The organism is Pseudomonas sp. 210_17 TE3656 (assembly GCF_054821965.1).
The window spans coordinates 5,465,104-5,580,446 of record NZ_JBTRBC010000001.1; the positions used below are offsets into that span (position 1 = coordinate 5,465,104).

At 58.6% G+C, this 115,343-nt stretch carries 82 protein-coding genes and 2 pseudogenes (1 of these 84 running past the window's edge); 27 read left to right on the top strand and 57 right to left on the bottom strand.

Going from position 1 to position 115,343, the window contains the following annotated elements:
• On the bottom strand, positions 1-731 hold the 5' portion of the coding sequence (locus tag ACVI9W_RS25040) for a protein kinase domain-containing protein (RefSeq protein ID WP_461531647.1). It extends 889 nt beyond the left edge of the window; only the first 731 of its 1,620 coding nucleotides appear in the window; its start codon is at positions 729-731; the stop codon falls past the left edge of the window.
• Positions 732-1,013: 282 nt separating this feature from the next.
• Between ACVI9W_RS25040 and ACVI9W_RS25045 the strand changes: the two genes are divergently transcribed.
• Positions 1,014-1,460, top strand: a complete 447-nt coding sequence (locus tag ACVI9W_RS25045; RefSeq protein WP_461531648.1) for a hypothetical protein — start codon at positions 1,014-1,016, stop codon at positions 1,458-1,460.
• Between the two features lie 87 nt (positions 1,461-1,547).
• On the opposite strand, the gene ACVI9W_RS25050 is transcribed toward ACVI9W_RS25045, so the two are convergent.
• Both ACVI9W_RS25050 and ACVI9W_RS25055 read right to left on the bottom strand, forming a co-directional pair.
• The gene (locus tag ACVI9W_RS25050) at positions 1,548-2,783 is read right to left on the bottom strand and encodes a hypothetical protein (protein WP_461531649.1); all 1,236 of its coding nucleotides are present in this window, start codon (positions 2,781-2,783) and stop codon (positions 1,548-1,550) included.
• A gap of 24 nt (positions 2,784-2,807) precedes the next feature.
• Positions 2,808-4,067, bottom strand: coding sequence for a tyrosine-type recombinase/integrase (locus ACVI9W_RS25055; protein ID WP_461531650.1), 1,260 nt, complete (start codon positions 4,065-4,067; stop codon positions 2,808-2,810).
• 1,302 nt (positions 4,068-5,369) lie between these two features.
• Here ACVI9W_RS25055 and ACVI9W_RS25060 point away from each other — a divergent pair.
• On the top strand, positions 5,370-6,557 hold the full coding sequence (locus ACVI9W_RS25060; RefSeq protein WP_461531651.1) for a phospholipase D family protein: 1,188 nt from the start codon (positions 5,370-5,372) through the stop codon (positions 6,555-6,557).
• A gap of 179 nt (positions 6,558-6,736) precedes the next feature.
• Here ACVI9W_RS25060 and ACVI9W_RS25065 read toward each other — a convergent pair whose 3' ends face one another.
• Positions 6,737-7,729: a DNA-binding protein gene (locus ACVI9W_RS25065; protein ID WP_461531652.1), complete on the bottom strand. Its 993-nt coding sequence runs from the start codon at positions 7,727-7,729 to the stop codon at positions 6,737-6,739.
• Between the two features lie 178 nt (positions 7,730-7,907).
• On the opposite strand from ACVI9W_RS25065, the gene ACVI9W_RS25070 reads away from it, so the two are divergent.
• The gene (locus ACVI9W_RS25070) at positions 7,908-8,858 is read left to right on the top strand and encodes a site-specific integrase (RefSeq protein WP_461531653.1); all 951 of its coding nucleotides are present in this window, start codon (positions 7,908-7,910) and stop codon (positions 8,856-8,858) included.
• Here ACVI9W_RS25070 and ACVI9W_RS25075 read toward each other — a convergent pair.
• The 8 genes from ACVI9W_RS25075 to ACVI9W_RS25110 form a co-directional block, all read right to left on the bottom strand.
• Entirely contained in the window at positions 8,855-9,589 is a 735-nt protein-coding gene (locus ACVI9W_RS25075; RefSeq protein ID WP_461531654.1) for a murein L,D-transpeptidase catalytic domain family protein, read from the bottom strand. The two genes, ACVI9W_RS25070 and ACVI9W_RS25075, sit on opposite strands and share 4 nt — an antisense overlap.
• A 208-nt stretch (positions 9,590-9,797) precedes the next feature.
• Positions 9,798-10,832 carry a L,D-transpeptidase gene (locus ACVI9W_RS25080; protein WP_461531655.1) on the bottom strand — a complete coding sequence of 345 codons (1,035 nt, stop codon included), beginning with the start codon at positions 10,830-10,832 and terminating at the stop codon, positions 9,798-9,800.
• Positions 10,833-10,911: 79 nt separating this feature from the next.
• Complete coding sequence (locus tag ACVI9W_RS25085) at positions 10,912-11,847, bottom strand: hypothetical protein (RefSeq protein WP_461531656.1); 936 nt, start codon at positions 11,845-11,847, stop codon at positions 10,912-10,914.
• 50 nt (positions 11,848-11,897) lie between these two features.
• Positions 11,898-15,656, bottom strand: coding sequence for a YadA-like family protein (locus tag ACVI9W_RS25090; RefSeq protein WP_461531657.1), 3,759 nt, complete (start codon positions 15,654-15,656; stop codon positions 11,898-11,900).
• Between the two features lie 59 nt (positions 15,657-15,715).
• Entirely contained in the window at positions 15,716-16,564 is an 849-nt protein-coding gene (locus ACVI9W_RS25095) for a hypothetical protein (RefSeq protein WP_461531658.1), read from the bottom strand.
• A 107-nt stretch (positions 16,565-16,671) separates the two neighbouring features.
• Positions 16,672-18,276 carry a response regulator gene (locus ACVI9W_RS25100; RefSeq protein WP_461531659.1) on the bottom strand — a complete coding sequence of 535 codons (1,605 nt, stop codon included), beginning with the start codon at positions 18,274-18,276 and terminating at the stop codon, positions 16,672-16,674.
• Positions 18,277-18,435: 159 nt separating this feature from the next.
• Positions 18,436-18,876 (bottom strand): DoxX family protein, encoded by a 441-nt coding sequence (locus tag ACVI9W_RS25105; RefSeq protein WP_461531660.1) that lies wholly within the window; start codon positions 18,874-18,876, stop codon positions 18,436-18,438.
• 219 nt (positions 18,877-19,095) lie between these two features.
• On the bottom strand, positions 19,096-19,581 hold the full coding sequence (locus tag ACVI9W_RS25110) for an ester cyclase (RefSeq protein ID WP_461531661.1): 486 nt from the start codon (positions 19,579-19,581) through the stop codon (positions 19,096-19,098).
• Between the two features lie 112 nt (positions 19,582-19,693).
• On the opposite strand from ACVI9W_RS25110, the gene ACVI9W_RS25115 reads away from it, so the two are divergent.
• On the top strand, positions 19,694-20,653 hold the full coding sequence (locus tag ACVI9W_RS25115) for a LysR family transcriptional regulator (RefSeq protein WP_461531662.1): 960 nt from the start codon (positions 19,694-19,696) through the stop codon (positions 20,651-20,653).
• A gap of 198 nt (positions 20,654-20,851) precedes the next feature.
• Here the strand turns inward: ACVI9W_RS25115 and ACVI9W_RS25120 are convergent, their stop codons facing one another.
• The 5 genes from ACVI9W_RS25120 to ACVI9W_RS25140 all read right to left on the bottom strand — a co-directional run bounded on the left by ACVI9W_RS25120 (position 20,852) and on the right by ACVI9W_RS25140 (position 24,998).
• Positions 20,852-21,577, bottom strand: a complete 726-nt coding sequence (locus tag ACVI9W_RS25120) for a tellurite resistance TerB family protein (protein ID WP_461531663.1) — start codon at positions 21,575-21,577, stop codon at positions 20,852-20,854.
• A 176-nt stretch (positions 21,578-21,753) separates the two neighbouring features.
• Positions 21,754-22,371, bottom strand: a complete 618-nt coding sequence (locus ACVI9W_RS25125; protein ID WP_461531664.1) for a dTMP kinase — start codon at positions 22,369-22,371, stop codon at positions 21,754-21,756.
• A gap of 63 nt (positions 22,372-22,434) precedes the next feature.
• Positions 22,435-23,217 (bottom strand): AraC family transcriptional regulator, encoded by a 783-nt coding sequence (locus tag ACVI9W_RS25130; protein WP_461531665.1) that lies wholly within the window; start codon positions 23,215-23,217, stop codon positions 22,435-22,437.
• 54 nt (positions 23,218-23,271) lie between these two features.
• On the bottom strand, positions 23,272-24,117 hold the full coding sequence (locus ACVI9W_RS25135; protein WP_461531666.1) for a hypothetical protein: 846 nt from the start codon (positions 24,115-24,117) through the stop codon (positions 23,272-23,274).
• 38 nt (positions 24,118-24,155) lie between these two features.
• Positions 24,156-24,998 carry a hypothetical protein gene (locus ACVI9W_RS25140; RefSeq protein ID WP_461531667.1) on the bottom strand — a complete coding sequence of 281 codons (843 nt, stop codon included), beginning with the start codon at positions 24,996-24,998 and terminating at the stop codon, positions 24,156-24,158.
• Between the two features lie 395 nt (positions 24,999-25,393).
• Between ACVI9W_RS25140 and ACVI9W_RS25145 the strand changes: the two genes are divergently transcribed.
• The gene (locus tag ACVI9W_RS25145) at positions 25,394-25,828 is read left to right on the top strand and encodes a hypothetical protein (RefSeq protein WP_461531668.1); all 435 of its coding nucleotides are present in this window, start codon (positions 25,394-25,396) and stop codon (positions 25,826-25,828) included.
• A gap of 3 nt (positions 25,829-25,831) precedes the next feature.
• The gene (locus ACVI9W_RS25150) at positions 25,832-26,491 is read left to right on the top strand and encodes a DUF2278 family protein (RefSeq protein WP_461531669.1); all 660 of its coding nucleotides are present in this window, start codon (positions 25,832-25,834) and stop codon (positions 26,489-26,491) included.
• A 30-nt stretch (positions 26,492-26,521) separates the two neighbouring features.
• On the opposite strand, the gene ACVI9W_RS25155 is transcribed toward ACVI9W_RS25150, so the two are convergent.
• Complete coding sequence (locus ACVI9W_RS25155; protein WP_461531670.1) at positions 26,522-27,634, bottom strand: alpha/beta hydrolase family protein; 1,113 nt, start codon at positions 27,632-27,634, stop codon at positions 26,522-26,524.
• Positions 27,635-27,927: 293 nt separating this feature from the next.
• On the opposite strand from ACVI9W_RS25155, the gene ACVI9W_RS25160 reads away from it, so the two are divergent.
• Positions 27,928-29,442 carry a wax ester/triacylglycerol synthase family O-acyltransferase gene (locus tag ACVI9W_RS25160; RefSeq protein ID WP_461531671.1) on the top strand — a complete coding sequence of 505 codons (1,515 nt, stop codon included), beginning with the start codon at positions 27,928-27,930 and terminating at the stop codon, positions 29,440-29,442.
• A gap of 165 nt (positions 29,443-29,607) precedes the next feature.
• On the opposite strand, the gene ACVI9W_RS25165 is transcribed toward ACVI9W_RS25160, so the two are convergent.
• From ACVI9W_RS25165 to ACVI9W_RS25215, 11 genes and pseudogenes are all read right to left on the bottom strand, one after another.
• On the bottom strand, positions 29,608-30,087 hold the full coding sequence (locus ACVI9W_RS25165; protein ID WP_461531672.1) for a hypothetical protein: 480 nt from the start codon (positions 30,085-30,087) through the stop codon (positions 29,608-29,610).
• A 245-nt stretch (positions 30,088-30,332) separates the two neighbouring features.
• Entirely contained in the window at positions 30,333-30,686 is a 354-nt protein-coding gene (locus ACVI9W_RS25170) for a hypothetical protein (protein WP_461531673.1), read from the bottom strand.
• 718 nt (positions 30,687-31,404) lie between these two features.
• Positions 31,405-32,744: pseudogene (locus ACVI9W_RS25175) on the bottom strand (DUF637 domain-containing protein); the annotation flags it as partial.
• 703 nt (positions 32,745-33,447) lie between these two features.
• Positions 33,448-33,636, bottom strand: coding sequence for a hypothetical protein (locus ACVI9W_RS25180; protein WP_461531674.1), 189 nt, complete (start codon positions 33,634-33,636; stop codon positions 33,448-33,450).
• 1 nt (position 33,637) lies between these two features.
• Positions 33,638-33,952: a toxin C-terminal domain-containing protein gene (locus ACVI9W_RS25185; protein WP_461531675.1), complete on the bottom strand. Its 315-nt coding sequence runs from the start codon at positions 33,950-33,952 to the stop codon at positions 33,638-33,640.
• Positions 33,907-34,182: pseudogene (locus ACVI9W_RS25190) on the bottom strand (transposase); the annotation flags it as partial. The pseudogene ACVI9W_RS25190 and the gene ACVI9W_RS25185, both read right to left, overlap by 46 nt.
• A 132-nt stretch (positions 34,183-34,314) precedes the next feature.
• Positions 34,315-34,587, bottom strand: coding sequence for a colicin immunity domain-containing protein (locus tag ACVI9W_RS25195; RefSeq protein WP_461531676.1), 273 nt, complete (start codon positions 34,585-34,587; stop codon positions 34,315-34,317).
• Complete coding sequence (locus ACVI9W_RS25200; RefSeq protein ID WP_461531872.1) at positions 34,584-34,883, bottom strand: colicin D domain-containing protein; 300 nt, start codon at positions 34,881-34,883, stop codon at positions 34,584-34,586. The genes ACVI9W_RS25195 and ACVI9W_RS25200 overlap by 4 nt, the downstream gene beginning before the upstream one ends.
• A 33-nt stretch (positions 34,884-34,916) precedes the next feature.
• A complete protein-coding gene (locus ACVI9W_RS25205; protein WP_461531677.1) occupies positions 34,917-35,237 on the bottom strand; it encodes a colicin in 321 nt (106 codons plus the stop codon).
• A gap of 1 nt (position 35,238) precedes the next feature.
• Positions 35,239-44,895: a two-partner secretion domain-containing protein gene (locus ACVI9W_RS25210; RefSeq protein ID WP_461531678.1), complete on the bottom strand. Its 9,657-nt coding sequence runs from the start codon at positions 44,893-44,895 to the stop codon at positions 35,239-35,241.
• Between the two features lie 41 nt (positions 44,896-44,936).
• Positions 44,937-46,655 carry a ShlB/FhaC/HecB family hemolysin secretion/activation protein gene (locus tag ACVI9W_RS25215; protein WP_461531679.1) on the bottom strand — a complete coding sequence of 573 codons (1,719 nt, stop codon included), beginning with the start codon at positions 46,653-46,655 and terminating at the stop codon, positions 44,937-44,939.
• Positions 46,656-47,118: 463 nt separating this feature from the next.
• Here ACVI9W_RS25215 and acnB point away from each other — a divergent pair, with 463 nt between their 5' ends.
• The 8 genes from acnB (at position 47,119) to ACVI9W_RS25255 (ending at position 56,432) form a co-directional block, all read left to right on the top strand.
• Complete coding sequence (gene acnB, locus ACVI9W_RS25220; protein ID WP_461531680.1) at positions 47,119-49,719, top strand: bifunctional aconitate hydratase 2/2-methylisocitrate dehydratase; 2,601 nt, start codon at positions 47,119-47,121, stop codon at positions 49,717-49,719.
• A gap of 140 nt (positions 49,720-49,859) precedes the next feature.
• Positions 49,860-50,828, top strand: a complete 969-nt coding sequence (locus tag ACVI9W_RS25225; RefSeq protein ID WP_461531681.1) for an endonuclease — start codon at positions 49,860-49,862, stop codon at positions 50,826-50,828.
• A gap of 137 nt (positions 50,829-50,965) precedes the next feature.
• Entirely contained in the window at positions 50,966-51,388 is a 423-nt protein-coding gene (locus ACVI9W_RS25230) for a glycine zipper domain-containing protein (protein WP_038610976.1), read from the top strand.
• 122 nt (positions 51,389-51,510) lie between these two features.
• Positions 51,511-52,785, top strand: a complete 1,275-nt coding sequence (locus ACVI9W_RS25235; RefSeq protein ID WP_461531682.1) for a flavohemoglobin expression-modulating QEGLA motif protein — start codon at positions 51,511-51,513, stop codon at positions 52,783-52,785.
• 82 nt (positions 52,786-52,867) lie between these two features.
• Positions 52,868-53,899: a hypothetical protein gene (locus tag ACVI9W_RS25240; protein WP_461531683.1), complete on the top strand. Its 1,032-nt coding sequence runs from the start codon at positions 52,868-52,870 to the stop codon at positions 53,897-53,899.
• A 386-nt stretch (positions 53,900-54,285) separates the two neighbouring features.
• Positions 54,286-54,588 carry a DUF6124 family protein gene (locus ACVI9W_RS25245; RefSeq protein ID WP_461531684.1) on the top strand — a complete coding sequence of 101 codons (303 nt, stop codon included), beginning with the start codon at positions 54,286-54,288 and terminating at the stop codon, positions 54,586-54,588.
• A 71-nt stretch (positions 54,589-54,659) separates the two neighbouring features.
• Positions 54,660-55,520 (top strand): patatin-like phospholipase family protein, encoded by an 861-nt coding sequence (locus tag ACVI9W_RS25250; RefSeq protein WP_461531685.1) that lies wholly within the window; start codon positions 54,660-54,662, stop codon positions 55,518-55,520.
• A gap of 63 nt (positions 55,521-55,583) precedes the next feature.
• A complete protein-coding gene (locus ACVI9W_RS25255; protein WP_461531686.1) occupies positions 55,584-56,432 on the top strand; it encodes a mechanosensitive ion channel family protein in 849 nt (282 codons plus the stop codon).
• Between the two features lie 68 nt (positions 56,433-56,500).
• Here the strand turns inward: ACVI9W_RS25255 and ACVI9W_RS25260 are convergent, their stop codons facing one another.
• Positions 56,501-57,118: a TetR/AcrR family transcriptional regulator gene (locus tag ACVI9W_RS25260; protein ID WP_461531687.1), complete on the bottom strand. Its 618-nt coding sequence runs from the start codon at positions 57,116-57,118 to the stop codon at positions 56,501-56,503.
• 234 nt (positions 57,119-57,352) lie between these two features.
• Between ACVI9W_RS25260 and ACVI9W_RS25265 the strand changes: the two genes are divergently transcribed.
• The 6 genes from ACVI9W_RS25265 (at position 57,353) to ACVI9W_RS25290 (ending at position 63,910) form a co-directional block, all read left to right on the top strand.
• A complete protein-coding gene (locus tag ACVI9W_RS25265) occupies positions 57,353-58,219 on the top strand; it encodes a fumarylacetoacetate hydrolase family protein (RefSeq protein WP_461531688.1) in 867 nt (288 codons plus the stop codon).
• 172 nt (positions 58,220-58,391) lie between these two features.
• Complete coding sequence (locus ACVI9W_RS25270; RefSeq protein ID WP_461531689.1) at positions 58,392-59,390, top strand: 2,4,5-trihydroxytoluene oxygenase; 999 nt, start codon at positions 58,392-58,394, stop codon at positions 59,388-59,390.
• Positions 59,391-59,411: 21 nt separating this feature from the next.
• Positions 59,412-60,023 (top strand): malonic semialdehyde reductase, encoded by a 612-nt coding sequence (locus ACVI9W_RS25275; RefSeq protein ID WP_461531690.1) that lies wholly within the window; start codon positions 59,412-59,414, stop codon positions 60,021-60,023.
• A gap of 127 nt (positions 60,024-60,150) precedes the next feature.
• Positions 60,151-61,389 carry an MFS transporter gene (locus ACVI9W_RS25280; RefSeq protein WP_461531691.1) on the top strand — a complete coding sequence of 413 codons (1,239 nt, stop codon included), beginning with the start codon at positions 60,151-60,153 and terminating at the stop codon, positions 61,387-61,389.
• A 77-nt stretch (positions 61,390-61,466) separates the two neighbouring features.
• Complete coding sequence (locus ACVI9W_RS25285; RefSeq protein WP_461531692.1) at positions 61,467-62,969, top strand: CoA-acylating methylmalonate-semialdehyde dehydrogenase; 1,503 nt, start codon at positions 61,467-61,469, stop codon at positions 62,967-62,969.
• An 86-nt stretch (positions 62,970-63,055) separates the two neighbouring features.
• Entirely contained in the window at positions 63,056-63,910 is an 855-nt protein-coding gene (locus tag ACVI9W_RS25290; RefSeq protein ID WP_422415018.1) for a hypothetical protein, read from the top strand.
• A 1,003-nt stretch (positions 63,911-64,913) separates the two neighbouring features.
• On the opposite strand, the gene ACVI9W_RS25295 is transcribed toward ACVI9W_RS25290, so the two are convergent.
• From ACVI9W_RS25295 to ACVI9W_RS25305, 3 genes are all read right to left on the bottom strand, one after another.
• The gene (locus ACVI9W_RS25295; protein WP_461531693.1) at positions 64,914-66,680 is read right to left on the bottom strand and encodes an FAD-dependent monooxygenase; all 1,767 of its coding nucleotides are present in this window, start codon (positions 66,678-66,680) and stop codon (positions 64,914-64,916) included.
• A gap of 142 nt (positions 66,681-66,822) precedes the next feature.
• Complete coding sequence (locus tag ACVI9W_RS25300) at positions 66,823-67,728, bottom strand: VOC family protein (RefSeq protein WP_461531694.1); 906 nt, start codon at positions 67,726-67,728, stop codon at positions 66,823-66,825.
• Between the two features lie 70 nt (positions 67,729-67,798).
• Positions 67,799-68,632 carry a fumarylacetoacetate hydrolase family protein gene (locus ACVI9W_RS25305; protein WP_461531695.1) on the bottom strand — a complete coding sequence of 278 codons (834 nt, stop codon included), beginning with the start codon at positions 68,630-68,632 and terminating at the stop codon, positions 67,799-67,801.
• A gap of 171 nt (positions 68,633-68,803) precedes the next feature.
• Between ACVI9W_RS25305 and ACVI9W_RS25310 the strand changes: the two genes are divergently transcribed.
• Positions 68,804-69,508 carry an FCD domain-containing protein gene (locus ACVI9W_RS25310; protein ID WP_461531696.1) on the top strand — a complete coding sequence of 235 codons (705 nt, stop codon included), beginning with the start codon at positions 68,804-68,806 and terminating at the stop codon, positions 69,506-69,508.
• A 14-nt stretch (positions 69,509-69,522) separates the two neighbouring features.
• Here the strand turns inward: ACVI9W_RS25310 and ACVI9W_RS25315 are convergent, their stop codons facing one another.
• Both ACVI9W_RS25315 and ACVI9W_RS25320 read right to left on the bottom strand, forming a co-directional pair.
• Positions 69,523-69,945 carry a PA0061/PA0062 family lipoprotein gene (locus tag ACVI9W_RS25315; RefSeq protein ID WP_461531697.1) on the bottom strand — a complete coding sequence of 141 codons (423 nt, stop codon included), beginning with the start codon at positions 69,943-69,945 and terminating at the stop codon, positions 69,523-69,525.
• A 101-nt stretch (positions 69,946-70,046) separates the two neighbouring features.
• Positions 70,047-70,553: a DUF3015 domain-containing protein gene (locus ACVI9W_RS25320; protein ID WP_038610995.1), complete on the bottom strand. Its 507-nt coding sequence runs from the start codon at positions 70,551-70,553 to the stop codon at positions 70,047-70,049.
• A gap of 316 nt (positions 70,554-70,869) precedes the next feature.
• Here ACVI9W_RS25320 and ACVI9W_RS25325 point away from each other — a divergent pair, with 316 nt between their 5' ends.
• Together ACVI9W_RS25325 and ACVI9W_RS25330 are read left to right on the top strand one after the other, a co-directional pair.
• Positions 70,870-71,994: an HlyD family secretion protein gene (locus ACVI9W_RS25325; protein ID WP_461531698.1), complete on the top strand. Its 1,125-nt coding sequence runs from the start codon at positions 70,870-70,872 to the stop codon at positions 71,992-71,994.
• The gene (locus ACVI9W_RS25330) at positions 71,991-73,556 is read left to right on the top strand and encodes a DHA2 family efflux MFS transporter permease subunit (protein ID WP_461531699.1); all 1,566 of its coding nucleotides are present in this window, start codon (positions 71,991-71,993) and stop codon (positions 73,554-73,556) included. The genes ACVI9W_RS25325 and ACVI9W_RS25330 overlap by 4 nt, the downstream gene beginning before the upstream one ends.
• Before the next feature lie 918 nt (positions 73,557-74,474).
• On the opposite strand, the gene ACVI9W_RS25335 is transcribed toward ACVI9W_RS25330, so the two are convergent.
• The 3 genes from ACVI9W_RS25335 to ACVI9W_RS25345 form a co-directional block, all read right to left on the bottom strand.
• Entirely contained in the window at positions 74,475-75,212 is a 738-nt protein-coding gene (locus ACVI9W_RS25335; protein WP_461531700.1) for an HvfC family RiPP maturation protein, read from the bottom strand.
• Complete coding sequence (locus ACVI9W_RS25340) at positions 75,205-76,053, bottom strand: HvfB family MNIO-type RiPP peptide maturase (RefSeq protein WP_461531701.1); 849 nt, start codon at positions 76,051-76,053, stop codon at positions 75,205-75,207. The genes ACVI9W_RS25335 and ACVI9W_RS25340 overlap by 8 nt, the downstream gene beginning before the upstream one ends.
• A gap of 67 nt (positions 76,054-76,120) precedes the next feature.
• Positions 76,121-76,585: an HvfA family oxazolone/thioamide-modified RiPP metallophore gene (locus ACVI9W_RS25345; protein WP_461531702.1), complete on the bottom strand. Its 465-nt coding sequence runs from the start codon at positions 76,583-76,585 to the stop codon at positions 76,121-76,123.
• A 333-nt stretch (positions 76,586-76,918) separates the two neighbouring features.
• Here ACVI9W_RS25345 and ACVI9W_RS25350 point away from each other — a divergent pair, with 333 nt between their 5' ends.
• Positions 76,919-81,538 carry a SpvB/TcaC N-terminal domain-containing protein gene (locus tag ACVI9W_RS25350; RefSeq protein ID WP_461531703.1) on the top strand — a complete coding sequence of 1,540 codons (4,620 nt, stop codon included), beginning with the start codon at positions 76,919-76,921 and terminating at the stop codon, positions 81,536-81,538.
• An 802-nt stretch (positions 81,539-82,340) separates the two neighbouring features.
• Here ACVI9W_RS25350 and ACVI9W_RS25355 read toward each other — a convergent pair.
• From ACVI9W_RS25355 to ACVI9W_RS25410, 12 genes are all read right to left on the bottom strand, one after another.
• Positions 82,341-82,529, bottom strand: coding sequence for a hypothetical protein (locus ACVI9W_RS25355; protein ID WP_461531704.1), 189 nt, complete (start codon positions 82,527-82,529; stop codon positions 82,341-82,343).
• Entirely contained in the window at positions 82,526-84,256 is a 1,731-nt protein-coding gene (locus ACVI9W_RS25360; RefSeq protein WP_461531705.1) for a hypothetical protein, read from the bottom strand. Before ACVI9W_RS25360 ends, ACVI9W_RS25355 begins: the two co-directional genes overlap by 4 nt.
• A gap of 50 nt (positions 84,257-84,306) precedes the next feature.
• Positions 84,307-88,794 (bottom strand): Tc toxin subunit A-related protein, encoded by a 4,488-nt coding sequence (locus ACVI9W_RS25365; RefSeq protein WP_461531706.1) that lies wholly within the window; start codon positions 88,792-88,794, stop codon positions 84,307-84,309.
• Position 88,795: 1 nt separating this feature from the next.
• The gene (locus ACVI9W_RS25370; protein ID WP_461531707.1) at positions 88,796-93,646 is read right to left on the bottom strand and encodes a Tc toxin subunit A; all 4,851 of its coding nucleotides are present in this window, start codon (positions 93,644-93,646) and stop codon (positions 88,796-88,798) included.
• A 406-nt stretch (positions 93,647-94,052) separates the two neighbouring features.
• Positions 94,053-94,760, bottom strand: coding sequence for a zinc ribbon domain-containing protein (locus ACVI9W_RS25375; protein WP_461531708.1), 708 nt, complete (start codon positions 94,758-94,760; stop codon positions 94,053-94,055).
• A gap of 176 nt (positions 94,761-94,936) precedes the next feature.
• Complete coding sequence (locus tag ACVI9W_RS25380; protein WP_461531709.1) at positions 94,937-96,580, bottom strand: fatty acid--CoA ligase; 1,644 nt, start codon at positions 96,578-96,580, stop codon at positions 94,937-94,939.
• Between the two features lie 11 nt (positions 96,581-96,591).
• Complete coding sequence (locus tag ACVI9W_RS25385; RefSeq protein ID WP_461531710.1) at positions 96,592-98,370, bottom strand: acyl-CoA dehydrogenase C-terminal domain-containing protein; 1,779 nt, start codon at positions 98,368-98,370, stop codon at positions 96,592-96,594.
• The gene (locus ACVI9W_RS25390) at positions 98,363-100,837 is read right to left on the bottom strand and encodes an efflux RND transporter permease subunit (protein WP_461531711.1); all 2,475 of its coding nucleotides are present in this window, start codon (positions 100,835-100,837) and stop codon (positions 98,363-98,365) included. The genes ACVI9W_RS25385 and ACVI9W_RS25390 overlap by 8 nt, the downstream gene beginning before the upstream one ends.
• 30 nt (positions 100,838-100,867) lie before the next feature.
• Positions 100,868-101,935, bottom strand: coding sequence for a WD40/YVTN/BNR-like repeat-containing protein (locus ACVI9W_RS25395; RefSeq protein WP_461531712.1), 1,068 nt, complete (start codon positions 101,933-101,935; stop codon positions 100,868-100,870).
• A 99-nt stretch (positions 101,936-102,034) separates the two neighbouring features.
• Positions 102,035-103,393 carry a DUF1329 domain-containing protein gene (locus ACVI9W_RS25400; protein WP_461531713.1) on the bottom strand — a complete coding sequence of 453 codons (1,359 nt, stop codon included), beginning with the start codon at positions 103,391-103,393 and terminating at the stop codon, positions 102,035-102,037.
• Positions 103,394-103,434: 41 nt separating this feature from the next.
• Entirely contained in the window at positions 103,435-105,390 is a 1,956-nt protein-coding gene (locus ACVI9W_RS25405; RefSeq protein ID WP_461531714.1) for a DUF1302 domain-containing protein, read from the bottom strand.
• An 85-nt stretch (positions 105,391-105,475) separates the two neighbouring features.
• The gene (locus ACVI9W_RS25410; RefSeq protein ID WP_157192480.1) at positions 105,476-106,042 is read right to left on the bottom strand and encodes an RBBP9/YdeN family alpha/beta hydrolase; all 567 of its coding nucleotides are present in this window, start codon (positions 106,040-106,042) and stop codon (positions 105,476-105,478) included.
• A gap of 276 nt (positions 106,043-106,318) precedes the next feature.
• On the opposite strand from ACVI9W_RS25410, the gene ACVI9W_RS25415 reads away from it, so the two are divergent.
• Positions 106,319-107,329: an AraC family transcriptional regulator gene (locus tag ACVI9W_RS25415; protein WP_157192479.1), complete on the top strand. Its 1,011-nt coding sequence runs from the start codon at positions 106,319-106,321 to the stop codon at positions 107,327-107,329.
• Between the two features lie 1,106 nt (positions 107,330-108,435).
• The gene (locus tag ACVI9W_RS25420; RefSeq protein WP_461531715.1) at positions 108,436-108,738 is read left to right on the top strand and encodes a DUF6124 family protein; all 303 of its coding nucleotides are present in this window, start codon (positions 108,436-108,438) and stop codon (positions 108,736-108,738) included.
• 87 nt (positions 108,739-108,825) lie between these two features.
• Here ACVI9W_RS25420 and ACVI9W_RS25425 read toward each other — a convergent pair whose 3' ends face one another.
• The 7 genes from ACVI9W_RS25425 to ACVI9W_RS25455 all read right to left on the bottom strand — a co-directional run bounded on the left by ACVI9W_RS25425 (position 108,826) and on the right by ACVI9W_RS25455 (position 115,186).
• Entirely contained in the window at positions 108,826-109,836 is a 1,011-nt protein-coding gene (locus tag ACVI9W_RS25425; RefSeq protein ID WP_157192640.1) for a YeiH family protein, read from the bottom strand.
• Positions 109,833-110,159, bottom strand: a complete 327-nt coding sequence (locus tag ACVI9W_RS25430) for a Rieske (2Fe-2S) protein (RefSeq protein WP_461531716.1) — start codon at positions 110,157-110,159, stop codon at positions 109,833-109,835. Before ACVI9W_RS25430 ends, ACVI9W_RS25425 begins: the two co-directional genes overlap by 4 nt.
• Positions 110,156-110,809 carry a DsbA family oxidoreductase gene (locus ACVI9W_RS25435; RefSeq protein ID WP_461531717.1) on the bottom strand — a complete coding sequence of 218 codons (654 nt, stop codon included), beginning with the start codon at positions 110,807-110,809 and terminating at the stop codon, positions 110,156-110,158. The genes ACVI9W_RS25430 and ACVI9W_RS25435 overlap by 4 nt, the downstream gene beginning before the upstream one ends.
• A complete protein-coding gene (locus tag ACVI9W_RS25440; RefSeq protein WP_461531718.1) occupies positions 110,806-112,125 on the bottom strand; it encodes an MFS transporter in 1,320 nt (439 codons plus the stop codon). The genes ACVI9W_RS25435 and ACVI9W_RS25440 overlap by 4 nt, the downstream gene beginning before the upstream one ends.
• A 108-nt stretch (positions 112,126-112,233) precedes the next feature.
• Entirely contained in the window at positions 112,234-113,286 is a 1,053-nt protein-coding gene (locus ACVI9W_RS25445; protein ID WP_038611040.1) for a beta-keto acid cleavage family enzyme, read from the bottom strand.
• Positions 113,287-113,343: 57 nt separating this feature from the next.
• Positions 113,344-114,192 (bottom strand): TauD/TfdA dioxygenase family protein, encoded by an 849-nt coding sequence (locus tag ACVI9W_RS25450; protein ID WP_038611043.1) that lies wholly within the window; start codon positions 114,190-114,192, stop codon positions 113,344-113,346.
• Positions 114,193-114,205: 13 nt separating this feature from the next.
• Positions 114,206-115,186, bottom strand: a complete 981-nt coding sequence (locus ACVI9W_RS25455) for a quinone oxidoreductase family protein (RefSeq protein ID WP_191832537.1) — start codon at positions 115,184-115,186, stop codon at positions 114,206-114,208.
• Positions 115,187-115,343: the final 157 nt, after the last annotated feature.

The following is a 115,343-nucleotide window of genomic DNA, read 5'->3' on the forward strand; positions in this document are numbered from 1 at the left end:
AACGCGATGGTACCTACTGGGCAAGGGTAAGCTTCGATTTGGAAGCTGTCAGTGTCCACCATCCACAGCTTCGTGCTGTCTTTGGTGACCAGTAGATTGTTTGCGTTGATGTCACCTACCAAGATATTTAGACTGTGGAGGAAGCGAATCTGCTCCAAGAACGCCAGACACACGTTCACCAGGTCGATGCGCCCCCATGTAGGAAAGGTTTTCAGGAACGCTGGCTTGATGAATATTCCCGAGAACATCGTCTTGCCTTCCGCTCTGGGCATCACGTAGCCGACAAACTCCGAGTGCTGGTTGTACACCACCTCTGACGGCCAGCAGATGTCGGCACGACTGATCTTGCGGGTGACCATCAGCTCAATCTTCTGGCGTCTTAACGTAGTCAGCTCCTTGGCGTGATAGACCTTGCAGACCAAGGATGGCTCATTGGTCTCGTAGATGACGCCTTCACCTCCTTTACTGATCTCTCTCACCAATCGCAGGGGTTTTGCAGAGCCAGTGCTAACGACGTCACCTACGGCGGGAAGGACTCGGAACGGGAGTCGCTCGTTCGCTGCGCTGGTAGGCTTGCGGTGAAGGGCGAAAGGTGTGAGCTGTGTGGGCGCTAGTTTTGACGCACTCTGGCCAGGGATTTCAGCTTGAGCTTGAGGTGGCCACTTGTGACAGGCAACGCCATTGGCTTTTGCCTGGCTCAGTAACTGATCGTCGCTGGTAACGAGCGTCATGCGGTATTGGTTTGCGACCTCCAGGAGGCGTGTGTGGGCTGTCTGAGCCACAAACTGCATGCGTTTGAAGATGTACGCAGGAGCACCGTCGAAGGTGAATGAGGCGAGTAGATCACCTTGTAGAACCGCACTACCGTCAGGAAATGCTCTCTCCTCGACGTTCGTATGGTCGGTGATGTTCGCCAGGCTGTACTATCGACCAACCCGAGGGGGCAGAAGAACAAGCAGTACGGATACGCCGGCGCCTTGGAATGGTTCCAAGAGCGCGAGAAAGGAGGGCTGTTGAGCATCGACTACGCGACCGTCACTTACCGATGTCGAACAGAGATCGCAACGTTCTCTGACACCATTTTTGATGGGTCTTGGGGTTTTCCAGCTACCACCTCTGAAAACCACGATGTGTCTGATCATGATGGTGTGTTTCTGGTGCACTCGAAGCACGTTGACCAATACGTTCAGCAGTACCGGCCGCAATGCCTTCGTGCCATGGCAGCATCCGGCAAGGAATTCGCCCTCGACTATATGAACTTCAAGGTCTCCAAAGGCGCGACGTTCGAGCGTGTGCTAGTCGTACCTACAGGGCCAATCACGGCTTTCATTCAGAAGGAAACCTGCCTTGAAGCTACCTCTGCGGCCGCATTCTATGTAGCTGCAACACGCGCAAAGCAGAGCCTAGCGATCGTGATTGACAAACCGGGCAAGTCGAAGCTGCCGGTCTGGCAACCTTGATTGAGAGTAGTGGTATCTAGCTATAACCGGGCGCGGCTAGAGGTAACAGATTGACGTTGCAACCGTGCCCGTCAGTGTTTGATGTACCTACGAGCCTGACCACTTGTCTTGGTATCGGGGTTGCCAAGCATAAAATCGTGCAAATATGGTATCTACCGTCGTCCCGCGAATGGTCGGATAGAACTCATCGAATGGCATTGATTCTGCTAAACGCATCAATGAGGTTTCCCGCACCCACAGTAGAGTAGCCTTTCGAAACACCGAGTCATCCGGAACCATGACCCCACGAATTTCCAAATTCGCTCTAACCTGACAACAAACCGATTTGAAAATAAGATTAGCATGCCTACTGCTGATGCCTCCGCGCCCGCTTTGAGTAGAGATAATTGGCGTAGGATCTCGACAGAGAGGAATCAAGTGCGTCCCTAGATAAAAGCGGAACCGTGATACCCAACGTTCTACATATTCTGATGGGATGATGATCGGCTTCAATTCAGGATGGAGCGCTACATCTAAACCATACGTGCCGTCAGCTCGCTGAAAAAGAGACTTCATAAGTATTTGAGAGCCAAAACTATCAATCTCGCCTGGCTGCAAATGTAGGTAGTATACCGTCATCATCAGGAAAAGCTTTCGTTCGAACGCTGGGTCGCCATCAGCAAGCAACTCCGCCGTCGAAACAAAAATGTTCCATTCATGCCTCTCAAAAATTTTCATTTTTTCATTGGGAGTGTGCACGGAAGCATACTGCCTTGAGGAGTGTATTTGCGCTGCTGGATTTACGCTAATCACGTCTTCTGAGTACAGAAATAGATAGAACTGGTTGATCACCGCCATCACTGCCGCAAGCGACGGCGGTGTGGAGACCTTCATGTCGCCATATAATATTTCAGCTTTATTAGCGCTAGGCCTGAAGGGCCTCCACGACGGATTGATCGTAAGCGCTCTAGAGTTCCGCTTGGTGGACACCCGCATCAGGCGCTTTTCCGGCCGGGAGGCAACCCAGCTGTCTGGTGGAAATAAGCAAAAATCCATGAAGCAGCGAATATCGACTTCATCAAACTCAGCGACTGGCTTTTTTACTACTAAAAGACACCAAAGCAAAAGCCGCTCCACTGCTGAACGAAATACGCTATACCGAGTAGATACAGCATTGGCCTGCAGAAATTTTTTGGCTAATGCATAGCTGTCGAACGGGCGACTCTCTGGAGCGCACTCTTGAAGACGGATAAGAATATGGGCAGACTCAAGAGTCACGTCGTCAGCATTCAATTGTAGAATTTCTTCTATGCCGAAGAAGCATGGAAATGGAAGCTCGCTCATTGTTTCCTCCTTGGGGGGGTATGCTCAACCTCGATCTCTCATGGCTAGCTTTCTTATAGAGTACGCGCGCTGATCGTCCTGACTGCTGTAGTAGACATTCTGAGTGGTCGACAGACTGCTATGGCGGAGGTCAGCCTGCAAGTCTTTCGGATCACGAAAGGGCGCATCAAAAGTTGCTGCGGTGTGCCGCAGCCAATGAGTAGAAGCTACTCGCAGATTCTGGATCTCCCCCTCATGACGACCCTCTGTCAGCATGCAATCTATTGCACTATCAAAAACTGAACGCATAATGTTGCGAACCATCCGGGTTGATAGTCCCGCTTTACCATCGAGCGTGCTCAGTAGCGGAGTGGCTTCATTAGGCGAGGGTAGGGGACTCAGCCCCAGAACTCGACGGTACCTTTTAAGGTAGCAGTCAACGTAGTCAGTTCTAACGGCAATTTTGCCGACCTTGTTACCTTTACCTATGGCGTGGAACCACCAGTTTCCGTCGTGATCCAAGCGGAAATCTCCCATGGTCGGCTCCCAATTGTCTCTTCCACAGATATCGGACACCCGGAGGTACATCGAAAATAAGGTCGCCGCGATAAACAACGAACGCTCATGGCGAACAGGGTCGGAGTCAGCCATCGCCTCCGCAGCCTCGAGTACGTACTCCCATTGTAATGGAGAGAGTGCCCGAGTCGTCTTCACCTGAGCAGAGTACGTTTTGAATTTGGATTTCTGTTTGATTGCTCGGAACGGATTGACGACGGTACAGATCCCTTCATCGATCGCATACTCAAACAAACTGCTACACACCGAGAACACTTGAGCAATGCTGCCAGCCGTCATCTTGTAGTGGCCACCCTTGGTGGATGTGACGAAAGGACGCCACGCCGGGTTCGGCATCAAACAACAGCCATCAACCGAATGTCCGCTCAGGTAGCGGTTCCTTACGACTTGCCCTACCCAGGACTCAGGCGGACGCAAGCAGAACTCGAGAAACGCTTCTGCGTCCGAACGTCGTAGCTCCAGGAGCGAACAGTTACGAATCAGCAGCGACCAAAGCAACAACCTTTCGGCGTGCGTACGGTATGAGTTGAATGTTGCTTCATTGCTGGTGTATGACTGTAAGAATCCTCGTACTGTAGCGTAACCTGCAAGGGCACCAGCCTCAGAGGGGAACTGGACAAGATATTGTTTAACAGCAAGCGCGATCCTATCGTCAGTTTCATTGTAAGCGTCGACAAACCACCGATGAGTACTGAACAGCGGTAACAATGCAAATTGAGCTTTTTTCATATCAGTGACCATTTCCGGTTCTGACACTTATCGGAAATAGGGCAGCCCCTATCCCGAAGCGCAAGGCACACTCATAGATATATTTCATCATAATCGCCAAAATTAAAATGCGGAGATATGAAGCTTCGACGAAGCTTCACCCTGAGAGCACTGTTATGTCAAGCCTCTACATGGCTTTCTTGAACAGCCGTTTATTCCCAACACATGAAACAATCATTTTTAAAATAAAAGTGATCACCCCACTTTTTCGGTTAGCGTTGCTTCAGTCCTAAACACCTGCTGGCAACAGCATTTAAAAATGATCATCACAAGAGAGGGGGTCACACCACGTAATCGCCCATCTCGAAAGCCCCTACTTAACTCAACTAAATAACTATTTAGTCGAGTTAAGTGGAAATTTCTCTGACCTCCGCGCGCTGAGAGGCCGAAGCAGCACTCACGAGTAGCCAGACGCTAAACACCCCCTCAAACCAATAGGCAAGGGCAATTAAGCATAAAACGCATAGCCGCCGCATCACGTAAAACAAATGATCATTTTTGACTGACATGGCTAGGAACCATTTGAACTCTCATAAACTACCGATTCCGATAAAAGCAACACTCAAAGCTGGTTGCAGAGTGGTATGGCTGAGGCGGTGATCTCTTTTAAGATTTGATCTTTTTCCGGACACCGCATTTAGAAATGATCACTTCTTATGGTACTCGACCACACCCATTGAATTTTGATTTCAACCTGGAGTTCCATCCGATTTAGACCTTCTAGGTACTCCATGATCAAAATATCTCTCGCAATCCTGAGCAGCTTTTCTGCCCACACCAGAGCCTAACCAGCTGAATTCAAAGGAAAACCCACACGCAATCGGCATAGTCTGCCCATGGTCAAAATTAGCTGAGCGTCACAGCTGAGGTGCCAGCACGAGCTGCAGGAGAGTGATCGAGGCCTGGGCCTGGCTTCAAATCTGTTCACCCGGGGCCCTCAAGCCTCCATAGAATACTTCGCATAATGTATATTATGTTAAATCATGTATTTCGCTGCGTGCATCACACCAGTTATGAATGACCACATCAGTCACCGTATGAATGGCCGCCCTGGTTCGCCAGTCCAGCTGCCTGATATACAGGCACGCCCTCAAATCGGCTAACGGATTTCTACAAGACTCGCTTCCATGATTGGGCCGTCAGCTCCGCATCCTTTGCTCCCACTTCTGACATTGCTCAACGAACATGCCCGCGCTGAGCGACCAATCAACCTGGAAGTCCACCGGCGTTATGATGAGCGGTCTCCATTCGGAATCCCGCCCAGTGAAACTGATCTCTACCAACACAGCGCTCAAATCCAATCTGCTGAGGCTCATCAGCAGTTACGACCACATTAGTTTCGGTACCGCATGGGCATCTGCTGGAACGGATGTGTTCGCAGAGCTGGTGAAGGCAAAGTCCAAGATAGCTACCGGGGTGATTGGCACACACTTCTACCAGACTCACCCCGATGTCCTTGACGAATTTGTGGATTACGACCAAGTCAGGTTCATTCTTCAACCTCAGGGGGTTTTCCATCCCAAAGTGTTTGCTTTCTGGACGGAGACCAGTTGGGAGGTCTTGATTGGCAGTGCCAACCTCACGGCGGGGGCAATCAACAAGAACACGGAGTTGACCACCCTCCTCACTCATAAAGACGGTTCGTTTGAACTGCTGCAGGATGTTTTGGGCATCATTGAGAGCTACGGCGGCAGAAGCATTCTCCAGGAGGACGCAGATAGCTACCGCAGGATCTGGAAAATCAAGGCAAGGCTTAGGGAAAAACTTGAAGGTACCTATGGAGGGGTTCCTGCCTCCAAGCCCGAGGTGGAGTCACCAGTGATGACGATGGACTGGTCGACCTTCTACGCTGCGATCCAGAAAGACAAGATCCACGGTTTCGAAGATCGCCTGGCCATGCTGGATCAGGTCGCGAGTCACTTCGCTAATACGCAGCATTTCAATGACATCCCACTGCAGGCGCGTCTTGGAATTGCTGGCCTCAGGAGCACGGCCATTGACCACCCAGAGTGGTTTGGATCGATGGCTGGAGCGGGCAAGTTCTACAGCTTGATGAATGCCAGCGCCCCAGCCTTCTCCATAGCGCTGGACGCAATTCCTCTCAACGGGGCGGTGACCAAAGATCAGTACGACACCTTCATCAGGGAGTTCATCAAGGGGTTTCCAAACGGCAGGCATGGACTGGGTACGGCTACCCGCCTGCTTTCCATGAAGCGCCCCGATGTTTTCTTGTGTGTCGATGCACAGAACAGAGGTCAATTGGCGCGAGATGTAGGCATGGTACGAGCTGACAGGCTCGACTATGACCGCTACTGGCCAGAAGTCGTGGAACGTATACAGGAAGCACCTTGGTGGAAGTCACCCATGCCCAGCGGCGGTAACGAAGCTAAGGCTTGGCGTGCACGGGCAGCCATGCTGGATGCAGTCTTCTATCAAGAAAAGAAAAAATGAATGTGCCTTGCTGATCTGGACTTAGGCCCCATCCCCGTTGCGGAGAACCGGAACCCAGCCATTGTCGAGAGGTGGCGCCGACTCACAGCCGAATGCAGCACTGGCCTACCCCACCTCTGTCAGCCTGAGGTTGACCAGGGCTCCGCAGCGACGGCAGGCCCACACCGGCATTCCATCTCTCAATCATTCGCAGCAGCGTCCGGCCGCTGGCTACGACAATCTTCTAGCGCCTTGGTCGCTACAGCCAATTCCTCGCCAAGCGCGATGGCATGGGCTCGTAGCTCGCTGACTTCAGAGGCAAACGCTTCGTTGTCCTTCCTCGCCACTACCAACTGCTCCTGAAGCATTTCCTTAGCGCCTTCAGCTCTGGCAGCAGCCATGTTCGCCAGCCCCAGATCTCCTTCCAGTCGCGTCATCACATCCTGATTCTGGTGCGCGACCTTGTTCTGCTGGCGGGCTTCACTCAGCAGGCGCTCATTGTCACGGTTGAGGCGTGTCAACTCGTCCTGGCGAACCATCAAGGTCTGCTGGAGCTGTAGGAGCTCCTGCTGCAATTGCTGCAGCTGAGTGTCATGACGGCGCTGATCCTGTTCACGCTGCTCCTTGATGGCGGTGCGGTAGTGCTCCATCGCATCACGGGCATGCGCATGCTTCTCCTCAAGCGACCTTACTTGGTCATCTTTCTCCTGTACTCGCAGCGCCAAGTCTGCACAGTTTTGACTGACACGAGCGTTGCGGGTGATCTCTGCCTGGAGTGAGGACTGGCAAGTTCTCAGTTCTTCTGCCTGGGTTGCCAATACTGAATCACGGCTCGCGATGACCTGTTTGCTCTTTTTGAGCTCAGTTTCCAGCTCGCTAATGCGCTGATTCAGCGTTGCAACGTTCTGCTCGTGAGTCAGGCGCTCCTGCGCCAGGGCCACATTGCCCTCCTCCTGAAGGCGCTTCAAAAGCTGGCTGACCATCGAAGTTAGCTCATCACTAAGGCGATCCGGATCGGCCTGGGGACGCACATCTGCCGACTCCAGCTCCTGCATGTACCGCGAGATGGTGGTTTTGGATCCTGTGTTTCCGAGCTCAATTCGCACCGCATCGATGCTCGGATTGACGCCGCGGGCAAGCAGCGCAGTGCGCGCCTTCTGCACCAAAGCCTTGTTAATGCCGCCGCGAGCCATGACCTCTCCTACGATTTCGTAATGTGTTACATAACACGTTTATACATGACATCTTAGCTTATTTATTGATCAACATGAATCAGGAATACAAGAGTAAATAATGGAGAGTTATATGTTCTTATAGACCAAAATGCCTCAGAATCGTGTCCCGGTGGGGTACGAATGGCAGGTTTGGGAGATGGATAAGGCACAGCGGTATCTGCAGGCGGGTACGCGGGACAACACCCGCAAAAGCTACAGAGCAGCCGTGGAGCACTACGAATCGACGTGGGGCGGGTTCCTGCCGGCGACATCCGAAGGGATCGTTCGCTATCTGGCGGAGTATGCGCAGACACTTGCCCTCAGCACCCTGAGGCAACGGCTTGCAGCCCTGGCGCAGTGGCACATTAGCCAGGGCTTTCCTGATCCAACCAAGGCGCCTCAGGTTCGGCAGATACTGAAAGGCATTCGCGCCGTTCACCCTGCCCAGCAGAAGCAGGCTGCGCCTCTTCAATTGCGGCATCTGCAGAAGGCCGCGAGCTGGCTCGACAGCAAAGCCGGCGAGGCCATTGAAGCGGGTGATTATCAGAGTTTGATGCGGTACCGCCGCGATGCAGCACTGTTGCTAATCGGCTTTTGGCGCGGTTTTCGAAGCGATGAGCTGGCGCGACTGCGTGTGGAGACGACTCAGGCGCAAGCGGGCGTGGGTATCACATTCTATCTGCCCTACTCCAAAACCGACCGCGACTATCAAGGCAGTACATTCCACACGCCCGCCCTCAAGCAGTTGTGCCCTGTCGAGGCCTACATCAACTGGATCACCGTGGCAGGCATTGCAGATGGGCCGGTATTCCGCAAGCTCGATCGCTGGGGAAACCTTTCCGACAAAGGCTTCCGCGCCAGTAGCCTGATCCCTCTACTACGACGGATTCTGGAGGCTGCAGGCATCCCCGCCGCGGCCTACAGCAGTCACTCGATGCGCCGAGGCTTTGCGACGTGGGCAGCGGCGAACGGCTGGGATATAAAAGGCCTGATGAGCTATGTAGGGTGGCGGGATATGAAATCTGCGTTGAAGTATGTAGACGCCAGTAACTCCTTCGGCAGCCTGGCGGCTCAATCTCAAACCATCGACACCCTTGAAAAAACCTAGCCTGCTCCAGGCGTTAGCTTGCTAGCGAGCGTTTGATTAGCCAGCGGGCAGCTCTGGGCATTAAGGAAGCGCGACTTTTTCAGCCAGTCTTGCTGCGGGTAATAGGCAAACACATAGCTACCGCGTCGCAGCGTATCGATCAGCTTGCTGGCAATTGCCGGCCGGACGGCAGGACAACCCTGACTGCGACCCAGGCGACCGAGACCGGCAACGACCTTTGGATCGGCATACGCGGCGGCATGCATGACAATCGCCCGCGACATACTGTTGTCGTTGAACCCCGGCTCCAGCCCCTGCAGGCGCAGCGAGCGGCCATGCTTGCCGCTGTAGGTCTGACCGGTCTCATACAGGCCGATGGAGGATTGGTAGCTGTTCGGGGTGTTGGAGAACGTAGTCGGTACATCGGCGCCACTGTTCTTGCCATGGGCAACCCACTCCTCGAACAACAGCTTCCTGGAGCGCAAGTCGAACACCCACAGACGTTTGTCACGCGATGCCTTGGAGTAGTCGATCACTGTGAGCAATTTATCCGCGTCGCTGTGACTGGCACACGTGTAGGCGGTGAGTGCCAGGGCCAGGGTCGAAAGGCTGGCGCTCGGCGCCAATTGCTGCAGCTCGGCGGCGCTAGGCAGCGTTTGGGCATGGGCGGTGTGCCAGGCACTCAGGAAAAACAGGCCAACACTGGCCACTGAAAGCCGGATGGCTCCCCGCAATGGTTCGAACAGCGACATGGATTATCCTGTTAAAAACCTGTCTGCGATCGAAAGCTGGACGGCTTTATTTGCCTTGATATGGCGCTGTCTCGCGAAGTCGTCAACAGGTGTTAAGTCCTAATAGTCGGTTTTGCTTGGCGTTGTTATGGCTCGCTTTCCAAGCGAAAAAATCAGCTGGATTGAAGTCAAAGGCCCCTACTCTGCTTGATTTTTATAGGATTGCCGATCATTTCTTGACCAATGGTTTAAGTTCTTCACTGTCTTCAGTGGTGACTACTGTGAATTTTCCATTGCTGCGGGTATCCCGAGTTGACGCCCAGTCGGTGATCACCAGCGTCGTACCGATGTCCATCGCCGAGCGTAAATGACGACGGAATTCCGGATTCACGTTCAATTGGCCCAGTTGTTCATCAGGTGTATCCCCGTACTCCGGATTGCTGAGACCAACCACCGACCAGCGTAATGGCTGCGCGGCGTCGATTGCCAAAGCAGATGGCTTTTGCAACAGCGAATACACCGCCATTCCGCTGCGATGCCGGCTGCTTTCAAGCGACAGTGCTGGCGCCGAACCGATCAACTGGCCCCCACGAAACACGTAGGCACGCAGGTCGGCGCGACTGATCAGGATCGACAAAGGCCCCGCTGTCGGGTCTGGATCGTTCCAGAACTGTTGGTTGTTCAATACCAGCGGGCCTTGGGCTTTGCCCTCGTTGACTGTAGGCGCGAGCACACCGGGGTGGTAGACCTCTACCGGTGCACTATGGGTATCGGAAACTATCACGGTCGTCGAGCTGAAACCGGTCACTTCATACAGCTTCTTGGCGAATGCAAGCGGCAGGCGCACGCAACCGTGTGAGGCGGGGTAGCCCGGTAGATGGCCAGCGTGCAGGGCAATGCCGTCCCACGTCAGTCGCTCCATGTAGGGCATCGGCGCGCTGTTGTAGAGGCTGGATTTATGCTCGACCTTTTTCTGCAGAATGCTAAACACCCCGGTGGGGGTTTCCTTGCCTGCCTTGCCGCTGCTCACGGTGCTGACGCCGATGGCGATGCCATTTCGATAGACGTAGGCACGTTGCTCGGTGAGGCTGACCACCACGGTCACCGGTCCCACCGGCGAGACCTGCGGATACCAGAGAAACTGGCCAGGCTTGAGGCTGTCGAGCTGGGCCCTGAGTTCGGCCGGGGTGGGCACCTGCAGCGGGGCGGCTTCGACCACGGCAGCGGCAAGCAACAGACCCAGAGCGAGCGGTAGATGCATCATCGAATCGATCCTTGAGAGAGCCCTGTCGCCAGCTTAATCGGAACATTAGCCATCGAGCAAATACGTAGACCGTCACTGGCTACCTGACACGCCGGGTGACCTCCTCGGGGTAGTAAGCGATATTCAGCGCCCGCCGCTGGCCCATCAGCTGTCCTTCGCCGTACCAGGTGATGTTGTCCTGGCGTAGCACCATACCGTCGGTGCTGTACTCGTATTCGGCACCGTTCGCGGAACTGAACGCGAACCGTTGTTTATCCAGCTGTTTGAGCTTGAAATAGGTGCCCGGCAAAGGCATTTGCTGCTTCACGCGTTTCAGAAAGGCCGGAGCCAGTTCGGCGAACAAGGCGCGGGTGCGCGCATGGTATTGCGCGTCGGTCAGCCCCGGGGATTGCTGCAGCTTTTGCGCGATCAGGGTGAAGTATTCGGCGTCGGTACGGGCCAGGGCCAAACGTACTGCCATCACTTCGCTCAGGCGCGCCGGGTCAACCTGCAGCTTGCCGTCAGTACCTTTGTTCGCGCTGATAAACTCGCGGCCATCGACCTGCACCAGCGGTGCGGTCGCCAGGTACGCGGCGCAGGCGATTTCCCGGCCCTTCTGGTTGTCGTTGACCAGCAAGGCTGTAACGCCGCCTTTTTTTCTCAGATTTTCGATGGTTTCCCCGCTGCCGGTCACGAAGCGTTCAACCTCGGCACGATCCACCTCGCCCCGTGCCAGCCCGCAGATCTGCTGCATCACTGCGGGGTTGCGCTTGCCGTCCACCAGGGGCGTCATGCTGAACACCGCATTGCGAATGACCGGCAGTGCCGGGTAGTCGAGGTTGCCGAGGTTTTCCGCTTTCGACGTGGCGCCCGCTTGCGTGGGCGCGTGGTCGACGCCATTGCAACCGGCCAACAGGCAGAATGGCAGGAGCATGGTGGCCAGCCATTTACGCTGGGTAATCATGCTGCGTTGCTCTCTGTGACCGGATGTCGCCACCTGGGCGGGTTGGGTATTAACCTGGTTCAGCGTTCTCATTTTGAGCACCTCGCAACGGCCCGGCCGAAGCCGGGCACGGACAGGAACATTCACCACTGGTAACCGACGCCGACGGCCACGCCGGTATCACCTTGGCTGGTCGTACTGCCTTGCAGCTTGGTCACCCACTTGCCGTTGTCGGAAATTTTCGACACACCGATTGCCAGCGCGCTTTGCCCGCGATAGTTGCCAAGCCCTGCGGCAGCCATGCTGGCCCCTGCCGAGTAAGGCTGCGGCAGAGTGGCCATGGCCATGGCGCCGGCAATGCCCGAGCTGAGGATGTCGTCCTGTTTCTTCAGGTCGTGGCGCAACGCGTTGTAGCGGGCATCGGTGTAGTCATAGAACTGGTTGGAAATGTCGCCCATGCTCTGCTGCAGCTGCTTGACATTCACCGCATCGGTCGGCGCCGTGCCCGCAGCCACGTGGGTGATCTGCCGCTCGTTACCGGCGCTGCCGACGGAGACACTGTTGGCGCGCTCGGCCACCGAGTTGGCGCCCAGCGCGACCGAGTTGTCGGCCTGGGCCTGGGCATCGCTACCCACCGCCGTGGCGTTGCGGCCACTGGCCCGCGAACGGGTGCCGATTGCCGCGCTGTTGGCGCCAGACGCCTGCGCCCCTGCCCCGCCGGCAACCGCGTCGGCACCTGTAGGGCGCGGTTTGGGTTGCTTGCTGGTGTTGTTCACCTGGAACATGCCGTCGGTGCCATTCTGCACATTGCTCACGTCGCCCTCAACATGGCCCACCCGGTTATCCAGGTTGCTGACGTTGGTGGTGACGTTGGCGATTTCGCTGTTGACGTTGTGGATGGAGTTGTCGGTGTACTGCTTGGATTCCGTTACCGCGCCGTCGAGCTGACGCAGGTTGACGGCATCAGTGGCTTCCTTGCCATCGGCAACGTTGCTGAGGGTGCGTGTTTCACCGGTAGCGGCATTGCCCACCGAGACAGTCCCGACACTGGCGTTAGCGGCGTTGGAGTACTTGCCGGTGTAGTTTTGCGCACCCCGGCCGTTGTCGCTGGCACCCTGTCCAAGGGCCACGCTGCCATCAGCCGTGGCACTGGCGCCCTCGCCCATGGCCATCGAGCCGTTGCCGCTGGCCTGGGCGTTCGGACCGACTGCGACTGCGTCAACACCGCTGGCGATAGCGTCGGGCTTGGTCGAGTTGGCGTGGAAGTACTTGATCCCGCCTCCGTTGTTGATGGTGGTGATCGTGCCGTCGATTGCAGTAACGCGACCGTCGATATTGGTGACCCGGGTGTTGGTCTCGTTGAGCTGAGACAGGTTCACCGCATCGCTGTCGTCCTCGCCACGAGCGACGTTGGTGATTTTGCTGCCGCCGCTCTTGGTCACGCTGTTATAAGTCGTACCGCCCAGCGTGATCCTGTTGTGGCTGCTGTTGTCGTACATCACAGCATCCGCTACCGCCCCGCTGGTGATGGCTTTGAGCTGGGCGACGTTGACCCCGTCGGTGTCCTCCGAGCCAGCCGACAGCCCGGTGATGCGACGGCTGCCGATATTGACTTCACCCGTGGCCGTGCCGCCCACCAGGTAGGCTTGGTGACCGAGCGTGCTGCCGTCTGCAACGGCGCCGGCACCCAGGGCGATGCTGCCGTCATGGCTGGCGGTCGCGCCCGTGCCGATAGCGACCGCATCCGCGCCGGTGGCGGCTGAATCGGGGCCGGTGGAATTGGCGTGGAAGTACTTGGTGCCCTGGTTGTAGATGTTCTCGACATGATCGCCCAGATCGGTGACATCGCCCTGCAGCGTTGTGACGTTACCTTCTACATTGGTCACACGGCCGTCGAGGTTGGTGACGTTGGTAGCAGTGGCGTCCACTTGCAGGTTGGTTGCATTCAGCTGCGAGCCGTTGACCGCATCGGTGGAGTGCTCGTTCACCGCGCCGGCAGCAACGTTGGTCAGCACTTGCGCGGCGCCTGGTGCATAGGCATCGCCACCGGCGGCAATCAGTGACAGTTGATCGGTACCCGTACGCTGCACAGGGCCAAGCGAACCGTTGCTTATGTTGTTTATGTTGTTGGTGACGTTGCTGATGTCGGTGGTGTTCTGCTCCACCTGCTGGTTGGTGGCGTGCAGTTGCGATCCATTGATCGCGTCAGTGGAGATGTCGCTGACTTCACCAGCTGCAACGTTGCTGATCTTCTGCGCACTTCCCGTGCCGTGGCTGGCATCGTAAGCGCCCAGCATGCCGTTCCACTGCAGCGCGTCCTGCTGCAGGGCGAAGATGTTGCTGGTGTTCTCTATCACGCGGCCATCGAGGTTGGTGATGGCATCCCCGACATTGTTCACCGTCATGCCATCGAGGCTGTAGTTTGGCGCCGAGATCGAACCGTCGGGATTGACCGCTGAACCGCCGCCCAGTGCGTTGCTGGTGGCGTTGGCCAGGGTATACAACTGCGAACCGTTGATCGCATCGGTAGAGGTCAGGTAAACCCCACCGTTGGCCACGTTGTTGAGTGTCTGCGCAGCCCCCGGCGAATAGGCGTCGCCACCCGCCGCGATCAACGACAGCATATCCGTGCCGGTGCGCTGCACCGGACCGATGCTGCCGTTGTTGATGTTGTTGGTGAAGTTGCTGATCTGGGTGCTGTTCTGGTCCACCTGCTGATTGGTCGCAGCCAGTTGCGAACCGTTCACCGCGTCAAGGGAGCCGAAGTTGATATCGCCAGCGGCGACATTGATGACCCTCTGGCTACCCGCATCTATGCCGCTGGTGGTCACGCTCGGGCCGCCAGCGATGGTCAGGCCGTTGCTGCCAACCCAGGTATCGCCGGTGGTCACCGAGTCGAGCACGAGGTTGTCGGCCATCTGCACCTGCAGGCTGCCACCGGCGTCCACTTCGGTCTTCAAGTTGTTGCCCGAGTAGCTTCCCGCCGTGAGCGCAGCGCCTTGGATAACGAAGGTATCGCCCAGTTGCTTGTCCACCGAGCCGGAATTACCAACGAAGGTTATCGGCGTGTTGCCTACGCTGCTGAGCTGCGCCACGTTCACCGCGTCGCTGTCCTGGCTACCGGCAGCCAGGCCAGTGATCTGGCGGAACTGACCGCTGGCGGCATCGCCCACGGCGACGGCACCCAGGGTGCTCTGGGTGGCATTAATGGCATTGGCCTGCTGCGCAGTGGCGCCGCCAGGGATAAAGCCGGCAACGCCGGCGGCGGTAGCCGCCACCGAGCCGGCCCCCAAAGCCACACTGCCCTGAGTCACTGCCTGAGCCTGGGTGCCCAGAGCCAGGGCATTCTGTTCGCTGGCCAGCGCATCGTTGCCGATCGCTACCGAATCCTGGGCAAGGGCGCGGGTACCCAGTTGAGTACCTTGCGCATCAGTAGCGACATTGCCGATGGCCAGTGAGTTGCTGCCATCAATCCGGTTGTTCAGCCCGATACGGCCGCCATTGACGTACAGCTCGTTGCCCAGGGTCAGCGAATCGCTGCCCTGTGTGCCGTTACCGTAGAAGAGCACGCGCCCGGTCTGGCCCGCCTTGTCACTGGACTCGCAATTGCTGTTGTTGCCATCATACTTCCAGCCCATGTCGCCGCTGACATCAGTGTCGTGGACGAACACGCATGCCGAGTCACTGCTGTCGTTGACGTACAGGCCCGCGTTTCCTGAAACGGCGCGTTCGGTGTCGGAACCCGCTGCGGCCTCAACATCCATACCGTACAGCCCGCTCAAGGCACAGAGGCCGAGCACGGCCAGTGTGCGGCCACCCTTGCCGGCGCTGCGGGCGTATTCCGAGGCAACACACCAGCAGTGCTGGGTTCTGGACCATACAAGACGATAAATCCTGTTCATGAGGGGCTCCCGCCAGGGCTGAACCCTGGGCTGAGTAGTAAAAAATCAGGGGGAATGAATCAGCGCGAAGAAAGCTGCAGGGCGCGGCTGGTCTGGATCAGCAGGGGGCGTTCGATCGCGGTGGGGCGCGACTGCTGGAGGGCTCGCTGGTAGGTGCGCAACGCGCTGCTATGGTCCTGACGGACGTAGTCGAGGTAGCCACCGGCAAAGAGCCCTGCTTCGGTGCGCAGATCACGTTTCACAGCGTCAGGCGCCTGCAGTTCATCAATGTCGGCAAATACTGCGGAGATGTCGGACTTGCCTTGATACAGCGCAAGTAACGCGCGCTGTGGCGCGGTGGCCGGCTGGATGGCCCGGGCCTGCTTCTGCAACCGGGCGCGGATGACTTCGGGTTTCACCCCGGCGTCGCTGGCAGTACGTGCCGTCAGCCACAGGCTCCAGAGGCCTGCGTAGCCTTTCACCTGGGCGTTGGCAGCCTGCTGGCGCAACTGCTCGAAGGCTTTGCGCGACGCGTCGAAACGACCGAGTTCGGCCAGGTTCACCGCTGCCGGAACGGCGATTAACTGCACCTGATCACTACCCTTGAGGGCGTCATAGAATTGCCGCGCACGCATGTGGCGACCGCTGGCGTCTTCGATGAAGGCCTGCTCGGCCAGTGCGCGGTTACCGCCCTGCCCTTGAGCACCAGCTTGCTGAAGCAGCGCCTGAGCGGCAATGAGATCACCTGCCAGCAATCGCGCATGAGCCTGCAGCACCAGCGGCTGGGCCGCAACGCTGGGCGGTAACGAGGGTTGCACTGTACTGGCGGGACCGGCCATGACCACGCCAGCATCGAGAAGCAGGGCCAGGGCCAGCGCGCAAAGAACGCCAGGGCGGCAGCAGGTGGAGCGGTGCGAGCGGCGGATCATGGTGGCAACTCCTGAAAGGATTCGAGTTGCCTACATGCTATTGGCCCCCCTGCCAGAATGAACTCAGAGTCCTCCTGAAGCCGCTATCAGAGTTATTCCGCAATCGTTCATGGCGAACCGGCCTGGGGCAGGGTCAGTTCCAGCTCGATCGCCAGGCCTTGCTCATGGCGGCCGTGGACAAACTTCCCTTGCAGGTACTGCGCCACACGCTGGCAGTGGTTTAAGTCGATGATGCTCTGCGGCCCGGCATGCCCAGACAGCTCCAGCCTCGCCTGCACCTGCCCCTGCCCGCGCACGCACATATCCAGATGGATCCAGACCGGGTTGTCGGCGTCGCCCCGAAACAAGCCGATGGCTGTCGTCATCCAGTCGCTGAAAACCTCGGTATCCAGCCATACCCGCCGGGTATCGATGCGCTGAACGCCGAACAGCGACTGCGGGTGGCCGATGAGGCAGCGACCGATGAACGCAGGCAGGTCGCAGGCTTGAGCAAGCGGCGCGCGCGAACTTTCCTGAAATTGGTACAGACGCTCCAACCGCTTCAAGCGGCCGGTCAGGCTGGAGAGCCCTGGTGTGGCAGGATGCAACGCCAGGGCGTCGATGCACCCTGCCAACTCGCGCAATGACGCTTCGTAGAAATCCGCCTGCCGTCGTGCCTGAGCTTCGGCGACGAGCAATTGATCACGCAAGGTCACCAGTTGCCCTTCGCTGTCGGTGATATCCTGTAACCCGCCCAGTACACCACACGCACGCCCTTGGCTATCACGGTAGGGCACCATCCAGTAATGCATAACCCTTGCTTCGCCAAAAATTTCCACCCGTGTGGTGACCGCCAACGGCACGCCTTCAAGCGCAATGCGGGCAAAGCCTTCGGGGAGCGTTTTGCGCACGGCCTGGGAAAACCAGCGGGCCTCGGTAAAACCCGATCCCAGGGCTTCCTCGGCAGTGATGCGGTAGTAATCGAGGAATTTCTGATTGCAAAACAGCAGTTGCCCTTCTGTCGTTCGCACGAACATGGGGTTGGGCGCGGCATCCACCAGGTTGCGTAACAGGCCCAGCTCCGCCGGAATCGCATCGGCGGTCACCGCTCCCGCGGCAGGTTCCTGGCCCGCCACCAAGCCGTTGCGGCGAGCAATTTCGGCCAGCTCCACGTTCGAGCTAACATGGAGCTTTTCCAGCAGATGCGCCTTGTAGGTACTGACGGTTTTGAAACTGATGCGCAGCTCTTCGGCAATGCGCAGGTTTGAGCGCCCTTCGGCGATCAATTGCAGCACGGCCGACTCGCGTGGCGTCAGGTTATCCAGTTCACTGCCGCCACCCGGTTGCATGTGCTCGCGGGCGAAATGACCACGGCCCGCCAAGACATCACTTATCGCCTTGCGCAGGCTGGTCATGTCCTCGTGTTTGCCAACAAAACCACTGGCGCCGGCCTTGAAGCACAGCGGGGCAAAGTGCGCAGGGTTCTGGAAGCTATAGACCAGCACTTTCTGGTTGCCATCGCGGGCGCGCAGGCGGCGCAACAGATCCAGTCCACCCGGCCCGGGCAAGGCGATCTCCAGAATCACCAGTTGCGGATTGCACTGGCGTGTCAACGTCAGCGCTGTGGGTACGTCCGCCGCCTCATGGACATCCTCGTGTCCCAGGTCCGCCAACAGGTTACGCAGCGCGCTACGCACGATCGGCATAGCGTCGGCAATGAGCACTGTCGCCATCAGATTTATTCCTGGCTCGTCCATTAAGTGCTCAAAGCATAGGTGATAGCCCTGCTGCCCCCCGCCAGCGCACATGCATTAAAGAGGTAAGAGAACGCAAAAACCGGTGCAAGACCGGTTTTTGCGTCGCTACCCAGCGCCAGGCGCTGGGGCGGGGTATCAACGACGGCGGGCGTCGAGACTGAAGCGACCGGCACCGAAGGCCACGATGTGCAGCAGGCCACCGGCCATTGCGATGTTCTTGAAGAAGTGGATGAACTGGTTTTGATCACCCAGGGCGTTATGGAACGCCAGCGCGGTAAACACGCTGAACACCGCCAGCAGCGCAGCAACGGTGCGGGTGCGATAACCGGCGACCAGCGCCAGGCCGCCACCGATCTCAACAATGATCGCCAGCGCCAGCGCCAGTTGCGGAAGTGGCAGGCCCACAGAGCTGATGTAGCCGACCATCATCGCCGGAGCGGCAAGCTTCGAAAAGCCGGAGAGAATGAAGATGGCGCTGAGCAGTACACGGCCAACCAACGAAGCCGAGGCTTGAGTCAACTCGGAAGCGTTCTTTTCAGTAGTGCTGGAGTGAACGGTGTTTGCGGAAGCAGCCATAAGATAATTCCTTCAAAATGTGCGCGACTCACCATGAATCGCTGCAGTGAAGAAATCTTGCGCTGCGCCGCCTCATCTGAATAGCCGACTAATTTAGATCATTAGGTTCGAATAAGTTGGCAAGTAACCTTGCGTAAGTAGGATGTCGCAGTCGGCGATCCGACCGTCACTGACTGCGCTCTGCCCCTTTTCGGGCGCCTTGCTCACCCTGCCGGCGCTTCACTTTTTCAGCACACCAAGCTGATGCAATCCAGTCATCCAGTCTTCCATGTGCCAGGTACGGACGATTTTGCCGTTTTTGAATTCATGGATATCCGTGGCCATGATGTCGATGCGTTTACCGCTGGGCGCCACACCGACAAACACACCCGTCTGAATCCCGGAAATGCGCGAGCGCACGATGACTTTGTCGCCGTCCTGCAGCACCTCTTCAATCTTGATGCTGAAGTCCGAGAACGTGCTGTGCAGATGATGCAGCACCTCTTTGGCCCCCTCAGGGCCTGGAGCCTGGTCGGCGGCAGCGGGAATATCGATCCAGTCTTTGCTCACTATGCGCTCAAGCAGGCTGGGGTCGTTCTGGTCGAACGCGTTATACCAGAGCTCGACATCTCGTTTGTTCTGTTCGACCTGCCTGCCGCTGGCCAAAGCGCTGACGCACACCAGGGCGACGCAAAGCGCAGCCTTCCAGTTTTTTATTGCCTTCATTTCAGTCTCCCTGTGGATCTGGTTGAAACCGTGAGTCGAGCGGGCAATCTAGACTGATGAGACTTTTAGAAGTACCGGGATAATATTGACCATTACGTTCGAGGAAATAGGCATGATTTCTGATCCCGGAACACCCACGCTCGACCAACTGCGTGTGTTCCTCACCGTTGTCGAAGTCGGCAGTTTTGCCGCGGCTGCCAGAAAACTGCATCGGGCCACGTCGGTCATCAGCTATTCGATTGCCAACCTGGAAATGCAGCTCGGCGTCGCCCTGTTTGACCGCCAGACGACACGTAAACCCCAGCTCACCGACGCTGGCCGTACGGTGCTGGCCGAGGCCCGAACCATCGCCAACGGTGTGCTTGGATTGCGTGCCAAAGTGAAGGGGCTACTTCAAGGGCTCGAAGCCGAAGTTCACGTGGTGCTCGATGTGATGCTGCCCCCGGAACGTGTGGTCGATGCGCTGAAATCCTTTCGCGAAGAATTCCCGACGGTTGCCCTGCACTTGCATATGGAAGCCCTCGGCGCGGTCACCGAGTTGGTAATCAACCGTGGTGCAGTCGTCGGTGTCAGTGGCCCCATGAACGAAGGCATCGACGGCATCGAAAGGATTGCCGTCGGCAGCGTGGAGTTGATTCCGGTGGCGGCTGCGAATCATCCACTGGCATCAAGCGACGCGACGGTGCCGGGCACCGCTCGTGAGTTCACCCAGCTGGTGTTGTCCGATCGGTCAGTCCTGACCAAGGACAAGGATTTCGCCGTGCTCAGCAACCGCACCTGGCGCCTGGCGGACCTGGGCGCCAAGCATATGCTGCTGCGTGAAGGTATCGGTTGGGGAAACATGCCCGCGCCGATGGTCCAGGAAGACCTGGAGAGCGGCCGGCTCGTGCAGCTGAACATCCCGGAATACCAAAGTGGCAAATATGACTTCGACGTCATCTACCGCACGGATTTACCACCGGGGCCCGCTGGACGGTGGCTGATCGACCGCTTTGTACAACAAGACGCGATGCTCAATACCGCCACTTGTCGGACAACATTGTCTGGGAGCTCCCCTACACCCCGGGCCTAGGGCATTCAGCCCACTTAACGGGCCGAGATGAGGTGTTGGGTCACGTGGGCTGGTTTATCCGGGAATACTTCGATCCGATTCAAGCAGCTTATGCGCTCGACGAGACCATCACGCTGCCGACTGATTGACTCATGCAATCTCCCGGGCCTTGCCTGCGCTGGCTTCAGATTGATGAAGAGCGCAGGCATCTCAGCCCGGTCAGGCGGCTCCCTTGGCCTGCTGTTCCAGGTGCGCCTGCAATGCCGGATCGATTTGCAGTGCGCCGGCCAGTTCGTCAAGGTAGGCCCGCTCTGCGTCCTGCTGGTCATCCACCAGCATCACGCTGGCCAGGTACATTTCCGCGGCCATGGCCGGGTCCTGGGCCGACTGAGCCACCTCGGCAGCATCGAGTGGCTTGCTGACTTCCTCATCCAGCCATTGCTGCAGCTGCGGGTCGCTGGTTTGACGTTTGATTTCAGCGTAGATCAACTGTTCTTCTTGCTTGTCGATGCGACCGTCAGCCTTGGCTGCCGCAATCAGCGCGCGCAAGATGGCATGGCTGTGGTCCTCGGCCTCGGGGCCGGACAATTGATCGACAGTACGCACCGCCTGTTGCGGGGCTGTCGCCTGGCTGCGCTGCCAGCTTTGATAGGCCTGGAACGCCATCATGCCCAACGACGCCAGGGCCGCATAGTTGGTGCCACCCGCGGAGCGCCCCTGGGCAAGGCCGCCAGCGCTCCCGCCACCACCGCCACCCAGCAGGCCGCCAAGTAAACCACCAAGGCCAGCACCACCACCCGTCGCACTGCCGCCGCCAAGCAGACCGCCCAGCAAGCCGCCCAAACCGCCCAGGCCGTCTTGCGAAGACATGCCGCCGCTCCCTTGTTGCGCTTGCGAGCCCTGCCCGGCCCGAAGTAACTGTTCGAGTAAATCACTGGTGTTCATGGCTCCGCCCTCGGTCGGTAGTCGTTGCCCAGACAAGCAACGATAGCCCCCTCAAGGCGATCCGCCATGACCGTCTGGCCGACGGGAAACCCGGGGCTTACCGAGCAGACCGGTTCGCGGCCCTACCGCAGGCCTTGAGCAGCAGAGCCAGAACATTGGGGACCTGCCTCGTTGAATCATGCAGATCGAAGGACGCTATAGATCTCCGAAACCACCTGCATCGTTGCGTCCTCGATCGTTCCTTCATTACGGCATAAAACCCAGCCGTGATCTGCAACCGCTCGCTCGAACGCCTTGGTACAAGCGACATGTTCTTCCAGCCTGTGCATCACAGTACTGCTCAGCCCGCGCGTTCGTGCCGCTGCCCTCAGCCATGAAACTTCAGGGTCGGTAACAACCCCGACATGCAGGTCTGGCACTTGCACGTTGCGATCGATGTTCAGTTTTAGAATCTCTGCAAACGGGACCATCCGGCGAAACGCGGCATCAGACGGGTACCAGCGATCGATCAGGACGATGCTGTCTGGTGGCTGTTTAGCCAGCACGTGCCGGGAAATCCAGGTCCGGCTATCTGCAAAGCGCTCACAAATCCCCAACTCCAGATCCCGGGTGGGATTTCTGACGAATGTGTTCACCAGGGCCATCGTTTCACCCCTGTAGGGATCGCTTTTTTTCTCGCAAAGACGGATCACCTTTTTGTTGTCTGACCTCAGTACTTTCGTAACGGCCTCCAACAGTGTGGTTTTTCCGGTCCCCTTGGGCCCGTCTAGCGAAACAAACAGCGGACGATTCATTCTTCAAACAACGTATGGGCAGAGATTGGTGAGCACTCTACCCCAGTTTCTGGCTGACGGCTCTTAACGTGCCCCGACTACGCCAAGCATTGAGCTGTAGCTCGACGGCGAGACGCCCATCACTTTGCGGAACGCATTGCTCAGGTGGGCCTGGTCGAAGAAACCCAGGTCGACGGCGATGCGTGCTGGCGCGTCGCCAAGGCGTAGACGCCGGCGCGCTTCGATCAGGCGCAACTGCTTGAAATATTGCATCGGAGGAAGGTTTTTCAGGGTCTTGAAGCTTCGCACCAGATGAAACCTGGACAGATTGGCTTCAGCACACAGGTCTTCAAGCGCGATCGCTTCGTATAAGTTGGCCTTCATGAAACGGATCAACTGTGCCACCCGCAATGGCTCGTCGGCAGTGTCTGGCGTGGTGCGAAAACGCGCCAGCTCACTGAACAGCACCAGCAATGCCTCGTCACGGCCGCTGGCGTTCAGCTGCTCATGCAGGTCGAGGATAGCGCGGAACAGCGCCCTATCCTCGATCACGCCCTCCTGGAACGTGGGCAGGCCATTGACGCTCGCGGTCTGGTCGAGAATGCTGCGCACTTGCTGTCCGTCCAGATGCACGCTGATGAACTGTGCGCCCTCCCCGCAGAACTCCGACGCCTGCACGGTCATCGGGTTGTAAAGCGTCACCTCGCCCGCTGCCACCGCTTGCTGCCTGCCGTTGTACCAGATCCGCTCAACCCCGCTGAGGTTGGCACTAAGCACATACTCTTCATGGGTATGCTTGGGGTAGCGGACACCACTGGCATTGACCCTCGAACATTCAATACGCTCAAAACGAGTCAGATTTTCCATTACCAAGGTCATAGGCCTGCCTCCCTGCAGGAATTGCTCTATGGGGATTATGTATCACCATGGCCGAGCGCTTCCACATGAGTAACCCGGGCCATTTATGAAGCGTGCAGTCGCACGCGTATTGGCATCAGTCTGCGCCGCCAGCCTCACCGAAGCCGGCACCCACGACTTCGACTGATCGGCTACGTCGCAGAGATATTCCACTTGTACCTGGTTGGGTGAGTGGAAGCGTTTAGCCGTGCCGTCGTCCTCCCACATAGCGCCAAAAACGTACTCACTAATTCCATGAAAGTAGAAATAGTCGCACGCCTTGAATGTGCAAGAACCGACCGGCCCCGGACGGTGCCCTCCTTCACTGCCGTTGTCCCAATTACCCTTCTCTAGCCAGGCGTGCCAACCCTCATGTTGGAAATCACCACCCCGTGAGCCGGGATTGGCGTTCGCAGAGGCCGGATTGTACAGCGGGCAGTAAGTAGTCACAGTCCCGCCTGAATAACCGCCAAATTTGTCAGTGCCATCCGCAACCGTGTGGTGGATTGCGTTATGGTAATTACTGCTCTGAGCCTCCGCAGTTGCCCGGTAGTCGATGGTTCCGTGAAACGACTGATCGTTGTTGTCTAGCAGACCATAAGTAAGCAAGAACGCGCCATTCCAGTGCTTCGGAAATTCAAGCACGTTATTACAAGCGTCATCCCAGCCGCGGTTAGTAAAATCATTACCGTCAAGGCCATACGCCTGGTACTCCCAAAGGTAGAATTCTCGCCAGCATCCATGCGTGCTCCATAAGTCCCGGTCGGCTTGGCTCGCAGCGCTCTGATTACACACGGCACCAGCGTCTAGCGCAGCGCCGAGCATTGCGACCATCGTGGCGACTGTGATCAATCCTCTGAAGGTCTGCATGTCGAATCCTCTTTAGGAATCACACAGGATACTCGCGACTAGAATTCTGGAGGTTTTACGTCAAACGCCTTGCTGGTCGTCGCTGAATTCTGCTCGGCCTGGCTTTTTTCCGGGGACGGCGGAACCACATCAGGATGTCTAACCAGAAATTGTTCTAGCTTGCGATTGAACGACTCAGCCCTCTCCCCAGGGTTTCGCCGCACCCGGTCGAGGAAGATCGATTCATCGTTGCGCACATAATGCGAGAGCATCCTGCGCGCTGCGTCTGAATCGCCGTGATTCCATAGGTAAGCGTTGATCGCTTCTGCGCGCACAATTTTTGATGGATGATTTCTGACAATTTCCATCACCAGCGTGTTGGTACGTTCATTATTGAAATACGCGAGGCCATCAACGGCTTTCGCTTGCAGTTGAGCCGCACGCGTCTGCTCGATAATTTCGCCATCCACTACAGCGCCTTCGTTTGGAAGTGGGCGTATAGCGAACTCAGCAAAGAAACTTTCGGCCCCCGGACTGTGCGTTTCACCGAGAAGCGCAAGCGCCAGAAGCGCCCGCGTTTGGTCTGAAACCTGAACGCGTTCAATCTCGTCAATGAAGGCCTGAATAATTTCGTTGTTACTGGCCGCTGCGACGACCTTTGTGCGCGCATCCTCCTTCTCATCGACATGAGAAGCACCTGCCCAGTCCAAAAACTTGGGCACATCGGCGGCAGAAGCTAAAGGCGGCGGGGAATGGAGTTTATACTGGGCCAGGATCGTGCTCGGGCGCGGCCCGGCAGCAGTTGAGGAGCCTGGTGCATCTTGATCGCAGCCTGTAAGCAGAATCAGCGTTGCCGTGACCGAAAAAGCAATGGCTGATAACCGTATCCAATGAGTTTCCATGCGGGTCTCCTGTTCGCTTTAAGCTAAACGTTTGACACCGTTGCCCCGGTTTACAAAGGCAAGTCACGTTGACCCTGTTAACTTCACGTTCACTTCAACATCAAAATGCCTTTAGATTCGTAAAACTGCAGGCTCAAAATCTGCTCGGTGAATGGATCCAGTCAATAAGTCTAGTCGGGTACAAAATCAATTCAAGCTTGTAAACGGCGATAAGGCTTATGAAAAAGCTATATCAGCGTGTGGATGATCGGTGCCACTCGATCGTCTAACCTTTCAGCTCAAGCGAATTTCCTCAGCACCGACTAGAAGCATTAGCTCAGCCAACCATATGCTGGACTGAGAATTTGATTTTTGTGCCTATCTTGCATGCTTCACGCTTAAGTCAGGAGCACAACATGAGATTAATTGTTGAGGCAGTTTCAGCAGAAGACCAGAGCCAGTTCAAGAAGGACCTAAGATTATTGGTTTCGGTTTCGCGAGCGGATACAGGCGAGTCCGTTTCAGGGCTGGCAAAAGCCAATTTTAGATGTGCTAACGCATTTCCATTAGATATGGAAGTGCGCGAGGCATATGAGCTGCTTTGGGACCCCGTAGACAAGGAGCCATCCGGGGTATATTTTCTCTTGTTATCCCTTCGCAATAACGACGTGACTTTCACTTCAACAGATGATCAAGGGGTTACTTCACCTTACCATATAACGTTTCAGCCCAAAGACTGGAATACGAATTGGTGGTGGAACCTTGGTTTGCAGGTACGATTATTCGGTGTCGACGCAGACGGCCAGAAAATTCTAGGCCAGACAGTTATCCGCGTGTTAAAGAAGCCATGAATCATGGGGCTTAGCAATGGCTACGGACTTGTGATCGGTCAGAAGTCAAACTACTTCCGCGATCCACCAGACAACTATGGGCGTTATTACCACGGAAACGTCACTATACACACGCCGAATGGCGAATATCACTGCGCAATCGATGTAGATCCTAAATCCATGCCTGATGGGGTTCAATGGCGTGTCGTACAGATCCGCGCCATTGACTTTGCAAATATAAAGGCACTCTCCGATGGCTGGCACTCACTACCCTCCACCAATGGCTCAGGGGCGGTAGACTACATCAGATCGAAAATTCTACATCCTCCAATAATGTTCTGGAGTGTCCGCTATGACAGCTGCCTCGCCCGGTTTCTTGAGTTCTTGCGATGGAACCCGCCATGGAAGAGTGGCACCGGCTTACAAGCGTTGACCGATCTAGAGTCAGTTATTTCTCAAGGCATCAGATTTTATATCTTTGGCGAACCTTTTACTTCGGGACTCGGCGTCCACAACATCCACCAGAACCAGGGCGATCCAGTCGGCAGTGGGCACGAAACTGAGAATGCCATTTGGCAAGATGGCATAACAATTATCGAAACGAGCCAAGGAAACTTTATTGGGTTTCTAAACAAGTTCAAGACGCAGGCATTCCGTACAGATGACTTCGGTCACATGACCTGACGCCATAGCCCGGTACTGCCGCGCGACTGACTACAGCCCCGAATATCTATCCATCAAAGCGCCCATGCGTGCCAAATACTCACCACGCCCCAGATGCAGAATGTGATTGCCCGGAAACCAGTGCAACGCACTGCCTGGCCAGTGCTGGTGCAGCAGCCGCAGGTGGCGTGGCATGGTGACGCGGTCTCCGGCACCGCCGATGATCAGCATGCGCTCGCCATCCATGCACGGCGCGTAGGTCAGCGGGTTGTGCACGGCAAGCAATCCGCGCATTTCGGCCACGCCAATGCCCTGGTTACGCATCAGCCGCGAGAGCAAAACACCTGTGGGCTGCCACTCAAGGAACGCGTCTATCGGGCTGACCGCCGGGACGATCGGCACGCAATAGGCCAGGCGCTCGTCAACGGCTGCCAGCAGCGCTGCAGTGTAGCCGCCGAGGGAAATGCCGGTCACACCAATATGCTCGACACCGCGTTCCTGTAGATAGTTGATGAACACCCGCAGGTCATGGATCGCATGCAGCGGTGCTTCGTTAAAGGCCACCAGCCCACTGCCGAACAATCCCTGGCCGCTGAACCAGTCGCTGCGTTCTGCGCGACGGCCATGGTGCGGAAACGTGAACAGCAGGATGTCATAGCCCCGCCGATAAAAATCGGCCAACGACAGGGCGTGGGCATTGAGCCAGTGCGGGTCGGCTGCGAAGCCGTGGATGACGATCAGCGTCGGACGCGGCCGGTCGCCATGGCACCAGTGCTGGGCATGCGCGAAGGCATTGCGCTGCATGGCCTCGAACTGCGGGCGAGCGAACGGATTGAGCGGTTTGAACGGGCTGGCAAAGCGCAGCTGGAAACGACGGATGTCATTGCCGGGCAACGCGCGCTCTGAAATGGCGATGTCCTTCGGCGGTGGCAGGAATACCTGAGAGGCGTCTCCCGTGCGTGCTAGCGGTTCGTAGTAGCGCAGCGCTTCGAACTCGCGCTGCAGACGGCCAGGTCTGGATAGCGTAGTAAGCGCGGTCACCGCCACCGTAGCCGACAAGGAGGTGCGCATCACCCGCTCGATCGCGGCGCTGCCATGTATCTTCAGGCGGTGCCTGGCATCCAGTTCGGTACCATCGGCCTGCCGCCAGAAGTCTTCGGACAAACACTCCCACCAGGGCCTGCGTGAATCCCCTGCCCCATCCTCACTCGTGCTCTGTTCTTTACGCCACACGCAAAATTCCCTCAGGCGAGGGGCAGCATAGGTGCCCCGATAGCCTCCAGCTTAAAGACCGCGCCGACCGCGTACTCCCCCCCATTTGCAGGGGGACGGGGCAACGGTAGATCGATGAATCTGCCCGTCGTCGACCTTGGTCGTATTGATGAAACGCGAAGCGCCTGTATTTCAGCTCAATTGATTGCCCCCAACTGCGCCACAACCTTGCGAGAGCGTTAACGATGAGCAAACTCAGCGGGCAAGATGCCCTGTTCCTCAAAGTCGATCGTCCCCATGCCGCGTCGCACTGCACCATGATCTACATCTACGATCAGTCCACGGTAGAGGGGCAACGACTCGGCTTTCGGGAGATCGTCCACCATATCTCGGATCGTCTCGACGTCTCGCCCGTGTTCAAACGCAAGATCATCCAGGTGCCCTTTGGCCTCGGTTATCCCTACTGGGTAGAGGACGACCTGTTCGACATCGACTTCCACGTTCGCCATTTCGCCCTGCCCAAGCCAGGCGACTGGCGTCAGTTCTGCATCCTGGTGTCACGCATCCATGCCCGCTCGGTCGATCTTTCCCGGGCGCCCTGGGAGATGTACGTGATCGAGGGGCTCGACAACATCGAGGGCATCCCCAAGGGTAGCTTCGCCATCCTGACCAAATCGCACCATGCGGCGATGGACGGCGCCGCGGCCGCGGAGCTGACCTGGGCCTTGCACGATCTGGCCGGCGCGCAGGGTAAACCTGTCGCGGTGGTCGATAACCCGCCGGCGGCAACCAGCGTGTCGCCGCGATGGGGCATGCTGGACACGGTTAGTCGCATGTTCACTGACAACATCTCGGCCTCTGCCCGCATGGCACTGCCGCTGGCCCGCGTGTTGCCCAAGCTGGCCATTGCCAGTCTGCGGAAAGTGGCCAGTTCGGTACTGAGCGCTGAAGGCGGCGCACCGCGCACACGGTTCAACAGCAACGTAACGTCCAGTCGGGTCTGGGATTCGGTCACCCTTGATCTTGGCGTGGTGAAACAGATCAAAAGCCTGGTGCCCGGGGCGACAGTCAACGATGCGGTCCTGGCCATTGTCGGTGGAGCGATGCGTCGTTACCTGATGGCAAAAGATGAACTGCCGGAGAAGTCGCTGGTGACCCTGGCACCGGTCAACACCCGCCAGGGCAATGAATCCGTCGCCGCCGGCAACACTGTGTCGATGCTCACCTTCCCGCTGCGCACCGACATCGAGGATCCGCTTGAGCGGCTGCAAGCGCTGCAGGCCGCCACTTCGCAATCCAAAGCGATCCAGAATGCGGTCGGTGCCAACGACCTGACCAATCTGCAGAAATTCGCGCCCCCGGCCACGCTGGGTCTCGCCGGTCGCCTGGCGACGCTGATGGGCATGGGCGGCAAGGGCCCGGTGGTGCTGCACAATTGCATGGTGACCAACGTTCCGGGCCCCAATGTGCCGCTGTACATGCTCGGTGCAAAGCTCGTGTACTGGTGCGGTGTTGGTCCGCTGGTCGATGGCCTGTCGTTGATCTGGAACCCCACCAGCTACTGCGGAAAGATGTTCATCTCGTTGACCAGCTCACCGAACGTCGTCCCCGACCCGGACTTCCTCGCGCAGTGCCTGAAGGATTCCTACGAGGAATTGCAGGCCGTGGCGATTCAGGCAGCCAAGGCCGAGGCTCCCAAGCCAGTGAAAGCAAGGCGCGTTGCCCGAAAAGCGGCCGCGCTGAAGGTTGGTGACAAGTAGATGCTCTAGCCGGAGTGGCCATCAAGGGCGCGTGAAGGCGAAGCAGGCCACTCTGGCCTGCTTCGCCACACTGCCTCGGCAAGGACTAAGCTGGTGCGATGGATCTTCTACTCTCTAGGTGAAGGCCATGAGTGCCCTGTCGATAGCAGGTTGATCATTCCACGCCTAAGCCACAGGTTTCATCTGCGTGTAAACCCAAATTCCCATCGTCAGTAAAGCCACAACAACGATGATGCCTTCGCGCTTGAGCAGGTGCCAAGGCAGCCGCTCGGCCTGGCGCTTGATCACGTTCAATACCCGGGTCCATATTGGAACCCTGCCGCCCACCAGCGCTGCATTTGTGAAATACAACGTGCCAAAGAACACCACCACTGGGCTGGCCCAGCGCATCCAGGGCACATGGCTGGACGCCGAGAAAGCCAGGGCTGCTGGCACCACACTGGGGAGAACATGGCGCAGCACCAAGAGCCCGGCGCCTTGCCGGTACCATCTGCGCGGGAGCAACCTTTGGCTCAAGCGCACATCCAGTGACCGCACCGCCATCGCCAACATGGACCAGAACTGGTAGGCCTTGGTGCCAAACCAGAGCATGCCCACCATCAGCAGCGGCGCGACATTCGGGTTGAAGATGCCGTCCCTTTTCATGGTGCCGCCAAACAGGTAGGCAGCGAAACAAACCGCCAACGACAACCACAGAAAAACACTTACCCCTCGGTAGCTTTCCGGCGGCAGCCAGTCCCGCCAGTTGTCCAGTGGCTTCAGCCCAAGGCGCTCGGGGAGCTCGGGGTACTGGTACTCGATGGCTTGGGCGAGTTGTGTGAAACGTTGCCAGTCGCTCTCGGTAAAGTGGGGTCTTTTGGACCATCAGGTTACAAAAATATCAGTTAACTCTATTCACCATGCACACTATCTATGAAGCGTTGCAGCTCTATTGGATCTCGCTCAGCCACCCCTATATAGTGCTTATAATCATTAACCAATAATGGGTATCCCGCAATATAATTAATGCCAAAGGTGTCAAGCAAGAGCGCGTACTCTGTGCGTGTCTGCGTGATACAAAACTCCCAGCCCAACGGAATCCTTGCATCAATCAAGTCAAACAGACAGCCCGGAACCCAGAACGGTGGCTGACCAGGCGCCCTGACTAAAAAATCCACACGATCAAAAATAAACATCAGCCCATACACCAAATAACTTTCCCCAATCATCAAAGGAGAGTAATCGGTTTGATCCAGTTCACCCAAATACCGTTTCGATGGTGGGATAGCCTCACCGCGACTAGATTTGCAAATAGCTCGCATACTCTTACTCACTTAAGCTTGAAATCATCAATGGCTCCAGTCTTGGAGTTTCTGACGTAATGAATTTCGATGCCATTGATATTCTGGGCTGACTTTACCCAACCATCAGCTGCTGGCCATCGAGGATCAGTCATGGGTACGGGCAGTGGGCGACCAGCTGTAGGATTTGACATAGCTTGCTCCATAGCAAGCTTTTCATTCAAATTAGCAGGAGTAGATCTACCTGTCGAACCAAGGCCTAGTGGCTTGGTTCCTTTTGTATTGGCCCCAGCCTTTCCGAACAACCCTCCGCTCACAGCGCTAAGAATCAGACTATCACGGTCAGCCTTACTGACCGAAGCCCCGTTCTCAATATTAGCTAGCTTTGATTCCGTTGCAATCAGTTCGCTGATAGCAGAGGTGTTCTGCAGTTGGTATCGAGCCAAATCGACTTTCAACTCAAACGGAATGCTACTGTCGAGCTGAAGGTGAGCAATCCTTTCCTGCAGGCTTTTCTGATCATTTATTAGCTGACCAAAAAGCTGTATGCATGTTGAGGGTGCCTGTACACAAGAATCGAAAACCGCATCCTGATTTACGAGACTCAAGTCACGGTATTTTTGCTGAACTTTATCGCACGTGCCAAGCGCTTTACATTCCCGCGCCTCAGCTTCAAACCCATCCAGATCCTGATGCGCCAAGAAATTGTACTGCGTCGAATTTTTCGCCGCCCAAGCCGCCGTTTCGAGCTGGCTCGCACTGGCGTTGCTATCCTGTGCGACCGCAGCGATCAGCCCTACCAGTTGCGAACTCATGCTCAGCAGCGCTTCGCGGTTTTCCGGGGAATAGCCACTGACCAGTTGGTCCAGGTCAGCGACCACTGCCTCGTTAAGCCCCGCACCGGCTGCGCCAGCGGCGAAGCTGTCACCCCGTGCCTTGGCCGCCAGCCCCCCCCATCAGAGCGTGCAACACCACCATTTGCGCGTCGCCGGGCTTCAGGTCGTGGGACTGGCCAAAGTCACCGACCCAGTTGAAACCACCGGCGGCGAAGGTGTTGTAGACACTGTCCTTGAGGGCGTCCCCGAAACTGCCACCTTGCCCCAGGACCTTACTCAGGGCCGTACTGGTGATGTTCTGTGCAGCCTGGTTGGCGGCGAAACGACTGACGCCGCTGACGGTGCCCAAATCCACGGTCACCTTGCCAGTGACGGGGTTGGTCTTGGTTTGCAGGAGTTGGTCGAAGTAGCCGGCGGTCAGGCCGCCGACCACGGCGGCAATGGCCACCTGTTTGAGGTTGTCGCTGCTGAGGGTGTCACTCAGCGTCTGGCCAAGGTTGCCTTTGTTGTTGATCAGGTTGACGGCTGCAGTACTGGCGAGGCTGCCTGCTGCACCAACCCCTGCGCCGGTTACGACGGCTCCTGCGCCCGCACCGCTGAGCGCGCCCGCCGCCGCCATGCCGCCGATAGCGGCCGCGGCGATGGCCACGGCCAACTGGGTGGCCGGGCCCATGCCAGAGTGGCTGTATTTAAAGGAGTCGTGAACTTCCTGCACCTTGCGCCAATCCACATCCCCACGCGCTTCGGCATCCTTCAGCCACGCCAGGTTCGGATCGGCTTGCACCATCGCATCGATGGTCTGGCTGACGGACTTCTGATCGATATGCTTGAGATCGATCTTCAGCCCTTCCACGGCTTTGATCGTCAGGTTGCCCTGCGCGATCAGCTCGCTCTGGCGCAGCGTTTCATCGGTCTGGCCTTTGCCGGAGGCTGACTGCCAGGCCAGATCGCCCTTGCTCTTCTCGTGACTCTCCTGATGCAAGTCTTTGACCGCTTCAAAGGTGACGCTACCGCCACTGACGATCGCCAGGTCATTGCCACTTTCCATCTTGGCGCCCTGGTAGCGTTGATCACCACCGCTGACCAGCGTCAGGTCGCCACCGGTCTTGATTTCGCTACCAATGTTTTTCACATCGGTCACTTCATCACGCCGGGTTTCCTTGCGCCCCCAGTCACCTTTTTTCTTCAAGGGGATCGCCAGAGGCGAATTTCGTTGTCGAGGCGCGCAACGCCAGAAGGGACGTGGTCTGCAGGCCGGTAGCCCAGTTGATACGCGATCACGGCAAAAAAATACTCCGACACGGGTTTCAGCCCGTTACCGCCGTGTTGAATTGGTAAAACGGAAAAGCCCTGCATTTTTAAAGAACGGGCCGATGACGACTGCCGTCGGTTTAAAAAATAGACTGACTCGAAGCCAGAACCCGCCTACCCTTTGGGACCGCCAGGCTCTCATCCGCTGGCGAGGATTTAGCGCTCTTCATAGATATCGTGGACAACCGGATCAGTTCCAATAAAAAGCTCCTGGTCGTTCGGGGCAAAGCCATCGGAAGCCAAGGACCAACAAACGCAGAGCGTTCGGCTTCTGGACTCAAAGCGTCCCCTATATCATCGATTATTACTCCTTAAAAATTAACGCTTTTTCTCGCTCGAACACTTGCCATGCGACTAAATCGCCACCATGGTACTTATTCCAAAAATCTTCGACTTGCTATGCATCGGGATGCCAAACAGACGAATCCTTGTGAGTCCAAGTTAAATATCCAGCGCCGTGACAAGCACCCATCTACCACATCAAAGTCTGTCCCAGGGAAGTCGGGCCGGAGCAGGTGCCTCAGGAATTTTCACACACCTCTCACAAAGCCCGAGACAATTCCACACAACAAATAGCACTACCCACAATATATTAAAAGACAAGTAGCATCAGACTTTACAACCAGACTGATCGGTTTTTTTGTTACGCCGTCATCTGTTGATATTTCAACCAATAAATCCTGATCAGAAAATGATTGCAACTCAGCTATAAGCTGCTTAATAGTTTTTCCTCGATCAACCCAAAGAGTTTTGTTTTTTTCATTCATTTCAATCTCCAATACGATCAAAGTTCGCATCAAAGGTACCCAGCCTTGCATCTCTACTACTGAGATCCTTTACTGAGGCCTCCATTTTCCAAGCACCACCGTTGAGTCCATCAATATTTATTGCAATGTACCGATTATCTAGTTTAAACACCGCCTGGCCACCATGTACAGTTTTACTGATCTTTTTAAATTCTAGAGCCTCCGCCGCTTGCCTAGCTTCTTTAGTCGTCTTATATACAGCTCCGGAGCCAACTCCAGGTCGCATACCACCTAGGTTCTGTACGAAAAGAAATGTCGCAGATACCGCATGGCGCAAGCCAGCGAGACCATAGCGGCATAACTTTTCGCAAGCTTGTCGAAGCGAGTGACGATTCGACGGGTATCTTTGAGCCAGCCAAACATGCGCTCAATGATGTTGCGCTGTCGGTATTTTGGCCGATCGAACAGCCTGGGCAAACCGGGTTTGGGTCTGCGCTTCATCGAGCGCAGCGGGATGACCGGTTGTATCCGATACCGATCGCAGTATTGGCGTAGCGCATCGGCGTCTTAACCGACTCGCCTCAGTTGAGTTTCACAGGATTTCGTACAGAACCTAGTCTAGACCTGCTGGCGTTGTCCAAGTACGAGTAGCCTTGTCAAATGTTAGCTCTACCGCACCGCCTGTACCTTTTGCACCAACTAATCAGCGACTAATTTTTGCACCAGTGTCGCGACTTCAGATCTAAGCATTTCATCGTCAAACTCATACTTTTCCCTTGTTTCGCTTGGCTCGTACATGTCCGCAGCACAAAAAATGCTGGACAAACACTCGTTTAACAAAGGTTCATCGAGCTGCAGAATTTTCCTATCTCGCTCAATTTTCCGAAGCTCAATATACGCCTCAGAAAAAATTTCGGCTGTCAGCCTTCCTGCTACAAACGACCTTGCAAATTCCAAGATAGTAAGACTCATCGCAGCACTCCATTTTTAATAAAATTATCAAACAGCTGAGTTCCCGGCGATAGCTTAAACCCTGTCACAACATTCCCTGATGCATCGAGCACAACAGCGTTATTGGTGCTCGAATTAAAGAACACCTTAGAGTCCTTTACAAACCCATATGTACCTTGCTGAGTCGTAGTGGTGGATGCCATGTGGGCTTTAATTGCAGACTCATACTGAGCAATAGTCTCAGGATTTTTCTTAGTAGTCACTACCCCGAAATCAGAAGCATGTTTAAATTTCTTATCAAGCTGCCTCTGCGTAATGCCAGTTAAAGCCTCAGCTTCTTTGAAGCAAACTCAGCTGTACTCTCGCCTAGAGTATATAAAACCACTAAGTGGCTCCAACTCTCGCTTAGAGCCTTCCGCGCAAACGCATTCGATATCAATTCTATTGATAGCCTGTTTTTTCCCTCCCATTGCATCAAAATTTGTAGCTACAACTTCCAGACTTTCCAGATCAAACTCTGTTGGTTCACGATCAAGATAATATCGAATCAACACCGAACCATTTTCATTGTATCCGACAGCAATAGCTCTAATATCAGGGTAGATTTCGCCGAGGAGCGCAATTCGAAAACATGCCACGAGCCAATCGGGTAGTTGTGCAGTAAATAACATCTCAATTCCTCGCATCTGGAACAATGTGGGCACCATTTTTCCCATAGTGAATCTGACCTCTGGTAACTGACTGCCCTGTCCGTCCGTCTACCCCAATTGGCCTTCCAAAATCCACAATTGGGTTACCACGAGCCCCAGCGCCAACAACAGGATATTTACCGCTGTGAACTCCTCCCAAAAGCTCCGCTGGGTCGACGCCATCGTTAAAATAACTACGCCCTTCCTCAAAATTATTGTGACCTTTGATATGTTTTCCTTGCTGCCCCATATGTATTTTTGTCGGAAGATCGTTGGGAACGGGGAGCTTACTTATCTCTTTTGGACCGCTAACCGGAGCAGGATTTGCCTTGGCACTCGCCACTGCACGCTTGTAAGCCAGTACTCCAGCAGCAGTACCTAGCCCAGCAGCAACCGCAATCTTCAAGCCACTGGTAATATCATGCGCCTGCGCATCACTCAAGTTCCATTTAGCTTTGAGTGAGTCGACCATCGCATCGACTGAATGCTCGGCAGTCGCTGCCGCTAGCATCTCCTGAAACTCGAAATTGGAGTTAATGAGGTTCTGTACTGCCTCCCGGGCATTGGGAGAGCCGTAGTCAGCCAGGTCCTTGATTGGATCAAGATCCGCCATGGTATTGGCGACTGTTTTCGACAAGGCAGCACAAGCCGAAGGATCAGCCTTGCAACTGGCAATCGCTTCAATGTCCTGCTGAAGGCTCAGTTCCTTATAGGCACGTGTTGTTTCGTAAATGCAAGCGTCGTCGCTACATGCTGCTATTTTCCTGGCTGCCCTCTCAAGCTGGTTATGTGCCAGATAGTTGTATTGTGTTGAGTTCGCAGCGACCCATGCCCCCTTATCCATCTGGGCCGCATCAGCATCTTTCTGGCCTGCCGCCGCCAGTACTCCAACGATCTGAGAACTCATGGTCAGCAGGTTGGCATTACCCTTGACCAAGGTGTCCAGATGCACCACCAGCGCTTCGTTCGCACCCGCCGCCAACGCACCGGTTTTGAAGTCCCCACCGGTGGCCTTAGCCAGCAACCCACCCACCATCGCGTGAATGGCGATCTTCGGCGCAGAGCCATCGGCGACTACACCTTTGGTGTAATCACCCACCGCGTTGAAACTGGCCGCCGCTAGGGTGTTGAACAACGCATTCTTCAAGGCATCACTAGCACTGCCACCCTGTCCAAGAGCCTTGCTCAGCAGCATGGAGGTGCCGCTCTGCAACGTCTGGTTGGCGGCAAATTGCCCAACGCCGCTCCAGGTACTCAAAGAGGAAACGGGAGTGATTCTTCCGATAAACGTATTGGTTTCGGTACCAGTCAAGTTGTCAAAATAGCCAGCCGTCAAACCTGCGGTAATGCCCGAGATCGCGTACCCCTTCATCGCATCCGAAGAGGTCACATCCTTGAACACTGCGCCCAGATTGCCGCGATTATTGACCGCACTCACGGCTGCGTTGGTCGATGCACTTGCTGCTACCGCACCCACCCCCGCCGCAACACCCGCCCCCGCGCCAGCAGAGGCCGCAGCAGCCATGGGGCCCACGACCGCCGCCATCACAATTGCTATGATGATCTGTGAGGCCGGTCCAAGCCCCGAGTTGCTGTACTTGAAGGAATCATGGATCTCCTTCACTTGTCGCCAGTCCACATCGCCACGGGCTTCTGCCTGTTTCAGCCAAGCCAGTTGCGGATCGGCTTTCACCATCGCATCGATGCTCTGACTGACGGTTTGTTGATCCACCTGTTTGATGTCGATCTTCAAGCCTTCAACAGCGTTAATGGCGATTTCACCGGCGGCTACCATCTGCGTCTGGCGCAGGGTTTCATCGGTATTGCCCTTGCCTTTGGAGGAAACCCAGAAGGCGTTGTTGTTACTCTTCTCGTGGCTCTCCTGGTGCAGATCCTTGACCACCTCAAAAGTCACCGTGCCGCCACTGGAAATGCTCAGGTCCTTGCCGCTCTCCAGCTTGGCCGCCTGGTACTTCTGATCGCCACCACTGATCAGGGTCAAGTCACCGCCGGTCTTGATTTCGCTCCCGATGTTTTTGACGTCGGTCACTTCGTCGCGCTGGGTCTTCTTGCTGCCGAAGCTACCTTTTTTCTTCTTGTCGTACAGCGAGTAGTCGCTGTCTTGCGCGGCCAGCAGTTCAAGGTTTCCGCCTGCGACCAGGTAAGCTTCCTCGCCAGCAGTGACCTTGCTGGCGATCAGGGTCAGGTCCTGGCCAGCGCTGAGTTTTACATCGCCACCGGCGTTGAGGCTGGTCGCGATCTGGCTGACATGGTCTTCCTGAGCCTCGACTTTTTTGCTCTTGTTGTAGCTGTGTTGTTCATCGGCCGCCGAGGCCAATGTGAGGTTATTGCCAGCGTCCAGCGCAATATCACGCTGGGCATCCACCTGGCTGGCAATCACTGCTAGATCGCGGCCAGCACTGATCGACAGGTCGCGACCGGCCTCCAGGTTCGAGCCGTTCTGGCTGATGGTCAGGTCACGGTTTTTACTGCCGCGGCTGTTGCTGTTGAGCTGGGCCGCCGACCCAATGGTGACGTCCCGGCCCGCGCTGATGCTGGTGTCACGCCCACTCTGCAACACACCGCCGATATTGCTGACATCTCGACCGGCCTGGATCGTCAGGTCATTGGCCGCTTCAATACGTGCGGCGTTGTCGACAAAATCACGGTGCTGGCTGTTGTAGCCGTTGCTGCTGTCATACCCCGTGACCGTACGCTCGTTGGTCACATCACCGGTAAGACTGGTCAGGCTGACATCCCGCCCGGTGATCACGCCGCCGGCCTTGTTGCTCAGGTCGTTGCCAGCCAGCAGATCAAGCCGGTCTCCAGCCTGAATCAGGCCGCTGTTGATCAGGTTGTTACTGGCCAGAGCCGTCAGGTTGTCGCTGGCCTTGAGTGTGCCGGCGTTGCTGAGGTTGTTCCCGGCGATCAGGCTCACGTCCTTGCCCTGGATCAGCGCGCCGTTGGCGGCCAGGCGGTTGTTGGAGTGCGCCAGGTACAGCACGGGGACCAGAACCTCCTGGCCATCAACCAGCAAGGTTTCCATCCAGACGATGTCGTGGGTCAAAGCGGCCACTTGCTCGGCGCTCAAGCCCACCCCGAGCGAGAGGTTCAGCGCGTCCTTGCTGGCGATGGCGTTGTCCATCAGGTAACGGAACATCGCCTCGTCGGAAGTCAGGCCTTCAAGAAAGCGCTGGCCGGTACGGGCAACCACGGCCTGCTGGATCAGGTACTGTTCGTAGAAGCCGTCGCCCAGGCGCTTGGCACTGTCGTCGGGGTTGTAGCCGAGTTTGCCCAGCAGGTAATCCGAACTCATGAACTGCTTGAGGTCAGTGAGTGCCGGGTTGGTTTCAATCAGGTATTTGTGCGGGCTGGACTTCCCGCTGCTGCTCGGCAGGCCCTGGACTTTGGCGACGCTAACGGGGCCTGCCATGCCCAGGCTGCCTGGACTCTTTATGCCGGTATCCCGACCTTGAGTACCCGGCACCTCTTGTTGGCGCTGAGCACTGCCCACGCTTGCGTCACCCAGGTTCCAGCTTTGCGGACCGGTGTCACCCTGACTGGCGCCTTGCCCGCTGAGGCGAAACAGGCCGTTCTGGCCGCTGGGCAGTTCAAATCCTGGCAACGCCAGCGGGTTGACTTGCTGCTGCGCCAATTCCGGCGGTAACTGTTGATTCAGGGTAACGCGGGTCGAAAACTCACGATCAGGGGCAGTGGTGTTGGTACTTGGGCCGCTGCCGACGTACTCATAGCCTGCGCGAACCACACTGCTATCGAAGTTGTTCTGGGCGGTGATGTTGACGTTGCCGGCAGCCTGGATGATCGCGGCGTAGGTCTGATCGCCAGTGCTCAACTGAGTCACGCGCCCGAACTGGTGCAACTCGGCTTCGGTGCTACCGATAAAGCGGCTCATGTCCGCTGCCAGGCCACTGAGGTTACTGGCGTCATAGCCGTCGCTTTCAAACCAATAGCGCTGGGTGAAATTATTTGCGGCGTTGGTCCAGCCGCTGCCATTGCTGGCGCGTTGGGTGCGAAACACCCGTACGGTTTCGGTATCGGAAGCCTCTACACCGGTATTGGTCAGGTTGTTCAACGTCGCAGTAAAGTTGCCGCTGCTGGCGATGGTGCTGCTGTGGTTCAACAGGTCGCCACCTTTGATGTCCAGGTTGCCACCTGCGGTAATGCTGGAGGCGGCACTGGCGGCGGTCACTTCCAGCTTTTCGCGCTGCACGATCTCCCAGACACGGTTGCGCTTGCCGCTGCAGTCACCGGCGTTAACGCCTTCAATACACCGGATTTCCTTGATTCTGGCCGTGTAGATGCCTGCATTGCTGATGGTCAGCAGCGCGCGGATGTTCTCAACAGTACTGGCGGCCAGGCTCATGCTGCCGTCACTCTGGATCAAGCCTGAGCTGTTGATGATGCTCGTGGCCCAGCCACCCGCTCCGTCGCGGTCGATATCGAGATCGCCCAGGCTGTAAATGCTGGCGTAACTGTTGGTCAGCGAGCCCACCCGCAAGCCCATGTTTCGGCCACTGAAGATCAACCCGTGATCGTTGAGCAGTGCCGAGCTGGTGAGCGTCAGGTCCTGGCCGCTGCCCAGCGTGCCGTAGTTGTTCAGGCTGCCGGTGTTCAGGGTCAGGTCGGACGTTGAGGTCAGTCGCCCGTAGTTGGTCAACAGGCCAGCAACCGTAATCGTGCTGTCCCCGCCACTGGCAATGCTCGCAACCTCAGGCAGCTGCAACTGCCCGGTGTACAGGCTTAAATCACCCCGACTACTCAGTCGGCCGTTGCCGCTGTACAGCCCGGTCAACCCGACGTTCAGGCTACCGTCGCTGGCGATCAAACCGTCGTTGCTCCAGTTCACACCACTGCCGGTCAGACTTTCGGCGGCCAGTAGCTGGCCGCTGGCGGTCTGGATGAAATGAGCGACGTCAACGGTCAAGCGCCCGGCTTGAATGACACTGCTGTTGGTCCAGCTGTCGGCAGTGAGGCTCAGGCCACCGCGGGTGACCAGGCTGCCACCGGCATTCATGACGTGAGCGGTGGCGATGTCGAAGGTGCCGGTTCCGACGTGCAACACGGTGCCGCCAGCGTTCAAGAAGCCGCCCATGAGCAGACTCAAATCTGTATTGGCGCTTTCGACGCTACCGTTGCGGTTATCCAGCACGCCACCAATCTGGAAACGGGAAATTCCACTGGTACCGAGGGCACGCAGTTTCCCGCTCTGGTTGTTAAGGCTGTTCGCGGCGACATTGAGCACGCTGTCGCTTTCGACGATGCCCGAGCTGTTGTTGAGCGCTCCGGCCAGGCTCAGGTCAATCTGTTGGCCGGCGATCTGCCCGGCACTGTTGACAAAGTCACTCCCCGTGACATCGATCTTGCGTGCGGCGTACAGGCCGCCACTGCGGTTATCGAAGCTACTGCTGTTGATGACTACGTCGCCTGTCTGCGCCGCAATCCGTCCGCTCTGATTGTTTATCCCAAGGGCTGTCAGATTCAGACGCTCGCCTTGGGTGATACCGCCTGAGGCGTTTTGCAACCAACCACTGAGAGAGGCGCTCAGCGCCGCGTAAAGGCTGGTCAGCACCCCGCCGCGGTTATCGAGATTGATGGCGGAAACAGTGAGCTCAGCGTCCTGCGCCAGGAGGCGGCCTTTCTGGTTATCGATATCCCCGGCAACATCAAGCTTGAGCGCACCTTGACTCTGCAGCGTGCCCTGATTGTTGTTCAGGCTCGCAGCGCGCACACGCAGGTCACCGTGTTGGCTATAAATCAGGCCATCCGCAGCGTTTTGCACCACGCCAGTGGCGGTCAAGGTCAACAGGTCATTGGCAGCGACCGTGCCACGATTGCGGTTGTCCAAGCCCCCCGTAAGCAGGGTCAGCAGTCCCTGACTGGCAAGTTGACCGCCCTGGTTATCGACCTGAGTGGCGCTCAGTCGCAAAGGCCCCGCGCTGGCCAGTTTGCCTTGGGTGTTGGTCAACGTACCGAGCAAGGTCAAGGTAACGCCGGCATTACCGATCAGTCTGCCGGTGGCATTGTCGAGCGTAGTGCCGCTGACATTCAGGGCCTGGGTTGCACTGATTGAGCCGCCGTTATTGTTGAGCCTCGTCGCCTCAACACTCAGGGTTGTACTGCTGTCGATCTGACCGCCTTGGCTGTTATTCAACTCGCCGGCTACGGTCAAAGCCTGTTCACCGGCACTGGAGAGAATCCCGCCAGCGCTGTTGTCGAGGGAAGCAGCTTTCACCGTCAGGTTCTGCTGGCTAACCAGCGCACCGGCAGCGCTATTGAGCAGGGTGTTTTCAACCTCGACCGTCAGGCCGCCGTTGCGACTGGAGAGCGTGCCGTTGTTGCGGTTGTCCAGGCTGCCGGCAGTGACGGCAAGGCCCTTCCAGCCCGAGATCAGGCCGTTCTGGTTGAGCACACTGGCACCGTGGAGCGTAAGCTGCTGGCTACTGATCAGCTTGCCGGCCTGGTTGTCGAGGTTGCGCCCGGCCAGCGCGAAGCTTTGGCTACTGGAGATTTCACCGCCTTGGTTACTCAGATCACGCAGGTGGCTGATGCTCAGCGGTCCAGCGGTGGTGACCAGGCCACCGTTATTGTTCAGGTCACCACCGGCCGTACCGAAGTCGAGGGCAATGGCATCCCCCAGCAACGAACCACCGTGTTGATTATGCAATGCGCCACTTTGGATATTGAGGCGCCGGGTGGCGTTGATCAGACCTTGATTCTGGTTGTCGAGCAGCCCCGTGACAGCTAAATCAAGGGTGTCGCGACTGGTCAGGGTGCCGCCCTGGTTATTGAGGCTGGCGGCACGCACGTCGAGGGCCGCTGCGGCGATCAGGCCTTTGAGGTTGTTCAGCGCCTGATCGATACGCAGGGTCAACGCCTGATTGCTCAGCAGCTTGCCGTTACGGTTGTCCAGACTGGCGGCGGCCAAGGTGTAGGCCTGGGCGCTGGAGAGTTCACCGCCTTGGTTGTTGATGCCATTAAGGTTGCGCAGCATCAGCAGCGGCGCGCTGATCAAGCCGTTCTGATTGTTCAGTTGGCCACGATTGAGGTTCAGGTCCAAGGCAGTGGCGCTGAACAGAAGACCGTTTTGTTGATCCAGGCCCGTGACACTGACAGTCAATGCCTTGTCGCTGGCGATGCGGCCCTTGTCCTGGTTGCTCACCTGCGTCGCTGTCAGGTCGAGGGTATCGCTACTGGTTACGCGGCCGCTGTGGCTGTTATCCACGGTGCCGGTGGAGATACGCACCGGGCCTTTGCTACTGAGGGTACCCTGGCGGTTATCCAGGCTCGCGCTCTGCAGATTGAGGTCAGCGTCGGTTACCATCTGGCCGCCGCGGTTATCGATCCCGCCTTTGCTGTTGAGACCAAGCTGGCCCGCACTGGACAGGGTGCCCTGTTGGTTGTTCACGCTGGCGGCGTTGAGCGTGAGCCCGCCCTCGCTGCTGATAAGACCGCCGAGGTTGGTCAAGGCGCCCTCAAGACGCAGATCAAGCGCAGACAACGCGCTCAGCGTCCCGCCACTATTGTCCAAGGTGTCACCCAGAACGCTGGCGCTATTCCGGCCATGGAGCAAGCCCTTGGTCTGGTTGATGATGTGCTTAACCGTCAGCCCCAGATCGGTCCCGGCCAATACCTTGCCGCCGTCACTATTGTTCAGTTGCTGAGCACTTACGTTGAGTGCCGCTGCACTGGAAAGCTCGCCTGCGCGGTTATCAATGCTGTTGACGTGAACAGTCAGCGCCTTGCCGGCACCGATCAGGCCTGCGTTGCGGTTGTCGAGCGTGGTGCCGGTAAGATTCAGGTTACCCTGAGCAACCAATTCACCGCCTTGCTGCGTAAGGTTGCCAAGGTTGGCGACCAGCTCTGCATTACTTGAAATTCGTCCGCCACTGTTATCGACGGTGTCAGCTTTCAACTGTGCACTCCCGGCACGAAGCAGGCCACGCTGGTTGTCGAGGTGCGTGAGATTGAGATCCAGGTGATTTACCGCGGTAACCAGGCCGTTCTGACTGTTGTCCAGCGTGCTACCTGACAAACTCATCGCCTGGTTGGCCCCCAGCCGGCCGTTACGGTTGTTGACCGCGCCACTGGCGACAAGGCTCAGGTTCTGCCCCGCCATGATCAGTCCTGCGACGTTATCCAGCGCAGTCACATGCAGGTAGGCTGCTGCGTGGCTGGAGAACTCACCACTGTTGTTGTCCAGCTGGACGATTTGCGCGGTGAGCGTACCGCGACTGTTGATCAAGCCTTGGCTGTTTAGCGTCCGCCCAGCGTTCAGCACGAGGCTGTCCTGACTCAGCACCTGGCCTTGCTGGCGGTTGTCCAGCGTCGCAGTGGCAACCTGGGTCCGCTGCTGTGCACTCAACGTGCCGCCGCGGTTATCAAGCGCCTGGGTCACGCGCATGTCGAGGTTGCGACTGGCCAGCACGCTGCCGACGTTACGCAGGTTCTCTGCGTTCAGGCTCACGTCACCCGTGGTATTGCGACTGTTATTGGCATTCACGCCAGCTTCGATGATGCCGGTGTTACTCAACTGGCCGCCACTGCTGAGGCTGATACGATCACGGGCGGCCAGGCTTTGCTGGTTACTCAAATCAGCAAGGGTTTGTACGTCGAGTGTTGTACCGGCATAAACCGGGCCTTGGGCTTGCAGACTTGAAGCCTTGACGTTGATGGCGTTGGAAGACGCCGCCTGAGCCAGGCTCAAGTGACCATTGGCATCGATCTGTATATCGCCGGCACTGGCGGCCAGATTACCCGCCAAGCGCACCCCGACGCCGGCCTCGGTACCGACAAGCTTGATTGTGCCGGCATACATGCCACCCAACACTGAGCTGTCGATGGCCAGTTCCGGCTGAGCGCTGCCGTCTTTGGTGCGCGCTGTAGCGCTGAGGCTGTGCGCATCGACATCGTTGCGACCGGCGACGATACTCAGGTTATTTGCCTGTATTTCGGCGTTGATTCTGGCGCTGCGGGTGATGATCTCGAAACTGTCGACGTTGCTGGCGTTGAGTCCGGCGCCTTCGATGGCCACACTGCCAGCGTCGACCTGGAAATGATCGAGACGGCCGTTGTTCAGGATCGGTTTGCCAGTGCTGAGGGTGACCCGCGGAGTGTTGATAAAACCGCAACCGTTGCAGCTGATGCCATACGGGTTGGCAACGATAACCCGCGCTGACTGCCCCGCTACTTCGGTATAGCCGCGAAGCTGACTGGGGTTACCGCCGTTGACCTCGTTAAGGATGGTGCTTGCAGCCTTGCCGCCCAGATTAGGGTTGCCGAGAATGATCCCGCCCAACTGCGTTGCTTGTGTACGCCCTGTGGCGTTGTTGAGAATCACCCCTTCGCTGCCGACGTTGTAGTCCCGAAACTGGTTGTGCGACAGCCCGCTGGCGTTAGGTGCGGCAATGTTGACGATCGGCACGCCGTTACCCGCACGTTCCACGCTCGTCCCCGGAGCACTGACGACGAGACCATCGGCCAGTGCCCACAGCGGTTGCCAGAACATGACGTTAGCCAGCAGCAGTGCCACTCCCCGCTTGGGCAGGCCGCAGAAGCGTTCACGGCTTAAAAGTGCGGCAGAAGGTTGGCGAAGCAGGAAGGCAAACTGATGGACGTCCATGTTTAAACTCTCAAAAAAACGCAGCAGGTAGCCGCTGATGGCTACATGAAGAAGCTCAGGCTGAAATAGATCGGGGCTTCACGCTCGGTCAGCACATCAGGGCGCTCGAGCGAATGGGCGAACGTCACACTGGTGGCCAGGTAAGCGCCTCGGGCGAACAGCTCCAGCGAATTGCTGGATACGCGCCCGTGCTGATCGCCGTTGTAGCGATCGTTCTGGATCACGCCTTGGTCGTAGCCCAGGCTGGCGCCGTATTCGCTCAAGGCCGGACGCAGCCAGGGCCAATTCACCTGACGGCTCCAGCGCAAGTCATTGCGCCAATAAGCGCCGCTGTCCCCGGACAACAACTGATCCTTGTAACCGCGCACCGAACCCAGCCCACCCAGGCTCATGCGCTGCGAGCTGAATAGCACGTCTTCGCTACGCTGACCGGTGGCCAGGCTACTGACACTGAAAGACTCGCCCCACAGGCTGAAGGGCTGCAAATAACTCAGGGTCGCGGTGTACTTGCGGTAGCGCGCGGTGGGTTCGCCGCGAGCTGGATCGTGATCGCCCTGGGCATCGAAAGCGCCGATGCCGTTCTGCATCCCAAGGTCGAGGTTGACGAACGCGTTGCCGATGCGGCGACCATGGTTGATACCCAGCTGCGCTTCGCTGATGCGGTTGCTGCTTTGCTTGAGTTTGCTGTCTTCGATGAAGTTGTTGGTGCGCAGGTAAGACAGGCCGGCGTTGACTGAGGTCTTGCTCATCGAATCGCGATGAATCACCCGCTCGGCACGCAACTGATGGTTCTGGCTGTCTCCGGTTTGCTTGAAGTTGTAACCATTGGCCTGCGCCTGTGAGCGATAGTCGCTCTGGCTATAGCTGTAATTGAAATTCCACCAGCCCCACGGCAGGTTGTAATTGGCAAAGACGCTACTGGAAGTACGTTGATGATCGCTGACAGCGTCGTGACCACCACGCAACATCAGTTGATCGGCCAATCCTAATGGGCTGTCCCAATCAAGTGAGGTGCTCCATTGCTGTTCGCCGGTACTGTCCTGGCCATCGTTGCTGCGCGACAGGGACGCACGCCAAGGTTTTTGTGGCGTGTTTTTCACCACCACGTCACTGCCACCTGCGGTTTTGCCGGGGGTCAGCTCCATTTGCACCTGGTTGGACGGCAACCGGTTGAGGTGATCAACCATCTGCTCGATTTCACGCAGGCTCAGCAACTCACCTTCACGGCCCGGAAAACTCATGGCCAACTCGCGCGCCGACAAACCACTGCCGGCTGTGGTGCGAATGTTTTCCAGGTATCCCTCAACCACCAGCACCGACAACTGCCCACCAGACAGATCTTGCTGCGGCAGGTAGGCCCGACTGGTTACCAGGCCTTTGTCGATGTAGCGGTTGGTGATGACTTTGAGTAATTCATTGAGCTGCGAGGTGCCCAGGCATCGATCCTGATAAGGCTGCGTCAACTGTTTGCGATCCGACTCAGACAGGTGATCCGCGCCGTTGATCAGGACCTGCCTAATCGGAAAACAGCGGCTGTCTACAGGGGCACTGGGTGTAGCTGGCACCGCCTCTTTGCCCGGCAACTCCTTGAGGTCCTGGAGTCGACGCCGCTGTTCCTCCAGCAGCCGGTCCTGGCGCTCTCGAATCAGGTCCTGATCACCAGGTGTTGGCGTGGAGGCAGCAAAGGCGGAACTCAGTCCCCCCAGGCAACCCAGTAAGGCAAAAGAAAATGACCTCTTCCGGCGGTGCAATACCGACATCTCGATTCCATCCGTGAAACGTTAACTTTGCTGGGGTAGCCAAAGGCAAGTTTGAAGAGGCCATGACTGGAAGCCTCGCGATGGATATCGAGTGTTTAGATTTTCCGGACAAAAAAATATAGGACCTTTCTTAAAGATCTACAGATACGTCCTATAAGGCCAATCATGGCCAGCTGCTTGTGCCATCGGCTTGTGCCGACAGAGAAGCGATGCGTCTGATATAGCCCGTCGCAGAGCCTTTAAAGGCCACCACGAATGGGTAGACCACAGCGATGTGTCGACAATCTTATTGTGTTTGTGATTTTTATCCTTTAGATTTCGCGCATTCACTGCCAATGTGTCAACAAAACAGATTTCAGCAGGGGCAGTCTGCTTTTTGGTGGTCTGTCAGTGGTCACTCTCAATTACCAAAAATATGTCCCTGCTTTTTTCTTTCCGGTACGCCACCCACAGGAGATCATCCGTGCTCGAAGCTTATGCCCGCCACTTACAAGCGCGTGCTGAGGAAGGCCTGCCGCCCCTCGCACTGAATGCCGAACAAACCGCAGGCCTGGTCGAGCTGCTGAAGAATCCTCCTGCTGGCGAAGAAGCAGTCCTCGTCGACCTGATCACCCACCGCGTTCCACCAGGCGTGGACGAAGCCGCCTACGTCAAGGCCGGTTTCCTCTCTGCTCTGGCCAAAGGCGAAGCCACTTCCCCGCTGATCGACAAAAAACGCGCGGTAGAGCTGCTGGGCACCATGCAGGGCGGCTACAACATCGCCACCCTGGTCGAACTGCTGGACGACGCCGAGCTGGCTGCCGTTGCCGCCGAACAGCTCAAGCACACCTTGCTGATGTTCGACGCCTTCCACGACGTCGCCGAGAAAGCCAAGGCCGGTAACCTGCAAGCCAAGGCGGTGCTGGAGTCCTGGGCCGCCGGCGAGTGGTTCACCAACAAGCCCGCCATCGCTGAAAAATACAGCCTGACCGTGTTCAAGGTTCCAGGCGAAACCAACACCGACGACCTGTCCCCTGCCCCGGACGCCTGGTCGCGCCCTGACATTCCGCTGCACGCCCTGGCCATGCTGAAAATGGCCCGTGACGGCATCAATCCTGAGCAACCAGGCGCCATTGGCCCGCTCAAGCAGATCGAAGCAGTCAAAGCCAAAGGCTTCCCGGTGGCCTACGTCGGCGACGTGGTCGGTACCGGTTCTTCGCGTAAATCCGCCACCAACTCGGTGCTGTGGTTCTTCGGTGACGACATCCCGTTTGTGCCGAACAAGCGCGCTGGCGGCTTCTGTTTCGGTAACAAGATCGCCCCGATCTTCTACAACACCATGGAAGACGCCGGCGCCCTGCCAATCGAATTCGACGTGTCGAACCTGAACATGGGCGACGTCATCGACGTGTACCCGCACGCCGGTAAAGTCTGCAAGCACGGCTCCGACGAGGTCATCACCACCTTCGAACTGAAAACTCCGGTGCTGCTCGACGAAGTCCGCGCTGGCGGCCGTATCCCGCTGATCGTCGGCCGTGGCCTGACCGACAAGGCCCGCACCGAGCTGGGCCTGCCGGTGTCCGAGCTGTTCAAAAAGCCAGAGCAGCCTGCCGACACCGGCAAGGGCTACAGCCTGGCGCAGAAAATGGTCGGTAAAGCTTGCGGCGTGACCGGCGTTCGCCCTGGCACCTACTGTGAACCAAAGATGACCACTGTCGGTTCCCAGGACACCACCGGTCCAATGACCCGTGACGAGCTGAAAGACCTGGCGTGCCTGGGCTTCTCTGCTGACCTGGTGATGCAGTCGTTCTGCCACACCGCGGCCTATCCGAAGCCTGTGGATGTAAACACCCACCACACCCTGCCGGACTTCATCCGCACCCGCGGTGGCGTTTCGTTGAAGGTTGGCGACGGCATCATCCACAGCTGGCTGAACCGCATGCTGCTGCCGGACACCGTCGGTACCGGTGGTGACTCGCACACCCGTTTCCCGATCGGCATCTCCTTCCCGGCCGGTTCCGGCCTGATCGCCTTCGCCGCTGCCACCGGCGTGATGCCGCTGGACATGCCGGAATCTGTACTGGTGCGTTTCAAGGGCAAGCTGCAACCGGGCATCACCCTGCGCGACCTGGTTCATGCCATTCCTTACTACGCCATCCAGCAAGGCCTGCTGACCGTTGAGAAGAAAGGCAAAATCAACGCTTTCTCCGGTCGCATCCTGGAAATCGAAGGTCTGGACGAACTGACCGTAGAGCAGGCTTTTGAGCTGTCCGACGCGTCGGCTGAACGCTCCGCTGCCGGCTGCACCATCAAGCTGCCTGAGAAGGCTGTTGCCGAGTACCTGCGCTCGAACATCACCCTGCTGCGCTGGATGATCAGCGAAGGCTACGGCGATGCCCGTACCCTGGAGCGTCGCGCCCAGGCGATGGAAGCCTGGCTGGCCAATCCGGTATTGCTGGAAGCCGACGCCGACGCCGAATACGCCGAGATCATCGAGATCGATCTGGATGAGGTGAAAGTCCCAGTGCTCTGTGCGCCGAACGACCCGGACGACGCCCGGTTGCTGACGACCGTACAGGGACAGAAGATCGACGAAGTGTTCATCGGTTCGTGCATGACCAACATCGGTCACTTCCGCGCTGCCGGCAAGCTGCTGGAAAAGGTCAAAGGTTCGCTGCCGACCCGCCTGTGGCTCGCACCACCAACCAAAATGGACGCTCACCAGCTGACCGAAGAAGGCTATTACGGCATCTACGGCAAAGCCGGTGCGCGCTTGGAAATGCCGGGCTGCTCGCTGTGCATGGGTAACCAGGCACGTGTGGCGGCGAACTCGACGGTGGTCTCGACCTCGACCCGTAATTTCCCCAACCGCCTGGGTGATGGTGCCAACGTCTACCTGGCCTCGGCCGAACTGGCTGCGGTTGCCTCGATCCTGGGCAAGCTGCCAAGCGTCGAAGAGTACATGGAGTACGCGAAGAACATCGACAGCATGGCTGCCGACGTTTACCGCTACCTGAGCTTCGACCAGATCGCCGAGTTCCGTGACGCCGCTGCGAGCGCCAAAATTGCGGTTGTTCAAGCGTAGGTCGTAATACCCTCCACTTGCAAAGCGCCGACAACAATGTCGGCGTTTTGCTTATGAGTGTGCCGTTGTGAATATCCAACCCATAGGCGCAAGAGTAAGGACAGTTATACTGCGCGATCCTTAAGCCGATGATTTGATTCATGAAAAAGCTGTTGTCTGTTGTAGCACTGATGTTTTGCGTAGCCACTGCCGCCCTCTCCTCACCGCCTGCGACATTTTCTGAAGCCAAGGTCATCGCCAAGCAGAAGGTCTATCTCGACCAGGCCAACAGCCCCATGGGTGAACTCTACTGTGGCTGCAAGTGGACATGGGTAGGCAAATCCGGTGGCCGCGTTGATCCCGGATCCTGCGGCTATGAAACCCGCAAGGAGCAAACCCGCGCTGAGCGGACCGAGTGGGAACACATCGTTCCGGCCTGGACTTTTGGCCACCAACGCCAGTGCTGGAAGAACGGTGGGCGGGAACATTGCGTTGACGAAGATCCGGTGTTCCGTGCCATGGAAGCTGATCTGTTCAACTTGTACCCGTCGGTAGGCGAAGTGAACGGCGATCGCAGCAATTTCAACTACGGCATGAACCAGGGGATTGCTCGCCAATACGGTCAGTGCGCGACCACGGTCGACTTCAAGCAAAAAACCGCAGAGCCGCGTGACGAAGTAAAGGGCCTGGTTGCTCGCACCACCTTCTATATGTTCGATCGCTACAAGCTGAGCATGTCCCGTCAGCAACAACAGTTGCTCATGGCATGGGACAAGCAGCATCCGGTAACGGCCTGGGAGAAAGAGCGCGATCGCCGTATTGCCACAATCATGGGGCACTCCAACCCGTTCGTTACCGGCCAACGCAGCTGGACCACGGGATACAAGCCTGTTGGTGACGGTGTCGTGAGCGCGGTCCCGATGCGCACCGCACAGCCCACGCCAAAACCCACCCTGGCCAGTGCATCTACCGCCATCGGTGCGATCATCGGCAACCAGAAAAGTCATGTTTATCATCTGCCGAGCGGCTGCCCTGGCTATCTGCAGGTGTCTGCAAAAAATCAGGTGTCGTTCGCATCGGAATCTGAAGCTCAGGCGGCAGGTTATCGCAAAGCTGGCAACTGCAAATAGCGGTACAGCGAGCGCGACAGGCGGTCGAGCTTTCGGCCCGGTGTGTTGATTTACGTCTATGAACTCTGGAAGGCGCGTTGTCCGCACTTTTCGCATCTGACAGACTCTAACGCTGTACACCCTTTGAGATTAACGAAATGCGAAAAATAGTTGCTGTATTTGCACTTACTCTTGCCGTAGCACCAGCGGTCTTTGCCGGGGAAACCACCAATACCGCCGTGGGCGGAGGCTTGGGTGGCGCCTTGGGCAGTGTGGTCGGCCAGGCGGTTGGCGGTAGCACCGGTGCTGCCATCGGTGCCGGCGTCGGTGGTGCAGCAGGTGGCGCAGTGAGCGCGAAGGATGGCAAAAAAACCGAAGCCGCCATTGGCGGTGGCCTTGGCGCAGCCAGCGGTCAGGTGGTGGGGCGTAGCGTCGGTGGCACGACCGGAGGCGCCATAGGTGCCGGCCTCGGCGGTGCGGCCGGTAGCGCCATCGGCAATAGCATGGCGGATGACGATGACCATCACGATAACCACAAGTCCAGCCACAAGCATAAGCACAAAAACAAGCACAAACATTGAACCTGGTACGCTGGCGACAGGCGCCAGCGGCCATAAAAGGCAAGCGACAGGGCTGATTCACCGCACTACACCGGCAACGACTAAGCTGGTGCGATGGATCTTCGACTCTCAAGGTGAATGCCATGAGTGCCCTGTCGCTGTCTGAACTCGATGCCGCGCTGCCCGCTTTAACCCGCAAGATCCGCGTACTCGACGCGCTGGCGTGGCCCGAGGGTGTCGAGGAGGTTTTCCTTGCCCAGTGGCGCAGCGGCAAGGCGCAACTACCCAAGGTCGAATTCAGCCCGCGCGAGCACAGCGCCGAGATCGCAGCGCTGGACAGTTTTGTCGAACATTGCGATCAGGGGCATCCAGCCGGACAATTTCTCGCCAGAACCGCACACAGCTATGCCACGGCCGGGCGCATGCTGGGCGCCATGGGTACCCCGGCGTTTACCCGGTATTCGTCGGCGCTGTACCGTCGTCCGGATTTTTACTACCCCAGGCAAAAGCTGAGCATGCTCGACGCCGCCCACTTCTTTCTGAAAACCACCGACGCCCTGTTGGGTGGCAACTGTATTCCCCCCAGCCCTGCCGAGATTCCGGCCGATGTATTTGCCGCCTGGCTGCAGCCGGAGCTGGACCGCTTTTTTGGTGCCGGCCAGATCAGTATCAAGCTTGAACCTGAGCTAGCCGCCAAAGCCATCGCCGGCACCAGCCGTATTCGCCTGCGGGCCAGCGCCTTGTTCAGCGAACTGGACAAGCAGCAGTTGCTGCAGCACGAAGCCTTTGTGCATGTGGCCACCGCGCAGAACGGTGCGCGCCAGCCCAACCTCAAATGCCTGGCCCTGGGGGCGCCACGCACCACCCAGACACAAGAAGGCATTGCCACGCTGGCCGAGCTGTTCACCGGCAGCATGGACATCAACCGCTTGCGCCGCCTCGCCTTGCGCGTGCTTGCGGTGCAGCAAGCGCTCGATGGCGCCGACTTCATCCAGGTGTTTGAAGGCTTTCTCAAGGCCGGCCAGTCGCCGGAAGAGTCCTTTCGCTCAGCGCAGCGGATTTTCCGCGGCGCCAATGTCCGAGGGGGTTCGGCGTTTACCAAGGATGCCGCGTACCTGACCGGATTGCTCGGTGTGCACACCCTGCTGCGCGTGGCGATCCGCGACAACCGCCCGGAACTGGTGGGGCATTTGTTTGCCGGGCGCCTGAGCCTGGGCGATACCTTGCACCTGGCGCCGCTGTTTGAGTCGGGCTGGTTGGTGGGGCCAACCTATATTCCGGCCTGGGCCAGTGACCTGCGCCGGCTTGCCGCCAACCTCGCCTTTTCTGCCTTTATCGCCCGGGTCAAACTGGATGTGCTCGATCTGCAGCGGTTCATGGACTTTGAAGACGAGCACGAAGTTTCTGTCAGACCGTAAGGATCACAACCAGCTGATTGAGCGATGGAGTTGTCCTTCGGCTATGATGGCCGCCCGTCAGACATCTGGAAGTCCGATCTGTATGCTCAAGCCCTTGGCCATACTGACCCTTGCTTGTGCTACCGGCTACGGCTACGCCGCGCCTACCGACCTCGCCGGGGTCTGGAAAGGCACCCTCGGCAAGAGCACGATCACCGCCTGTTTCAACGCCGCCCCCGACAGCAATGGTAGCTACTACTACCAGCGCTTCCTCACGCCGATCCAGCTAACCCAGGAAAAGGCCGGCGAACCCTGGGCCGAAGACGGCAAGACGGGGTTCTGGCAACTGGACGCTCTGCAGGGCGATACGCTGACCGGAACCTGGAGCAAGGCGGCAGGCGCTACCCCGTTGCCCTTGGTGCTTACGCGCTCAAGTGCTGAAGGCTGTGGTGGCGATGCTTATAACGCGCCAATGGAGGCAGCGCCGTTGCCCGTCACGGTAGAGAAAAAAACCTTCGGCGAGCACACCTATCAGGTCAGGACCCAGGGCGCCCAGGTCACCCTCAAGCTGGAGGGTGACAGCCCGGCCATCCACAAGATCAATCAACAACTGGCACGCCTGGCCGTCAGCCCCGACGGCCAGAATGCGTTCTTCAGCGAGCGACGTGAATTCCTCGGTCGCATCGGCTCCGCTTACACCAGCGAGATCAGCGTTGACCCGACGTATTGGTCGTCTCAGTGGCTCACCGTCAGGTTTTACCGCTGGAGCGCAGGCTTTGGTCGTGGTGGCATCAGTTGGGGCTTGCACACCTGGAACCTGCAGACCGGTGAAAGTGTCGATCCCTGGACCTGGATCGGTACAGGTTTTGAGTGGTACAGCCCCTTCTCCGGGCAGGTCAAGCTGCCGAAAAATTTCGCCACCTGGCTCGAGACCCAGGCCGCGGCGGACAGCGACTGCCCCGGCGTGGCGAGCTACGAGTCCTACGACCTGAGTTTCGACACCCAGGGCATGCAACTGGCCAACCAGCCCATTGGCGATGGCTGTGACGTAGACGTGACCTTCAGTTGGAGTCAGCTGGAGCCGCTGCTCTCGGCACAAGGTCGGGCAGCGCTACCAAGCCTGCAGGTGCCGTGAGCAACGCCTGGATATGACTGCAGCCGACGCGAGCAGCGACTACATCCTTCAAGTCAGTTGCTCCCACAGCTATCTGCGACAAATCGCGATGCTGTAGGTGTTTTCTGTCAGACCGTTCTGAATCATACTTCCGCCGCCGTTGCTCTGTTGTGCCGGGGCCTTCATGGGCCTAGGCTGCTGCCGTCGTTGGAAAATCCAATGACCGGATTTAGCAGTCCGAAGACGCATCTAGAGCTCAACGGAAACCGCTATATGGCGGCTGTACGTGGGGCACCTTCGGGTGCGCCGGTTTCGCTCTAGGTGCCCGGTCTGCTAACCCGCGTATAGCTGCCACCCTTCGTTTAGCAGCGAATCGTGGCCGCTCCACCGCACCTTCGGAGCACCTCATGAAAAAGCTCGTCCCCGATCCCCCCAGTTTCGACCTTTCCAACGCAACCACCGCCGACACCCCGTTCGGCACCAATCGATTGTTCGCTGTCCGCGCCGGCATTCCCGCCGAAGAAGCGTTACTGCATGCGTGCCATCTACTGCAATGTGCCGAAGCTACGGTCCACGATGCGGTCGATCACCTCACGCTCAACGACCGCTCCCTGGTGTGCGGCGCGGGCCAGCACATCGAGACAGCGCGTGCACTGATCGATGCCGTACTTGATGGTGTAGGCGTGATCCGCATCTTCGATCCCCACTGACAGGCACCCGCAAGCAACGCCGACCCGCCAGCTACACTAAGTCGACACATTGCTGCACAGAGACTTCGAGCATGGCGACCAACACCGCAATCGTATTCGCTGGCGGCGGCAGCCTGGGTGCGGTGCAGGTCGGCATGTTGCGGGCCCTGGTCGAGGCTGATGTTCGATTCGACATGGTGGTTGGCGCTTCGGTAGGTGCGATCAACGGTGCCTACTTTGCCGCAAGGCCCGATTCCGACGGTGTCGCAGCGCTCGAAGGGTTCTGGCGCGGGCTGAGTAAAAACGACATCTTCCCCCTCTCCTGGCTGGACACCTGTAGAGGACTGATGAAACGGCGTGGCTATCTGCTGCAACCGTCGGCCTTGAACCGATTACTGGGTCAGGCACTGCCCATCCATCGCATCGAAGAGGCCACGCTGCCCCTGCACATCGTCACCACCGACCTGCTCAGTGGTGCCGAGACTGTGCTGTCCAGTGGCGAACTCGAGCAGGCGTTACTGGCCAGTGCTGCCATCCCGTTGGTGTTCCCCTGCGTACAGATCGCCGATCGGTTCCTGGTTGACGGCGGCGTGGCAAGCAATACGCCTATCTCCACTGCAGTAGCCTTGGGCGCCAGCAACGTCGTGGTCATCCCCACCGGCGTGAGTTGCGCCCTGACCCACCCCCCCCGAGGCCTGGTCGCCTTGGCCCTGCACACCGTCAATCTGATGAGCATGCGCCAACTGGTGAGCGACATCGAACACTTCCGCACCCTCACCAGCCTGCACATCGTCCCGCCTTTGTGCCCTGTGGATGTCTCGGTGTTCAACTTCGACCAGACCGAGTCTTTGCTACAGCGTGCCTATGAGCAGACTCTCCGCTGGCTGGAACACGGGGGACTCGAGCGCACCAAGGTGCCGGGGGCCCTGACCCTCCATTCACATGCCCATTAGCTGGCGTGGCACACAGCTTGTGCTAGCGTTTTGAGGCCAATCCCTCATTTTCGAGCCCCAGCCATGGACGAAACCATCGTTAACGTGACCACCGAAAAGTTCAACGCGCTAATCGCTCTGGTGCAACAGTACGGGGCCGCTTTTGCGGTCAAGATTCTCTCTGCCATCGCCTTTTGGATCGTCGGTCGCTGGTTGATCGGTTTTGCCGTCGGCATGGTGCAGCGGGCCCTGACCAAACAGAAGCTCGACCCGACCGTGCTGCGCTATGTCGGCTCAGTCATCACCGTGACGCTGAATATCATGCTGGTGATCGGCATCCTCGGTTACCTCGGTATGCAGACCACCACCTTCGCCGCGCTGCTCGCTGCGGTCGGTCTGGCCATCGGCATGGCCTGGTCGGGGCTGCTGGCCAACTTGGCGGCCGGTGCCTTTATCATCGTCCTGCGCCCGTTCAAGGTCGGTGATTTCATCAGCGCCGGCGGCGTGATCGGTACGGTCACCGAGATCGGTCTGTTCGCTACCGCGATCAACACCCCGGACAACGTGCTGACCCTGGTCGGCAACAACAAGATTTTCAGCGACAACATCCAGAACTTCACCCACAACCCGCACCGCCGCGTCGAGCTGCAGGCGCAGTTGTCTGGCGCAGCAGACTGGAAAGCGGCTGCGGCGTTGCTCAAACAGCACATCGCGGCGCTGCCCAATGTGCTCGCGGAGCCTGGGGTGGATGTGGAGATTCTGGAGTTCAACCTGGTCGGCCCGGTGCTGGCAGTGCGCCCGCACTGCCATAATGATCACTATTGGCAGGTCTATTTCGACACCAACCGCACCATCAAGGACGCCCTCGGTGAAGCCGGCTTCCCGGCGCCGATGCCGGCGCAGACGGTGATCGTCCAGCAGCAAGCCGGGTAAGTCGCAGCGCCTTGACGCCGCCTACGGTGCTACGCGTTCCGTGGGCGGGTCGAGGCGTTGTCTGATAGCTATAGCTTCAAACCACCCAGAAAGATGTTGATGGCTTCGTCTACCCTGCGCTGTCGATCCAGCTCGGACGGTATGTCCATCAAGCCGAGAAGGCAGCGCAACTGGAAGTCGCCCGTCAGCGCATCCAGAAACAGCACGGCCCGGGTTTGCGCATCACCCGCCTGCACGATTCCGGCCTTCTCGGCCCAGCCGAAGTAATCGCGCAGGCAGCCATAAGCAGCTCCCGGCGCTGCATCGAAAAACGCCCGGGCAGCTTCCGGTGCCCGCAACGCCTCGGCCACGATCAGCCGATGCATGGCGATCGTTCGCGGCGCAAGAATGACCTCAAGGAAGGTTTCGGCAATCGTGCGCAATGCCTCCGGTAGCGGTTTGCAGCTGAGGTCCATATGCGTGAGCGGGTTGACGATCTGCTCGCACAGACGGGCGATGATCGCCGCAAACAAACCGTCCTTGTCGCCGAAGTAGGCATACACGGTACGTTTGGAACCACCGATGCGGGCAATGATTGCATCCACGCTCACCCCGGCATACCCCTCTTCCAGGAACATTTCCGTCGCCGTCGCGAGAATCCCCTCCCTCTTTTCGGCTTGCCGCTTACTTTCCACCCGCTCGCTCAAGAAGCACCTCTTCCTTTCGATTCGACATCGTTCCGCGCATAGCCTACCTGCCCTGCGGGGGGCGTTCCACATTCGCAATACAATCGCATATCAAACCTGATCATTTATTCCAAACACGTCTTATCGGCGCCATTGACATGAAGAAATGACAATGGGAATCTTCGAACAGCAAAACGGTACGGTACGGTACCGTTTACATAAGCCTTGAAAAATAATAACAGCGAGGTATGGATCATGCGTTTTGTCAGTTTTGCCGAGGGTGCTATCAAGGGTCTGGCCGTGGAGACCCCAAATGGCCTGCGTGGCCTCACCGAAAATCTGCCTGGCTATCCGGGCTCACTGTTCGAGCTGCTCGGACGCGGCGCCCAGGCCCTGCAACACGCGCACCGCCAGCTAAGCGAAGCGCCTCTGCTCGACGCTTCCCGTATCCGCTATCTACCGCCGATCGAGCGGCCGGGGAAAATCGTCTGTGTCGGCCTGAACTACGCGGATCACACCAAAGAAAGTCCCTACGAGCAGCCGGACTACCCCACCTTCTTCCCCCGCTTCTCCACGACCCTGATTGGCCACGGTGAAGCCATTGTGCGCCCGCAGGCTTCCGAGCAACTGGATTACGAAGGCGAACTGGCAGTGATCATCGGCACGCGCGGCCGCCACATATCCCGGGAGAATGCCTTGGCGCATGTTGCCGGGTACTCGATCTTCAACGAAGCCTCGGTACGTGATTACCAGTTCAAGTCGCCGCAATGGACCATTGGCAAGAACTTTGATGCCACCGGCGCTTTCGGCCCTGCCTTCGTCAGCGCTGACGAACTGCCAGCCGGCGCCCGTGGCCTGGCGCTGACCACACGCCTGAACGGCAAGGTCGAACAGCAAGGCAACACCGCCGACATGGTCTTCGATGTCGCGCAACTCATCGCTGTGCTCAGCGAAGCCGTCACCCTCGAACCTGGCGATGTCATCGTCACCGGTACCCCGGCCGGTATCGGCTGGGCTCGCCGCCCAATGCTGTTCATGCAGCCTGGTGATCTCTGCACCGTGGAGATCGAAGGCCTGGGTACCTTGAGCAATCCGATCGCCGCCGAGACGCCGCCCGCCTGAGACGGCGCCCTGCTCGTTAGTCGAAAACCCGTTCGCCTTTAACAGGCGGGAGCGATCCCGGCTGCCTACGCCCGGACCGATTTTCGGTTCGCGCAGGCGGCTGCCCGGAAAACGCCCCCGCGCCAGCGAATGCCCAAACCCATCGTCGGCCCTGGGCTGAGGAGACGCAGCCATGCTGCACATCAAAGACATCAACCACGTGGTCTACCGGCATGCCGATCTCGACCTGCTTGAACGCTTCCTGCTCGATTTCGGCCTGACCGTAAGCCACCGGACCGAACAGCGTCTTTACCTGCGCGGCACCGGTACGCTGCCTTATGTCTATATCGCCGAGCGCGCCGACACCCCGTCTCTGGGCGCCATCGCTTTCGCCGTTGAATCCTTTGCCGACCTGCACGTTGCCGAACGCTTGCCAGGTGCTTCAGCAATCCAGGTGCTGAAGCACCCCGGCGGTGGTCATTGCGTGGTGTTACATGATCCATCCGGACGGCGCATTGAACTGGTGCACGGTATCCAGCCGGTCGAAGCACTGGCGCAACGCTCGGCGCTGGTACTCAATTCGGCGGTTGAGAAACGCCGCTTTGGCGACGTACAACGGCCCGGCAAGGGACCGGCAAAGGTCATGCGCCTGGGGCATGTCGCCATCGGCGTCGCCGACATGCCCAGCATGATCGGCTGGTACCGCAACGTGCTGGGCATGCTGCCCTCCGACCTGATCGTCGAAGGTGACGAGCAGGATTGCCCGTCCGCTGCGTTCCTGCGCCTGAACCGCGGCAGCAACTGGACCGATCACCACACCATTGCGCTTTTCCAGGCCAGTCGTGACGTGGTCCATCATGCCTCATTCGAGGTCCAGGATTTCGATGCCCAGTGCCTGGGTCACGAGTGGATGGACGATCAGGGCTGGACGCCATTCTGGGGTGTCGGGCGCCATGTACTCGGCAGCCAGATATTCGACTACTGGCGCGACCCGTCGGGCAACCTCATCGAACACTTCACCGACGGCGATCTGTTCAATCACACCTCCCCGATGAACTGCACCCAGGCCTGTGACTCCAGTCTTTACCAGTGGGGCCCACCCATGTCGGTGGAGTACTTCCTCGGTGGCAGCAATGAAAATGAAACCGTCACCCCGCGTTCGCTGGCCGAGCGCCGGCGCCACGCCCGCTGAACGCTACAGGAGCCCAGCACAATGAAAGAACCATTGTCCAACCACGGACTCGACCTGCTGTTTCGCGATGCCCGCAGCCAGAACGGATGGCTCGACAAAGCCGTCGACGACGACACCTTGCGCGCCATCTACGACCTGGTGCGCTGGGGCCCGACCAGTACCAACGGTTGCCCGGCACGCATCGTCTTCCTGCGTAGCGCCGAGGCCAAGGCGCGCCTGCTGCCCGCACTGGCGGCGGGCAACGTGGAGAAAACCCTGCAGGCGCCGGTGACGGCGATCATCGGTTACGACGCCAACTTTCATGAGCAGCTACCGCGGCTGTTTCCGCACAACCCAGGCATGCGCGATTGGTACGCAGCGCAGCCACAGGTGATTGATGCGGCCGCACTGCGCAACAGTTCGCTGCAGGGCGGCTACTTCATTCTCGCCGCACGGGCCCTGGGCCTGGACTGTGGGCCAATGTCCGGCTTCGACCACGAGCGCGTCGACGCCGAATTCTTCGCCAGCAGCACCCGCTTCCCCGGCCAGCAAGTGAAAACCAACTTTCTCTGCAACCTCGGTTATGGCGACCCCTCGAAACTGTTCCCGCGCAGCCCGCGCCTGAGCTTCGAAGAGAGCTGTGCCCTGCTGTAGAGACTCCGAACTGCCGAACGCCAAGCGCGCAACGCCGTACACAACAAAAACAAGGAGAACACCATGCGGCACAACCACCCGACCTTCCCTTCCACATATCGGCTCAATCGCTGACGGAGACGCAACCATGCAGAACATCTCGAAATGGCATGTGCTCGTCGGCGGTTTCCTCGCCTACCTGTTCGACGCGATGGAAATCATCCTGCTGACCATCGCCTTGCCGGTGATCCAGCAGGACTTGGGGCTGTCCATAGGCCAGGCCGGCATGCTCGCCTCGGCGACATTGCTTGGCATCGGTTTCAGCAGCATTACCACCGGCTGGTACTCGGACAATTTTGGCCGGCGCAAGGCGCTTTTACTCTCGCTGGTGAGCTTTGGCGCACTGACCATGGCCGTGGCATCCACCCATGACTGGTACTTGCTACTGTTGTTGCGCTTTTTCTCGGGCCTGGGCCTGGGTGGCGTGTGGGGCATTGTTTCGGCCTATATCGCCGAGACCTGGCCTGCACACCAACGCGCCCGGGCCACCGGCTTCGTACTCAGTTCATTTCCGGTGGGCGCGGCAATCGCGGCGATGGCTGGCAAGGCATTCCTGCCGGACTGGCAGCTGCTGTTCCTTGCAGCGGGTATCTCGACGCTCATTCCTGTGCTTTACCTTTGGCTGTTCGTACCGGAGTCACCTGAATGGAAAGCGCAGAAAGCTATCGCTGCCACCTGCACGGATGTACCCATCAATGCCTCGGTTCGCGAAATCTTCGCCCCGGGTCTGCTGCGCGTGACGCTGCTAGGTACTGCTGCGGCAAGCTGTTCGGTGATCGGCTTCTGGGGCGCCAGCACTTGGCTGCCCACCTATCTGGTGCACGAACGCGGGCTGGCAATCGGCATGATGGCGCACTTCATGACCATCCTGAACATTGGTGCGTTCATCGGCATCAACGCCTTCGGGCTGTTTGCTGACCGCATCGGCAAGCGCAATGCCACATTGCTGTCGCTTCTGGGCAGCTCGGTGATGCTGGCGATCTACGCACTTACCACCGACAACCAGGTGCTGTTCTGGCTGGGCCCGGTGTACGCCTTCTTCTATGCCTTTGCCAGCCTGTTCGCCTCCTATTTCAGTGCCCTCTACCCGGTGCGGATACGCACCATCGGTGCCGGTTTTTGCTTCAACTTCGGCCGCGGCCTTGCCGCCTTCGCACCCCTGCTGCTCAGCGGTATTGCCATCCACCACAGCCTGGCGCTCGGCTTGCTGGTCTGCGCCGGATTCTTCGCCGCTGGCATGCTGATCATGTTCTTCATGCCCCATGCCGAAACACCGCTGGGTCACCCCGCAAACCCGTTGAAACCGGCGCAATCCGCCACTTCCTGAATCCCCGCCCCTGAATCGCAGCCTCGCTACCCGGCATTTGAGCTGCCGGATCGGGACTGCTCGCCTGGAGAAAACCGATGATTACCTTGCAGCACTACATCAATGGCCAGCGCCGCGAAAGCCGCAGTGGTCGCTTCAACGAAGTACGCAACCCAGCCACAGGACAGTTGAGCACCCAGGTTGCGCTGGCCAGCGCCGAGGAGCTGAACGAAGCGGTTGCCGCCGCCAAGGCTGCCTTCCCGGCATGGTCGGCAACCACGCCACTGCGTCGCGCTCGGGTCCTGAGCCGCTTCAAGGAATTGCTGGAGCAGAATGCCGAACGACTCGCGACGATTATCAGCGCTGAACACGGTAAAGTGCATTCCGATGCCATGGGCGAGGTTGTGCGCGGCCTGGAGGTGGTGGAGTTCGCCTGCGGCGCCCCGCACCTGCTCAAGGGCGAAGTTACCGAAAACATCGGGAGTCACATCGACTCGCACGCAATGCGCCAGGCGCTTGGCGTAGTCGCCGGGATTACCCCGTTCAACTTCCCGGCGATGGTCGCCCTGTGGATGTTCCCGGTAGCCCTGGCCTGCGGCAATACCTTTGTCCTCAAACCGTCCGAGCGCGATCCGTCAGCGGCGTTGCTGCTTGCCGAACTGCTGTCCGAGGCCGGCTTGCCCGACGGCGTATTCAACGTAGTCAATGGTGACAAGGAGGCCGTCGACGCCATCCTTGCGCACCCGGACGTGCAAGCGGTCAGCTTCGTCGGCTCCACGCCCATCGCCCGCTATATCTACGCCACCGGCGCGGCCAACGGTAAGCGCGTGCAGGCGCTGGGCGGCGCGAAAAACCATATGGTGGTGATGCCTGACGCCGACCTCGACAAGGCGGTCGACGCCTTGATGGGAGCGGCCTATGGCGCCGCGGGTGAACGCTGCATGGCGATTTCCGTTGCTGTCGCGGTGGGCGATGCGACCGCCGATGCGTTGATCGAACGCCTCGCACCGCGAGTGCGTGCCCTGCAGATCGGTCCTGGTAGCGACCCGCAAGCCGAAATGGGCCCATTGATCAGCCGCGAGCACCTGGAGCGCGTACGCGGCTATGTCGATGTTGGTGTCGAGGAAGGCGCAACGCTGGTGGTAGACGGCCGCGACTTTCGCATGCAGCAACCCGGCTACGAGAACGGCTTCTACCTCGGTGGCAGTCTGTTCGACGACGTCGCCGCTCACATGCGCATCTATCAAGAGGAGATTTTTGGCCCCGTGCTCGGTGTGGTCAGGGTTCAGAGCTACCAGGAGGCGGTGGCCCTGATCAATGCCCACCAGTACGCCAACGGCACCGCCATCTTCACGCGCGATGGCGATTCGGCACGCATGTTCGGTCACGAGATCCAGGTCGGCATGGTCGGCATCAACGTGCCCATCCCGGTGCCCATGGCCTTCCACAGCTTCGGCGGCTGGAAAAACTCGCTGTTCGGCGACCACCACATGCATGGCCCTGAAGGCGTGCGCTTCTACACCCGCCTCAAGACCATCACCTCGCGCTGGATGAGTGGCATCCGCACCGGCGCCGACTTTGTCATGCCGACCATGAAGTGAACCCCGGGCGGTACTCGACCGCCCTTCCCTCACGCCGCCTGCACGCACACCCCGCGCAGGTGGCAAACAACCGGAAACGCACCTAGATGAACGCAAAACAATTACAAGAACGCATTTGCAAGGTACTGACCGCACTTACCCTGAGCAGCACGGCCGTTGCCGCCGATGCGGCGCAATGGAGCGACACTTTCGTCGGCTTTCGCTACGGTGAGCATTACAGCGAGCCGCCGGTGGACAAGAAGATCCAGAAGGAGATCTACCAGCTTGGCCACAGCAGCGGCAACGAATGGGGCATGAACTTCTTCAATCTGGATGTGCTCAAGTCCGACAGCAATGATCCAAAGAAAGACAGCGACTCAGGTGCCGTCGAGGCGTACCTGGTCTATCGCCACCAGTTGTTCCTGAGCAAGGTGTTCGATCGTTCCCTGCGCTACGGCCCGATCAAGGACATCGCGCTGACCGGCGGTGTCGAACTGAACTACAAGAACAACGACTTCTCCACCCGCAAACGTCAACTACTGGTAGGCCCTACGCTTAAATTCGATGTACCCGGTTATCTGGACCTGAGCCTGTTGTATTCCATGGAATGGAATCACTGCGGCTTGCCCGCGTGTAAAACCGAGAACATCGAGTTCGATCCCTATTATGTGGTGCATCTGGCCTGGGGCTATCCCTTCCAGCTTGGCGAGGTACCGCTCAAGTTTCACGGGTTTGCCAGTTACAAAACCGCGAAGGGCAAGGACTATTTCGACGACGACACCGGAGAGGAAAGCCTGGTACGCGGTGCATTGATGGTCGATGTCGGCAAGCTGGTGTTTGGCGCCAGGAACAAGTTCTGGGCCGGCCCTGGATATGAGTGGTGGCACCATAAGTACGGTGCAATGCACAAACCTGGCGTCAATAGCCATGCCCCGACACTCCATATGGAGTGGCATTTCTAAGGATGTTCATGGAATCCCGGGGAGCATGATCTTGGGGGTGGGCTGGGCTGGGCTGGGTTTCGAATGGGAACTTATCCATTCAATGCGGCGCCGCTGCCGGCCCCTTCCGCCTTTACGGCGGGTCCCTTTTGTCTTGGCAAAAGGAACCAAAACCGCTGGCTCCTGCATACGGCCCTACGCTGCGCTCCGGGTCCCTTCGCTACGGTGCCCTCCAGGGGCATCGCGGCCTACGACTTGCTTCGCCAAGTCTACGGCTCGCGAACTTCGGCTTTGGCCGAAGGGTGCTGCGCACCAGCCCCCTCCAGACACCTACGCTCAGCCTCCTGAAGTCGCAAAGTTACGGGTGGCGCCTGCATTGACGCATCTTCGAAATCAGATTCTGGCGGCGCCAGGATGTCATCGCGGGGCAAGCCCGCTCCCACCGGGTTAATTGATCTCCCGGTGGGAGCGGGCTTGCCCCGCGATATCGACCCGCCAGTTACAGCGCTTCGCGGGAAAATCCCGCTTCAACGTGTTGATCTTGATCTTCATACACGCAATTTCAGGCGCCGCGGATTGCGACTTCAGGAGGCTGAGCGGAGGTGCCTGTAGGGGCCAGTGCGTAGCACCTTCGGCGTAGCCGAAGAGCGCGAGCCGTAGACTTGGCGAAGCAAGTCGTAGGCCGCGTGGCCCCGGAAGGTGCCGGAGCGAAGGGACCCGGAGCGCAGCGTAGGGCCGTATGTAGGAGCCAGCGGCTTTGCCTACTTTCCCCAAGAGGAAAGTAGGCCGCCGTAAAGGCGGAAGGGGCCGGCAGCATCACCACACAAAATGGATAAGCTCACAACCTCAACAGCTCAGCTCAGCCCCAAGCTCATACCCACCACAATTCCGTGAAGAACCATTTCTAAGCCCGGCGAAGCGTCTTGCACAGTGGGTGTCGGGGAATGCACTAATGCGCCCCTGACACCCTTGGACAACCGCTATAAGGCCCACACGCTTGAGTTATCTCAAAGCAGTGAAGAGATTACTGACGGGCCAGGACGGCCCTGAGTGCCTGCAACAAGTCGGCATCGGCGGTTGGCGATGCGCCCTGCGCTCGCCAGGCGACATGCTGGTCGGGACGCACCAGCACACAGCCGTCCTCATTGATCCAGCGCAGGCGAGCCCAGTCACCATAGCTGTCGGCGTAATCCAGCCCCAGACCAATGCGGCGCACCTTAAGTTCAATACCCAGCTCACGGGCGACCGCTTCGGCGGCCTGAGACCAGGCCTCACCTCCATGCCCGGTAAGCAAGGTCATGTGCCCGTGACCACAGATATCCAACGTGGAAAGCTTGCGGCCGGCGCCGTCGTTCAACCAGGCATGCGGCAGGCGCGCCCCCGGCCAGGTGGTCGGGTGATAATAAAGTTCGGGATCGCGCACATAGGCTGGAGCTTCACTGCCATCGCTCAGCACGGCGCAGCTGGCATAACGCTGCCCCAGCTCCACACCATGGCAGTTGAACTGGTAGTGCTGCAGCTGGATGGCCTGTTCCAGTGCCGCGCGACGCTGACGGCCCAGCGGGCTGCTGGCGTTGAGTTCGTTAAGGCTCGCCCAGCCTTCGGCCTCGCTCTGGCCGGGCTCGAACCCCAGGGCGTTAGAGATCGGCAGCATGTTCTGGACGCTGGCCATGGCCCGATCGACTACCTGACGCCCCACCGGCTGGCGTTCCTGGGAATAGCTGTCCAGCAAGCCTGGCCCGGCCTCGCGTTTGAGAACCATGGCCAGTTTCCAGGCAAGGTTATAGGCGTCCTGCACCGAAGTGTTGGTGCCCAGGCCGTTGGCCGGTGGATGCCGATGCACGGCGTCGCCGCAGCAGAATACCCGGCCTTCGGAGTAGCGGTCGGCGACTACGTGGTTGATCTGCCACTTGCTGGTGGTCAGCACTTCGATCGGTATCTCGGCATCGCCGATAACCCGCCGGGCCCGCTCGATCACCGCCGCTTCACTCAGGTCTGGCTCGCCCTGGGCCGGGTCGTACATGAACAGCATCACCCACTCATTCCAGGGCCGCACACAGATAAAGGTGCCGCTGCCCACCCAGTAATCGTTGCCGGGCTGCACCATCCAGTAGAGAACACCCGGACGGCTTTCGCAGTAACGCCGCAGATCGGCCCGCAGCCAGACGTTGACCGCACATCCCAGGCCGACCTCGCCTTGCAGCGGGATTCCCAGCAACTCCATCACCCGGCTGCGTGCACCGTCCGCGCCAATCATGTATTGCGCCCGCACAGTGAACTCGCGTCCGGTGCCTCGATCGAGTATGCGGGCGGTTACGCCGTCAGCGTCCTGGGTGAAGTCCAACAGTTCGTTGTTGAAGCGCATTTCGCTACCGGCGCGCAACGCTTCATTGGCCAGAATCGGTTCCACCAGGTGCTGGGGGATGTTGCACATCGCCGACGGGCTGGCCAGTTCATAGTCAGACTTGCGCTCGATGGCGTTACCCCAGGTCAGCAAGCGCCCCAGCTCCTGGCCGCTGAAACTGGTGGCCCAGACGTTATTGGCCATCAGTTCGTGGGGACTTGCAGCGGCGACCACCTGTGGCTCGACCCCGGCATCGCGGAAAACTTCCATGGTGCGCTGATTGGTGATGTGCGCACGTGGCCCATTGGCAGTCCAGCGGTACTTGTTGATCAGCAGGTTGCCAATGCCATAGCGAGACAGCAACAGGGAGGCTGTCAGGCCGGAAGGGCCACCTCCGACGATCAGGACAGGGACTTCGATGACTTCAGACGTATTTTGCAGATTCATAACATTACTCCGCACTCTTGTTCTTGGAATCGCACTACCCAAGACCCGCTTGAAGATTGGCGGACAAGCCGATCCCGTGCCAGATGCCAGAGGCAGCCGGCCAAAGCGTAAAATGGGCGTTAAACGGTCATTGGCGCGCCGATCAGCTGCCGACCTCAGTGTTCAGAATGAAGTAGTCAGGAACGGCCGGCCCCCAGAGATACAGCGAGCTCTCGGCCGGAAAATCACCTGCCGGCCACTCACTCCCGGCCTCGATGAAATCCATCTCGGTGGAGTATTCGCTGAACGATCCCCAAGGATCGCGCACGTAATGGAAGTAGTTGGAACCCAGGCAATGCCGGCCGGTGCCCCAGCCCTGAACGTACCCCGCAGCAGCCATCTGCTCGGCGCCATTGCCAACCTCGTCGATGCTGGTCACTTCCCAGGCGGCGTGATGGAAGCCTTTGCCCGTACTTTTGGCAAAGGCCACCAAGTGGTGGTCGCAACCGTGACGAGCATGGGTGAAGGCAATCACGTCCTGGGAGCGGTCGGAGAGTTTCAAACCCAGCGCTTGTTCATAAAAGGCAACAGAGCGCGATACATCGGGGGAAAACAACAGCACATGGGACAAGCGCTGCGGCCGGACCTGGCTCACCGTGTCCCTGCTGCCCACGCCCCGCAGCGTACGCACGCTTTCGGGTGTTTCGCGACGGCTATCGGGCATCGTCTTGGCGCCTGCCTTGATTTGCAGCAGGTTGCCGTCCGGATCACGAAACCAGAAGCCGGTGCCGTCACCTTGCTCAAGGGTCGCTCCGCTACGTACCACTTGCTCGCGCAACGAATCGAGGTCGGCCTCGAAGCAATTGAAACTGATCCATGCCAGTGACTTGCTCGCCCCCGGTAGCAAGCTGACCCAACGATGCCCATCGCCAGCCTGGATATCCAGCTGGCCATCGCGCTCGCACACATCCAGGCCGAAGTGCTCGAAAAAGTGCCGGCCCTGTGCCAGCGACGGAACGAACAATGCGTAATGATCGATCGAATGCACGCCACGAGACGTGATGTTCATGATCGCTTCCCTCGTCTTGTTGTTGTCGAAGCCTCAGCGACGAGGCTTCTGCACTTTTATGTGGGGGGGCTCAGACTTCATCGACCACTGGGTTGACCAGTCGGCCAATGCCTTCGATGGACACCTCCACCACGTCGCCAGCCTTGAGGTAAACCTTGGGGTTCATGCCAAAACCAACGCCGGCCGGGGTACCGCTGACAATGACGTCGCCAGCCTCCAGGGTCACCGCCTCGCTCAACGTGGAAATGATCGTGGCGACGTCAAACAGCATGTCCTCGGTATTGGCTGACTGCACGACCTTGCCATTGACCCGCGTCTGCAACAGCAAGCCCTTGCCGCCAAGCGGCAGTTCGTCAGCGGTGACCAGGTCGGGGCCGAAGGCGCCGGTGTCGTCGAAATTCTTGCCGACAGTCCACTGCGGCGACTTGAACTGGTAGTCGCGCACCGAGCCTTCGTTGAACAGTGCATAGCCGGCCACGCAATCCAGGGCTTTATCCTTCGGGATATGGCGGCCACCGCTCTTGAGCACCACGGCCATCTCGCCTTCGTAATCCAGGGTGTCGGACACCCGCGGACGAACCAGTGGCTTGTTGTGGGCCGTCAGGCTGCTGGCAAAGCGTGGGAACAAGGTCGGGTAGTCCGGCTGTGCGTAGGGCGATTCCTTGGTGTGGTCGGCATAGTTGAGACCAACACAGATGATCTTGCCCGGCTTGCGCATCAGCGGCAGGTAGTCCTGCTCAGCAATCTCGACAACGTCGCCCTGAACTTCCGCCCCATGGCGAGTGAGGTCCACGCCACGCGCCAGCAGCGATTCGAGCGTTTCCTCACCCAGCACCTTGACGCCTTCAGGGGTACGCACGCCGAGCACAGCACGGCCTTGATGATTGAAAGACACATAACGCATGGATCCTGACCTCTTCTTGTGTTGTTTGGCCACCGTCGGCAAGGACGGAATGGCTCAAAGCTAAGCCCGAATAAATATATAGTCAACAAAATATATATTTTATTGGGATTTTCTACAAAGCGTCGGTCTGTGTATGATTTCACTCATAGCGGATGCATTCGGGATACTGTCATGAATCAACCAGAACGCTGGGTAGACGGCGGCAATGGCGCCGACAAACGCACCATGGCTTCCCAGCTTGAGACGCGCGTACGCCAGGACATCATCAATGGTCGCTTGCTGCCAGGCAGCAAGCTGCGCCTCAAAGAGCTGGCCGAGTCCTATGACGCCGGGGTGATCCCGCTGCGCGAAGCCTTGTCGCGCCTGGCCGCCACCGGCTTCGTGGTGGCCACTGAGCAGAAAGGCTTCAGTGTCGGCCATATCTCGGCCAAGGAAATTCGCGACATCACCAACACCCGCCTGCTGATCGAGTGCCAGGCATTGCGCTTATCGATCAGCCAGGGCGACCTGGAGTGGGAGAGCCGGCTGATTGCCGCTCACCATCGCCTCGACCGCCTACCGGTGGTCGAGGGGCCCGAGCGAATGCTGCGACCTGACTGGGAACAGGCTCATGAGGTGTTCCATGCCGCGCTGCTGTCGGCCTGCGGCTCACAGTGGCTGCTGCGCTTTTCCGGCATGCTCCGCGACCAGACCGCCCGTTATCGCCAGCTTTCGCTGCTCTATGCAGAAAGCATCGATCGCGACGTGCCAGGCGAACACCGTGCACTGTTGGAGGCAGCGCTGGCCCGTGATTGCGAGCGAGCCTGCGCATTGCTCAGTGAGCATTACGAAACCACTACGCTCAACGTCCTCAAGCATGAACGTCTGAGCATCTGAAGCCATACCCTACGTTACATGAGGCAGTAGTAATCGCTGACTTCTGCGACGATCTCACGCTTGGCGTTGTACAACCGTGCCTCAGGGGTCATGGCCATCGAGCGGCCTTCGAGAACGTAGCGTTGGCCAGCTTCGAAATGCTCGTAGTGAATGGTCAGGTAACAGACACGTACGGTGGGGCCGCCCATCATGCCCATGCCCCCGCCACCGGTTACTTCATAGTCGAAGCGCACGATCAGCTCATGGCGGCCGGGGCTGACTTCGAAAAAGCGCCCGTCGCTCAGGCGCTGTTTATCCAGACGCTCGGCCAACAGCAAGCGGTCGTTGGGGAACGGTGTAGAGAAATCGACCCAGGCCATCTGGGGATTAGCCGCTGGCATCGGCGCCTGACAAGCCGCAACAACACTGGCTGCAAGTAACAGCATCATCCTGCGCATGATAAATGCCCGAAGGAATTACATATTCAGCATAGCGCCATCCATCGGCTGGCACATGAGAAAGCCCTCCGTGGAGGGCTCGATCGACAACTGCCAGGTTGCTAGCCGGGTTGCTGCACGTAGCGCGCCAGGCGTGGGTCGCGGCTCATTACCGCCAGGGTGTTGCTATAGACCTGTTCGGCGGTGACATCCTGATTGGCAAAGATCTCATCGAAATGCCGGTGGGTGACACTGGCAAAGTGTTGACGATCATCGCTGGGAACCCCCAGCAACGTGGCATAGGCGCTCAATGCTTCACCATTGCCTCTGGCCATGTCCTCGGAAATGCCCTCAAGCATGTTGTTCATCGCCAGCATCGAGCGGCCACCATAGCCCAGCTTGGTTTTCGAGTCGCAGCCGTTGGTGCCGGAGGTCAGGCCAAAAGTAGCGTTGCCAGAGGTGCCGTTGGTGGTTGTCGCCAGCAAGTGGGGCCCCAGGCCGCTTTTCCCTTCAAACAGCATGTTGCCCCAACCACAGCCATTTCCCCCTGCTTGTGCTGCCTGCACGGAAATTGCGGCAGCACTGAGGAGCCCAAGTAAAACTGCCTTGCCGATCAGCTTGTTTGTCATGCTCGTCTTCCTTTGGTCGTATTACGCCATGGACACGCGAACGCTGGAGCAACGAATCGTTGAACAACACGCGCCCTCGTTAGAGGGTTTAGGCGAACCTCAGGCCAAGTTCAAAGTTGCCACGCAAAAGAATTCGTTTTGCCCATTCTGAGACGCACCTCTCCCCCATTACTCCCGAAAGCAAACCGACAATCGGCACCACTTCTTCGCTTCAGTGACTTTCATTATGAAATCAACCATGCAATATTATAGTTGTAATATTTTCTAGCAGCGCCCGTCCCGTCGCCCATAAGCCTTCCACAGGGATCATTTCGCGATGAACGCTAAAGTCAGCATTGAGCCCGAACAAACAGACGCCCCCGCCGCCTCACCCGTGCGCCGCAAGAAAGTACTGCGCCTGGGGCTGTTGGCATTCGCCCTGATTGGCGCCGTCGGCTATGCCAGCCACTGGTGGCTGGCCAGCCGCTTCATCGAAGGCACCGACGATGCTTACGTGGGCGCCGATGTCACCATCATCAGTGCCAAAGTGCCGGGCTATATCAGTGAGGTGACGGTGCTGGACAACCAGTTCGTCAAGGCCGGTGATGTGCTTGCCCGCATCGATGTACGCGACTACCGCGCCGCCCTGGCAAAGGCCGAGGGCGCCGTGGCTGCGCAACAGGCCAGCCTGATCAATCTTGATGCGATCGAGCAGCTGCAACAGGCGGTGATCAACCAGGCCAAGGCCCAGATCGACGCTACGGATGCCGAAGCACAGCGCGCTGGCAGTGACCACACACGCTACCAGACCCTGGTTCGTACCCAGGCCGTGTCGGTACAGAGCGCCCAGCAGGTCGAAGCCACCTGGAAAGCCGCCCGCGCCGATCGCGCCCGCGCAGACGCCGGGCTCATGGCGGCGCGCCGCCAGCTTGATGTGATCGACAGCCAGCGTGGTCAGGCCCAGGCCGCCCTGCAACAGGCCCAGGCCGAGCGTGAACAGGCCTTGCTCAATATCGGCTATACCGAATTGCGCGCCCCGGTGGATGGTTATGTGGGCAACCGTCGTGCCCGGGTTGGCGCCTACGCTGCCGCAGGCAGTCAACTGCTCTCGGTAGTGCCGGCGAAGGGCCTGTGGATCGACGCCAACTTCAAGGAAGACCAGTTGGCGCACATGCAGGTGGGTCAAGCGGTGAGCATCCGCGCCGATATCCTGCCCGGTCGTGAGTTTCACGGTCATGTCGAAAGCCTGGCGCCTGCCACCGGGGCACAGTTCAGCGTACTGCCGCCGGAAAACGCCACCGGCAACTTCACCAAGATCGTCCAGCGCGTACCGGTACGGGTACGCCTGGACAGCGTCGATGCCGACTTCGGTGCGCTGCGCCCGGGGCTGTCGGTGGTTGCCCAGGTCAATACCCGTGACGCGCCGCAACCGAGCGATGTTGCGCTGGCAAGCCGGCCATGAGCAGCCCCCTGCCCACACTCAGCACGGCGCAGAAAGTCGCCGCCTTCGCCAGTATGTGCGTCGGCATGTTCATCGCCTTGATCGACATCCAGATAGTTTCCGCGTCGCTCAAGGATATCGGCGGTGGCCTGTCGGCCGGTGCCGACGACACGGCCTGGGTGCAGACCGCCTACCTGATCGCGGAGATCATCGTCATCCCCATGTCCGGCTGGCTCTCACGGGTGATGAGCACACGCTGGTTGTTCGCGGTATCGGCCGCAGGCTTTACCCTGACCAGCCTGCTCTGCGCGTTGGCATGGAACATCCAGAGCATGATCGCCTTTCGCGCCCTGCAAGGCTTTCTCGGCGGCTCGATGATCCCGCTGGTATTCACCACGGCCTTTATGTACTTCACCGGCAAGCAGCGGGTAATCGCCGCCTCGACCATTGGCGCCATTGCCTCGCTGGCCCCGACCCTGGGCCCGGCAGTGGGCGGCTGGATCACCGACATCGCCTCCTGGCACTGGCTGTTTTACATCAACCTGGTACCCGGCCTGTTGGTCACCGTTGTCGTACCGATGCTGGTCAAGGTTGACCGGCCCAACCTCGCGTTGCTCAAGGGCGCTGACTATCTCGGCATGCTGCTGATGGCGCTGTTCCTGGGCTGCCTGCAGTACACCCTGGAAGAAGGGCCGCGCTGGAACTGGTTCAGCGACAGTACCATCGTCATTACTGCCTGGATTGCCGGCATCAGTGGCGTGCTGTTCATCTGGCGTTGCCTGGACATTGCCGAACCCATCGTCGACCTGCGCGCCCTGGGCGATCGTAACTTTGCCCTGGGCTGTCTGTTTTCCTTCGTCACCGGTATCGGCATTTTTGCCACCATTTACCTGACTCCCCTGTTCCTAGGGCACGTGCGTGGCTATGGCGCGCTGGACATCGGCCTGGCGGTGTTCTCCACCGGGGTGTTCCAGCTGCTGGCGATCCCGGTGTATGCCATGCTGGCCAACCGCATCGACCTGCGCTGGATCTTGATGCTGGGGCTGAGCCTGTTTGCCCTGTCGATGTGGGACTTCTCCGCCATTACTCATGACTGGGGCGCCAAAGAGCTTCTGTTACCGCAGGCAATCCGCGGTTTTGCCCAGCAAATGGCGGTTCCGCCGGTCGTCACCCTCACCCTCGGCGCCCTGGCCCCTGATCGTCTGAAGCTGGCATCGGGTTTGTTCAATCTGATGCGTAACCTCGGCGGCGCCATCGGTATCGCTGCCTGCGCCACCGTGCTCAACGACCGCACCAACCTGCATTTTCTGCGGCTGGCCGAGCATCTCAACAGCCGCAACGAAGTCATGAACAGCTGGCTCGAGCAATTGACCGTCAACGCCCAACTACTCGGACAAAGCAGCCTCGATGCCAGTCAGTCGGCACTGCATCAACTGTGGGCGCTGACCTGGCGGGAAGCGCAAACCCTCACCTATGCCGACGCTTTTCTGATGATCATGGCGTGCTTCGTGGTGACCACTTCGCTGGTGCCGTTGATGCGCAAAGTCCAGCCGCCGAGGCAACCGTCCGCTGACGCTCATTAGCGCTGCGGACACAGGGATACGCGACAGTCTCACGTAAAATCAAAGGTCCTTCACGGAACCCCGGGGAGCATGGTCTTGGGACTGGACCGGGCTGGGTTGGGATGTTGAGGTTGTGGGCTTATCCATTTTTTGTGGCGATGCTGCCGGCCCCTTCCGCCCTTACGGCGGCCTACTTTTTTCTTGGAAAAAGTAGGCAAAACCGCTCGCTCCTGCATCCGGCCCTACGCTGCGCTCCGGGTCCCTTCGCTCCGGCACCCTCCGGGGCCACGCGGCCTACGACTTGCTTCGCCAAGTCTACGGCTCGCGCTCTTCGGCTACGCCGAAGGTGCTGCGCACTGGCCCCTACAGGCACCTCCGCTCAGCCTCCTGAAGTCGCAATCCGCGGCGCCTGAAATTGCGTGTATGAAGATCAAGAGCAACACGTTGAAGCGGGATTTTCCCGCGATGCGATGTAACTGGCGGGTCGATATCGCGGGGCAAGCCCGCTCCCACCGGGCGACCAATTTACCCGGTGGGAGCGGGCTTGCCCCGCGATAGCATCAGCCTGCCGCCACCAACATCTGATTTCGAAGATACGCCCGTATAGGCGCCGCCCGTAACTTTGCGACTTCAGGAGGCCGAGTGTAGGTGTCTGGAGGGGGCTGGTGCGCAGCACCCTTCGGCCTTAGCCGAAGTTCGCGAGCCGTAGACTTGGCGAAGCAAGTCGTAGGCCGCGATGCCCCTGGAGGGCACCGGAGCGAGGGGACCCGGAGCGCAGCGTAGGGCCGTATGTAGGAGCCAGCGGTTTTGCCTACTTTTTCCAAGAAAAAAGTAGGCCGCCGTAAAGGCGGAAGGGGCCGGCAGCGTCGCCACAAAAAATGGACAAACCCACAGCCCCAACAACCCAACCCAGTTGACGCTGGGCAATCCGCTCAGGGGTTATCCATACACCACACCCTGTTCGCGCAAGTTCTCCAGCAAAGCCAGGCCTTGCGGCAGAATCGCCACCACGTCGACGCCAATGGCTTCGGCCAGGGATTGCAGATGCTCGCGCCCGGTGCTGTTGTGCGCCTGCAACGAAGCAAGCAGCGCATGGGCCAGCGGCGCCAGGCGCGAGAAATGCACCTGCAGGTCAGGACCACGCCGTGCCAGCAACAAGGTCGGCTGATCCGGGGCCTGCTGCGGCAGGTAGCCTGGGCTGATTTCGTTGACTGGCCACTGGTAAGCCAATGGCCAGGCCAGTGGCGACAGCACCGGTACGCCATCGAGCAGGTCACTTTGCGTGTTATGCGCAGGGTCGCACTTGTCGCTCAGGAGCAGCGCGGCCTCCACCCATTCATAATGCGCTAGCTCCAATACCCAGGGCGGCAGCTTCAGGGCAGCGCCACCGCCCTCTTCGAGGAAGGCGAGAAACTCCGCTGATATTTCGGTGAACAACGGTGTCTGACAGCGGTAGTCGGCGTAGAAGGACTCAACCAGCGCTTGCCACTTCTTTGCCCCTAGGCAGGCACGCATCACCGGAAAGCCACCCGACAACAGCGACTCCACGTTGCCGAAAAACAACTGCCGGTACACCGCCAGACGCCGCGCCTCGATGCCGGGTGGCGGCGCTATGTGCTGCGGGTCGCGCACATAGCGCGCCATGCTCAGCAATTGCTCATGCAGGACCTCATGCACAGTGCACCTCCGGCCAGGCAATGGCAGCCTGTTGGCGCAGGCGAATCTGCTCGACCTCGGTCAGCAGCTCCGTCAGCGGCGGGAAATTGAAGTCGCGCTCCAGCAGGGTCGGCAGCGCTCCGAAGCGCTGGTATGCCTGTTCCAGCAAGATCCAGACGTCCTTCTTTACCGTCGCGCCATGGGTATCGATCTTCAAGTCCGGCGCTTCATCGTAATGGCCAGCCACGTGCATATAGACTACCCGCTCGCTCGGCAGCGCAGCCAGGTACTCGCCGGCGTCGTAGCGGTGGTTGATCGAATTCACGAAGAGGTTGTTGACGTCCAGCAGCAGGTCGCAATCGGCCTCCTCCAGTACCGCGCGCAGAAAGTCGATCTCGTTCAGCGCCTGATACGGCGCGGCATAGTAGGAAATGTTTTCCACCGCGATACGCCGCTCCAGAACATCCTGGGTCTGGCGGATGCGCGCGGCGACATGCCGTACCGCCTCGTCGGTAAAGGGCAGCGGCAGCAGGTCGTACAGCTGGCCATCGTCCGAGCAATAGCTCAGGTGCTCGCTGAAGAACGCCACATTGTGCTGGTCGAGGAATTCCCGGGTACGCCGCAGCAGCTCAAGATCCAGCGGCGCCGGACCGCCAAGGGACAGCGACAGCCCGTGGCACGCCAGCGGGAAACGCTCGGCGAGACGCGCCAGAGCATCGCCATGACGGCCGCCGACATTGATCCAGTTGTCCGGTGTGCATTCGAGGAAATCCACGGTACTGGCCTCCATGGCCAGCAGCTCAGGCAGCAAAGCGCGGCGCAAGCCGAGGCCTGCACCCTGTGGGAAATAAGGGGGGGTCATGGAGCGTCTCCAGTGAGGTCACCCTCCCCGGCGGGGAGTCCAGGGAGGGTGCAGAACAGGGCGCGAATCAGTTCTTGGCCTGGCTCAGCTTGGTGAACAGCTCGGTAGGAACCGGCTTGCCGTTGGAGAGGTACTGGTTGCTGCGGAACGTGTAGACCTCTCCCTCAGACAGAAAACCGTCCTTGTTGCTGTCCATCGCGGTGAATTCCCCACCGCCCTGCGGTGCCACCGTCAGCAGTTCCTTGAGCGAGACCCGGCCGTCGTCGTCAGTGTCGGTGCGGGCGAAGGAGGCATCGCCGCATTTGCCTTCACCACACTTGCCTTCGGCGGCCTTGGTGTTGCTGGTTGCTGTAGCGCCACATTTGCCCTCGCCACATTTGCCTTCAGCGGTCTTGTCGGCGGCGGCCAGTTGGTAGCCCTGAGGCAGAGCCTCCACGGCGAAAGCGGCGGACGATACCAGGTTCAAGCCGCCGGCCAGGGCGACAGCGATCAGGCCAATACGGGTCTTGCCAGGGAGCTGGGTACGGGACATGGTGTTTCTCCGGATACAGTGCGGCCAGGCCGCGCAGGTCATGCCACAAGGGCGTTGTAACCCTGGTACGAGGCGCCAGGGCTGACCTCGTTTGGGTGTGGCCATTTCGCCACGGCCATGTGTCCGTGACGTATCCGTAGCCAGGCGCATTTGTAAGCGAATCAGCGAAGGGCGACGCGCGGATACAATGTGATACGTCAAGCACGCCAATACCTGGTAATTCTGCCAGGTGAAAAAAAATCGGATTCATGTGAGCGTAAGCCGAAGCACAGCGGTCAGCCCAATACAGAGCGCACGAAGGCTGATCGAAGATCTTCAACGCAAGGGACTGACATGAACGATCAAGCACAACTGAGCGTCAATCCGCCTGCGTTGCCCAAAGCTGGCGGTGCTATTCAAAGCATTGGCAAAGGCTTTGGCGGCGTGGGTACTACCGGTGCCGCTTCGCTGGAACTGCCGTTGCCCATATCCCCCGGACGCGGCTTTGCCCCGGCGTTGGGGTTGGGCTACAGCAGCGATGTCGGTAACAGCCCGTTCGGGATCGGCTGGCGGATGACCACCGATGCCATCACCCTGCGTACAACCAAAGGCGTGCCGACTTACGACGGCAATGACCAGGTGGTTGGCCCCAGCGGCGATGTGTGGATGGCGGAGCGCACTGAGAGCGATGGCAAGCCGATCTCCAGACTGGCTAACAGCTACAACGGCGAGCAGCTGGATGGCCAATACACCGTGGTGCGTTACTGGCCAAGGGTCGAGGGCGGCTTCGATCTGATCGAACATTGGTCGAGCACGGCCGACCCTGTGGGGTTCTGGCTGATCCACGGGGCCGATGGCAGCTTGCATCTCTATGGCAAAAACAAAACCGCGCGCCGCGCCGACCCGAACGACGAAACGCACGTCGGCGTGTGGATGATCGAAGAAAGCCTGAACACCCGCGGCGAACATATCGTCTACGAGTACAAGCCTGAACAAGACCTCCCTGCCCCGCCACAGCACCGCGACTACCGTGCTCAGTGCTATCTGGAACGTGTGTGCTACGGCAACGAAACGGCCTATCCGCACCTGTATGGCTGGAGTGCCGACAGCTGGAAAAACCAGCACTGGCACTTTCAGCTGGTGTTCGACTATGGCGAACGCAGCGCCGACCTTGAACAGGTACCGACCTTCGAGGAGCAGCAGCCATGGTCCGAGCGTAGCGATTCGTTCTGGAACTATGCCTACGGTTTTGAGCTGGGCACCCGGCGCCTGTGCCGGCAGGTGCTGATGTTCCATCACTTTCCCGACGAACTGGGGCCAGATCCGGTGCTGGTCCAGCGCCTGTTGCTGGAGCACCGACCAAGCCCGTTGGGCTACAACCATTTGACCGCAGCCCACGTCCAGGCTTACGACAGCCTGGGCCAGGTCGAAAGCCGACCGCCTTTGGAGTTCAGCTACAACGCATTCGATCTCAGTGCGCAGCATCAGGGCTGGGTAGCGTTTCCTGAGATGCCCGGGCTCAATGACGGGCAGCGCTACCAGTTGGTGGACCTGTACGGCGAAGGCATGCCGGGAGTGTTGTGCCGCTACGACAAGGGCTGGTATTACCGCGAGCCGTTGCGTGGCAAAACCGGCAGCAATGAGGTGAGCTACGGTGACTGGCAAGCGTTGCCGTATCTTCCACTTGCCGACAGCGACAAACCCGTTCAGCAGTCCCTCACGGACCTGACGGGCGACGGCAAACTGGACTGGCTGGTGGCCCGGCCCGGCATGTGCGGTTTCTTCACCCTCGACCCTGACCGAACCTGGTCGAACTTTGTGCCATTCGATGCCTTTCCCATCGAGTTCTTCAATCCCTTGTCGCAAATGACCGATCTGCAGGGAGGCGGCCTCAGCGACCTGGCATTGATCGGCCCCCGCAGCGTGCGTTTGTACGGCAACCGTCGCGAGGCAGGATTCGCCGGTGGCATTGACGTGCCTCGTGAGCAAAACGACGATGACCTGCCGCTGCTGAGCAACTTGGCGAGCGAGCTGGTGGCCTTCGCAGATATCATCGGTAGTGGACAACCGCACTTGCTGCGCATCCGTCACAATGAGCTCAAATGCTGGCCGAACCTGGGCCATGGGCGGTTCGGCAAGGGTTTTGTGCTGTGTGCCTTGCCGTTCAAGTATGCCGAGTTCAATGCGGCACAAGTGTTACTGGCCGACCTCGACGGTTCCGGCGCCGCCGATCTGATCTACCTGACACCTGATTGCATACAGGTGTTCATGAACCGTTCCGGTGACGGCTACGACTTGACCCCCATCGAGCTACCCTGGCCCGAGGGTGTGCGCTACGACCCTCTCTGCCAGGTCAGTACCGCCGACCTGCAAGGGTTGGGGTGTTCCAGCCTGATCCTGACCGTACCGCACATGGCCCCCCGACACTGGCGCTACGACTTCGTCAAGGCCAAACCCTACCTGGTGAACGCCACCTGCAATAACATGGGCGCCACCAACCAGGTCACCTACCGCAGTTCGGCCCAGGAATGGCTGGACGAAAAGCAGGAGCAAATCGACGCCGGGGTGGAACATCCCGTTTCTGAACTGCCGCTTGCCATGCATCTGGTGAGCCGGCAAACCCAGCTCGATGAGATCACCGGCAACCGCCTGACCCAGGGGTTCAAGTACCGCGGCGGTTTCTACGATCGCTTCGAACGCGAGCTCCGCGGCTTTACCTTATTGTTGCAGACCGACACCGAAGCTACGCCTGCTGAACGTTCGACAGCGGGCTTCACCGCGCCGATCCTGAGCAAAACCTGGTTCCACACCGGAAAAGCCATCGACGCGTCGCGCAGCGGTTACTACGCAGGCGATCCGTTGGCCATCCCGTTGAAATCCACCGTATTGCAGAATTACCACTTCAACGATCGGTCGGCGTCGCCGCTCTCCGACCCCGACGTAGAAACCGCCCGCGAAATAGCCAGAGCCCTGAGTGGCAGGGTAATGCGTACGGAAGTTTTCGCTGCGGACGATGCCCCTGCTACTGCCGTGCCCTATGCGGTCAGCGAGAGCCGCTATCTGGTACGCGTACTGCGCACCAAGGGTAACCACCAGCCTTACGCCGTGCTGCAGCCCCTGGATCTGGAAGCGATCAGCTACCAGTACGAACCGCTCATCAGTGATGACCCGTTATGCCAGCACACGCTCAATCTGGAGTGGGACGAATATGGCAGCGTCAGCCATGCCATGACCGTGCACTACGCCCGGCGCAAAACCGTCGACGATGCGCCGCCCTTCACTGACGAGTACCACCAGACCTGGTGGAAGGACGCCCATGACGACGCTCAGCAAGCGTGGTACCTGACGCAGACCAAGGCGCGCTCTATTCATTTACCGGAGCAGGAAGCCTGGCGCCTGGGCCTGCCTTATCAACAGCGCAGTAACGCGCTGATGCTGAACAAGGCTGAACTTAACCCGGAGACGATCAACCATGAATACTTCCTGGAACAGAGCAAGGACGAGGGCGCGTGGGCGAAACAATCGCTGCTGACAGGTTTGTCGTTACAGCGCTATCTGGACCCCCTCAGTGGCAACACATTGGCACCGGGCCAGACGACCTTCGAAGCACTGCCCACCTATGTGGAAACGGCGGAACTGGACGAAGTGGCGCTCGGCGCTTACGACAGGGTCAAGGACAAACTTACCGACAAAGATGGTAACCCTTGCAGCCTGAAAGAAAAGCTTGAGTCGCCCGAGGTCGGTTACCACATCATGGCGCTGTTCTTGCCCGAGGTAGAAAAACACCGCAACCCAGGCTCCGAAGACGCAAAAGACTATTTGTGGTCAGTGCACCGGGGCTTTCCTGCCTACCATGGGCTGGAGGGTTTCTATAGCGTCAAAACGTTCCAGGAAACCCGCCACCATGGCATTAGCAAGGTCGGATACGACGCCTATTGGTGCCTGAGCACAGCAGTCACCCTGCCGGACGGCTGTACCACCCGCAGTCTCGACATCGACTATCGGACACTCCTGCCGGCGGCCATCGAAGATGCCAACGCCAATATCCAGGAAGCCCGCTACAGCGCCTTCGGTGAACCGCTGGTAACCAGCTTCTACGGGACAGAGATGGGCGAGCCTGTGGGATTCGACCCATTGACGAGCTATGTACCACCACCAGACCGCGATCCCGCTATCGCCATCAACGATCCGAAGTTAGCCATCGGCCGTTTCGCCAGCGCCGGCTTCTGGGACACCTTCAGCTGGATGGGGCGGATCTCCCGAACCTCCCCGCCCTCTTCCGCGTGGCTGGACTGGGCCCGGGCCGCAGGCTTTGTATTGCCCAGCGGACACCTCTGCAGCAGAGCCCGGCAGCACCTGGAAGGCCTGGAAAACCCTGATGCGAACGAAACGATCCTCAAGCAACAGATCGACGCGGCACAGCGTGAGCCGGTGTACTCCGTCGACCTGTTGGCGGACCGCTACCCCGGCGATGAAGAGATGCAAGTACGGGTGAGCATCGCCTGCCTGGACGGCTTCGGCCGCACGCTGCAAACCAAGCAGGAAGTCGAACCTGGTAAGTCCTGGTTGGTCGATGAAAACGGTGAACTACTGCTCCAGGACGACGGTACGCCGCAGGAGGCTGAGGTACCACGACGCTGGCGGGTCAGTGAGCCGGTGGAGTACAACAACAAAGGCGAAAAGGTCCGGGTGTACCGGCCGTACTTCGCCGACCAGCCGCGTTACATCAATGATCGCTCGATGCGTCAGTACGCCTACCACGACCAGCAGTTTTATGACGCTGCAGGTCGCCCGACCGAAACCGTGCTGGCGAAACAAATGCTCCAGGGCAACCCGCCTGAGCTAAAGCCATTACGCCGGGAACAGTGGTATTGGATTTGGAGTACGGTTGCCTTTGATGAGAATGACCTGTTTGATCCGCCACCGGCGCAACCACAGCCCTCGCCTTGGTTGAAGAACACCACCAGGCATTGATTCACCTGCCCCGTATCTGGTGGTCATCGGCAGGCGTGATTTGGGGCAAGCGGCCGATTCGAGTTGATCGAGGGTGCAGTGATTTCGTGAATCACGGTACGGGCTCCCAAGCGGCGTGACTCCACGAAGAAATCAACTGCCAGCCCGCATACATCAGTCGAAACTTCGTATCGATTTACACCTCAAGTTTTCTTTTCATGGATGGTTAAAACTCCATAAAAAACTCAGTTCCAAGGCAGTGACGGTTCATCATATCGGAATTCCGTACAGAGCCTAAAGGTGCTTAACCTCTATAGTCTCATTATAAGCGCCACTTTCATTAACTCTAAGGCACCACACGCCAAGAACTAACCCACCAAACAAATTACCTTTAAATACTACAGTCGGCCCTTCATAAACGGCGACAGGAGGCCGCCCCCAATCTTGTAGGAGGTCTTCACGTATTCAAGAACTGTATCGTGATTAGGATAAGCTCTTAGGGCAATATGTTCTCCAACCTTTGAAAGAACACCTCGCAGAGCATAACCATCTACATAGTAATTTGCACTGTGTAGATTTGCCAAAACCAGATCCATGCATTTGAACTGATACTTACATTCCTGCCTGAGACATCGATACCCCTACCCGCCAGCGGATTAGTCACCGCCAGGTCAACGATCAGCTTATTACCCTCGAACCCAAGTCCACCACCCGTCTTAATGTCGGCAGTTACAGTATTGCCTGAGACCCCAACACCCTTACCCGGCGACGGTTTGGTCACCGCCAGGTCAACGACCAACCTCCCATCCTCACCTGGCTTTAATCACGCGCCGGGGCCTGGGCCCAAAGAACCATTGGCTGCTTCCAGCCCGAGTAGCTGATGAAGCCGCTTTGTGTAATCAACCAGTCTTGCGAAATCCTCTGCTGTCGGCACCGCTCCTGTCAGGAATAGATTCTTAATCGCTTGGCTCAGATCATCTACATAGGTATTCACATCGTGTGGCTTGTTCATGGCAACATTCCTTTATCCCTATAGAAATACCGCTTCTTCGCGACAGCGTTGGAGTCAAACCTTCTGAAATACACAGGCCAGGCAACGTAGAACAACTTGTTTTCGATGATTTTGCTCGGATCTTTGAGCGCTTCTTGTTGTTGCGTAGGGCTTGCAATGTACATGCTGCCGATACCCAGCAATGTAACGGCAAAATCAAGGGGGCGAGAAAACCGCTTGCACTGTAAGTTAATGGCTATTCGACGTTCAAAATTAGCAAGGCATTTAATATCCCAGGCAAATCCTGATTCAGTGAGTTTCCCGCTTGCTCCCAGTGCCGGCGTAACCTCGAACTCTTCGGGCGACTCACCGCCCACCATCTCCCAATTCAACTTGATTTCTTCGCCTACCAACACGCACGCCGCACTGGGTTTAAGTTGCAGCTGGTGAACTTTACCCAGCGTCAACAACAGAAAACCTTTAGTCATGTCCGCTGGCTGGCCATCGAACAAAATTTCGAATTGATGCCAAGGTTCTGTCGGAATCGTCCGCACGTTGAACAGGTGTTGACCCACCGCCAGGTTATAGGGCGCGTTGAAGGTAGCGGTCACTGCATGATCCTCGGCCTTGATGGGACGGTACTCATAGCGGGCCCATCCCTCCTGATCGGTCAGCACAGTTTCAGTACTTTCATCGGCTTTTATCCAGGTCACTGCAACACCATCGGCCGGCCCCTTTGTCTTTGCATTTTTCAGATGGAGAGCCAACTCGATGGGTTCTCCCTGCGGAAAAACAGGCCAGTACTCCGGCTGCTCGGCCCCAGCATCGTCAAGCATGAAGTGCCCCACCACGCACGGGAGGGTATACGGTTCGGCGTTGTAGATGCTCTGGAAGATGATCTGCAGATCACCGCCCCCTGCATCACCGCTGACGAGCTCGAATGCTTCGCTGATCAGCTGGGTTCCATCTTCCTCTGGTTCGGTTGGCAACAGTTCAACCTTGAGCCGGCTTGCATCCTCAGGGTTCTGCCAGTACGCATAAACATGTGAACCTTTGTACTTATCGTCCTCTCCCCAGCCGCACTCGGGATCTATCGGTAACTTCAGACTATGTTTCGTACCCTTGCCCCGGCAGATAGGCACTTTGCCATGAACCAGGAATCGTGCTTGCCGATCCCCCATCGTTATCTCGGGGACCCTCTCCTCTAGCAGCAGTGGCTGCAAAATCAGCTGGACCTCAACACTGGTGAAATGCATCGCACCTTCGCGCCACGGCCAATCCCCGGAGGCACCGACTTGGGGCGTTTCGGGGTTGTGACCGGATGCAAAACGCAACTCAAATGCGGTTTCGTTAGGCTCGAAGCGCCTAAAGTACTCCAAGCGTGTCAACCATGGCATGTCATCCGTCCATGGCATATGGAAAGCAATTCCGTCCGAAGCCCCAATCAGTTCAATTTTTTCATGTTGTTGTGTCGACGTTGCCCACAACTCGACGTAAGGATGAACCTTAGGGTTCGAAAATTGAGACGGCTGATAATGAAAAGACAGCGTATACGTACTTTTCTGTGGGTCGACCGGTAATCCAAAACGTTGTTTTACGATACCTTCGGAGAGGTAGAGGTAGTACACTTTCCCGTCGTGTTCCTGTGAGACTCTACCCTTATGAAGTTGCCAGCCGGTTTCGTAGGGCTCTGTGAACTGGCCATTAACAATCAGACTGCGTTTGGTATCCATATCAGGTGCTGGCATACAAGCGATCTCCAAATATCAGACAGGTGTTTGCTCGCCGTCGATTACGCCTAGCGGGCCTTGTCCAGTAGCACCTCGACCTGACTGGCAAAAGCCTGACCGCCAGCAACTGCGGTGTAATGGATGTGCACAATAATGTCGGTCAGGTTTGCCAATAGCTTTTGTTGTGCTTCAAGCTTATAGCGTGGGAATTCCACTAGCCATTCAGAGTCTGCTCCCGTGCCTTCAAACGGAAAATAACGACCATCATCAAAACTCATCTGCAAGACGCCGTTATCATCCATACCCGTTGAAATTGCAATCTGCCCGTACGGCCGCAGATTGAATTTTATATTGGCTGGACTTCCCTCTTTATCGTCGACGTCGTGGCAATACTTTATAGCCGCCAGGTCTGGCTTGATAACAGTTTTGCTGGAAACTTGCAGCAACCTGGCTTTTATATCCTGATACGGGCCTAGAACGACCGGCAGCGTGACGGAAACCCGCAACAGTTGACGCAGGTAGGAACCAGGGTAATCCTCGTCGAGCATTTTCCCCGTCAAGGAGAACGGCAATGAGCCGGTGCGTTTCAACGTTTCCAAGGCACCCCCTGCGCCACTCCAGGCCTCTTCACCGAACAGTTGGCGTAATGACAGCGTCTTGGCAATCTCGTCACGCCGTTCGTTTCGATTGACAAATGCCGACTCCATGTTCAACAGCGCCAGCTTCAACGCGTCACCCGCAGTCAGGCCATGGTAGTTGTCGAACCAGACATTGGGCTGGATATAGTGCGTATCGTAGTCGCCGATCTCGTACTGCCAACTGGCCTGAGCGGACATGCACAAAGCAGTGACCGCATCGTAAGCCTGAAAATACAAGGTTGACATTTGACCCAGTAGCCAACGATAAAGCGAGACTTTGGTACTGCGGGTTTTGGTTAAAAAGGTGTAGAGCTGGTCGGTGTGACTTTGGGCACGCTTTTGCTGGGCCAGCACCGTGGTCGCTGCATGGCTCTGGATTCCCTGCACCGCGACCTGTGCGGTGAGTGCTTCTTCTTCTTTGCTGGCAAGATCGCGCTGCTGCTCCCACTCCTCCTTGCGGCGACGATAACGTTCAGATGCGTCGAGGTTTCCGGCACGTGATTGCTGCTCCGTACTAAAAATTGAACTCAACGCACCGCCAGCATAGGCGGGACCACTCGGACGGGCCCCACCATTAGCGATCCCGAAGATGTTAGGCAGCGTATCCAAGGCGCCCCCAATTGATGAGAAAGCCCCACTCGTGGCCATAGGAAAAATGGCCGAAGCCATTAACCCCATGGCTTCTTCTTCAGTGTTCGATACGTCGTTTTCAACCAAGTCACAGTAGGTTTTATAGCGCAACTGAACAGCGGCTAAATTGGCCTCCAGCGCAGCGGTAGTGGCTTCATTTTGGGCAATACTTTCTTCCTGTAACTGAACCGTAAACCCGGCCATTTCGACGAGTTGCCCTTGCACCGTTTCTTCCTGTTGTGCGCGGTCTCCCTGCTCCATGAACTGGCGGACTTGATCACCAAAGCGCATTAACGTTTCCACCGCACTCTGTGCACGCGGGAGAATGGCAGTAAAACGGTAAGGCGGTACGACGAAGTGCCCACCAGGGTTGCGTTGACCGAAGCCTGTACTGCCGGCCTGAGCCCGTAACAGATCCCGTGGATCGGCCATTGCCTCGTATAGCTGCAAGCTCATGGGCTTGCCATCAAGCGTCAGGTTCTGGCGCATGTTGCTTAAGCGTGACGCCAACGTTGTCCAGATATCGAGCAAGAGCTCGTTCAACGGTGGACGAAAGGCCGGCGAATCCAATACCCCCCACCAGACGGGCTCACCCGGCCGCGCTGGAATGTTTGCCATAAGCTCCGGCCCGATTGATGCTTCCAGGGCGCTAAGCCGTGCAGTATCAGAGCTGGCAAGGCTTTCCAGTGTTGCCGGCTGCCAACGGCTCACCCCCCGATAGTCCGGTGGGTTGCCCATCAAACTAAGCGCACGCACATAGAGCAGCTTGGCTTCGCTTAAGCTATCCCGGGTCTGGCGTCGGTATAAACTGTCAGCCCAGTCGATCAGATTACGGACATAGTCGGTAAAAATGGTTTTGCGGTAGTGCTCAGGGTTGGAATAGGCGATTGCATCCGGGTCGGTCGGCCCTTCGGTTTCATGGCTGATATCCCCCGGCTCAAGCAACGGGCGTACCTGCCAGTAGCTTTGCGTCTCGCGCTCGGCTGAAATATCCCGGGCCGCCGGGTTAAAGATGTAGTGCAACCAGTTCTGCGCATCAGCGTGATTCAGCTCCAGCTTCAAGCGCTGAGCAATCAGGTGCGGGATATGGAAGAACAGCTCCCAGAGATAACGGCCATTGGCGCCATTGAAATCCAGGGGTACCGGTCCCCCTGGGATTTCGGGCATAGCAGGCTCCAGTGTGTGCTGGGCATCCCAACTCAACAGTTCGTCGACAGAAACTTCCAGGCGTTTAATCAGGTGCTGGCTGAACAACGAGTTCAGGCGCACGCTGCTGACCTGAAAACCGCTGTCGTTAAACGCTAGAAATTGCCCGCCGTTCTCTAATGTGGCGATTTTCGGCGCCCACGTCTTGTCTTCGACAGCCTTTAATTTGACATCGAACCAGTTGTAGCCGATAGTCGCATCGTCTGTGTGACTGGCCCCGAATATAAACGCATGACGGGTGGGATCAACATAACCCTCCACGTTTTGGCGATATTTACTTTGTGAAGTAATCACATGACCATTGAGTACAGGCGACCCGTGCCAGATTGATTCTTGATGGCCATAACCAGATCCGGTGCGCTTCCATATTTGCAGCGTTGGGCTTATAGACGCACCAGACTTCAAGTCGCGATAGTTTGAGTCATTGACGAAACCCAGCTCTAAACCGCCGATTTTTACCTTAAAGTCGAACCCTTTTTTTACGTCTTCAAGAGATGCAGCCAGGATGACATCCATTATTTCTGACGATAAAATAAATTGTCTATAGCCCGGTTTTCTATCGCTATGTTCAAATGATAATAATTTTTCCGCTTTGTACCAGAGCTCAACGCTTACGATACTAGGCTTCGGCAAAGAATAACTAGACTTTAAAGTTGCCAAGCATTCGCCACCTTGGTGGTCGCCTTCTTGAATTTCGATTACTGCCAGTCGCCCACCCAAGCCCTTAAGATGGGCAGTAAGTTGCAATCTCGAAACTCGATCGAGTTTGCGAATCGCTGTGCACTTACCCCGAACATTCAAGGTTACTTCTTTTTCGTTCGCCGATACAACTTCTGCCTCAAGCTCAAGATATTGATTTATTCCCCCCTCTGGTTTATGAGGACGCCACCCATCAATTGGCTCAGGGTTTTCCGTGACACTGCCGAGCTCATAATCAATACCGCTGATGCCGTCAGTTAAATTACTGAAACACTTTTGAACAACTGCAGGATCGCTATAGCGTGCAGTAGCCAGATTCGTTAATTGGCCCTGCTCATCCGTGCCAAGTGACAATGGCTCCGACAATGAATCCCAGGCTTTGACTAGTACTTCTTCCGTTGCGGGTATAGTCGGAACCAATACAACTGCCAGAACGGCTTCGGCCTGGGAAAAACTATTGATCGATATCGCCATTAGTGCATATCGCTCGGAGATATTAGGGGTCGCGAGACAACCAGCGCTCATGGGCACGGCCCATATACCATTCAGGTCAAGATAAGACAGCTTGACCTCGTAACGCCATTCTGACTTACCTTTATCCTCCCCTTCAGGCTCGTGTGTAAAGGTTGTACGCTCAACCCAGACCAAATACAGCCGCCCTGCCGAGTAAACCGGACGTATATGGGTGACGTCATTACCGAAGCCAAGGTTGATTTCCGTCCATTCATCCCAGACGGTCGGGTCTAAACGCGTATTACCTGGTTGTAGCAAAACCCGTGCCTTACGATAATAATATCGATTCAGGCTAAACTTTTCACGACCTATAAAATAGTAATCCGATTTACGCCGATCATTTCCATCCATGTACCCGGATACAACAGAAAGGTTACTGACCTGGTCGAACTTATTCAGGTAGTTCATCAGCGCTTTGCGGACGTGCTTATCGCTGATGCGTGCCTGGTTAATATCCATCTCGACGGTTTTGAACAGCTCGGTTTTCTTCAATCGCAGCGACGGGTCGATGTAGTTTTCCGGGTAATACTGCAGCATCTCGTTAGCCGACCAGATGGCGTACTGCGACTCCCAATTTCGCCAGTACTCTACTTCGTCGCGATTGAACACGCTGTCGTGGCCGGGCTCCATGCCGTTGTAGATACCATGAATGCACTGCTGAAAGCTGGCAATGGTTTCCGCGACCCAGGAGGTCTTGACCTTGTCACTGACCTGGTTATCCAGCAGTTGATACTGGTACAAATCTTCGGCGGTTTTTAGTTGGCCGCTGGCGGTACCTTGAGCGGGGGCGACCTGGCCAAGGAAGTATTTGACCATCGCCTCACGGCGGTCTTCTTTGAGTTTGGCAAGCAAAGGCAGTTGGCTGTTCATATCAGGAGCGCCCCCGGGCAGTGGTGTTGAGTCGTGCATGACGTGCTGCTTCCAGCAGATTTACCGTCAGCCAGGTCACATGCCCCAGATCGTCCAGGCGAATCCCTAACGCAAATTGAGCAGCGTCCTTGCCGGCGCAGTTGATCTCCCAGGTCAGACCGTCCGCGGTCATGTCCTTAACTTGCCCGAACATCGGATCTGAGCGAATACCCAAACCGATCACATTCGGCCCGGACCAGGTCAGCATCACCCGCTTGTTCGCCAGGTCCTGTCCCGGCGCCGGCTTGACATGCAAGCTGTGCTGGCGGCCTTGACGGAGTGTCAGTGGCACCTTCGGGTTGATGGGGCTGGCATCGAGCGTGGTGGTCCACTGCGGCGCCGGAATGATGTTGATCTCAAACGTCAACGGCTCTTGCCCGTCCAGCCAGGCTTTCACCGTGAATGGACCAGCGCTGTCGAGTGGAAGCGGCCATGTGCTAAAACCTCGTTCATCACTGAGTTGTTTCTGTGATGCCCCGTCGTCGAGTTGCCAGAGCACCGGGTAGCGCGCCACCGGCTTCTTGCCCTCGCCCGGCGGATCGCGCTCCTGTTCGGAGTCCACGCGTACAGAGATCGGTAACAGCGCGCCTGGAACAGCAACCGCGGTCAAGTCCGACAGCGAGTCCGCGACGATTTTTGGCCCGGACAGAATGTCAAACGACTGCGCCAACATATCTGGCAGTTCATCTGCACTGTCGCTTTGTGTATAGACGGCGCGAATCTGTATCGCACCGATCTCGATAGGGGTGAAGGTAATCCGTGCAATACCTTGGGCATCTGTCTTCGTACACATCGGACACGGCTCGGGATCCTGGCCTGGCTCAGGATCCGGACACGGCTCTGGTACCAGTCCTGCCCCTTCAAGTTCCCAATGGATGTCATGGCCTACTACAGGGTCGCCCCAAAGCCCCTGTAGCCTGCAACTAACTGTGACCTGTTCCCCCACCACGTTACTGGATACCAAGCGCAGCTTATGCGTGGACTTATCAATCGAAGGCCGGTCGACAAAGGTGATCGGGGGAAGCAGGGTGGTTATGCCGTTGTACAGAGCCGTGACTTTGCACGTTGCGGCATACCGGCTGAGCAGGCGAGCGCGGGCTATACCGCGGCGGTCAGTATGAACATCCGTTGCGAGCAATCGGCCATGGTCGGTTTCCCACTGAATAAAGCGATCAATGCCTGGATTATCGTGCATGTCCATAAGTCTGACAAAAAGCTCAACTTGCTGCTTTTCCCCTGCCAGTGGATTGCGCTTGGGTAAATCATCGTTCTCGGAGCGTTCCTGGACCCGCAAACTCGGTTCGTGGCAGTCGATCACAACAGGAGGTGCATATACATATTGATCCAGGCCAATTTTGGCACTGACCCGGGCAATGCCCATGATGACACCCGGATAGAGAACAATGGTCGTTTCACCGTCTTCGTTGGTAAGGGTTTGTCTCTGGAAGACGACGCCAGCATCGTTGACCTCCCAGCGAACGGTAATACCTTGCAAGGCTTTACCACGCAGATCCTTGATGGTCAGCATCACGTGCGTGACATTGTCAGATGACTCATCACCTGCCACCAGGCGTTCAGGAGAGACGGTACAGGTTGTCGTGACACTCTGGCCAACTTCCGCCACCGGCCCCCGCTCGCTTGTCAGCGAATGCGCAGTCAGGCAGCTAAGGGCATTCTGGGCTGCCGCCCGATACTCCTCGTCGGTCGAATGCAGGGTGAGCCCACCCAGCTCGAGTATCGAACGCGCACTGAGGCCGGTTTTTTGACATAGGGTATGACAACGCAGCAGCTTATCGAATTCGACCAGCGAAAAGACGATGCCGTAGTCATTGATGGTCATCGCCACTTCCAGCACTTCACTGGCACCCCAGCCCATCAACTCAGCCACCTTGCCCGCCGCCGCATCGCGTACCAGGCGTAATTGATCCTCGCTCGGCGGGGCGTCGGAGGCGAAAAGCTCTGGATCGTTGACCAGCCACAAGTAGTGCAAAAGCTTGTCTGCTGATTGCTGCGCCATATGGGTCAGACGCTGATAGAGGCTAAGGTAGTAAAGGGTCGGAAGGGTGATTTCGCCTACCGAAAAACCAAACCAGGTTTCCCCCCAGGTGCGGGCATGGTTTTGCAGCATGCCGGCATCCAGCTTGAACTGCTGGGCAACACGTGCGAGGCGGCTCAGTTGCGCGAGCTCGACCAGGAGACTCTGAAACACAGTGTCTTCTTCTGTGTCATCTCCACTCACGGTTATCCGGCGCAGGCTGGAACGACTCAGATTCGGGATGTTACCCGACAGAGAAAGCGCTCTGGCAACGGCGAGCAAATTGTAGGCGCTGTACTTGGCCCAGAAGATCAGGGGCAATACCAGCTCTGCACTCAAAAGCAGATAATCCGCCAAACTTTCCTGAACGACTGCGCGTTGCGCGGCGCGAGCCCGTAGGATGATCGCGAGAAGCGTATCGAGGATTTTATGCTTTTCCTGATTTACAGGCACAATTGAAGCATTCGTCGTGCGTTTACGCGATTGCCGGGTATAACGCGGCTCATTACAGTCTGGATCTTTTTTTCCGGCGTACAGTTCCTCTAGCATCACTGCGATGATGCTTCTGGCACTGTTCTCATAATCTTCTTCTGCGGCGGCTACGCCATCTTTCACGATGCCATCGAGGTCGACAAGATCGCGCAAGCGACACAGCCAATCAGGGGTAACTATCAGCTCCTCATCATGGCCTGCAGAAGGCACTTCGATTGTGCTCGGCACCCCCGCCTCCAGCAAGGTGGTGCGCGTAATCCTTACCGGCTCCAGGCGGCTGTTCAACTCGTTCAGCAGTTTTATTTCTGCATCGGTTGAGACCGCCTGCGGTGTGCGCAGGTGCTGAATGAGCCAGACAACATCAATGTCATTATCGCGGCACCACTGCACACATGAACTTAGCGCTACCAAGGTGCCCAAAATATCGGCGTAGCCGAACACTTGAAAGCTTACATTAAGCGGAACCCCAGCCACTTGGCGGACCAGCGATTCGCCGTCCTCATCGAGCACTTCAATCAGCGCCAGAAGGACGATGGGGTGAAGTTTCAGACAAGACGCCAGGCTGGTGATCCGATAAAAGGACGAGATTACCGGCAATGATCGCTTGAGCACCTTGCCCTCTGTGGCCGACGCAATCAGCCGAGCCAGGTATTGGAAGGTTTCTTGACTCAACCCCAGCGCGGCACAGATCTGCTGCACCGTTTGCCGACCCCGCTCATCTGCAGGCTGAATATCAAACTCGCTGTCATCGAGAACAAGCGGATTAGGGAACAGTGAGCGGGCGTTGAAAATACGATCAAACTGCGCCTGCTCCGCACCTGCCCCGTAGGGTGAAAGCTGTTCCAGCCATGCGGCAAAATCCTCGGCTTTCACGCCATAGCGCTGGCGGTAATCTTGAAACACGCCCAGAGCACGTAAGGTGTTGACCGTCATCCAGGGAGAGTCGTTACCCCCTCCTTCTGCCGTGATGGCCGCCATAACCAGACGATCGGTTTCTCTGAACGACAAATTCATCCAGCGACTAAGGCGAATCATCCGGTTGAGACGGTCTGCCCGATCATCGGTCAGGTCGGTGAGCTGGTGGGGAGGAACCCGCACGTCATCAGGGTTATCGTCTTCTGATGTGCGGATCGCTATAGCGGGCTGATTGCCGACATTGATAAAAACCGCGCCAAACTTGGATGGATCAACATCTGTATCTAGAGGGAGCACATTTACCGATGCGCAAGGGGCCTGGGTTTCCACTGCAAACAAAGCATCCAGGTCGAGACGAGGCACTTCAGTCGCAAGGCAAAAATTATCGGCTCGTTGCAGTTCAGCCAAATTGTCGATGCCATAGTTCTTGGCAAAAAAGTCGGCTTGCTCTTCAGTAACGTCGACAGGATGCAGCTGGTGAGTACGCGGGTCACTGCGACGCCGACTGTTGCCACCTACAAAAACTGGCGATTCGATAAGCAAGGCTCTTTTGCGCGCGCCAAGCCCGGCACTTTGTTGCATGGCTATATCCGATACAGGCGAATGTTTGCCTTTACGAATAAAATACGGGTAGTCACCATCAACATGCCGGCCGATCTCGCCCAGTGTTAACGCGGGCACCGCGGACGTCAGAATCCCATTGATTTGATCTTGCCAGCGCTCATAGGGTAACAAAAAAGGATAACGCGCTTGCGCCAGCGCAACATCAACATCCTCCCCGTCTTGTTTGCCCTGCAGATACTTATGTATCGCACGCTCCAATACATCGCTGACAATATCCAGCGTTGGCACCAACTCATTCATTGCCGGCGTATCTATCATTTTGCTGGGCAGGTCATCTCTACGATCGGAAATAACAAGTTTGGAACCCGCGTTGCTACCTTCCCGTTCAAGCTTCAGTATCTTGCAGTACAGCGCTCGCAAGTAAGCCACCGGCGATGTGGAGGCTTCAATCGAGCGCGGTAACGCCATCGCATCCCAATCGATCAGAAAACAGTTGTTGTAGGTAGGTCCGCCCACCAGCGCCGACAGACCGTGGCGCTGCCTGAAAGCACGCCGGACACCACCGCTCAGTGCGTTTTCCCTGAACTGACGTGCCACGGCGATGCCGACGCTGCGCGCCATGCCAGATAGAATGCGTGCATCGGTGATATGCAGTTGACTGTGTTTTTGCAGCAGCTCTTCTGTTGATGCATTCGCCAGGGCGGTGAATGACCCTGCTTCAGAAAGAACTGACTGCAATGCGGGTGATTGGGACAATGACCATTGTTTTAGCCATTGGTTATCAAACGTCAGCTCCATATCTTCCATGTCATTCTACCTGGTAGTTTAAATACACAGATTGGTCATGATTCAGTGCTGGTAGATAAGTACAAATATTCGCCTAGCTCAACTGACATTTTTATCAGTAGCAGGGATTCTGGCTTGCGTTTAAAGTGGAGCGACAACAGCTATAAGCAACACTCAATAAACCGGTATCCCAACGCCAGCGTTCCACTGTTTCGCCGTAGCGATAACCAAAGCTACAACCTGCGCCTGCAAGCCTTGCGCCCGGAAAGCTTTGATGAGGGATTCACGCAAGATCGAAGGCTGCGCCACCGTCGACCTACTGGCCGGTGTGGCGCTGCCGGTGGGCAAGCTGCAGATGGGGGCCTACAACCTCAGCGTTCGCAGCTACGAAACGCTCTACATGCAGGCTAACCAGGCTACGAAACGTTCAATCAGGCTGGATCGGGTCGGCGGAAAACCAGGAACCCATCAGTTCAGTGGTCGCGGCCTGGAACTCCACATGGCCGTGCCGGTAGCGTTCTTGTTTGAGGACCATGTCGTTGAAGCGCTTGTAGATTTCCTGGTGATCGGCACCCGGCGATGCGCCCGCCAGCGCGACGCTGGCCACGAGCAGAATTTCTTCCCCTGAGGCCCGTGTATTATCGCCGGAGGCAAACAGGTTGATACTGGTCAAATAACCGGTTTCTTTGTCCACAGAGCCGATCAGGCCAACGTAAGAACCAAGCGTTGTGTCGAGAAAATCAAGGACCTCCCCTGTTTCTATGTCTGTCGGGTCAATGGCAAAAGGCTTGTCGAGCGCTTTGAACGTTGCGTTCACGCGATCGGCGTAATGCTTGGGTGTCATCCCCAGCGTCACGTAATACACCAATTGACCGTTCTGTACCTTCACCGGGCTGCGAGGCGCACGGACCTCAACCGACTCGTCGACGGCGAAGATAGGGGGGATAGGGGCTAGTGCAGTGTTGTTCCAGCCCGAAAATACCGCAAGAAACAGGACCATCACGACCACGACGCCGGCAATCACTTTAAGCTGTTTTGCCGTGTTTACCGTCGGGTTGTGCTCGCCGCAGTTCGGGCAGACGTTGACTTCGTTGTCTACGGGGTGGTTGCACGACGTGCACAGCGTGGCGGTCATCAAAAGCGTCCTTTCGTCCTTGAGCGTGGAAGGACAATTGTACCGTCTGACCGTCCCTTATGGGAGCAACTGGCTGTCACTTGGTTAACCTGTGGGAGCCGGCCTTGCCGGCGATTGCCGCCACACTGGCCTCATCGCCGGCAAGGCCGGCTCCCACGGGGATTAAGCCGCCGTACCTACAGGGCGTGAGTTTCGCGAATCAGCTTTTTGTTGATCTTGCCGACGCTGGTTTTCGGTATCTCGTCAACAAAGCGCACGTGCCGTGGCACCGCCCATTTGTTCAAACTGCCATTGTCGACAAACTGCTGCAGGTGCTGCGCAAGGGACTTTTGATCCAGTTGCACGCCGGCAACGCAGACCACCAGGGCCAGCGGTTGCTCGCCCCACTGCGCATCGGCAACCCCCACCACCGCCACCGAATCAACGCCGGGGTGCTGGCTGATCAAGCTTTCCAGTGCCACCGAACTGATCCACTCGCCACCGGTCTTGATCACGTCCTTGATCCGGTCACGGATCTGCAGCACGCCACGGTGGTTGATACAGCCCATATCGCCGGTGTGCATCCAGCCGCCGGCCCACAGCGCGGCGCCTTGTTCGGGCTCCTTGAGGTAGCCTTGGGTCAGCCAGGGTGCGCGAACCACGACCTCGCCCAGACTTTCACCGTCGTGGGCTACATCATGGCCCTGTTCATCGACAATGCGCAGGTCCACCAGCGGGATCGGCACACCAGCGTTGATCCGCAGCGGCACCTGCTGCTCCAGGGGCAGTGCCAGGTCTTCGCGGCTGAGGCTGGTCAGGCACAGCAGCGGACAGGTTTCGGACATGCCGTAGCCGCAATAGATCTGGATTCCGCGCGCACTCGCCCGGGTGGCCAGGCCCTGGGTCAAGGCGCTGCCGCCGATGACCATTTTCCAGCCGTCCAGGTCGGTTTTGCGGCCCTCTTCGCAATCGAGCATCATCTGCAGCAGGGTCGGTACGCAGTGCGAGAAGGTCACCTGCTCTTCACGGAACAGGCGCACCAGCTGGTTGGGCTCATAGCGGCCCGGATAGACCTGCTTGATCCCCAGAGCCGTGGCGACATACGGCACGCCCCAGGCATGTACATGGAACATCGGCGTAATCGGCATGTACACATCGCCCGAACGCAGCAAAGGTTCGCCGCCACAGGCAGCAAGCGTGCCCAGTTCGTTGAGCGTATGCAGCACCAGCTGGCGATGGGTGAAGTAAACGCCTTTGGGGTTGCCGGTAGTGCCGGTGGTGTAGAACAGGGTCGCCAGCGAGTTTTCATCGAAGTCGGGGAATTCGTACTGACTGTCAGCTGCTGCCAGCAATGCCTCGTACTCACCCAGCACCGACAATTCAGTGGCGCAGGGCTCGGCATCGCTGAAGCGGACAAAGCCTTCGACCGTCTGCAGTTCGCCCTGCAACTGTTCCATCAACGGCAGGAAATCATCATGCACCAGCACCAGGCGGTCTTCGGCGTGGTTCATGGTGTAGCGAATCTGTTCGGCGGACAGGCGCACGTTGACCGTGTGCAGCACGGCGCCGATCATCGGCACGGCAAAGAAGCACTCCAGTGCGCGGTGACTGTCCCAGTCGAGCAAGGCCACGGTATCGCCAGGTTTGACCCCGGCCTCGACCAGCACATTGGCCAGGCGCTGGATACGCTCCATCAAGGTCGTGTAGGTGTAGCGTAGCTTGTCGGCGTAGACGATTTCCTGGCCGGGTTGATAGCGCACGCCGGAAAGCAGCAGGCGCTTGATCAGCAACGGATAGCTATAGGCCCCGGGTGCCGGGGCAATGACGCGGGTATTGATCATCGCAGGGACCTTCACAGTTGATCGGCGTCGAGCAGGAACAGGCTGGCGCTGCCGGCTTTGACCGTGGCGCTGAGCGACTGGATGCGCGGCAACAGGCGCGCGAAATAGAACCGCGCAGTGCCCAGTTTGCTGGCGTAGAAGCCTGATTGCTGTGCTTGCTCCAGGGCGACATCGGCCATCTGCGCCCACATGTAGGCGTACAGCGTGTAGCCGAACACATGCAGGTACTCCACCGCTGCCGCACCAATCTCCTGTGGGTTACCTTGTGCGCGGTCGAGCACCCAGGCGGTCAGTTCGTCCAGGTTGGCGACTGCGGCCAGCAGCGGTGCGCTGAATTCGCTACGCGAGGCACCGAGCGATTCGGCGAATGCCTTGATCTGCGCAGAGAGCACCGCATAAGCCCGGCCACCGTCGGCGACCAGTTTGCGGCCCAGCAGGTCCATGGCCTGAATGCCATTGGTACCTTCGTAGATCTGGGTAATGCGGCAATCGCGAATCAACTGCTCCTGGCCCCATTCGCGGATATAACCGTGGCCACCGAACACCTGCTGGCCATGAACGGTGGTTTCCAGGCCCATGTCGGTCAGGAACGCCTTGGCCACGGGCGTCAACAACGCCACTTGTGCTTCGGCACGGCTGCGCTCGGCAGGGTCCTGGCTGTACTTGGCCAGGTCCAGTTGCAGTGCGACATAAGTGGAAAATGCCCGCCCGCCTTCGTTCAGGGCTTTCATGCTCAGCAGCATGCGCCGCACGTCCGGGTGCACGATGATCGGGTCGGCAGGCTGTTCGGCCGCTACCGGGCCAGTTGGCGCGCGGCTTTGCAGACGCTCACGGGCGTACTCGATGGCGTTCTGATAAGAACGCTCGCCCAAGGCCAGGCCCTGGATACCAACGCCCAGGCGCTCGTAGTTCATCATGGTGAACATGGCGTTCAGGCCCTTGTTCAGGTCACCGACCAGGTAACCGACGGCGCCATCGAAGTTCATCACGCAGGTGGCCGAGGCCTTGATACCCATCTTATGTTCGATCGAACCGCAACTGACCGCGTTGGCCTCGCCCAGCGAACCGTCCGCCTCGACCATTACCTTCGGCACCAGGAACAGTGAGATGCCCTTGGCGCCGTGCGGCGCATCCGGCAGCTTGGCCAGCACCAGGTGGATAATGTTTTCCGTCAGGTCCTGTTCACCACCGGTGATGAAGATCTTGGTGCCACTGATGCGGTAGCTGCCATCGGCCTGAGGCTCGGCGCGGGTGCGGATCAAGCCCAGATCGGTGCCGGCATGCGGTTCGGTCAGGCACATCGAGCCGGTCCAGCGCCCTTCGTACATGGGCGGCAGGTATTGAGCCTTGAGCTCATCGCTGGCGTGGTTGAGCAGCGACAGGCAGGCGCCTGCGGTCAGCATCGGGTACAGGCCAAAGGACAGGTTGGCGGCGTTGAGCATTTCCTCGACCTGGGCGCCAATCACTTTGGGCATGCCCATGCCACCGTACTCCACCGCGCCCGCCACACCCACCCAGCCATCCTCGGCATAGCGGCGATAGGCTTCGGCGAAGCCATCCGGGGTGATTACCCGGCCCGCTTCCCAGCGGCAGCCCTGCTCGTCGCCGCTACGGTTAAGCGGCGCCACCACCTGGGCAATGAGCTTGCCGGCCTGTTCGAGAATCGCCTTGGCAGTGTCGGCATCGACCTGCTCGGCCAACGCGGGTATCCGTGACCAGATGGCCGGAATGTCGAAGACCTCGTTGAACAGAAAATCCATATCGCGCAAAGGTGGTAGGTAATCAGACATTTTGCGAACACTCTACTTCTTGGGTGGTGTGTTTTAACCGGTCGTCAGCGACGGTGCCGGGAGCAGTAACCTGGGCCTTGTTGCCAGGCAGGAGGAAATACGACAGGGCCGGAATCAGGATCAGCGCGCCGAGCATGTTCCACAGGAACATGAAGGTCAGCAGGATGCCCATGTCGGCCTGGAACTTGATCGGCGACCAGGCCCAGCCCACCACGCCGGCAGCCAGGGTGATGCCGACCAGACCGACCACCCGGCCGGTAAAGGCCACGGCGTTCTCATAGGCCTCGGACAGCGGCATGCCTTTGCGCTGGTAGTGCAGCTGGACGCTGAGCAGGTACAGCGCATAGTCGACGCCGATCCCCACACCCAGGGCGATTACCGGCAAGGTGGCGACCTTGACGCCGATGCCCATCATCACCATCAGCGCCTCGCACAGCACCGAAGTGAGCATCAGCGGCAGCACCGCCACCAGGGTTGCGCGCCAGCTGCGGAAGGTAATCAGGCAGAACACCGTGACCGCCAGATACACCAGCAACAGCATGGTGCGGTTGGCGTCGCGCACGACGATATTGGTCGCCGCTTCGATACCGGCACTGCCGGCGGCCAGGAGGAACTGACGGTCTTCACTGCTGTTGGCCTGGGCGAAGCGCTCGGCCACCGCGACCACTTCATCCAGGGTGTCGGCTTTGTGGTCCTTGAGGTAGGCGATCACCGGCATCAGCGAGCAATCGTTGTTGAACAGCTCCGGGGCGTTGACCGAGGCCTGTTGCGCCGCGTAGTTGAGCACGTCCTGGTTGCGCTGGATGCTGTTGAGCTTGGGGTTGCCTTCGTAGGTACCGGCAGTGATCTGGCGCACCGCGTTGGTCAACGACAGCGTGGTCTGCACCCCGGCGTGTTGTTGCAGCTCCCAGGCCAGGCGGTCGGCGAGCACCAGGGTCTGGTAGCGCAGGCAACCTTCGGGAGCGGTCTTGATCATCACCGCGAAGGTGTCGCTGGACAGCGCGTAATGACCGGTGATGTAGGCATTGTCGCGGTTGTAACGTGAATCGGCGTGCAGCTCCGGGGCGCCGCTGTCGAGATCGCCGATCTTCAATTGCAGGCTCAGGGCAAAGCCCCCTACCCCCAGGACTGAGGCCACCAGCAAGGCCGCGGTCGCCCATTTACGCGTGGTAAAACGGTCGAGCAGGTCCCAGAGCTTGCCGAAGCCACGGTGTTCGGCGGCCCGCGAGTCAATGCGCAAGGCGCGCTCGGCGGCTTTGCGCCCGACACCGACATAGGACAGCGCCACCGGCATCAGCAGCAACGAGGTGAAGATCAATACCGCCACGCCGATACTGGCGGTGATGGCCAGGTCCTTGATCACCGGAATGTCGATCAGCATCAGCACGGCAAAGCCCACCGCATCGGCGAGCAACGCGGTGACACCGGCCACGAACAAGCGCCGGAAGGTGTAGCGGGCGGCGACCTGGCGATGGGTGCCGCGGCCGATGTCCTGCATGATGCCGTTCATTTTCTGCGCGGCGTGCGATACGCCAATGGCGAAAATCAGGAACGGCACCAGGATCGAATAAGGGTCGATGGCATAACCCAGCCAGGCGACAATGCCCAGTTGCCAGACCACCGCCGTCAACGAGCACACCACCACCAGCAAGGTACTGCGCACGCAGCGGGTGTAGAGGTAGATGATCACCAGTGTGGTCAGTACCGCCAGGGCAAAGAACAGCATGACCTGGATCAGCCCGTCGATCAGGTCGCCCATCAGCTTGGCAAAGCCGATCACATGAATCTTGTAGGTACCCTGCGCTTCGTACTGGCTGCGCAGTTGCTCAAGCTTTTGCGAGAACGCGTGGTAGTCGATACCACGACCGGTGGCCGAGTCCTGGTCCAGCAGCGGCACGATCAGCATGCTCGACTTGAAGTCGCGGGCGACCAGGCTGCCGACGATATTCGCGCGCTCGATGTTCTGGCGCAGTTGCTCGATGTCGTCTGCCGAACCCTGATAGCTGTCGGGCATCACCGGGCCGCCCTGGAAGCCTTCTTCGGTGACTTCAGTCCAGCGTACCGCCGGGCTCCACAGTGACTTCATCCAGGCGCGGTCGACGCCCTGGCTGAGGAACAGCTCATCGTTGATCTGCCGCAGGGTCTGCAGGTAGGCCGGGTCGAAGATGTCGCCCTCGGTGTTTTCCACCACCACCCGCAACGAGTTGCCCAGGCCGCGCAACGACTGGCGGTTTTCCAGGTAGTTCTGGATATAGGGGTGGCTCTGCGGAATCATCTTCTCGAAGCTGGGCCGCAGCTCCAGGCGAGTCACGGCCATGAACCCCAGCACCAGGGTCGCCAGCAGCATCATCAGCATGAACGGCAGTCGATGATTGAACACCAGACGTTCCAGCCAGTTGCCGGAGCGGGTGTCGAATTCGCCGAGGGTGCGGATCACCGGCAAGGTGTCTTGTTGGATATTGGCCATCAGGTTTATCTCTTGTTATGGGGACGGCAGTTATTCAACGGCGAGCGTGCGTACGCCACGTTCGCCCACCAGCACCAGCTCGGTCGCGGCATCGAATGTCGCCGCGCTGATCGGTGTGCGTGCCGTTTGCCTGATCTGGACGAAGCTGGCGCCATCGTCGCGGCTGAGCAGCGCATGCCCGGCCTGGCTCAGCAGCCACAGCTTTCCGCTGCTGTCGAGGCTTGCCGCAGTGATGCTGTTGGCAAGACCGGTGTTCACCGGCTGCCAGTTCTGGCCGCCATCGGTGCTGCGCAGCACATGGCCACGCAAGCCATAGACCAGGAGCACCCCCGGCTTGCCGACGGCACCAAAGAATGTGCCGCTGTAAGGCGTGGTCAGGCGGGTGAAGTGCTGGCCATCGGCGTCGAGCTTGAGCAGCAAGCCCTGCTCGCCGGTGATGTACAGCGTGCCGTCGACACTGGCCAGGCTGGTCAGGTGCAGGCCTTGCGGGTTGTCGCTGCGTTCCAGCCATGGCTCCCAGTGCTGGCCGCCGTCGCGGGTGTGCAGCAGCAGGTTGAAAACACCGACTGCAAAGCCGTTCTGTTCGTCAGCGAACCAGACATCCAGAAACGGTTTGTCGGCGCCTTCTTGCACCAGCCGTTCTGCTTCTGCGATCAGCGTCGGCCAACGTTCGTCCTGCGGTGCGGCCTGGGCCTGGGCGCGGTAGTAGGCCAGCACCTGTTCACCCAGCACGCGGCCGTCCAGTTGCTTTTGCCAACTCACACCGCCATCGCCGCTGTGCAGAATCACGCCGTCATTACCCACCGCCCAGCCCTGCTCGGCACTGGGGAAACTCACGGCATTGAGGTCGGCACTGGCCGGCACGCTGGCCTGCTGCCAATGGCCGCCGTTGTCATCGGAATACAGAATGTGCCCACGCGGACCGACAGCTACCAGGCGCGCGCCGACGCCGGTTACATCACGCAACGGGCTGGCTGTTGCCAGGGCGCTGGGCATGGCCGGCAGATCCAGCACATCCGTGTAAGGTGCGGCCTGTGCCGCACCTTGAAGGGCGGCCCACGTCAGCATCAACGCGGTACAGCGCTTGAGAGAATACATACCGGGTCCTCCGGATCGCCGCTGCACGCAGCAGGCTGCTCAACCAACGGTCCGACATCGTGGTTGCGATGCCGGACCGTACCTACCTTGCCTGCGAACTCAGCGAATGCCGGCGCCAGCCAGGGACTCAGGCGACCACTGGGTCTTGGACAGCGGGTCGATGTAGCGAATGCCGCCGTAAGCGCCGACCACGCCATTGAGGTTGTAGGTACCGCCGATCAGGTCGTAGATCATGAAAGGCGTGGCGTCCGGGGTCTGTTTGTCATAGCTCTGGCTGAGGAAGGCGAACGAGCCACGGTAGAGCTGACCACGAGCGTCATACTGGTCGGAAGCCAGAGCGATCCAGCTGTCCTCGTCGAGGTAGAAGCGACGCTTGTGGTAGATGTGGCGGGCGCCGTCCTTGAGCTTGCCTTCGACCACCCACACACGGTGCTTCTCCCAACGCACGAACTGCGGCGCCAGATGGTTGGGGGTGATCAGCTGCTTGATGTCGGTGTTGTAGGTGAGCTTGTAGGTGTTGTAGGGCACAAACATTTCCTGCTTGCCCACCAGGGTCCAGTCGTAACGGTCCAGGGCGCCGTTGAAGACGAACACGTCATCATAGGTACCCGAGCCCGAGGTACCGGGGTTGGGGGTGTCATACGCCAGGTTCGGCGCGAGCTTGACCCGGCGCTGTCCCGGCAGGTACTGCCAGGCGCTGCGTGGCTGCACCAACGGGTTGGCGGCGTCACGCAGCATCATCGCTTCACCGGCACGTCGGGCTGGCGCGGTGTACACCAGTTTCATCTGGTAGTAGGTGTCTTTGGAGCCGATGGTTTTGCTCATGTCCTCGTAGATCGGGTAGCTGATGTTGGCCTGACCGGTGGTGGACAGGGTCGGCACACCGGCGGAATCGACGTTCCATGAGTCGTACTTGGCCGCCATACTCACGCCCTGGTAGCGCAGGAGGAAGTTCCACATGGCCTCGGCACCGGTCTGCGGAATCGGGAACGGAATCCCTGGCAGCACGTTTTCAACCGCGGTACCGCCTTCCTTGCTGTGCGCACCGACAGCATTTTTTGCGGTGTTGTCCAGTACAGGCTGGGGCAGCGCGACGGTGCGATGGGTCGGGTAGACATCCACCGAGAACGTCGGGAAGCGCTTGAGCAGCTCCTGGGTGGTAGCGGTCAACTGGCCTTTGTACTGATCAGCGTTCTTGGCATTGATGACCATCAGCGGCTTTTCGCCGGCAAACGGGTCGGGACGCATGCTGTCGCCGCTCTTGAAGCTGGCGGGTGGGGTGACCAGTCCGCCCTGATAAGCAGGAATGGAACCGTCGGCATTGGCGGCACTTTCGGCGCCGATACGGGTCAGGCTGGTGCCGAGGCGGGCTGCCTGGTCGCTGGATACTGCGGCCTGGGCGGAATGGATTGCTGCCAGTGACAGGCAGGTGGCTAAAAGTGTACGCATGTAATTCATGATGATTGTTTTCCTGCGTGATGTCTGAAGGAAGACGTGACTCAAAAAGTGGTTTTTACGGTCAGGTACAGCGCGCCACGGTCCTCAGTGGTCGCCCCGCCGCCAGAGAAAGAGGCATAGCCTCCGCCGTAGCAGGTGTAATCCTGCTCGCCGTCCAGGGCATTGGGAGTCGTGCCATCGGTCTGACCGTTCTTGCACGACTGCGTCTTGCCAAAGCTGTCGACATACTTGAGGTCGACGAAATACTGGTTGTAAACCGCAGCGCTGACGCCCACTGCGTAGTTGCCGGTGTCCTCGGCGCCACCGCCCTGCACCGGCGAGACACCATCGATACCGACGTTGACCGACAGCGGCATGCTCATGTCGACGCCGGGCATGACCTGGTACCAGGTCGGGGTGAAGTTGACGGCGATGCCCCAGTTGTCACGGGTCGGTTTGTCGATCCCGCGGTAGCTGCTCTTGCCCTTGTACAACGCCTCGTTGTGGCCATCGAGCTTGAGCAGGTTGCTGTAGAACAGTTCGCCCAACAGGGTCGCGCTATCGAACAGCGGTGTATCGGCGATGGTCATCAGGCCGTTGAGGGTCCAGTGCAGTGTCTGGCCGGTGGCGCTCAGACCGTCGCCGTCGCTGGGCACGTCAGTGATCACGCCACTGCTCGGCAGGCGTGGAGGCAACAGGCCGAAGCCGCCAGCCAGCCCGCCTCGGCCCGGGGCACTGACGATGGCCGGAATGCTCGCCAGCGGCATGTTGTGGCGGATGTTCAGGTCGCTGCCGACGCTGATGCCGGCCACGTCTTTGGACAAACTCAGGCCATAGACATCGATGTTATCGGCGTAGGCAAACTGGTAAGTGGCGCTCTGCAACGAGTTGTAGAGGTTGCCGACCGCGCCTTGGCGACCGGCAGGCGGGTTGCCGAACGGGCCACGAGACACTGTCAGGCCACGGGTATCGAGCCAGGCTTGCGGGAGGATTTCCGAAGTTTTGCGGTAGTAGAAGCCCATGGTGCCGCCCAGCCATTCGGGCGACCACTTGGCCATCACGCCCCAGTCACCGCTCTTGTCCGGGGTCAGGTCGTGACCACGGCGGATGCTGGTCAGCGCACCGCGCACCGGGATCAGCCCGGGCGTGCCGGTGTGACCCAGGAGGAAACTCTGGGCGCCCTCACCCACCACATCGGAACCACCATAATAGGTGCCCGCTTCCGGCAACCGGGCGGCATCCCAGTCGAAGAAATATTGCGCGCCGATGGTCAGTTCCGGGTTCACCAGAAACGAGCTGGACAGCTGATTGCGCGGTACGAACAGCTCCTTGGCCTCAGTGCCAGGCGAGGCTGCCAGCTTGGCCAGATCGAGGCCGGACTGACCGTAGCTGAGCGAGTGCACCGGGTTGAGCAGGGTCTCGCCCCAGAACAGGTTGTGCTGGCCGAGCTTGCCGCTCAATTGTGAGTTTTCGCCGATGTCAGTGCTCATGAACACAAACGCATCGAGCACTTCGCCAGACGGGCCAGTGTAATAGCGTTGGGCATAATTGCTCAGGTGCGGGCTACCCAGCGGGGTGCCGGTACCCGGCAAACCATTAAGGCTTGGAACGATGCCGGAACTGTCACCATTGCCGTTGACGAATGGGTTGGAATTGGAACCGGTGTTCTCGTAAGCCTTGTCATACCAGCTGGCAGCGCTGACGCGAAAGCCCATGCTGCCCTGGTAGATCACATCCAGCTCGGTCAGCAGGTCGACGCGGTTGGTGATGTTGGTACCGGCTTTGCGAAAGTTGTAATCGCCGTCGTTGTTGTTCGGCGTTGCCAACATGCGCTTGTCGGCGCTTTCGGTACGTACGCCGTAGTTGTACTTGACGGTGTTATCCAGGCGCACAGCCCAGTCTTCGTTACCGGTATCGACTTCGAACGCATGAGCGCCAGGCAAAGCGAGCAAACTGATGGCACAGGCCAGCAGACGGCGCTGGGACGGCACAGCGCATTGAATGCGGTGTTTTGGCATTACGATGACTCCACGAATTGTTATTTTTGTTATCGCCGCCCGACTTGTGCGGGCGTTGGTCAAGCGTCCATGCGCGACGGCAGGGTTAACAGTCCAGCATTTGAATGAAGGTTTCGGCCTGGGGCCAGGCACCGAACCCGGCAGCCGGGTTCAAGTGGCCGACTGCGCCGAGCAATTCAAGGTCGCTGCCCCAGCCTTCGGCCATGGCGGTAACCGCCTCGAGGCTGGCCAGGTGATCGTTGCTGCTGGCAGCAACAATGCTCGGGAACGGCAACGGTGTGATCGGCAGCGGCGCCCAGCCATTGGCGCGCAGGGTGTCCGGGCTTGGGTAGGCGGCAGGCCATTGAGCGTTCAGGTCCGGTGGTGCCGCCAGCAACGCGCCTTTGATCGGCCGGTCGTAGCGGGCGGCCCAATGGGCGACCATCAGCACACCGGCGCTGTGCGCCACCAGCACGACTTCACCGTCGATCTGCTCCAGCTCGCGCTGGATCGCTTCGACCCGGGCGTTGCAGTCCAGGCCATTGACCTGCAAGGGCGGTACTGAGCGCACATTGGCCAGACGCGCCTGGAGCAGGGTCTGCCAATGCTCGGCAACATGGTCACGCAGGCCGGGGACGATCAGGACGGTAGCGGCGGTATGCAATCTTTCCACGTCAGCACCTATGCTCAAGTCAGTCTGCTCACCACGTTGGGGGAGCGCTTGACAGTCACAGTAATCACCCCTACCCCCGGGTGCTTTACATTGAACGTCAGTAACTTCTCATTTGATGACACCGATGCGGGCAGCCGTCCGCTACGCTTGAACGGTGGGCAGATTGCTCCGGGAGAGGGGCAGGAAACGGCTTTTCATTTGATGACACTCAGGCTATAAAAAGCGACCCGCCGCAGAAGCGGGACGCCTAATGAGAAATGCGTGGAAAACAATAAAATGACCGCCCTCGTCCGTGCTGCAAGCTTGACCAACTACCTCGAAGTGTCGCGCCACGTGGGGTTGAACCCGCACGCCTTGCTGGCCCAGGTCGGCCTGAGCGCCGCATTGCTCGATGACCCCAACCAACGTCTTGCGGTTTCAAGCGTAATTACCCTGCTGGAGGAATCGGCGCGGGTCAGTGGTTGTGAGACCTTTGGCCTGCGAATGGCCGAATTGCGCCAGTTGTCGGACTTCGGCGAGATCAGCCTGTTGCTCAGTCACCAGCGCACGCTGCGTGATGCCTTGCTGGTGATCGTGCAATACCGGCATTTGCTCAATGACGCGCTGGCGATTCATATCGAAGACGCGGGCAAGACGGTGATCATTCGTGAAGAAGTGGTCAGCGACCTGCCGCGCGGCAGTCGGCAGGCTACGGAGCTTGCGATCGGGGTCATGCGGCGTCTGTGTGCGGCTGTATTGGGGGCTCACTGGCATCCGATCAGTGCCAATTTCACCCACAATCCTCCCGCTGACCTTGCCATTCACCGGCGGATTTTTGGTTGCAAGCTGGTGTTTGGCAGTGAGTTCAACGGCATTGTCTGCCCTGCGGCCGATCTGGATGCGGCCAATCCGCTGGCCAATGAGGCGATGGCGCGCCTGGCCCAGCGTTATCTGGATACGCTGCAGGCCGGGGGCAAGCTGTCGCTGGAGCTGGAGATGCGCAAGACCATTTATTTGTTGCTGCCCATGGGGCGGGCCACTATCGAGCAAGTGGCGCAGACCCAGGGGATGAATGTGCGAACCTTGCAGCGGCGGCTGGAGGAATGTGGGGTGACGTTCAGTGATTTGATCAACGGGGTGCGGCGGGATCTGGTGATTCGTTATCTGGAGAATCCCAGTTATTCGCTGGGGCGGATTGCGGATATGTTGGGGTATTCGATGCCTAGTTCGTTTACTCGCTGGTTCATTGCGCAGTTCGGGGTGCCACCGGCTACCTGGCGGGTGCAGCATGGGGTTCAGCAGCGCTGAGGCTTTTTGGGCTTTGATGGTTGTGGGCATATCCATTTGCGATGGTGGCTTTTAGTCACCTTTCCGCCCTTACGGCGGGTTACTTTGGCAAACGCCCCAAAGTAACGCAAAGGGCTTGCCCCACCAGGGGCCCTACGCTGCGCTTCGGGTCCCCTCGCTGCGGCGTCGCTACGGGGTATCGCGAGCTACGAGTTGCAAGCAACTCTACGCTTCGCGACTTCGGCTACGCCGAAGGTGCTGCGCACTCACCCCTTCGCAACGCCTCCGCTCGGCCCTTCTGGTTAACGGGGCAGTAGATCAAGATCAAAAGCACAATTCGCTTCGCTCTTGCCTATCGCAGGTGTGCCGACAATCTGTGTGGCTACCGCTCCGAGAAAGACAGCTGACTCAATACAAAACGTAGCCCTCCCCCCAAAAGCAAGAGCGAAGCGAATTGTGCTCTTGATCTTGATCTGCTTTTGATCTTGATCCACCGGCCCCGTTAACCAGTAGGGCCGAGTGGAGGTGTCGTGGAGGGGCTAGCGCGCAGCGCCTTCGGCGTAGCCGAAGTTGCGAAGCGTAGAGTTGCTTGCAACTCGTAGCTCGCAATGCCCCGTAGCGACACCGGAAGGAGGGAACCCGCAGCGCAGCGTAGGGCCCCTGGTGGGGCGAGCCCTTTGCGTTACTTTGGGCTGGGCCGGCACACCGGCGTTTGCCAAAGTAACCCGCCGTAAGGGCGGAAAGGTGAATCAGCGCCACCATCGCCAATGGATATGCCCACAAACTCGAGGGCCTCATCGCGGGACAAGCCCACTCCCACCGGGCAAATCAGATTCCCCTGACTAGCCAGCACCTGGTCCTAGGACCTATCCTACGCAATCTGTCGGCCTCAGTAGCTTGCCCGGGGAAGGTCTTCACACTAGGCTCGCTCGGTCACTGAATGTTCAGTGATCGGGTTTGGCGACCCGGACAAGTTAAGACATCACCATGACGCTTTATGGTGGCTGTGCGCGGGAGGGCTTCGGCCCTGCCGGGTTCCTAACTTACCGGTTCGCCAACCCGCGTACAGCTGCCACCCATTTGTTTGGCGACGAAAGTGTGGCGGCTCCACAAGTTAGGAGTTGACCATGAAAAAGCCCGTCCCCGATCCCCCCAGCCTGCACCTCATTGAAACGCTCGAGACCGACGTCCCCTCTTGCCCGGAACATCCGCCCTTGTTCAGCGTACGCGCCGGCGTCAGTGCTGAAGATGCGCTGGTACATGCTTCGTTTTACCTCAAGTGCGCCCGTACTACCGTTATCGAAGCCGTCCGCCATACCAACAAGGAAGGACGAGGCCTGGCCTGGTCCACCCAGCATTCGGTGGAGATGGCCATGGCGCTGCTTGATGCGTTGCTGGATGGGCTGGAAGAGCGACAGATGCCAGGTTGATCAGGCTGCTGTAGGGCGCAAAGGTGACTAAGCGCCACCACCGCCAATGGATATGCCCTCAAACCCGAGGGCATATCCCCAAAATCCCTACAGTCCCCAGTGCATCAACGCCAACACCAACAGCACCAGAAACACCGTCTCCCCCACCATCAACGCAATGGGCTTGAACCCAACCTTGGCCAGTTCCTTGAGCTGCGTCTTCATCCCCAGAGCACTGATAGCCACCACCAGACACCAGCGCGACAGATCATTGACCCCGCCCTGGACCACAGTGGGCACCCACCCCGTACTATTCAGACAGGCCAGCAACACAAAGCCCACCGCAAACCACGGCAACAGCGGCGGCCGCTGCCCGGAGGCATCATCCCCTGCCCGCCGGGTAATCATCGCCGCACAGACAATCACCGGCAGCAACATCGCCACCCGCATCAGCTTGACCACCGTGGCAATGTCCCCGGTCTCGGTGGACATGCTGTACCCCGCCCCCACCACCTGCGCCACATCATGAATAGTGGCACCAAGAAACACCCCGGCCTGCGGCGGTGACAACTGCAACCAATCAGCAATCATCGGATAAAGAATCATCGCCAGGGTCGACAGCGCCGACACCCCAATCACCGTGAACAGCGTCGCATGCTCCTTCTGCCGGTGCGCAGGCAACGCCGCAGCCAGCGCCAACGCCGCCGACGCGCCACAGATTGCCGTCGCACCGCCCGTGAGCATACCGAACAGCCGATTGAAGCCCATGGCCTTGGCAACCACCATCGACACACCAATGGTCACCACCACAATAATGACCACCAACGCCACCGGCTTCCAGCCAAGGCTGGCAATCTGCTCCAGAGTAATACGCATGCCCAGCAGCGCCACACCGATGCGCAGCACCGTGCGCGCGGTAAATTCAATCCCGGCCTTGCAGCTGCCGTCAGCAGAGAGAAAGTTCAACGCCATGCCCAGCAACAGGGCAAACAACATCACCGGCGCATCGTAATGCTCGCTGAGAAAACTCGCCGCACCCGCCGCGATCAGGCTCACGACAAAACCTGGCGCAAGTGCTCGCACCCGGTTGTTAACGGCGGCAATTGCCATGCTGCTCATTGGCCAGACTCCTCGGACTCGATCACGATAAACAGCTGCTCGCCCTGCCACTCGACCGGGTAACTGGCGACCTTGAGCTGGGTGGAATTGAGCAGATAACCACTGGCCAGATCGAAACGCAGGCCATGCGCGCAACACTGGATCACTCGCCCTTCCAGGCGCCCGCCACACAAAGACGCGCCCTGATGCGGGCAGCTGTCGTCGATGGCGTAAAACACATCGGCGACGTTGAACAGCGCCAGGCTCTTGTTATCAAAATTCAGCAGCACACGGCTGCCGCGCGCCGGCACCTTGGCCAGCGGTACGGGGTATCGGTAACTCATGCCAATGCCGCCTGGCCCAGCGCTTCACGCATGCAGCCGAGCAGCACTTCGGCGGGTTGAGCACCGCTCACCACCAGCTGCCGGTTGAAGCGAAAACAAGGCACACCCTCGCCTGTGTAGTCGTCTGCACCGATAAACGGGCTGGCGTCACCGCGCAGACAATCGGCGACCTGCGCCGGGCTCAAGCCGCAGTCCTGGGCGATCTGCAGCAAGGTGACCGGATCGCCCAGGTCCTTGCCCTGCTGGAAGTAAGCCGCAAACAGTTCTGCCAACAACGCCTCGACACGCTCCGGCTCGCCCAGGGCCACCGCGCGTTGCAGTAGGCGGTGGGCATCGGCGGTATTGGGCATGCGGCTGATACGGGAGAAATCGATGTTTACGCCCGCAGCCTCAGCCGCCGCACGTACCTGAGCCTGACGCTGACGCACCGCCTCTTCGCTGCCCAGGCGCTTGCGGTAGAAGGCTTCGAACGGCTGGCCAGTCCTGGCCATATCCGGCAGCAGTTGCACACCCCGCCAACGCAGGTCGACCTCAACTTCAGGCTGTTCAAGGCGCAACTGCTCAAGCGCACGTTGCAAATGACGCTGGCCAATCAGGCACCAGGGGCAGATGAAGTCGAAGAACACATCGATGGATAACGTTTGTTTCACGGTTTTACCTCTTGGATCTGCCCCGCGTCAGGTGCTGGTTGCACCGTCCCCTCCAGGCGAGCCATGTCGCTGTGGTAGTGGCGCTTGGCAATAAAAAACACCGCAGCGGCGCCGATGCTGATCAGCGGCACCAACTGGAACGCGGCCTGCAGGCCGATGATGTCGGAAACCCGGCCGGTAATCAGCGGCCCGGTGGCCAGGCCCAACAGGTTGTTGGACAGGGTCAGGGTGGCAAAAGCGGTGCCATGCACCGAATAGTGGGTCAGGTTGGCGACCATGGCGCTGGACGGGCCGTTGGTGCCGACGGCAATCATCATGCCCAGGCAGATCAACACCAGTTGCGCAGTGCCCGAGGGCAGCGCAAAGGCCACCGACAACAACAGGCAACTGCCCAGGCAGTAGGCGATGGCCAGGCTGATCTTGCGGTCCGGACGCTGGCGACCCAGGCGGTCACAGAGCATCGCGCAGAGAATCGTGCCGATACCGCTGCACAGCACGATAATCGCGGCAACTACCCCGGCCTTGTCGGTGCCCATGGCGTAGTAGCGGTTCAGGTAGCTGGGCATCCACACAATCACCGTGCCACCTACAAACAGTTGCAGGCCACTGGCAACATAAGCGGCGATCACCGAGCGACTGCTATACAAGGTGCGCAACGGACGGCTTACCTTGCAGGGTACCGTCGAGCGTGGCGGCGAGATCTTCGCCTCCTTGACCAGCAGTGGATACAACAACGCCAGCATCAGGCCGAAAAACGCCATGCCGGCGAATGCCCAGCGCCAGCCCAGATGCTGGGCCATGACCCCGCCCAGGGCCATGCCCAGCACCGAGCCGAACATGCCACCGGCCATGAAGGCACCGGCCAGGGTTGCGCGCATGTCGCGCGGGAACACCGCGACCACCACGGCGATGCCGACGCTGCCATAGGCCGCTTCGCCAACACCCACCAGAAAGCGGGCAACAAACATCTGCTGGTAGTTTTCCGCCAGGGCGCACCCCAGGGTGGCCAGGCTCCAGAGCACGGCCATCAGCACCAGGCTTTTGACCCGGCCAAAACGGTCGGCCAGCAGAGACAGGGGAAAAGTCAGCAGCCCGACCATCAGCGCAACGATACCGCTGAGCAGGCCGAGCTGGCTGTCACTCAGAGCCCATTCGCTCTTGAGCAGGGGAAATACCGCGTTGAGCACCTGGCGCGACATGTAGTCGGAAATCAGCAGGCCAAAGGTCAAGGCGAAGACAATCCAGGCATAACGCCTTGGAATGCCACGTGAAGTGTCGGCACCGTCATCTGCGGCGCTGGCGATATAGGCGGCCATGCTGCCTCCTCTGTTGTCTGGCGTAAGTCTTGTTGTTATCAGAAGCCTGACTAACAGCGCTTTGGGCTGGAATGGGTCGACCCGCCGTCACAGGCCGACCCTGTCCGGTCAGCCGCGCTGCGGTACACCTTTTTGGCCCGGCAGGCGGTTAGGCGCCATGCCGTTGGCTTTGAGGGTTTCTTCGATGCTGCTGTACTGCTGACCGATGCGGTAAATGGCACGGGCTTCTTTACCGTTGGCGATTTCACGACCCAGTTCATGGGCAACGCGCACGGTCTGCTTGATCTGCTCGACCGAGCCGAAGCGCTTGCCGCTGTGGTCGATGATGGTGTCTTCGTTGCCGCAACGTGGGTGCAGGCCCATGGCCAGGGCCATGGTGTTGAACGGCAGCACGTTCTTGAGCAGCGATTCTGCGGTCAAGGTGCAGCCATCCGGCGCGCGGTGGATGAAGTTGAAGAAGTTGAACGGATTAGGGCCGTCGAAGCCGCCACCGATGCCGATCCAGGTCAGGTTCAGCGGGCCCATGTAATCGCCGCGGCGCACGATGCGCTCGAGGGTTTCCAGGGCATGCATGCCGGTCAGCTGGAAGTGCGGCTGGATGTTGCTCGCCTGCAGGCGGCGCAGGTGTTCGCAGACCCAGGCCGGGCCGGCCGGTACGGTCATTTCGCTGTAGGCGGCCTGAATCGCCGGGTTGGCCAGGGAGGTGCCTTCCAGGTACTCCGGATACAGCAACTCCATGATGTTCATTTGCGTGGTGTTGATCGCCACGGTGACCTGGTCAGGCTTTGGCGTGAGCTCAGCGAGCATGTGGCGGGTGTCATCAGACAGCCATTTGGCCGCTTCGCCGTCGCTTTCAGGGGCGAAGGAAATCGAGCCGCCCACCTGGATGATCATTTCCGGTACCGCTTCGCGCACACCGGCAATCAGTTCATTGAACTTGGACAGACGCTTGGAGCCTTTGCCATCGAGTTCGCGTACATGCAGGTGAAGCACAGTGGCGCCCGCTTCATAGCAGTCAACGGCCTTCTGGACCTGTTCGTCCATGGTCAGCGGAATGTCTTCGGGAAAGTCCTCAGGCATCCATTCCGGGCCGTAAGGGGCAACGGTGATTACCACCTTTTCCATGTTTTCCGGGTGCAACGAATCATCGAAGAATTGCATTCTATGGTCCTCGGTCTTGTTATTGTCTTGCTCCGCCAGGTAGCGGATGGCTAATGCTTAGAAGGTTCGGTCGCCCTTGATCCCGGCGCGCTCCATCTTGCGATGGCAGGCCGGGTAGTCCATGACCGCGTAGTGTTGGGTGCTGCGGTTATCCCAGATCGCAATGCTGTTGGGCTTCCAGCGCCAGCGCACCTGGTACTCGGGCAGGTATGCCTGGCTGATCAGGTAACGCAGCAAATCGCCGGCACCCGGGTTGGCGTCCTGGCCAAAACGTACCCGCTGCGGGGTGTGGTAGTTGGTGAAATGGGTGGTGAAGGCGTTGACGAACAGCACCTGTTCCCCGGTTTCCGGGTGGGTGCGCACCACCGGGTGTTCGGCGTCGGGGAACTGGGCTTTGAGCGCCAGGCGTTTTTCCATCGGCATCGCTGCACCAAAGCTGGCTTCGATGCTGTGCCGGGCGCGCAGGCCTTCGATCTTCTGCTTCACCTCATCCGGCAGGTTCTGGTAGGCCAGCACCATGTTTGCCCACATGGTGTCGCCACCCACCGGCGGGCACTCCACACAGCGCAGCACACAGCCCATGGGCGGTGCTTCGCGCCAGGTGGCATCGGTGTGCCAGGCGTTCTCGTAGCGGTCGGCGGGCTGGTCCGGGCGCTTGTAGATCTGCACCAGGCCCGGGTGGTCCGGGTCGCTGCCGGCTACCGGGTGGTCTTCCAGCTCACCGAAGCGCCGGGCAAAGGCCACATGCTCGGCGCGGCTGATGTTCTGGTCGCGCAAAAACAGCACCCGGTGCTTGAGCAATTGCGCCCGGAGCTGGTCGAACAGGTCGTCATCGTGAACCGCATCCGCCAGGTTAACCCCGGACACCTCAGCGCCGATGGCGCAGGTCAATTGTTCGATGTGCATGCTACAGCCCTCTTCAGATGACGAAGATCGAAGAACCGGTGGTTTTGCGTGCTTCCAGGTCTCGGTGCGCCTGGACTGCATCCTGCAGGGCGTAGTGCTGGTTGATTTCAATCTTGATGCGGCCGCTGCTGACGTGATCGAACAGCTCACCGGCAAGGTCGGCCTTCTCCGCCGGGTCGGCGATATAGTCAGCCAACGCCGGGCGGGTCAGGTGCAGCGAGCCTTTCATCGCCAGAATCTGCGGATCGAACGGCGGGATGGTGCCGGACGCAGTACCGACGCAAACCATCAGGCCACGGCGCTTGAGCGAGTCGAGCGAGGCCATGAAGGTGCTTTTGCCAACGCTGTCGAACACCACGTTGACGCCGACACCGTCGGTCAGCTCGCGTACGCGCTTGGCCACATCTTCATGGCTGTAGTTGATGGTGTGGGTGCAGCCATGGGCCTTGGCCACTTCGGCTTTGGCTTCGGTGGACACGGTGCCGATCACGTTGACGCCGAGCAGGCGCGCCCACTGCGAAACGATCAGGCCAACACCACCGGCAGCGGCGTGCAGCAAAATCGTGTCACCGGCTTTGAAGTCATACAGGCGGCGCATCAGGTAGGCCGAGGTCAGGCCGCGCATGGTCATTGCCGCTGCGGTTTCAAAGGCGATGGTTTCCGGCAGCTTGATCAGCGCCGCGGCACCGATCAGACGGTCGGTGCAATAAGCGCCGAGCGTGTTGAGAAAACCGGTGTAGGTCACGCGGTCGCCGACCGCCACGTTGGTCACCCCCTCGCCTACCGCCTGGACCACACCGGCCGCTTCCACGCCCATGCCGTTGGGCATCGGAATCGGGTAGGTACCGTTACGGAAATAGGTGTCGGCGTAATTCAGGCCGACTGCAACCTGGCGCAGGCGGACTTGCCCCGGACCAGGCTCGCCGACTTCAGCGTCTTCATAGCGCAATACTTCGGGACCACCGGTTTCATAGAAGCGTACGACTTTGGCCATGCTTGTCACTCCAATCATCCATTCGGACGCGTTGCGTCTGTTTTTGTTGATTGGACTCTATGCGCAACGCCTGCGGGGTGCTTCGCATCCAGCGACAAGGTGTTTTCATTTGATGACACAGTGTGCGCCGCTGGCTGCCTGCAAGGGTTTCTCGTAC

Bases quoted from the DNA above. Each gene is read 5' to 3' on its own strand.
- ACVI9W_RS25245 (WP_461531684.1), top strand. From the start codon at position 54,286: ATGAAAAAGCTCGTCCCCGATCCCCCCAGTTTCGACCTTTCCAACGCA.
- ACVI9W_RS25105 (WP_461531660.1), bottom strand. From the start codon at position 18,876: ATGGCTGCTTCCGCAAACACCGTTCACTCCAGCACTACTGAAAAGAAC.
- ACVI9W_RS25430 (WP_461531716.1), bottom strand. From the start codon at position 110,159: ATGAGTTACCGATACCCCGTACCGCTGGCCAAGGTGCCGGCGCGCGGC.
- ACVI9W_RS25100 (WP_461531659.1), bottom strand. From the start codon at position 18,276: ATGGCGACAGTGCTCATTGCCGACGCTATGCCGATCGTGCGTAGCGCG.
- ACVI9W_RS25375 (WP_461531708.1), bottom strand. From the start codon at position 94,760: ATGACCGCCACGCTGTGCACGTCGTGCAACCACCCCGTAGACAACGAA.
- ACVI9W_RS25415 (WP_157192479.1), top strand. From the start codon at position 106,319: ATGACCGCCCTCGTCCGTGCTGCAAGCTTGACCAACTACCTCGAAGTG.
- ACVI9W_RS25440 (WP_461531718.1), bottom strand. From the start codon at position 112,125: ATGGCCGCCTATATCGCCAGCGCCGCAGATGACGGTGCCGACACTTCA.
- ACVI9W_RS25145 (WP_461531668.1), top strand. From the start codon at position 25,394: ATGAGATTAATTGTTGAGGCAGTTTCAGCAGAAGACCAGAGCCAGTTC.
- ACVI9W_RS25395 (WP_461531712.1), bottom strand. From the start codon at position 101,935: ATGTATTCTCTCAAGCGCTGTACCGCGTTGATGCTGACGTGGGCCGCC.
- ACVI9W_RS25085 (WP_461531656.1), bottom strand. From the start codon at position 11,847: ATGAGAACGCTGAACCAGGTTAATACCCAACCCGCCCAGGTGGCGACA.
- ACVI9W_RS25295 (WP_461531693.1), bottom strand. From the start codon at position 66,680: ATGAATCTGCAAAATACGTCTGAAGTCATCGAAGTCCCTGTCCTGATC.
- ACVI9W_RS25365 (WP_461531706.1), bottom strand. From the start codon at position 88,794: ATGAACAGCCAACTGCCTTTGCTTGCCAAACTCAAAGAAGACCGCCGT.
- ACVI9W_RS25370 (WP_461531707.1), bottom strand. From the start codon at position 93,646: ATGGAAGATATGGAGCTGACGTTTGATAACCAATGGCTAAAACAATGG.
- ACVI9W_RS25350 (WP_461531703.1), top strand. From the start codon at position 76,919: ATGAACGATCAAGCACAACTGAGCGTCAATCCGCCTGCGTTGCCCAAA.
- ACVI9W_RS25125 (WP_461531664.1), bottom strand. From the start codon at position 22,371: ATGAATCGTCCGCTGTTTGTTTCGCTAGACGGGCCCAAGGGGACCGGA.
- ACVI9W_RS25140 (WP_461531667.1), bottom strand. From the start codon at position 24,998: ATGGAAACTCATTGGATACGGTTATCAGCCATTGCTTTTTCGGTCACG.
- ACVI9W_RS25135 (WP_461531666.1), bottom strand. From the start codon at position 24,117: ATGCAGACCTTCAGAGGATTGATCACAGTCGCCACGATGGTCGCAATG.
- ACVI9W_RS25340 (WP_461531701.1), bottom strand. From the start codon at position 76,053: ATGACCCCCCCTTATTTCCCACAGGGTGCAGGCCTCGGCTTGCGCCGC.
- ACVI9W_RS25310 (WP_461531696.1), top strand. From the start codon at position 68,804: ATGAATCAACCAGAACGCTGGGTAGACGGCGGCAATGGCGCCGACAAA.
- ACVI9W_RS25225 (WP_461531681.1), top strand. From the start codon at position 49,860: ATGAAAAAGCTGTTGTCTGTTGTAGCACTGATGTTTTGCGTAGCCACT.
- ACVI9W_RS25130 (WP_461531665.1), bottom strand. From the start codon at position 23,217: ATGGAAAATCTGACTCGTTTTGAGCGTATTGAATGTTCGAGGGTCAAT.
- ACVI9W_RS25210 (WP_461531678.1), bottom strand. From the start codon at position 44,895: ATGGACGTCCATCAGTTTGCCTTCCTGCTTCGCCAACCTTCTGCCGCA.
- ACVI9W_RS25115 (WP_461531662.1), top strand. From the start codon at position 19,694: ATGATTTCTGATCCCGGAACACCCACGCTCGACCAACTGCGTGTGTTC.
- ACVI9W_RS25305 (WP_461531695.1), bottom strand. From the start codon at position 68,632: ATGCGTTATGTGTCTTTCAATCATCAAGGCCGTGCTGTGCTCGGCGTG.
- ACVI9W_RS25390 (WP_461531711.1), bottom strand. From the start codon at position 100,837: ATGGCCAATATCCAACAAGACACCTTGCCGGTGATCCGCACCCTCGGC.
- ACVI9W_RS25050 (WP_461531649.1), bottom strand. From the start codon at position 2,783: ATGAGCGAGCTTCCATTTCCATGCTTCTTCGGCATAGAAGAAATTCTA.
- ACVI9W_RS25095 (WP_461531658.1), bottom strand. From the start codon at position 16,564: ATGATCCGCCGCTCGCACCGCTCCACCTGCTGCCGCCCTGGCGTTCTT.
- ACVI9W_RS25080 (WP_461531655.1), bottom strand. From the start codon at position 10,832: ATGATGCATCTACCGCTCGCTCTGGGTCTGTTGCTTGCCGCTGCCGTG.
- ACVI9W_RS25070 (WP_461531653.1), top strand. From the start codon at position 7,908: ATGGATAAGGCACAGCGGTATCTGCAGGCGGGTACGCGGGACAACACC.
- ACVI9W_RS25330 (WP_461531699.1), top strand. From the start codon at position 71,991: ATGAGCAGCCCCCTGCCCACACTCAGCACGGCGCAGAAAGTCGCCGCC.
- ACVI9W_RS25075 (WP_461531654.1), bottom strand. From the start codon at position 9,589: ATGTCGCTGTTCGAACCATTGCGGGGAGCCATCCGGCTTTCAGTGGCC.
- ACVI9W_RS25450 (WP_038611043.1), bottom strand. From the start codon at position 114,192: ATGCACATCGAACAATTGACCTGCGCCATCGGCGCTGAGGTGTCCGGG.
- ACVI9W_RS25320 (WP_038610995.1), bottom strand. From the start codon at position 70,553: ATGACAAACAAGCTGATCGGCAAGGCAGTTTTACTTGGGCTCCTCAGT.
- ACVI9W_RS25360 (WP_461531705.1), bottom strand. From the start codon at position 84,256: ATGCCAGCACCTGATATGGATACCAAACGCAGTCTGATTGTTAATGGC.
- ACVI9W_RS25065 (WP_461531652.1), bottom strand. From the start codon at position 7,729: ATGGCTCGCGGCGGCATTAACAAGGCTTTGGTGCAGAAGGCGCGCACT.
- ACVI9W_RS25270 (WP_461531689.1), top strand. From the start codon at position 58,392: ATGCTGCACATCAAAGACATCAACCACGTGGTCTACCGGCATGCCGAT.
- ACVI9W_RS25235 (WP_461531682.1), top strand. From the start codon at position 51,511: ATGAGTGCCCTGTCGCTGTCTGAACTCGATGCCGCGCTGCCCGCTTTA.
- ACVI9W_RS25110 (WP_461531661.1), bottom strand. From the start codon at position 19,581: ATGAAGGCAATAAAAAACTGGAAGGCTGCGCTTTGCGTCGCCCTGGTG.
- ACVI9W_RS25255 (WP_461531686.1), top strand. From the start codon at position 55,584: ATGGACGAAACCATCGTTAACGTGACCACCGAAAAGTTCAACGCGCTA.
- ACVI9W_RS25215 (WP_461531679.1), bottom strand. From the start codon at position 46,655: ATGTCGGTATTGCACCGCCGGAAGAGGTCATTTTCTTTTGCCTTACTG.
- ACVI9W_RS25230 (WP_038610976.1), top strand. From the start codon at position 50,966: ATGCGAAAAATAGTTGCTGTATTTGCACTTACTCTTGCCGTAGCACCA.
- ACVI9W_RS25090 (WP_461531657.1), bottom strand. From the start codon at position 15,656: ATGAACAGGATTTATCGTCTTGTATGGTCCAGAACCCAGCACTGCTGG.
- ACVI9W_RS25275 (WP_461531690.1), top strand. From the start codon at position 59,412: ATGAAAGAACCATTGTCCAACCACGGACTCGACCTGCTGTTTCGCGAT.
- ACVI9W_RS25325 (WP_461531698.1), top strand. From the start codon at position 70,870: ATGAACGCTAAAGTCAGCATTGAGCCCGAACAAACAGACGCCCCCGCC.
- ACVI9W_RS25355 (WP_461531704.1), bottom strand. From the start codon at position 82,529: ATGAACAAGCCACACGATGTGAATACCTATGTAGATGATCTGAGCCAA.
- ACVI9W_RS25250 (WP_461531685.1), top strand. From the start codon at position 54,660: ATGGCGACCAACACCGCAATCGTATTCGCTGGCGGCGGCAGCCTGGGT.
- ACVI9W_RS25150 (WP_461531669.1), top strand. From the start codon at position 25,832: ATGGGGCTTAGCAATGGCTACGGACTTGTGATCGGTCAGAAGTCAAAC.
- ACVI9W_RS25285 (WP_461531692.1), top strand. From the start codon at position 61,467: ATGATTACCTTGCAGCACTACATCAATGGCCAGCGCCGCGAAAGCCGC.
- ACVI9W_RS25425 (WP_157192640.1), bottom strand. From the start codon at position 109,836: ATGAGCAGCATGGCAATTGCCGCCGTTAACAACCGGGTGCGAGCACTT.
- ACVI9W_RS25055 (WP_461531650.1), bottom strand. From the start codon at position 4,067: ATGAAAAAAGCTCAATTTGCATTGTTACCGCTGTTCAGTACTCATCGG.
- ACVI9W_RS25455 (WP_191832537.1), bottom strand. From the start codon at position 115,186: ATGGCCAAAGTCGTACGCTTCTATGAAACCGGTGGTCCCGAAGTATTG.
- ACVI9W_RS25195 (WP_461531676.1), bottom strand. From the start codon at position 34,587: ATGAGTCTTACTATCTTGGAATTTGCAAGGTCGTTTGTAGCAGGAAGG.
- ACVI9W_RS25300 (WP_461531694.1), bottom strand. From the start codon at position 67,728: ATGAACATCACGTCTCGTGGCGTGCATTCGATCGATCATTACGCATTG.
- ACVI9W_RS25240 (WP_461531683.1), top strand. From the start codon at position 52,868: ATGCTCAAGCCCTTGGCCATACTGACCCTTGCTTGTGCTACCGGCTAC.
- ACVI9W_RS25385 (WP_461531710.1), bottom strand. From the start codon at position 98,370: ATGTCTGATTACCTACCACCTTTGCGCGATATGGATTTTCTGTTCAAC.
- ACVI9W_RS25420 (WP_461531715.1), top strand. From the start codon at position 108,436: ATGAAAAAGCCCGTCCCCGATCCCCCCAGCCTGCACCTCATTGAAACG.
- ACVI9W_RS25345 (WP_461531702.1), bottom strand. From the start codon at position 76,585: ATGTCCCGTACCCAGCTCCCTGGCAAGACCCGTATTGGCCTGATCGCT.
- ACVI9W_RS25400 (WP_461531713.1), bottom strand. From the start codon at position 103,393: ATGAATTACATGCGTACACTTTTAGCCACCTGCCTGTCACTGGCAGCA.
- ACVI9W_RS25405 (WP_461531714.1), bottom strand. From the start codon at position 105,390: ATGCCAAAACACCGCATTCAATGCGCTGTGCCGTCCCAGCGCCGTCTG.
- ACVI9W_RS25380 (WP_461531709.1), bottom strand. From the start codon at position 96,580: ATGATCAATACCCGCGTCATTGCCCCGGCACCCGGGGCCTATAGCTAT.
- ACVI9W_RS25180 (WP_461531674.1), bottom strand. From the start codon at position 33,636: ATGAATGAAAAAAACAAAACTCTTTGGGTTGATCGAGGAAAAACTATT.
- ACVI9W_RS25280 (WP_461531691.1), top strand. From the start codon at position 60,151: ATGCAGAACATCTCGAAATGGCATGTGCTCGTCGGCGGTTTCCTCGCC.
- ACVI9W_RS25445 (WP_038611040.1), bottom strand. From the start codon at position 113,286: ATGCAATTCTTCGATGATTCGTTGCACCCGGAAAACATGGAAAAGGTG.
- ACVI9W_RS25315 (WP_461531697.1), bottom strand. From the start codon at position 69,945: ATGCGCAGGATGATGCTGTTACTTGCAGCCAGTGTTGTTGCGGCTTGT.
- ACVI9W_RS25165 (WP_461531672.1), bottom strand. From the start codon at position 30,087: ATGAAAAGGGACGGCATCTTCAACCCGAATGTCGCGCCGCTGCTGATG.
- ACVI9W_RS25120 (WP_461531663.1), bottom strand. From the start codon at position 21,577: ATGAACACCAGTGATTTACTCGAACAGTTACTTCGGGCCGGGCAGGGC.
- ACVI9W_RS25160 (WP_461531671.1), top strand. From the start codon at position 27,928: ATGAGCAAACTCAGCGGGCAAGATGCCCTGTTCCTCAAAGTCGATCGT.
- ACVI9W_RS25205 (WP_461531677.1), bottom strand. From the start codon at position 35,237: ATGTTATTTACTGCACAACTACCCGATTGGCTCGTGGCATGTTTTCGA.
- ACVI9W_RS25290 (WP_422415018.1), top strand. From the start codon at position 63,056: ATGAACGCAAAACAATTACAAGAACGCATTTGCAAGGTACTGACCGCA.
- ACVI9W_RS25265 (WP_461531688.1), top strand. From the start codon at position 57,353: ATGCGTTTTGTCAGTTTTGCCGAGGGTGCTATCAAGGGTCTGGCCGTG.